Source organism: Burkholderia sp. NLJ2, assembly GCF_049487195.1.
GTDB lineage: Bacteria > Pseudomonadota > Gammaproteobacteria > Burkholderiales > Burkholderiaceae > Burkholderia > Burkholderia pyrrocinia.
In genome coordinates this window covers 3,519,370-3,615,827 of sequence record NZ_CP137808.1, presented here as the reverse complement: position 1 = coordinate 3,615,827, position 96,458 = coordinate 3,519,370, and the positions used below count along the sequence as shown (strand labels likewise).

93 protein-coding genes, 2 tRNA genes and 1 pseudogene (1 of these 96 running past the window's edge) are annotated in these 96,458 nt (G+C 66.9%); 53 read left to right on the top strand and 43 right to left on the bottom strand.

Annotation, left to right across the window (positions count from 1 at the left end; genetic code table 11):
• Window positions 1-421 precede the first annotated feature (421 nt).
• The 4 genes from rpmH to yidC all read left to right on the top strand — a co-directional run bounded on the left by rpmH (window position 422) and on the right by yidC (window position 3,051).
• On the top strand, window positions 422-556 hold the full coding sequence (gene rpmH, locus R9B84_RS16705; RefSeq protein WP_004198824.1) for a 50S ribosomal protein L34: 135 nt from the start codon (window positions 422-424) through the stop codon (window positions 554-556).
• A gap of 15 nt (window positions 557-571) precedes the next feature.
• Window positions 572-1,033 carry a ribonuclease P protein component gene (gene rnpA / locus R9B84_RS16700; protein ID WP_423758780.1) on the top strand — a complete coding sequence of 154 codons (462 nt, stop codon included), beginning with the start codon at window positions 572-574 and terminating at the stop codon, window positions 1,031-1,033.
• A gap of 75 nt (window positions 1,034-1,108) precedes the next feature.
• Window positions 1,109-1,375 carry a membrane protein insertion efficiency factor YidD gene (gene yidD / locus R9B84_RS16695; RefSeq protein ID WP_258280813.1) on the top strand — a complete coding sequence of 89 codons (267 nt, stop codon included), beginning with the start codon at window positions 1,109-1,111 and terminating at the stop codon, window positions 1,373-1,375.
• A gap of 8 nt (window positions 1,376-1,383) precedes the next feature.
• A complete protein-coding gene (yidC, locus tag R9B84_RS16690) occupies window positions 1,384-3,051 on the top strand; it encodes a membrane protein insertase YidC (protein WP_423758779.1) in 1,668 nt (555 codons plus the stop codon).
• Window positions 3,052-3,177: 126 nt separating this feature from the next.
• On the opposite strand, the gene R9B84_RS16685 is transcribed toward yidC, so the two are convergent.
• Entirely contained in the window at window positions 3,178-3,612 is a 435-nt protein-coding gene (locus R9B84_RS16685) for a transcriptional regulator (protein ID WP_047899365.1), read from the bottom strand.
• Between the two features lie 338 nt (window positions 3,613-3,950).
• Between R9B84_RS16685 and mnmE the strand changes: the two genes are divergently transcribed.
• Together mnmE and R9B84_RS16675 are read left to right on the top strand one after the other, a co-directional pair.
• On the top strand, window positions 3,951-5,345 hold the full coding sequence (mnmE, locus tag R9B84_RS16680; protein ID WP_423760013.1) for a tRNA uridine-5-carboxymethylaminomethyl(34) synthesis GTPase MnmE: 1,395 nt from the start codon (window positions 3,951-3,953) through the stop codon (window positions 5,343-5,345).
• The gene (locus R9B84_RS16675) at window positions 5,346-5,573 is read left to right on the top strand and encodes a hypothetical protein (RefSeq protein WP_423758778.1); all 228 of its coding nucleotides are present in this window, start codon (window positions 5,346-5,348) and stop codon (window positions 5,571-5,573) included.
• A gap of 112 nt (window positions 5,574-5,685) precedes the next feature.
• Here R9B84_RS16675 and R9B84_RS16670 read toward each other — a convergent pair whose 3' ends face one another.
• The 4 genes from R9B84_RS16670 to R9B84_RS16655 form a co-directional block, all read right to left on the bottom strand.
• Window positions 5,686-5,823, bottom strand: coding sequence for a hypothetical protein (locus R9B84_RS16670; RefSeq protein WP_186451687.1), 138 nt, complete (start codon window positions 5,821-5,823; stop codon window positions 5,686-5,688).
• A gap of 151 nt (window positions 5,824-5,974) precedes the next feature.
• A complete protein-coding gene (locus R9B84_RS16665) occupies window positions 5,975-7,333 on the bottom strand; it encodes a sensor domain-containing diguanylate cyclase (RefSeq protein ID WP_423758777.1) in 1,359 nt (452 codons plus the stop codon).
• A 112-nt stretch (window positions 7,334-7,445) separates the two neighbouring features.
• Window positions 7,446-7,694 (bottom strand): DUF2795 domain-containing protein, encoded by a 249-nt coding sequence (locus R9B84_RS16660; protein ID WP_047899361.1) that lies wholly within the window; start codon window positions 7,692-7,694, stop codon window positions 7,446-7,448.
• A 115-nt stretch (window positions 7,695-7,809) separates the two neighbouring features.
• Window positions 7,810-7,980, bottom strand: coding sequence for a hypothetical protein (locus tag R9B84_RS16655; RefSeq protein ID WP_006489933.1), 171 nt, complete (start codon window positions 7,978-7,980; stop codon window positions 7,810-7,812).
• 151 nt (window positions 7,981-8,131) lie between these two features.
• Between R9B84_RS16655 and speG the strand changes: the two genes are divergently transcribed.
• From speG to R9B84_RS16640, 3 genes are all read left to right on the top strand, one after another.
• A complete protein-coding gene (gene speG / locus R9B84_RS16650; protein ID WP_423758776.1) occupies window positions 8,132-8,689 on the top strand; it encodes a spermidine N1-acetyltransferase in 558 nt (185 codons plus the stop codon).
• A 489-nt stretch (window positions 8,690-9,178) separates the two neighbouring features.
• Window positions 9,179-9,526 (top strand): surface attachment protein Sap1, encoded by a 348-nt coding sequence (sap1, locus tag R9B84_RS16645; RefSeq protein WP_085043241.1) that lies wholly within the window; start codon window positions 9,179-9,181, stop codon window positions 9,524-9,526.
• A 189-nt stretch (window positions 9,527-9,715) separates the two neighbouring features.
• Complete coding sequence (locus R9B84_RS16640) at window positions 9,716-10,270, top strand: YaeQ family protein (protein WP_031401498.1); 555 nt, start codon at window positions 9,716-9,718, stop codon at window positions 10,268-10,270.
• Window positions 10,271-10,291: 21 nt separating this feature from the next.
• Here the strand turns inward: R9B84_RS16640 and R9B84_RS16635 are convergent, their stop codons facing one another.
• Window positions 10,292-10,705: a VOC family protein gene (locus tag R9B84_RS16635; protein WP_423758775.1), complete on the bottom strand. Its 414-nt coding sequence runs from the start codon at window positions 10,703-10,705 to the stop codon at window positions 10,292-10,294.
• A gap of 430 nt (window positions 10,706-11,135) precedes the next feature.
• On the opposite strand from R9B84_RS16635, the gene ada reads away from it, so the two are divergent.
• The 3 genes from ada (at window position 11,136) to gshA (ending at window position 15,248) form a co-directional block, all read left to right on the top strand.
• Complete coding sequence (ada, locus tag R9B84_RS16630) at window positions 11,136-12,227, top strand: bifunctional DNA-binding transcriptional regulator/O6-methylguanine-DNA methyltransferase Ada (protein ID WP_423758774.1); 1,092 nt, start codon at window positions 11,136-11,138, stop codon at window positions 12,225-12,227.
• Window positions 12,224-13,183, top strand: coding sequence for a DNA-3-methyladenine glycosylase family protein (locus R9B84_RS16625; RefSeq protein WP_423758773.1), 960 nt, complete (start codon window positions 12,224-12,226; stop codon window positions 13,181-13,183). Before ada ends, R9B84_RS16625 begins: the two co-directional genes overlap by 4 nt.
• 451 nt (window positions 13,184-13,634) lie before the next feature.
• Entirely contained in the window at window positions 13,635-15,248 is a 1,614-nt protein-coding gene (gene gshA / locus R9B84_RS16620) for a glutamate--cysteine ligase (protein ID WP_423758772.1), read from the top strand.
• Between the two features lie 102 nt (window positions 15,249-15,350).
• Here gshA and R9B84_RS16615 read toward each other — a convergent pair whose 3' ends face one another.
• Window positions 15,351-15,662, bottom strand: a complete 312-nt coding sequence (locus R9B84_RS16615) for a DUF4148 domain-containing protein (RefSeq protein ID WP_423758771.1) — start codon at window positions 15,660-15,662, stop codon at window positions 15,351-15,353.
• Window positions 15,663-16,260: 598 nt separating this feature from the next.
• Here R9B84_RS16615 and R9B84_RS16610 point away from each other — a divergent pair.
• Window positions 16,261-17,901, top strand: a complete 1,641-nt coding sequence (locus tag R9B84_RS16610) for an L-lactate permease (protein ID WP_423758770.1) — start codon at window positions 16,261-16,263, stop codon at window positions 17,899-17,901.
• 99 nt (window positions 17,902-18,000) lie between these two features.
• Here the strand turns inward: R9B84_RS16610 and R9B84_RS16605 are convergent, their stop codons facing one another.
• Window positions 18,001-18,909: a LysR family transcriptional regulator gene (locus tag R9B84_RS16605; protein WP_423758769.1), complete on the bottom strand. Its 909-nt coding sequence runs from the start codon at window positions 18,907-18,909 to the stop codon at window positions 18,001-18,003.
• 231 nt (window positions 18,910-19,140) lie between these two features.
• On the opposite strand from R9B84_RS16605, the gene R9B84_RS16600 reads away from it, so the two are divergent.
• A complete protein-coding gene (locus R9B84_RS16600) occupies window positions 19,141-21,312 on the top strand; it encodes a phosphocholine-specific phospholipase C (protein WP_423758768.1) in 2,172 nt (723 codons plus the stop codon).
• Window positions 21,313-21,507: 195 nt separating this feature from the next.
• Window positions 21,508-22,236: a phosphonate utilization associated transcriptional regulator gene (locus R9B84_RS16595; RefSeq protein WP_423758767.1), complete on the top strand. Its 729-nt coding sequence runs from the start codon at window positions 21,508-21,510 to the stop codon at window positions 22,234-22,236.
• Window positions 22,237-22,326: 90 nt separating this feature from the next.
• On the opposite strand, the gene R9B84_RS16590 is transcribed toward R9B84_RS16595, so the two are convergent.
• Entirely contained in the window at window positions 22,327-23,715 is a 1,389-nt protein-coding gene (locus tag R9B84_RS16590) for an FAD-dependent oxidoreductase (RefSeq protein ID WP_423758766.1), read from the bottom strand.
• Between the two features lie 241 nt (window positions 23,716-23,956).
• A pseudogene (locus tag R9B84_RS16585) lies at window positions 23,957-24,158 on the bottom strand (2-aminoethylphosphonate--pyruvate transaminase); the annotation flags it as partial.
• A 208-nt stretch (window positions 24,159-24,366) separates the two neighbouring features.
• On the opposite strand from R9B84_RS16585, the gene phnA reads away from it, so the two are divergent.
• Together phnA and phnY are read left to right on the top strand one after the other, a co-directional pair.
• Window positions 24,367-25,611 (top strand): phosphonoacetate hydrolase, encoded by a 1,245-nt coding sequence (phnA, locus tag R9B84_RS16580; protein ID WP_423758765.1) that lies wholly within the window; start codon window positions 24,367-24,369, stop codon window positions 25,609-25,611.
• A gap of 29 nt (window positions 25,612-25,640) precedes the next feature.
• Window positions 25,641-27,095, top strand: coding sequence for a phosphonoacetaldehyde dehydrogenase (gene phnY / locus R9B84_RS16575; RefSeq protein ID WP_423758764.1), 1,455 nt, complete (start codon window positions 25,641-25,643; stop codon window positions 27,093-27,095).
• A 90-nt stretch (window positions 27,096-27,185) separates the two neighbouring features.
• On the opposite strand, the gene R9B84_RS16570 is transcribed toward phnY, so the two are convergent.
• Window positions 27,186-27,464, bottom strand: coding sequence for a hypothetical protein (locus R9B84_RS16570; protein ID WP_423758763.1), 279 nt, complete (start codon window positions 27,462-27,464; stop codon window positions 27,186-27,188).
• A 325-nt stretch (window positions 27,465-27,789) separates the two neighbouring features.
• On the opposite strand from R9B84_RS16570, the gene R9B84_RS16565 reads away from it, so the two are divergent.
• From R9B84_RS16565 to R9B84_RS16555, 3 genes are read left to right on the top strand one after another with little or no spacing between them, the layout of a single operon-like run.
• Entirely contained in the window at window positions 27,790-28,572 is a 783-nt protein-coding gene (locus tag R9B84_RS16565) for an amino acid ABC transporter substrate-binding protein (RefSeq protein ID WP_423758762.1), read from the top strand.
• 14 nt (window positions 28,573-28,586) lie between these two features.
• Complete coding sequence (locus tag R9B84_RS16560) at window positions 28,587-29,267, top strand: amino acid ABC transporter permease (protein WP_423758761.1); 681 nt, start codon at window positions 28,587-28,589, stop codon at window positions 29,265-29,267.
• The gene (locus R9B84_RS16555; RefSeq protein ID WP_423758760.1) at window positions 29,264-30,022 is read left to right on the top strand and encodes an amino acid ABC transporter ATP-binding protein; all 759 of its coding nucleotides are present in this window, start codon (window positions 29,264-29,266) and stop codon (window positions 30,020-30,022) included. The genes R9B84_RS16560 and R9B84_RS16555 overlap by 4 nt, the downstream gene beginning before the upstream one ends.
• 30 nt (window positions 30,023-30,052) lie before the next feature.
• Here the strand turns inward: R9B84_RS16555 and R9B84_RS16550 are convergent, their stop codons facing one another.
• Window positions 30,053-30,868, bottom strand: a complete 816-nt coding sequence (locus R9B84_RS16550) for an alpha/beta fold hydrolase (protein WP_423758759.1) — start codon at window positions 30,866-30,868, stop codon at window positions 30,053-30,055.
• An 81-nt stretch (window positions 30,869-30,949) separates the two neighbouring features.
• On the opposite strand from R9B84_RS16550, the gene R9B84_RS16545 reads away from it, so the two are divergent.
• A complete protein-coding gene (locus R9B84_RS16545) occupies window positions 30,950-31,564 on the top strand; it encodes a CGNR zinc finger domain-containing protein (protein WP_423758758.1) in 615 nt (204 codons plus the stop codon).
• Between the two features lie 49 nt (window positions 31,565-31,613).
• Here the strand turns inward: R9B84_RS16545 and R9B84_RS16540 are convergent, their stop codons facing one another.
• Both R9B84_RS16540 and R9B84_RS16535 read right to left on the bottom strand, forming a co-directional pair.
• Window positions 31,614-32,663 carry a DUF3592 domain-containing protein gene (locus R9B84_RS16540; RefSeq protein ID WP_423758757.1) on the bottom strand — a complete coding sequence of 350 codons (1,050 nt, stop codon included), beginning with the start codon at window positions 32,661-32,663 and terminating at the stop codon, window positions 31,614-31,616.
• 187 nt (window positions 32,664-32,850) lie between these two features.
• Window positions 32,851-32,926 (bottom strand) — tRNA-Lys (locus tag R9B84_RS16535).
• A gap of 190 nt (window positions 32,927-33,116) precedes the next feature.
• Here R9B84_RS16535 and R9B84_RS16530 point away from each other — a divergent pair.
• Both R9B84_RS16530 and R9B84_RS16525 read left to right on the top strand, forming a co-directional pair.
• Window positions 33,117-33,521 carry a PaaI family thioesterase gene (locus R9B84_RS16530; RefSeq protein WP_027785770.1) on the top strand — a complete coding sequence of 135 codons (405 nt, stop codon included), beginning with the start codon at window positions 33,117-33,119 and terminating at the stop codon, window positions 33,519-33,521.
• An 8-nt stretch (window positions 33,522-33,529) separates the two neighbouring features.
• Complete coding sequence (locus R9B84_RS16525; protein ID WP_047899338.1) at window positions 33,530-34,396, top strand: patatin-like phospholipase family protein; 867 nt, start codon at window positions 33,530-33,532, stop codon at window positions 34,394-34,396.
• 52 nt (window positions 34,397-34,448) lie between these two features.
• Here the strand turns inward: R9B84_RS16525 and R9B84_RS16520 are convergent, their stop codons facing one another.
• Window positions 34,449-35,462, bottom strand: coding sequence for a D-2-hydroxyacid dehydrogenase family protein (locus tag R9B84_RS16520; RefSeq protein WP_027788844.1), 1,014 nt, complete (start codon window positions 35,460-35,462; stop codon window positions 34,449-34,451).
• 426 nt (window positions 35,463-35,888) lie between these two features.
• Here R9B84_RS16520 and R9B84_RS16515 point away from each other — a divergent pair, with 426 nt between their 5' ends.
• Window positions 35,889-36,938: a LysR family transcriptional regulator gene (locus R9B84_RS16515; protein WP_096472045.1), complete on the top strand. Its 1,050-nt coding sequence runs from the start codon at window positions 35,889-35,891 to the stop codon at window positions 36,936-36,938.
• Between the two features lie 129 nt (window positions 36,939-37,067).
• Here the strand turns inward: R9B84_RS16515 and R9B84_RS16510 are convergent, their stop codons facing one another.
• The 3 genes from R9B84_RS16510 to dprA all read right to left on the bottom strand — a co-directional run bounded on the left by R9B84_RS16510 (window position 37,068) and on the right by dprA (window position 41,754).
• Complete coding sequence (locus tag R9B84_RS16510) at window positions 37,068-39,701, bottom strand: DNA topoisomerase III (protein ID WP_423758756.1); 2,634 nt, start codon at window positions 39,699-39,701, stop codon at window positions 37,068-37,070.
• Between the two features lie 193 nt (window positions 39,702-39,894).
• Window positions 39,895-40,275, bottom strand: coding sequence for a thioredoxin family protein (locus R9B84_RS16505; protein WP_423758755.1), 381 nt, complete (start codon window positions 40,273-40,275; stop codon window positions 39,895-39,897).
• Window positions 40,276-40,311: 36 nt separating this feature from the next.
• Window positions 40,312-41,754 (bottom strand): DNA-processing protein DprA, encoded by a 1,443-nt coding sequence (gene dprA, locus R9B84_RS16500; protein ID WP_423758754.1) that lies wholly within the window; start codon window positions 41,752-41,754, stop codon window positions 40,312-40,314.
• Between the two features lie 71 nt (window positions 41,755-41,825).
• Between dprA and def the strand changes: the two genes are divergently transcribed.
• The 14 genes from def (at window position 41,826) to R9B84_RS16430 (ending at window position 54,640) form a co-directional block, all read left to right on the top strand.
• Window positions 41,826-42,329, top strand: a complete 504-nt coding sequence (gene def / locus R9B84_RS16495; RefSeq protein ID WP_047899333.1) for a peptide deformylase — start codon at window positions 41,826-41,828, stop codon at window positions 42,327-42,329.
• A 34-nt stretch (window positions 42,330-42,363) separates the two neighbouring features.
• On the top strand, window positions 42,364-43,347 hold the full coding sequence (fmt, locus tag R9B84_RS16490; protein ID WP_423758753.1) for a methionyl-tRNA formyltransferase: 984 nt from the start codon (window positions 42,364-42,366) through the stop codon (window positions 43,345-43,347).
• 120 nt (window positions 43,348-43,467) lie between these two features.
• Window positions 43,468-44,103: a LysE family translocator gene (locus R9B84_RS16485; protein WP_423758752.1), complete on the top strand. Its 636-nt coding sequence runs from the start codon at window positions 43,468-43,470 to the stop codon at window positions 44,101-44,103.
• 100 nt (window positions 44,104-44,203) lie between these two features.
• Entirely contained in the window at window positions 44,204-45,061 is an 858-nt protein-coding gene (htpX, locus tag R9B84_RS16480) for a zinc metalloprotease HtpX (protein WP_006485774.1), read from the top strand.
• A gap of 218 nt (window positions 45,062-45,279) precedes the next feature.
• The gene (gene rsmB / locus R9B84_RS16475; protein WP_423758751.1) at window positions 45,280-46,671 is read left to right on the top strand and encodes a 16S rRNA (cytosine(967)-C(5))-methyltransferase RsmB; all 1,392 of its coding nucleotides are present in this window, start codon (window positions 45,280-45,282) and stop codon (window positions 46,669-46,671) included.
• The gene (locus R9B84_RS16470) at window positions 46,668-47,258 is read left to right on the top strand and encodes a DUF4390 domain-containing protein (protein WP_047899328.1); all 591 of its coding nucleotides are present in this window, start codon (window positions 46,668-46,670) and stop codon (window positions 47,256-47,258) included. Before rsmB ends, R9B84_RS16470 begins: the two co-directional genes overlap by 4 nt.
• Window positions 47,248-49,662: a sensor histidine kinase EsaS gene (gene esaS, locus R9B84_RS16465; RefSeq protein ID WP_423758750.1), complete on the top strand. Its 2,415-nt coding sequence runs from the start codon at window positions 47,248-47,250 to the stop codon at window positions 49,660-49,662. The genes R9B84_RS16470 and esaS overlap by 11 nt, the downstream gene beginning before the upstream one ends.
• Entirely contained in the window at window positions 49,663-50,364 is a 702-nt protein-coding gene (gene esaR / locus R9B84_RS16460; protein ID WP_047899326.1) for a response regulator transcription factor EsaR, read from the top strand.
• 60 nt (window positions 50,365-50,424) lie between these two features.
• Window positions 50,425-50,500 (top strand) — tRNA-Phe (locus R9B84_RS16455).
• 351 nt (window positions 50,501-50,851) lie between these two features.
• The gene (gene queC, locus R9B84_RS16450; protein ID WP_423758749.1) at window positions 50,852-51,586 is read left to right on the top strand and encodes a 7-cyano-7-deazaguanine synthase QueC; all 735 of its coding nucleotides are present in this window, start codon (window positions 50,852-50,854) and stop codon (window positions 51,584-51,586) included.
• A gap of 75 nt (window positions 51,587-51,661) precedes the next feature.
• Complete coding sequence (queE, locus tag R9B84_RS16445) at window positions 51,662-52,294, top strand: 7-carboxy-7-deazaguanine synthase (RefSeq protein ID WP_021163976.1); 633 nt, start codon at window positions 51,662-51,664, stop codon at window positions 52,292-52,294.
• An 18-nt stretch (window positions 52,295-52,312) separates the two neighbouring features.
• Window positions 52,313-52,765 (top strand): 6-carboxytetrahydropterin synthase QueD, encoded by a 453-nt coding sequence (queD, locus tag R9B84_RS16440; RefSeq protein WP_006477472.1) that lies wholly within the window; start codon window positions 52,313-52,315, stop codon window positions 52,763-52,765.
• 316 nt (window positions 52,766-53,081) lie between these two features.
• The gene (locus R9B84_RS16435) at window positions 53,082-53,867 is read left to right on the top strand and encodes an HpcH/HpaI aldolase family protein (protein ID WP_423758748.1); all 786 of its coding nucleotides are present in this window, start codon (window positions 53,082-53,084) and stop codon (window positions 53,865-53,867) included.
• Window positions 53,864-54,640, top strand: a complete 777-nt coding sequence (locus R9B84_RS16430; RefSeq protein WP_423758747.1) for a tetratricopeptide repeat protein — start codon at window positions 53,864-53,866, stop codon at window positions 54,638-54,640. Before R9B84_RS16435 ends, R9B84_RS16430 begins: the two co-directional genes overlap by 4 nt.
• A 90-nt stretch (window positions 54,641-54,730) precedes the next feature.
• Here R9B84_RS16430 and rodA read toward each other — a convergent pair whose 3' ends face one another.
• From rodA to R9B84_RS16405, 5 genes are all read right to left on the bottom strand, one after another.
• Window positions 54,731-55,879 carry a rod shape-determining protein RodA gene (gene rodA, locus R9B84_RS16425; RefSeq protein WP_423758746.1) on the bottom strand — a complete coding sequence of 383 codons (1,149 nt, stop codon included), beginning with the start codon at window positions 55,877-55,879 and terminating at the stop codon, window positions 54,731-54,733.
• Between the two features lie 11 nt (window positions 55,880-55,890).
• Window positions 55,891-58,176 (bottom strand): penicillin-binding protein 2, encoded by a 2,286-nt coding sequence (gene mrdA / locus R9B84_RS16420; protein WP_423758745.1) that lies wholly within the window; start codon window positions 58,174-58,176, stop codon window positions 55,891-55,893.
• A gap of 105 nt (window positions 58,177-58,281) precedes the next feature.
• Window positions 58,282-58,794, bottom strand: a complete 513-nt coding sequence (gene mreD / locus R9B84_RS16415) for a rod shape-determining protein MreD (RefSeq protein WP_009687274.1) — start codon at window positions 58,792-58,794, stop codon at window positions 58,282-58,284.
• Entirely contained in the window at window positions 58,791-59,852 is a 1,062-nt protein-coding gene (mreC, locus tag R9B84_RS16410) for a rod shape-determining protein MreC (protein WP_423758744.1), read from the bottom strand. The genes mreD and mreC overlap by 4 nt, the downstream gene beginning before the upstream one ends.
• A gap of 409 nt (window positions 59,853-60,261) precedes the next feature.
• Window positions 60,262-61,305: a rod shape-determining protein gene (locus R9B84_RS16405; RefSeq protein WP_004189550.1), complete on the bottom strand. Its 1,044-nt coding sequence runs from the start codon at window positions 61,303-61,305 to the stop codon at window positions 60,262-60,264.
• A gap of 367 nt (window positions 61,306-61,672) precedes the next feature.
• Here R9B84_RS16405 and gatC point away from each other — a divergent pair, with 367 nt between their 5' ends.
• From gatC to R9B84_RS16380, 5 genes are all read left to right on the top strand, one after another.
• Window positions 61,673-61,972: an Asp-tRNA(Asn)/Glu-tRNA(Gln) amidotransferase subunit GatC gene (gene gatC / locus R9B84_RS16400; protein WP_006485929.1), complete on the top strand. Its 300-nt coding sequence runs from the start codon at window positions 61,673-61,675 to the stop codon at window positions 61,970-61,972.
• A 69-nt stretch (window positions 61,973-62,041) separates the two neighbouring features.
• On the top strand, window positions 62,042-63,532 hold the full coding sequence (gene gatA / locus R9B84_RS16395; protein WP_423758743.1) for an Asp-tRNA(Asn)/Glu-tRNA(Gln) amidotransferase subunit GatA: 1,491 nt from the start codon (window positions 62,042-62,044) through the stop codon (window positions 63,530-63,532).
• A gap of 2 nt (window positions 63,533-63,534) precedes the next feature.
• Complete coding sequence (gene gatB / locus R9B84_RS16390; RefSeq protein WP_423758742.1) at window positions 63,535-65,010, top strand: Asp-tRNA(Asn)/Glu-tRNA(Gln) amidotransferase subunit GatB; 1,476 nt, start codon at window positions 63,535-63,537, stop codon at window positions 65,008-65,010.
• A gap of 118 nt (window positions 65,011-65,128) precedes the next feature.
• Complete coding sequence (locus R9B84_RS16385) at window positions 65,129-65,968, top strand: polyphosphate kinase 2 family protein (RefSeq protein WP_423758741.1); 840 nt, start codon at window positions 65,129-65,131, stop codon at window positions 65,966-65,968.
• Window positions 65,969-66,008: 40 nt separating this feature from the next.
• Entirely contained in the window at window positions 66,009-66,782 is a 774-nt protein-coding gene (locus R9B84_RS16380) for an exodeoxyribonuclease III (protein ID WP_321786997.1), read from the top strand.
• A gap of 132 nt (window positions 66,783-66,914) precedes the next feature.
• Here R9B84_RS16380 and R9B84_RS16375 read toward each other — a convergent pair whose 3' ends face one another.
• The gene (locus tag R9B84_RS16375; RefSeq protein WP_423758740.1) at window positions 66,915-67,967 is read right to left on the bottom strand and encodes an NAD(P)-dependent alcohol dehydrogenase; all 1,053 of its coding nucleotides are present in this window, start codon (window positions 67,965-67,967) and stop codon (window positions 66,915-66,917) included.
• Between the two features lie 229 nt (window positions 67,968-68,196).
• Here R9B84_RS16375 and R9B84_RS16370 point away from each other — a divergent pair, with 229 nt between their 5' ends.
• Window positions 68,197-69,165, top strand: coding sequence for an AraC family transcriptional regulator (locus tag R9B84_RS16370; protein WP_423758739.1), 969 nt, complete (start codon window positions 68,197-68,199; stop codon window positions 69,163-69,165).
• Between the two features lie 20 nt (window positions 69,166-69,185).
• Here the strand turns inward: R9B84_RS16370 and R9B84_RS16365 are convergent, their stop codons facing one another.
• The 7 genes from R9B84_RS16365 to argB form a co-directional block, all read right to left on the bottom strand.
• Window positions 69,186-70,238 (bottom strand): M48 family metallopeptidase, encoded by a 1,053-nt coding sequence (locus tag R9B84_RS16365; RefSeq protein WP_423758738.1) that lies wholly within the window; start codon window positions 70,236-70,238, stop codon window positions 69,186-69,188.
• Window positions 70,228-71,649: an AmpG family muropeptide MFS transporter gene (locus R9B84_RS16360; RefSeq protein WP_423758737.1), complete on the bottom strand. Its 1,422-nt coding sequence runs from the start codon at window positions 71,647-71,649 to the stop codon at window positions 70,228-70,230. Before R9B84_RS16360 ends, R9B84_RS16365 begins: the two co-directional genes overlap by 11 nt.
• 96 nt (window positions 71,650-71,745) lie before the next feature.
• Window positions 71,746-72,354 carry a methionine biosynthesis protein MetW gene (gene metW / locus R9B84_RS16355; RefSeq protein WP_021156285.1) on the bottom strand — a complete coding sequence of 203 codons (609 nt, stop codon included), beginning with the start codon at window positions 72,352-72,354 and terminating at the stop codon, window positions 71,746-71,748.
• Window positions 72,351-73,496 (bottom strand): homoserine O-succinyltransferase MetX, encoded by a 1,146-nt coding sequence (gene metX / locus R9B84_RS16350; RefSeq protein ID WP_152860816.1) that lies wholly within the window; start codon window positions 73,494-73,496, stop codon window positions 72,351-72,353. Before metX ends, metW begins: the two co-directional genes overlap by 4 nt.
• A 366-nt stretch (window positions 73,497-73,862) precedes the next feature.
• Complete coding sequence (gene slmA, locus R9B84_RS16345; RefSeq protein WP_262537945.1) at window positions 73,863-74,531, bottom strand: nucleoid occlusion factor SlmA; 669 nt, start codon at window positions 74,529-74,531, stop codon at window positions 73,863-73,865.
• Entirely contained in the window at window positions 74,498-75,289 is a 792-nt protein-coding gene (locus tag R9B84_RS16340; RefSeq protein ID WP_423758736.1) for a pyrimidine 5'-nucleotidase, read from the bottom strand. The genes slmA and R9B84_RS16340 overlap by 34 nt, the downstream gene beginning before the upstream one ends.
• Window positions 75,286-76,185, bottom strand: coding sequence for an acetylglutamate kinase (argB, locus tag R9B84_RS16335; RefSeq protein WP_006754950.1), 900 nt, complete (start codon window positions 76,183-76,185; stop codon window positions 75,286-75,288). Before argB ends, R9B84_RS16340 begins: the two co-directional genes overlap by 4 nt.
• 294 nt (window positions 76,186-76,479) lie before the next feature.
• Between argB and R9B84_RS16330 the strand changes: the two genes are divergently transcribed.
• From R9B84_RS16330 to R9B84_RS16320, 3 genes are all read left to right on the top strand, one after another.
• Window positions 76,480-76,704, top strand: a complete 225-nt coding sequence (locus R9B84_RS16330; protein WP_423758735.1) for a cysteine-rich CWC family protein — start codon at window positions 76,480-76,482, stop codon at window positions 76,702-76,704.
• 90 nt (window positions 76,705-76,794) lie between these two features.
• A complete protein-coding gene (locus R9B84_RS16325; protein ID WP_423758734.1) occupies window positions 76,795-78,213 on the top strand; it encodes an ATP-binding protein in 1,419 nt (472 codons plus the stop codon).
• 13 nt (window positions 78,214-78,226) lie between these two features.
• A complete protein-coding gene (locus R9B84_RS16320; RefSeq protein ID WP_011546464.1) occupies window positions 78,227-78,769 on the top strand; it encodes a response regulator transcription factor in 543 nt (180 codons plus the stop codon).
• A gap of 175 nt (window positions 78,770-78,944) precedes the next feature.
• On the opposite strand, the gene R9B84_RS16315 is transcribed toward R9B84_RS16320, so the two are convergent.
• Window positions 78,945-80,063 (bottom strand): helix-turn-helix transcriptional regulator, encoded by a 1,119-nt coding sequence (locus R9B84_RS16315; RefSeq protein ID WP_423758733.1) that lies wholly within the window; start codon window positions 80,061-80,063, stop codon window positions 78,945-78,947.
• A gap of 256 nt (window positions 80,064-80,319) precedes the next feature.
• On the opposite strand from R9B84_RS16315, the gene R9B84_RS16310 reads away from it, so the two are divergent.
• A complete protein-coding gene (locus R9B84_RS16310; protein ID WP_423758732.1) occupies window positions 80,320-82,392 on the top strand; it encodes a hypothetical protein in 2,073 nt (690 codons plus the stop codon).
• A gap of 92 nt (window positions 82,393-82,484) precedes the next feature.
• Here the strand turns inward: R9B84_RS16310 and hslU are convergent, their stop codons facing one another.
• The 8 genes from hslU to dapF form a co-directional block, all read right to left on the bottom strand.
• Entirely contained in the window at window positions 82,485-83,828 is a 1,344-nt protein-coding gene (hslU, locus tag R9B84_RS16305; protein ID WP_423758731.1) for an ATP-dependent protease ATPase subunit HslU, read from the bottom strand.
• Between the two features lie 10 nt (window positions 83,829-83,838).
• Entirely contained in the window at window positions 83,839-84,375 is a 537-nt protein-coding gene (hslV, locus tag R9B84_RS16300; protein ID WP_047899301.1) for an ATP-dependent protease subunit HslV, read from the bottom strand.
• 234 nt (window positions 84,376-84,609) lie between these two features.
• The gene (dksA, locus tag R9B84_RS16295) at window positions 84,610-85,026 is read right to left on the bottom strand and encodes an RNA polymerase-binding protein DksA (protein WP_006477498.1); all 417 of its coding nucleotides are present in this window, start codon (window positions 85,024-85,026) and stop codon (window positions 84,610-84,612) included.
• Between the two features lie 495 nt (window positions 85,027-85,521).
• Entirely contained in the window at window positions 85,522-86,601 is a 1,080-nt protein-coding gene (locus R9B84_RS16290; protein WP_423758730.1) for a CobW family GTP-binding protein, read from the bottom strand.
• 192 nt (window positions 86,602-86,793) lie between these two features.
• Window positions 86,794-88,008 carry a class I SAM-dependent rRNA methyltransferase gene (locus tag R9B84_RS16285; RefSeq protein WP_423758729.1) on the bottom strand — a complete coding sequence of 405 codons (1,215 nt, stop codon included), beginning with the start codon at window positions 88,006-88,008 and terminating at the stop codon, window positions 86,794-86,796.
• Window positions 88,009-88,084: 76 nt separating this feature from the next.
• Window positions 88,085-89,005, bottom strand: coding sequence for a tyrosine recombinase XerC (gene xerC, locus R9B84_RS16280; RefSeq protein WP_065498981.1), 921 nt, complete (start codon window positions 89,003-89,005; stop codon window positions 88,085-88,087).
• Window positions 89,006-89,014: 9 nt separating this feature from the next.
• Entirely contained in the window at window positions 89,015-89,740 is a 726-nt protein-coding gene (locus R9B84_RS16275; protein WP_423758728.1) for a DUF484 family protein, read from the bottom strand.
• Between the two features lie 37 nt (window positions 89,741-89,777).
• Window positions 89,778-90,647: a diaminopimelate epimerase gene (dapF, locus tag R9B84_RS16270; protein ID WP_423758727.1), complete on the bottom strand. Its 870-nt coding sequence runs from the start codon at window positions 90,645-90,647 to the stop codon at window positions 89,778-89,780.
• Between the two features lie 416 nt (window positions 90,648-91,063).
• Here dapF and R9B84_RS16265 point away from each other — a divergent pair, with 416 nt between their 5' ends.
• Window positions 91,064-91,342, top strand: a complete 279-nt coding sequence (locus tag R9B84_RS16265) for a type II toxin-antitoxin system RelE/ParE family toxin (protein WP_423758726.1) — start codon at window positions 91,064-91,066, stop codon at window positions 91,340-91,342.
• Between the two features lie 13 nt (window positions 91,343-91,355).
• Entirely contained in the window at window positions 91,356-91,658 is a 303-nt protein-coding gene (locus R9B84_RS16260) for a HigA family addiction module antitoxin (RefSeq protein WP_423758725.1), read from the top strand.
• A 36-nt stretch (window positions 91,659-91,694) separates the two neighbouring features.
• On the opposite strand, the gene R9B84_RS16255 is transcribed toward R9B84_RS16260, so the two are convergent.
• Window positions 91,695-92,579, bottom strand: coding sequence for a lipid A biosynthesis lauroyl acyltransferase (locus R9B84_RS16255; RefSeq protein WP_152860792.1), 885 nt, complete (start codon window positions 92,577-92,579; stop codon window positions 91,695-91,697).
• Between the two features lie 265 nt (window positions 92,580-92,844).
• Here R9B84_RS16255 and metK point away from each other — a divergent pair, with 265 nt between their 5' ends.
• Window positions 92,845-94,032, top strand: a complete 1,188-nt coding sequence (gene metK, locus R9B84_RS16250) for a methionine adenosyltransferase (RefSeq protein WP_039353866.1) — start codon at window positions 92,845-92,847, stop codon at window positions 94,030-94,032.
• A gap of 110 nt (window positions 94,033-94,142) precedes the next feature.
• Here the strand turns inward: metK and R9B84_RS16245 are convergent, their stop codons facing one another.
• Window positions 94,143-94,490, bottom strand: coding sequence for a hypothetical protein (locus R9B84_RS16245; RefSeq protein ID WP_423758724.1), 348 nt, complete (start codon window positions 94,488-94,490; stop codon window positions 94,143-94,145).
• A 353-nt stretch (window positions 94,491-94,843) separates the two neighbouring features.
• Between R9B84_RS16245 and R9B84_RS16240 the strand changes: the two genes are divergently transcribed.
• On the top strand, window positions 94,844-95,617 hold the full coding sequence (locus R9B84_RS16240; protein ID WP_423758723.1) for a phytanoyl-CoA dioxygenase family protein: 774 nt from the start codon (window positions 94,844-94,846) through the stop codon (window positions 95,615-95,617).
• Between the two features lie 150 nt (window positions 95,618-95,767).
• On the opposite strand, the gene R9B84_RS16235 is transcribed toward R9B84_RS16240, so the two are convergent.
• Window positions 95,768-95,974 (bottom strand): DUF3185 family protein, encoded by a 207-nt coding sequence (locus R9B84_RS16235; protein WP_423758722.1) that lies wholly within the window; start codon window positions 95,972-95,974, stop codon window positions 95,768-95,770.
• A 186-nt stretch (window positions 95,975-96,160) separates the two neighbouring features.
• On the opposite strand from R9B84_RS16235, the gene mgrA reads away from it, so the two are divergent.
• A protein-coding gene (mgrA, locus tag R9B84_RS16230) for an L-glyceraldehyde 3-phosphate reductase (protein WP_423758721.1) crosses the window boundary here: on the top strand, window positions 96,161-96,458 show its 5' end (the start). The gene runs 746 nt beyond the window's last position; only the first 298 of its 1,044 coding nucleotides appear in the window; its start codon is at window positions 96,161-96,163; its stop codon lies off the right edge, out of view.

Genomic DNA, 96,458 nt, shown 5'->3' with positions numbered 1-96,458 from the left:
CAAGTAACTGTCGTTTTTTGCATGCACAGCGCGGCTCGCCGGCGCCCTTGTCGCGGTCACGCAACAAGGCCCGAAGCGGTCGTGCGAGCGTGCCTCGGACGCCTGCGTCACAGTCGTGGAGAGGCAGGCGGGAGCCGAAGCGGCGTGCGGGATTCTTGGAGATAAGGCGAGATTCTACCGCCAAACGCGGCCACAGCGGGACTTATCCACAGGCTGTGATTGTGGGTCGCGGGGCCGGATCGGCGCAGGCCGGTACAGGCGCGTGACTCGTAAAGTATTGACCGTCAAGAGAAAAACGGTTTAAATAGCGGGTTCCGCGAAAACCAATCCTGTATTCCCGGCGATTGCGTTCGCCCGAATGCCTCCGGTTTAGGGCACGCGGTCCCCTGAATTTCGACATTCTCGAACAAGTGAGAACATCATGAAACGTACTTACCAACCGTCCGTGACGCGCCGCAAGCGCACCCATGGCTTCCGTGTCCGCATGAAGACGGCAGGTGGCCGCAAGGTCATCAACGCTCGCCGCGCGAAGGGCCGCAAGCGCCTCGCCATCTAAGGCAGGTTGCACGCTGTGTCCGCCGTCCGCAGTCCTGCGGAAGGTGCCGTCGAGCCGGGTGCGAATCCGTCGCAGACGAAAGCCGCCTTCCCGAAAGCTGCGCGACTTCTGAAAACGGATGAATTTTCATCCGTTTTTCGTTTGCGCCCCTGGCGGCGTACCGCGCACTTCGTGATTTACGGCAAGCCGACCGGCCAGCCCGCGCGTCTGGGGCTCGTCGTCGGCAAGAAGTTTGCGCCGCGTGCAGTCACGCGTAACCTCGTGAAGCGGCTGGCGCGCGACGCGTTTCGCTTGCGCCGGGCCGAATTCGCCGGTTACGACCTGCTGCTGCGGCAGCACACGCGCTTCGACAAGAAAGCGCTGCCGAGCGCGGCTTCCGCCCCGCTCGCGGCGATGTGCGCGGCGGAAATCCGCGAGCTGCTCGACAGGGCAGTCCGGGAGATCGCCCGCCGTGCGTCGAAGCCCGCGTCCGAGTGACGCATCCGTTCGCGGTGCGGCGTTCGCGCCCGCCCGGCCGGTTTTGACGCGGCGCCGAACGGCGTCGCCCAAGGTATGGAAACGGTATTGATCGCCTTGCTGCGCTTCTACAAGGTTGCCGTGAGCCCCCTGCTCGGCAACCGTTGCCGTTTTTATCCTTCCTGTTCGGATTACGCGCGCGAGGCAATCCAGTATCATGGCGCCGCGCGCGGCACGTATCTCGCCGTCAGGCGCGTGTGCCGATGCCATCCGTTTTCCGCGGGCGGCATCGACCTCGTCCCGCCGCCCACCTCCGACACTCGCGCTCGCGGCGAAGCCGACGCGCGGTCCCATCGACTCTGAGACAACGCATGGATATCAAACGCACCGTCCTATGGGTGATCTTCTTCATGTCAGCTGTCATGCTGTACGACAACTGGCAGCGTTCCCATGGACGCCCGTCGATGTTCTTCCCGAGCGCCACGCAGACTGCCCCCGCGGCGGCTGCCGGCGGCGCATCGGGCACGGGCGCGACGACGACGACCGCAGGTGAAGCGCCTGCTGCCGCAGCAGGCGCCGCACCGTCGACGACGGCACCGGCCGCCCAGGCGCAGCTCGTGAAGTTCTCGACCGACGTGTACGACGGCGAAATCGACACGCGCGGCGGCACGCTCGCGAAGCTGACGCTGAAGAAGCAGGGCGACGGCAAGCAGCCCGACCTGTACATCACGCTGTTCGACCACACGGCCGGCCACACGTATCTCGCACGCTCGGGCCTGCTCGGCGGCGACTTCCCGAACCACAACGACGTCTACACGCAGGTGAACGCCGGCTCGACGTCGATGACGGGCGACCAGAACGCGCTGAAGCTGTCGTTCGAATCGCCGGTGAAGGGCGGCGTGAAGGTCGTCAAGACCTACACGTTCACGCGCGGCAGCTACGTGATCGGCGTCGACACCAAGATCGACAACGTCGGCACGGCGCCTGTCACGCCGACGGTCTACATGGAACTTGTCCGCGACAACACGGCCGTCGAAACGCCGATGTTCTCGCACACGTTCCTCGGGCCGGCGGTCTATACGGACGCGAAGCACTTCCAGAAGATCGATTTCAGCGACCTCGACAAGAACAAGGCGAACTTCGAGAAGTCCGCCGACAACGGCTGGGTCGCGATGGTGCAGCACTACTTCGCGTCGGCATGGATTCCGCAGCAGGGCACGAAGCGCGACATCTACGCTGAAAAGATCGATCCGACGCTGTATCGCGTCGGCGTGAAGCAGCCGGTCGCCGCGATCGCGCCGGGCCAGTCGGCCGACGTGCAGGCACGCCTGTTCGCCGGTCCGGAAGAAGAGCGCATGCTCGAAGGCATCGCGCCGGGCCTGGAACTCGTGAAGGACTACGGCTGGGTGACGATCATCGCGAAGCCGCTGTTCTGGCTGCTCGAGAAGATCCACGGCTACATCGGCAACTGGGGCTGGTCGATCGTGTTGCTCACGATCCTGATCAAGGCCGTGTTCTTCCCGCTGTCGGCCGCGAGCTACAAGTCGATGGCGCGCATGAAGGAAATCACGCCGCGCATGCAGGCGCTGCGCGAACGCTTCAAGAGCGATCCGCAGAAGATGAACTCGGCGCTGATGGAGCTGTACAAGACCGAGAAGGTCAATCCGTTCGGCGGCTGTCTGCCGGTCGTGATCCAGATCCCGGTGTTCATCTCGCTGTACTGGGTGCTGCTCGCGTCGGTCGAAATGCGCGGCGCGCCGTGGGTTCTGTGGATCCACGACCTGTCGCAGCGCGATCCGTTCTTCATCCTGCCGGTGCTGATGGCCGTGTCGATGTACGTGCAGACGAGCCTGAACCCGACGCCGCCGGACCCGGTCCAGGCGAAGATGATGAAGTTCATGCCGATCGCGTTCTCGGTCATGTTCTTCTTCTTCCCGGCCGGCCTCGTGCTGTACTACGTCGTGAACAACGTGCTGTCGATCGCGCAGCAGTACTACATCACGCGCAAGCTCGGCGGGGCCAAGAAGAAACCGGCCTGACGCCCGTTGCACCCGTGGGCGGCGAGCCGCCCGCGATGCACGCAAAAAAAGCCGCATGGTTCGCCCATGCGGCTTTTTTGTTTCCCGGCGGTGGTGCGCGGTGTGCGATGCGCGCGCCGTTGCCGGTCAGGCCTTCTTCGCTTCGATTTTCGGTTCGCCGTAGAACTGCTCGACCAGTTCCTGAACGAGGTAGCGCTGATGCGGAGACAGTGCCTCGATCTTCGACGCGAGTTCGATCGTCTCGGGCGTCGGTGGATAGCGTTCGTCGCGCGGCAGCGGTTGCGGCGTCGGGTGTTCGATCACGCTCGGCGACGGCCCGTAATGCAGCCAGTGCAGTTCGACGCGCAGCCATTCGGCGAGCGTTTCGAGTTTGTCCGACGTCGGAATCGTGCGGCCCGTCAGCCACTTGTGCGCGGTTTGCGGCGAAACGGGATGCGTTCCGCGGTGGCGCAGATTGAACCGATTCGCAAGCTCTGTCGCGCCGGTAACCTTCTCCGGACTGCGCCGCAGGGCGAATTTCAGGCGTTCCGAGAACGCGGCTTTTTCTTCGGATGTCGGCATGGGGGAGATTGTGCAATTCCACCGATGTGTTTCAGACAACCACATGGGATAAACGTATCCCATTTGGACGAATCGCATCCTTGCGCCGGATCGGCGGCGAAATTGAGGGACGAAACGTCAGGCCGCTCTGGCAAACATACTCGTCCGAAACGGTGGCGGTGTCATCGCGCTGGACTGATACTCGACTTATCCCCGGTGGGATAAATTCGGGCGAGTCCGAATCCCGCGTGGCGCCCGGTGGCGTGTATGCCGGCACGCTACAATGCCGGCGTTCCGATGCCCGAACTGTTGCGCGGGCGCACCACTCACTGCCTGATCACCCGATTCATCCGATTCCCATGCTCGCTACCGATTCCGATCCGATCGTCGCCATTGCCACTGCTGCCGGTCGGGGCGGCATCGGCGTCGTCCGCGTGTCGTTCGGGCGCGGCGGCGAGGCGGCCGCGCTGCCGCTGATCGACGCGTTGTGCGGGCAGAAGCTCGCGCCGCGCCATGCGAGCTACGTGCCGTTCCTCGACGAGCACGGCGCGCCGCTCGACCGCGGGATCGCGCTGTATTTCCCGGCGCCGCACTCGTACACCGGCGAGCACGTGCTCGAGCTGCAGGGGCACGGCGGGCCGATCGTGATGCAACTGCTGCTGCAGCGCTGCCTGGATGCCGGGCGCGGCTTCGGGCTGCGGCTCGCGGAGCCGGGCGAGTTCACGCGGCGCGCGTTTCTGAACGACAAGCTCGACCTCGCGCAGGCTGAGGCCGTTGCCGACCTGATCGAGGCGAGCACCGAGGCGGCTGCGCGTTCGGCGGGGCGTTCGCTCGATGGCGCGTTCTCGCGACAGATCCACGCACTCGTCGAAGACGTGATCACGCTGCGGATGCTGGTCGAGGCGACGCTCGATTTTCCGGAGGAGGAAATCGACTTCCTGGAAGCGGCCGATGCGCGCGGCAAGCTCGCGAAGATCCGTGCGCAGCTCGCGCATGTGCTTGGCGATGCGCGGCAGGGTGCGCTACTGCGCGAGGGGTTGTCGGTCGTGCTCGCGGGGCAACCGAACGTTGGCAAGTCGTCGCTGCTGAATGCACTGGCCGGCGCGGAGCTGGCGATCGTCACGCCGATCGCCGGGACGACGCGTGACAAGGTCGCGCAGACGATTCAGGTCGAAGGAATTCCGCTGCATATCATCGATACGGCCGGGTTGCGCGAGACGGAGGATGAAGTCGAGCGGATCGGCATCGCACGCACGTGGAGCGAGATCGAGCGCGCGGACGTCGTGCTGCATCTGCTCGATTCGCGCACGGGGATGACGCCGGATGACGGGACGATCGCCGCGCGGTTTCCGGGCGGCGTGCCGGTGGTGCGCGTGCTGAACAAGACGGATCTGACCGGCGTGTCGGCTTGCGTCGAGCATCCGGCGGCGGAAGGGGATCTGACCGAGGTGCATCTGTCGGCGAAGCGCGGCGACGGGATCGACATGCTGCGTGCGGAGCTGCTGCGGATCGCGGGGTGGCAGGCGGGGGCCGAAGGCGTGTATCTCGCGCGCGAACGGCATCTGATCGCGCTGCGAGCGGCGCAAGAGCATCTGGCGCAGGCGGCGGATCATGCGGAGCAAAGGGCGCAGTCGCTCGATCTGTTTGCCGAGGAGCTTCGGCTCGCGCAGGAACAGCTCAATGCGATTACCGGGGAGTTCACTTCGGATGATCTGCTGGGGGTGATTTTCAGCAGGTTTTGTATCGGGAAGTGATTGGACGGCACGACGATCGATCTCACCAAGGCGATCCTCGAAACCGATGACGATGTGCTGGCCATTCGCACGCTGGCCGAACTGCTTGGTGACCCGTACCAACCGGATGCGGACGCCAACCTGATCGAAGACGCGGAAAAGGACGCGCGCCTCGAGCGTCTCCACTATGAAACGCTCGCCGCGCTACAAGTGTTTCTGATGCACGCCGACCTGACGAAGCCGGCCTGACCGCTTCACGGTTCGGATCGTCGATCGCGCATCGATCGACGATCCGAACCGCCCGCAATCGAAGCGGCGCTTCAACGTTCATGCCATCGAGGCGCCACACGCTTCACCATCATCAATCCCAATGACGATGATGGTAATACCCGCCGCCACCGTAATACCCGCCACCACCGTAGTACCCGCCGTCAGGCACGACGATACAGCCGCTCAGCAACACGGCGACGCCGGCAATCAGCAAAAGGGTTTTCTTCATGGCGCTCACCTGCTCGGGTTCGATATGAAACCCAGCATAGCGAGCGCCCGCAACACGGGCTGTAAGCATTGGTATCCCTGCCCCGCTTTGCGTAACGGCGCATTATTCCGGTCAAAATGACCGTAACAAATGCCCTAAACACCAGACGTTTTCAGGCGACGACGACCCTGTTTCGCCCCGCATCCTTCGCACGATACAGCGCGGCGTCGGCGGCTTCGATCAACGCGTCGGGCGTCGACAGATCGTCGGCCGACACGGTCGCGCAGCCGACGCTGACGCTCACGCGCCCTGCCGGCGAAGCAGGCATCGCGAGATCGAGTCGCAACACGGCTTCGCGCGCCTCTTCGGCAACGACCCGCGCACCGCGCGCGCCGGTGTTCGGCAGCACGATCGCAAATTCCTCGCCGCCGTAGCGCGCGACGATATCCGCGGGCCGCCTCACCGCGCCGGCCAACGCATTCGCGACCGCGATCAGGCACGCATCGCCCTTCACGTGACCGAACGCGTCGTTGTACGCCTTGAAGCGATCGACGTCGACCATCAGCAGCGACAGCGGTTCGCCCTGCCTTCTTGCCTGCAGAAACAGCGTGTGGAAGTGATCGTTGAAGTGGCTGCGGTTGAACGCGCCCGTCAGCCCGTCGCGCGCGGATGAGCGGATCAGCGTCGCGTGCGCCTCGAACAGCTGCTGGTACAGCATCGTCACTTCCCATGCGAGCACGCACACGAGCACGCCGGGCGTGAACATGCTGAACACGCGCGCGACATACCAGCCAACCGTGAAGCGGTTCGTGGTCAGCAGGTTCAGCGTCGTGTCGGTGAGGCACGCGAGCACCGCGATCGCGAGCCACAGGTCGAGCGTCGTGCGCAGCCGGCCGGTGGCCAGCACGGCCACGAGCGCAACCGCATTGAGTATCCACACAATGAGCGCGACGCCGTTGAAGGGCAGCACGGCTGCGTCGCCGGGTGGATGGAACGCGGGCGGCAGCGACACGTTCAGCGCGAGCGCACACAGCAGCGCGGCCGCGGCGGCTGGCCCGCCGACTAGCGCGACGGCCCACCGGCGCGTCTGCTGCTCGCCGACCGGTGCATGCGTCAGCCGCTCGCGCGCGAGCAGCGCGGCCATCACGAAGCACGGGAAGCCCGCATGCCAGAAGATCCACATCCACGCGGCGCTTTGCGGTCGCGCGCCGAACAGGCCCTGCGGCGCGAACACGCCCGGAAAGGTGAGCAACTGCAGCGCGACGGCGAGCGCGGTGAACGCATAGGCGCCGCCGAGCGCGCCGAGCACGGGCTGGCGCGTCACGGTGAACTGCGCGCCGAGGAAGAACGCCGCGATGCTCGCGGTCGTGAACACGGTGAGCGCGCACATCGGCATGAACGGCTCGACAACCGGCAGCGTGACGTTCGCGTGCGGCGCGGCGATCACGAGTACGAGCAGGATGACGAGCGCCGTCAGTGCGCCGAACCAGAGCTGACGACGCGTCGTGTGCTGGATCAGGATGCCTTCCATGGAGTCCCCCGGACGCGCGTGCGCGAACGCCCGGTCTTGCGCCGGGGGCGGCACGCATCCCGGCCGCGGCGCGACCGGTGCGGCCCGATCCTATCGCGTTATTGGCTCGGGCTCAAATGCCGAGCCCCGGGCCGAAGTTGCCGGCGACCCAGTGCGTGACGGCGTCGACGTCCGCGTAGTCCTGTTCGGGCAGGCCGTCGAGCATCGACAGCACCTCGTTGCTGGCGCCGGCATCGCGCGCGGCATCGACGATCGCATCCTTGTTCGCCGGGTAGCGGACGGCCGCCAGCACATCGGCGATCTGCAGGTCGATCGTTTCGCTGGGGATATCGTGCGGAGGGAGGGCGGGTTTGTCGTTCACGTCGGCGTCTCGCGGGTTGGGCGGGAATCGGATCGAAGCGGAATATGGGCGCACCACGCGTTGCCGGACCTGGGGCGACCCGGCCGGCGCGCGCCGCGGATCGACGGCGATCGACTCAATGCCCGCGTCGCACGCGGCGCCACGGATGCTTCCAGTCGATGTGCGGGGCGTTTTCGTCGCGCGGATGCTGGCGCCGATGTTCCTGCCAAAGTTCGTCGGAGAACAGCGCCGCCACGATCACGAGCGGCAGCACGAGGAAAATTCCGAGTATGACTTGCTCGATCACGATAGCCTCCTTGCGGTGGCAGGAACCCTTGCTCCCATTCTAGGCTCTGAGCTTCGCCCGCGTTCAACTTCTTACAGTGCGGAACGGGCCCGGACGCGGCCGCGCCGCGCGGGCGTTCCGCACGTGCGCCGGCATCAAAAAGGACATGAACATGCAACTCCAGAACGATACCAACACGCTCGCACTGAGGCCGCTGGAGCGCCAGGACCTGCGCTTCGTCCACGAGCTGAACAACAACGCGAAGATCATGCGCTACTGGTTCGAGGAGCCGTACGAAACCTTCTCGGAACTGTCACAACTGTACGACCGCCACGTGCACGACCAGCGCGAGCGCCGTTTCGTCGTGGCCGATGCGCAAGGCGAACTGGTCGGCCTCGTCGAGCTGATCGAACTCGACTACATCCATCGCCGCGGCGAGTTCCAGATCATCATCGCGCCTCAATGCCAGGGGCGCGGCAATGCAGGCCAGGCGACGCGCCTCGCGATCGAGTACGCATTCAAGGTGCTGAACATGCGCAAGCTGTACCTGATCGTCGATACGTCGAACGCGGCGGCGATTCACGTGTACGAGAAATGCGGATTCCAGCACGAGGCCGAATTGAAGGAAGAATTTTTCGGCAACGGTGCGTATCACAACGCTTATCGCATGTGCATCTTCCAGCGCGATTATTTCGAGCGCCAGCAATCGGCCCCGAATAACGCAGGGTAAACACGCTGACGAAAAACGCCCGCGGCACGTCTTGCGCGGGCGCAGCATGCATGCGGGGAAATACTGATAAATACGGATGCGCTTATACCTGGCATTTTTCTTGTATCAGGTAAATGCGGTTCCGCGCTGCGGTAAAGTCGGATCGTTTCGGATGACTTTATGTGCAACGCATCAAAATGATCCGGATATCGAAATGGATTATCCAAACCGTTCAATCGCCGCATCGTAACTTTGCATGAAAGTCATGCCGGATAACGCTCTCCGCCCGACGTCACGGGCCTGTCATCCACGCGGCAGGTTTTGTCACTCGCGTGCATCGCGCAAAAAACGGGCTGCGCACGGGGTGCGACAATCCGCCGCTATTGCAGTCGCACAACAAATGTGCTTGCTATCGCTTGCCGGTCTTCTAAAGTGAAAAATGCGGGTTGACGATCACCTTTAAACACATAGCTAACCCAAGCCTGGTGCCCGCAAGCCTGGAGACAAAAGATGATGAAGCGTACCGGTATCCTTTTTGCCCTCGTCGGCGCATTTTGCGCGGTGTCGATTGCCCAGGCCGGCGGCGATTCGGCGGTCAAGCCGACGCAGGAAATCCAGCTGACGAAGAATGCATGGGGCTGCCTGTCGAAAGACAATCTGGACTCCGTACTGAGTCACGAACGCGACGGCAAGTCGCAGGCGAAGCAGCAGTACTTCGACGACTTCCGTTGCCTGTCGGTGCCGGAAGGCCAACGCTTCCGCGTGGTGTCGGTCGACCAGGGCGACGTGCAGTTCGTCAGCGCCGACAACAGCGACCAGCAGGGGCTCTGGACCGATTCGCGCTTCGTCAAGCAATAACCGCGCGTTCACCGCGCAGTCGCACGACGCGCGAGCGCGCCGGCCCGATCGGCCGGCGGCGCGAACCGAACACGGCCCGGTGCATGCCGGGCCGTTGCGCTGTGGGGCGCACATGACACGCGCCGGACGGCGCGCATTCGGTATCATCACGGCCCGACCGAACCGAATGCCCGCCCGGGCCGCATCCGCATGGCGCTGAAATCCACGATCTACAAAGCCGAACTGCAAATCGCCGACATGGATCGGCATTACTACGCCGATCACGCGCTGACGGTGGCGCGCCATCCGTCGGAAACCGACGACCGGATGATGGTGCGCATCGTCGCGTTCGCGCTGTTCGCGCACGAGCGGCTCGAATTCTGCAAGGGGCTGTCGGACGTCGACGAGCCCGATCTGTGGCAGAAGGACCTGACGGGCGCGATCGACGTGTGGATCGAGGCCGGCCAGCCCGACGAACGGCGCATCTCGAAGGCGGCCGGCCGCGCCGGGCAGGTCACGGTGATCGCGTACGGCGGCAAGACGTCGGATATCTGGTGGCAGGGTGTGCGCAGCAAGGTCGAGCGGCTGCGCAACGTGCAGGTGCTGTCGCTCGCCGACGGCGTCGCGGCCGCGCTCGGGCAGCTCGCGGAGCGCACGATGCGCCTGCAGTGCACGGTGCAGGACGGCGCGGCGTGGATCTCGAGCGCCGACCACGATCCGGTCGCGGTCGAATGGACGGTGCTGAAGGCGCGCGCGGGCGCGTGACGGCCCGCGCGCCGGCCGCGCTCAGCCGATCGCGGCCGGCGGCCCCTTGAATTCCAGCATGTTGCCTTCGGGATCGAACAGGTAGATCGATGGCCCGTAGCCGCCGGCGCCGTAGCGTTCCGCGGGGGCGCCCGGCCGCGCGCCATGCGTGGCGAAATGCGCGATCAGCGCGTCGGGATCGAACGGCTCGACGCGCAGGCACAGGTGATCGAGGTTGCGTCCCGTGCCGGGCGGGCCGCTGTCGGGACGGTCGATCGGGCCGCCGACCGACAGCAGGTCGATCAGCGCATCGCCGGCGCGCAATTGCACGAGGCCCAGATCGGGCTGTTCCTTCTCCACGTGGCAGCCGACGGCGTCGCAGTAAAAGCGCGTCATTGCGGCCATGTCGGTCACGCGCAGCACGATGTGATCGATCGCGCGGATGGTCGGTTTCATGGGCAGGTTCCCTTCGCAGTCGGTGAGCATCGAGTGTAGACGCATCGCGCCTGCGCCGCCGGCCGGAACACGGCACAATCGACAGACGAAAAAAAGCCCGTTCACGCAGAGCGGAACGGGCTTAATCCATATCAGGAGGAGACATGGAGGAGACAGTTCCAACTATACACACGGCGATGGTGCGACGCAATATTCCGAATGCAAAAAAACGTCAGGACGGCGATCTGTCGCATCCGCACTGCAGCAAAATGGTGACGGGACGATGACGAAAACAGCGCCGGAACGGCCGGCGCACGTGGTTTATCCGATTTATTCTTGAATGATGTGTCCCCGGTTCGCCGGCACGAATCAGAGAGCAAGATTCAGGGCGCGACGGCACGTGCCGATGTCTAGAGTAGGCACCATCTACACTAGAGAGTGCGAGGTTCAGATGAAAACCGCCTATCCGACCGACGATGCCCGCTGGGGCGCCGTGACCGAGCGCGATCCGCATGCGGACGGCGCGTTCTTCTATGCCGTGCGCACGACCGGCGTGTTCTGCCGCCCGACCTGCGCGTCGCGGCTGCCGCGCCGCGAGCATGTGTCCTTCTTTGCCGATCCGGCCGCCGCGCGTGCGGCCGGCTTCCGTCCCTGCAAGCGGTGCCAGCCGGAAGGGCTGCCGCGCGAGCTCGAGATCGTCAACCGAGCGTGCGCGGTGCTCGATGCGCATGCCGAGCGGCTCACGCTGCAGCGACTGAGCGATGCCGTGCACGTGAGCCCGTTCCACCTTCAGCGGTTGTTCAAGCGCGTGGTTGGCGTGTCGCCGCGGCAGTACCAGGCCGCGCAGCGCGGCGCCGCGCTGCGGCAGGCGCTGCAAAGCGGGCAGCCGGTCACGCAGGCGGCCGTCGATGCGGGCTTCAACTCGCCGTCGCGCCTCTATGCGTCGGTGCCGCGCGAGCTCGGGATGGCGCCGTCCGCGTTCCGCCGCCAGGGTGCCGGCCTGCGAATCGACTATGCGACCGCGTCGACGTCGCTCGGCACTGTGCTCGTCGCCGCGACCGAACAGGGCATCTGCCGGATCGCGTTCGGCGACGAACCGGCGTTGCTGGTGGGCGAGCTGAAGGACGCGTTCGCGCGTGCCGAACTGGTCGAATCGTCCGCGCGGCTCGCGCCGTTCGTCACGCAGATCCGTGCGTACCTGGATGGCACGCGGCACGCATTCGACCTGCCGCTCGACATCGCGCCGACCGCGTTCCAGCAGCGCGTGTGGGAAGCGCTGACGCATATTCCGTACGGCGAAACGCGCAGCTACTCGGAGATCGCCGAGGCGCTCGGCTCGCCGCGCGCGGTGCGCGCCGTCGCGTCCGCGTGTGCGTCGAATCCGGTCGCGCTCGCGATCCCGTGCCACCGCGTCGTGCAAAAGGGCGGCGCGCTCGCCGGGTATCGCTGGGGTGTGCGCCGCAAGGCGACGCTGCTCGCGGCCGAGGCGCGTCATGCGCATAACGATGAAAACGAAGCCGTGACGGAGGGAAGTGCAGTTTGAGCATCGCTAAAACAACGATCACGTCAACCGTGAACGGCGGCCATGTGCCGCCGTCCGCGCAGATGGAACTGCGCTTCAACGCGCCCTACGACTGGGCGCGCGTGCTGCGCTTCTTCAGCGGGCGCGCGATCCCGGGTGTCGAGCAGGTCGCGGACGGCGTGTATCGCCGCATCGTCGACCTGCATGGCGACTCGGGCCGGCTCACCGTCACGAAACATCCGCGCAAGCATTGCCTGATCGCGACGGTCGAAGGGGCGGTCGCGCGTCATGTCGACGATGCGTTCGCCGCGCGCGTCGCGACGATGTTCGACCTCGGCGCCGATCCGGCTGCGATCGGCGATGGGCTCGCGCGCGATCCATGGTTCACACCACTCGTCGAGGCTGCGCCGGGGCTGCGTGTGCCGGGCGCCTGGTCCGGGTTCGAGCTGGCCGTGCGCGCGATCGTCGGCCAGCAGGTGAGCGTGAAGGCCGCGACGACGATCGTCGGCCGGCTCGTCGAACGGGCCGGCGAGCGCGTGGTGCATATCGACGATGGCGCGCCGGCATGGCGTTTCCCGACGCCCGACGCGCTGGCCGCGTGCGATCTCGACAAGATCGGGATGCCCGGCAAGCGCGTGGCGGCACTGACGGGCGTGGCGCGCGCGGTGGCGGCAGGCGACGTGCCGGTCGATTGCGCGCATGCCGACCTCGCGACGCTGCGCAGCGCGTGGCTCGATCTGCCCGGGATTGGCCCGTGGACCGTCGAATACATCGCGATGCGCGCGTGGCGCGATCCGGACGCGTGGCCGGCATCCGATCTCGTGCTGATGCAGTCGATCGCCGCGCGCGATCCGGCGCTCGACCGGCTGGCGAGCCAGAAGCGCCGTACCGAAGGCTGGCGGCCGTGGCGTGCTTACGCGGCGCTGCATTTGTGGAACGAAGTCGCCGACCGGGCGGGCGGCGCGCGCGGCGGGTGATGGCGGCGGCCTGCGGTCCGGTGCGACCGGACGAGGCCGCGATGCAACCCGTTGCGCAGGCCGTGCTGACATTCCCGGCTGCCCGCCGGATGCGGGCTATCACGATGATTCAGCGAATCCGGCGCCTGTCGGATGCCGGGCGCGCCACGCGCGCGCACGCGGCTTTCGTCGGCCCGGTTGCACCTGCCGCCACCTGTCCGCGCGTCAGGTTCCGTCGGACGAATTGAAGTGACCGACGTGCCCATCGGTGCCGCCTGAAACCGGTAACACACGCTGCGACCGCCGCGATCGGCCCGTCCGGCGGCCCGCTCCGGCCCGCGCGCCATGCCCGCGGCCACCTCAAGCGCGTGATCCGGCGAGATGTTAAAGTGCCCGCTACCAACGAAGCGACCAACAATCCAGCCGGCCGCGCGCGGCGTTCTGCGCGCGGCCGTCACGCACTTGCGTCTCCATGTCGAACACCATGACTCACCGCCAGTCCGAACTGCTGCTGAATCGCCTCGAAGCACTGAGCTCGGGCCCGACGCGGCAGCATCTGCCCGACGGCCTGCGCGGCATCGAAAAGGAAAGCCTGCGCGTGACGCGGGACGGGATGATCGCGTTCACGCCGCATCCGCGCACGCTCGGCTCGGCACTCACGCACCCGGCGCTGACGACCGACTATTCCGAAGCGCTGATCGAGCTGATCACGCCCGCGGAACCCGACGCCGCGATCACGCTCGAACGCCTCGACGATCTGCATCGCTACGTCTATGCGTCGCTCGGCGACGAGATGCTGTGGAACGACTCGATGCCGGGCCTGCTGCCGGCCGACGACCAGATTCCCATCGCCGACTACGGCACGTCGAACATCGGCCGCCTGAAGACGGTGTACCGGCGCGGCCTCGCGTATCGCTACGGCCGCACGATGCAGTGCATCGCCGGCATCCACTACAACTACTCGCTGCACGAGGAAGTGTGGCGGCGCCTGCATGCGGAAGAAGGGTCGACGGCCACGCTCGTCGATTACCAGTCGGAGCGCTATCTCGCGCAGATCCGCAACTTCCGCCGTCGCAGCTGGCTGCTGATGTACCTGTTCGGCGCGTCGCCCGCGCTCGACACGAAGTTCCTGCGCGGCAAGCCGCACAAGCTCGAACCGTTCGACGCCGATACGCTGTACCAGCCGTATGCGACCAGCCTGCGGATGAGCGATCTCGGCTACTCGAACACGACGGCCCAGGCCGCGCTGCACGTCGACTACAACACGCTGCCCGGTTATCTCGACGCGCTGTCGAAGGCCGTCAGCGAGCCGTATCCCGCCTACGAGGCGATCGGCACGCATCGCGACGGCGAGTGGATCCAGATCAACACGAACGTGCTGCAGATCGAGAACGAGTTCTACTCGACGATCCGGCCGAAGCGCGTCACGTATTCGGGCGAACGCCCGCTGCATGCGCTCGCATCGCGCGGTGTGCAGTACATCGAAGTGCGCTGCCTCGACATCGATCCGTTCGAACCGACCGGCATCGCGCTGGAGACCGCGCGCTTCATCGACGCGTTCCTGCTCGCGTGCGCGCTCGACGACAGTGCACCGCTCGACTGCGATGCGTACAAGGAAGCGAATGCGAACTTCGGCAGCGTGACGATGGAAGGCCGCAAGCCGGGGCTCACGCTGTCGCGCGACGGGCAGCCGATCACGATGCAGGCGTGGGCGGACGACCTGATGGCCGATATCGAAACCATCGGCCGCCGTCTCGATGAAATCCGCGGCGGCGACGAGCATGCGCGCGCGATCGCCGCGCAGCGCGAGAAGCTCGCCGATCCGGAGCGCACGCCGTCCGCGCGCGTGCTGCGCACGATGCGCGAGAACGGGCAGTCGTTCCTCGCGTTCGCGCTGGCGCAGAGCGAAGCGCATGCCGCGTTTTTCCGCGCGCATCCGCCGTCGGCGGACACGCTGCGCACCGAGCAGGCGCTCGCCGCGAAGTCGCTGGCCGAGCAGGCCGAGCTCGAAGCGAAGGAGGCCGGATCGTTCGACGCGTTCGTCGCGGCCTATCGCGCTTATACGCTGAACCGCTTCAGCGTGTGACGATCGCGTACGTGCACCGCGTCGATCGGCGTGGTGCACGATACGTATCTCCGTCGCCGGTTGCGCCGCACCGTGGCGCGATCAATCCGGTCCGGTCGGCAATCAGTGATGCGCGTACGTGCCGCGATCGATCGCGTGCGGCAGCGCCGGCTTGCCCGATTCGACGTGCGCCCGGCCGTCGTTACCGTAACCGGCATCGTCGCCGCGCGCCTGCGCGGCTCGCTGCATGATCGCCTGCATGTTCTCCGGAAAGTCGGGACTGCTCGCGAGGCTCGTCCGGTAGCCGGCGGCCTGCAGCTCCGCGAGTTCCTGGCGGACCTCCGCGCGCGTCAGCGTCGATGCGGCCTGAGCGTGGGTGGCGAAAGCCGCGCCGGTCAGCAGGAATGCGCATGCCGCGTGTTTCAACGTCTTCATCGTGTTTGCTCCGTGAGGTTCCGGTGCCGCGCCGTCGTCGGCGCGGGCGGAATCGATGCGGCCAGTCTAGGCTTCGGACGCCAAACGAAACATCCCGCTTGTCGGTAGTCACCTTTGTCGCGCGCGCAACATTACGCGGGCGATGGCGTCGGCTTCGCGCCCGCCGGTGAATCGTTCGCGACGGGTTTCCTGTCGGGCGCGACAGCGGCCCGCCAACTGCCGGCCATCGTGTGGCGGACGGTTCGTATCGGGTCGCTACATTTCGGGCTTGTCCCCCTTGTACAAGCGCCGCGCGCCTCCTAACCTCTTTTAAGCGACTGATCGGTTGGCCGTGCTACGTAGTTGCGTGCGCAAGCGCCCGATCGTTGTCGTGACTGAAGTAAGTCGCCTTGTACTGAATCCGGGGGCACGCCCAAGGTGCCAACCCGGGTCGCCGGCCCAAGGCATGGGACCCGATGCAAAGCATGGGTTTCGAGTAGGTGCTGAAGCACTAACTCGGTCCGACATAGGCGCTGCAGCGCCAACCCGGGTCGACCGCACAAGGCATGGGACCCGAGTAAGCGCTAAAGCGCTAACCCGGGTCGACATTGGAGACACGATGAACCCCACCGACGCCCTACCGCCCGGCATCGTCTTCGCGCAGCCGTTGACGCCGGTCGCCAACTCGCTGCTCCTGTCCTTCCTCGTCGCGGTGATCCCGATCGCGGTCGCGCTGATCGCGCTCGGCGTGCTGCGCCGCCCCGCGTGGCAGGCGTCGCTCGCCGGGCTCGTCGCCGGCCTTGCGGTCGCGATCGGCGCGTGGGGCATGCCGGCCGGGCTCGCGTTCAACGCAGTCGGCGCGGGCATGGCGCTCGCGGTCGTGCCCGTGATGTGGATCGTCTTCAACGCGCTGCTGCTGTACAACATCGCGGTGAAGTCGGGCCGCTTCGACCAGTTCCGGCAGTGGATGCTCGACAACTTGCCCGACGACCGCCGCCTCGTGCTGCTCGTCGTCGCGTTCTCGTTCGGCTGCCTGCTCGAAGGGATCTCCGGATTCGGCACGCCGGTCGCGATCACGAGCGCACTGTTGATCGCGCTCGGCTTCCCCGCGCTCGAAGCGCTCACCTATACGCTGCTGTTCAACACGGCACCGGTCGCGTTCGGCGCGCTCGGCGTGCCGATCACCGTGCTCGGCGCGGTCACGTCGCTGCCGCCCGCGACGCTCGGCGCGATGGTCGGCCGCCAGTTGCCGTTCTTCGCGCTGCTGCTGCCGTTCTATGTGGTCGGCGCGTATGGCGGGCTGCGTTCGATCAGGCAGCTGTGGCCGGCGCTGCTCGTGTCGGGCGCCAGCTTCGCGCTCGCGCAGTTCGTCACGTCGAACTTCCTCGGCTACCAGCTCACCGACGTGCTGTCGTCGCTCACGTCGCTGATCGTCACGATCGGCTTCCTGCAGGTGTGGAAGCCGCAGCCCGATCCGCAATACGCGCTCGCGCGCAGCGTGCCTGCGGCAGCCGGCGCCGCGCGCGCGGGCTTCGGCGGCTGGCTGCCGTGGCTCGTCGTGTCGGTGGTCGTGATCGTGTGGGTGCATGCGAGCGTCGCGGCGATCGGCGACGTGAAGATCAAGTGGCCGGGCCTGCACAATGCGGTGTTCGTGTCGCTGTACCACAAGCCGTATGCGGCGATCTGGGACTTCCAGCCGCTCGGCACGGGCACCGCGATCCTGCTCTCGGCAATCATCACGGCCGCGCTGACGCGCACCGGTGTCGGCGCGTTCTTCGAATGCGTGGTCAAGACGTGGCGGCAGACGTGGATCGCGATCATCACGGTGATGATGATCGTCGGGCTCGCGTACCTGCTGAACTACTCGGGGATCAGCTACACGCTCGGCACCGGCGTCGCGTCGACGGGCGCGCTGTTCCCGCTGGTGTCCGCGTCGCTCGGCTGGATCGCCGTGTTCCTGTCCGGCAGCGACACGTCGGGCAATGCGCTGTTCGGCAACCTGCAGGTCGTCGCCGCCAGGCAGCTCGGCTTCGATCCGGTGCTGATGGCCGCGACCAATTCGTCGGGCGGCGTGATGGGCAAGATGATCTCGCCGCAGAACATCGCGACGGGCGTGTCGACGACGGACCTGAAGGGGCAGGAAGGTGTCGTGTTCGCGCGTACCTTCTGGCACAGCGTGATCCTCACGCTGCTGCTCGGCGTGCTCGTGTTCCTGCAGCAGCACGTGTTCACGTGGATGATTCCGGCGCTGCCGAAGTGACGCGTGGCCGGACGCGAGAAGGAAGGTACGAGGAAAAAACGAGGGAAGGCGCGTTGGAAGGCGCCAGGAAAAACGCGAAAGCGGCGAACGCGCGGCGCTTCAGCGCGCGTTCGCCCGCCGCGTCGCGCGCTTCGCGTCGTTCTCAGCATGCTCCGCCGGCAGGATGCATGCGAGGAACGCGTCGATCGCCGGGCTCTGGCGGCGCGCCTTCAGGTAGTACACGTATTCGTCGATCGTCGTGTCGATGCCGCGCAGCGCAATCACGCGCAGGTCGGGATGGCGCTCGGCCTCGCCGAGCGGAAACAGGCTGCCGCCCACGCCATGCAGGATCGCCTCGCGGATCGCTTCGCGGCTGCCGATCTCGGCGACCGACGCGGCCGCGACGCCGGCCGTCGCGAGGATCGTCTCCGTGCAGCGGCGCGTGACCGAGCCCTCCTCGCGAATCAGCAGCCGCACGTCGGCGAGCTGCACCGGGTCGATCGCGTCGAAACGCGCGAGCGGATGGTTGCGATGCACGACGAGCACGAGCGGATCGGTCGAGATCACCTTGCGTTCGAGGCCGTCGGCGTCGTTGCGTTGCGACGAGACGGCGAGATCGATGCGAAATTCCTGCAGCGCCTGCAGGATTTCCTCGGAGTTGCCGATCCGGCACGTGAGCGCGATCGACGGATGCGCGTTCGAGAAGCGGCCGACCGCGTCCATGATGTAGTACGGGCCCGTCGCACCGATCCGCAGGTGCCCTTCGAACAGGCCGCCGACGTTGCGCAGCATGATGTCGGCCTGCGCCTCGAGCGCGATCATCTTCTCGACGAGCGGCAGCAGCTCGATGCCCGTCTCGGTAACTTCGAGCTTGCGGCCGCTGCGGTAGAACAGCTCGACGCCGTATACCTGCTCGACCTGCCGGATCTGCGCGGCAATCGTCGGCTGGCTCACGCCCAGGTGGCGCGCGGCGCGCGTGATGCTGCCCTGCCGGACGGTCGCGTGGAATGCCTTCAGCTGATCGAACACGACTCGGCTTCTCCCCCCTCTTCATCGCGCGTCAGCGTAGCGCATGCGTGTGTCGGCCGCATGAAAGGCGCGTCGTGCGCCGCTTCGAAAAAAAGCTGGGGGTCACCGCAAGAAACCTGCTGGAACCGGTCACGGCCGGGACATGCCGGTGCGGGGTAATAGCGGCAACGCACCGACCGCCGGCCCCGCTCGCCCGGCGACCCCACTCCTACCGAAAACAGGGTTTTCTTCATGTCCTCGAACAATCGACGCGATTTCCTGCGCCTCGCCGCGCAGTCGGCCGGCGCGATGGCCGCCTACGCGGGCTTCCCGCCCGCGATCCGCAACGCGCTGGCGATGCCGGCCGCCTATCGCACCGGTACGATCCGCGACGTCGAACACGTCGTGATCTTCATGCAGGAAAACCGCTCGTTCGACCATTACTTCGGCGGCCTGCGCGGTGTGCGCGGCTTCAACGATCCGCGCCCGCACCTGCTGCCGAGCGGCGCACCGGTGTGGCAGCAGCCGCCGGCGTCGGTGTTCACCAAGAACTACCATTCGCGCGGCCTCGACCCGTCGGCGCCGTACGTGCTGCCGTTCTACCTCGACCCGAAGCAGACGACCGAATTCCAGCCGGGCACCAACCACGGCTGGAGCAGCGGCCACCTGTCCTGGAACAACGGCCAGTGGGACCAGTGGGTGAACCAGAAGCAGGACGTGCTGACGATGGGCTACCTGAAGCGCCAGGATCTCACGTACCACTACGCATTGGCCGACGCGTTCACGATCTGCGATTCGTACTTCTGCTCCGCACACGCCGACACCGCGCCGAACCGCATCTACCTGTGGACCGGCACGGTCGACCCGCGCAACATCTACGGCAACCCGCCGAATGGCCCGGGCATCGGCGAGCGCGACGACGTGAACGGCTACACGTGGACGACCTACGCCGAACGCCTCGAGAACGCGAAGATCAGCTGGAAGGTGTACCAGGGCGGCACGGGCATCCCGGGCGACCCGACCGACAACTACACCGACAACTCGCTGATGTTCTTCAAGCGCTTCCAGGTGAAGGAAGGCGCGAGCGGCCCGCTGGTCGACAAGGGCGCGTCGGATCACACGCTCGCCGAGCTGAAGGCCGACGTGCAGGCGAACCGGCTGCCGCAGGTGTCGTGGATCGTGTCGCCGTACAAGTACAGCGAGCACCCGCAGGCATCGCCGACCGACGGTGCGTTCTACATCAACATGGTGCTCGAGGCGCTGACGTCGAACCCGGAGGTGTGGGCGAAGACGGTGTTCATCCTCAACTACGACGAGAACGACGGGCTGTTCGACCACGTCGTGCCGCCGGTGCCGCCGGTGACGAGCGGCGTGGGCGGCCAGGGCATCGTGTCGTCGAACCTGCTGTCGAACCTCGGCGACGAGCTGCTCGACCTGAACAAGTACCCGGGCGAGATGAGCCCGCTCGTGCCGGGCGCCGACCCGGGCGGCATCCAGCCGATCGGCCTCGGGCCGCGCGTGCCGCTGATCATCATCTCGCCGTGGACGAAGGGCGGCTGGGTCTGCTCGGAGACGTTCGACCATACGTCGGTGCTGCGTTTCCTCGAAGCGCGCTTCGGCGTGCAGGAGCCGAACATCAGCGCGTGGCGCCGGTCGATCTGCGGCGACCTCACGTCGGCGTTCGACTTCTCCGCGCGCCCCGACACGCGCACTGTGAGCTTCACCGTGCCGCAGCACATCGCGACGGCCGGCCAGGCGTACCAGGTGCCCGCGCAGCAGTCGATGCCGGCGCAGGAGCCCGGCACGCGTCCGGCGCGTGCGCTGCCGTACGAGCTGTTCGTGCACAGCCGCGTGAGCGGACACGACGACACCGTGTCGCTCGACTTCGCGAACGCCGGCGACGCGGGCGCGGCATTCTACGTGTACGACCGCCGCAACCCGGCGACGCAGCCGCGTCGTTACGCCGTGTCCGCGCACGACCGCTTCGTCGATACGTGGAGCACGTCGACCGCGCACGGCGAGTACCATCTCGCCGCATACGGCCCGAACGGTTATCTGTGCGAGTTCCAGGGCAACACGCGGCTCGCCGCGGACGGCCGCCACGCGAACCCCGAAGCGAAGATCGGCTACGACGTGCGCAACCGCCACGTGTACCTGCAACTGCGCAACAGCGGGCGCGCGACGTGCCGCGTGACGGTCGACAACGCGTACAGCCATGCGCATGCGCGCACCTACACGCTGGAGCCGGGCGAGCGCATCGAGGATCACTTCGAGCTGTCGTCGAGCCACGGCTGGTACGATCTGACGATCACCGCGACGACGCTGCGCGGCGGCGACGACAAGGTCGTGCGCCGTTTCGCGGGCCACGTCGAAACGGGCCGGCCGAGCCACAGCGACCCGGGGCCGGTGAAGCACACGGCCTGACGGCCGGCATCTGTCGCACGGTTCGGGCGAGCTTCGCCCGCCGTGCGGCGGCCACCTGCCGGATGCATCCCGGCAAGCGGAACTGGTTTTTGGAAACTGAAGACTGTTGACAATGTGTCGGGGCGAGGATATATAACCATCATTCGCCGATATGGCGCCCTCGTTTTCACCTGCGGCCCCGCTGCCTGCCCGACCATGACTGCCCCGAACGCGCTCAGCGCCATCGAACTCCTGCAAAGCCAATCGCTCGCGATGATTGTCCAGGACATGCTCGAGCGCGCGATCGTCTCCGGCGAATACGCACCCGGCGAGAAGCTCAACGAAGTCGACATCGCGACGAAGCTGAACGTGTCGCGCGGCCCCGTGCGCGAAGCGTTCCGCGCGCTCGAGCAGGCCGGCCTGCTGCGCAACGAGAAGAACCGCGGCGTGACCGTGCGCGTCGTGCCGTTGCGCGAGGCCGAGGAGATCTACGAAGTGCGCGCGATGCTCGACGAGTCGGTCGCGCGCGCGCTTGCGAAGCGCATCTCGCCCGACACGCTGAAGGTGCTGAAGGGCATCATCCAGTCGATGAAGGACGCGGCGAAGAAGCACGACGTCACGCGCTATACCGAGCTGAACGTGCAGTTCCACGATGCAATGGTCGTCGGCGTCGGCAATACGCACCTGACCGACACCTACCGCCGGCTCGTGCGCCAGCTCGGGCTGCTGCGCCAGGCAGCGATCGAGGCCGAGGAAGATGCGATCGCGGTGTCGGCGGCCGAGCACGACAAGATCGTGCAGGCGCTCGCGAGCGGCGACGAGGAGAAGGCCGTCGCACTGGTGCGCGAGCACCTGGCGCATGGCCTCGCGCGGATGCGCCGCACACACGAACAGGGGCTGCCGGTAGTGGGCAAGGCGGCGCGGGAGAAAACCGCGCGCGCGTAAGGCCCGGCAACGCTGGCGCTGATTGCCGCACTAAAGCAAAGGGACGCTTCGCAGCGTCCCTTTTTTATTGCGTTTTCAGGCTGGGCATCGTCACGCCTTGTCGGCCTTCCCGGCCGCGCTCGCGAATTTCGCGAGCCACGTATCGACGGCCGACGGCTGCCGGCTCTCGTCCTCCGCGCGCTCCTTGCGGCGGATCGCATTGCGCACGACATGCGCGCCGACATAGCGGATCGGCTCCGGCGGGAAATGGCCGAGCGGGCCGCGCACGATCGGGCTGCGCGTCCACGCGTTGTCGAGGCCGAGCACGAGCGACGACAGGATCTGCCCGCCCATGTAGGTCGGCCCGACGCCGTTGCCCGAATAGCCGAAACCGTAGAACACGTTCGGCGCATCGTCGAGGCGGCCGAAGAACGGGAAGCCCGTCACCGAGCGATCCGACGGGCCGTTCCAGCTCGCGGTGACCGGCACGCCCGCGAGCGACGGAAAGAACGCGCGCAGGCTTTGCGTGAGCTGCGCCTCGTACGGCGAGCGCCGGTCGAACACGGGCGCGATGCGGCTGCGCCACGAGAACGTGTTGCCGCCCTTGCCGAGCATCAACCGCCCGTCGGCCGTCGTGCGGTAGTAGTAGACGAAGATCCGCGAATCGAGCACCGACACGCCGTCCACGAGCCCGGTCATTTCGAGCAGCTCCGGGCATTTTTCGGTGATGACCATGTCGCTCGACACGACTGCGATCGTGCGCTCGAACTGCGGGAAGCGGCTCGCCATCCATGCGTTGATCGCGAACACGAGCTTGCCTGCCGTGATGCTGCCGGACGGTGTACGAACGATGGCCGGCTGCCCGGGCGTGAAGTCGAGCATCGGTGTGCGCTCGTAGATCCGGATGCCCATCGCGAGCGCGACGCGGCGCAGCCCGCGCACGAGCTTGCCGGGATGCACGGTCGCGGCGATCGGCGAGTAGACGCCGTCGAGATTGCGCGCGGAGCCCGAGCGGCGTGCGACTTCGGCGGGCGGCAGCGGCTCGTAGCTGTGGATGCCGCACGCGGCGAGCGCGTCGAGCACCGGCGCGAGCGTGCCGACCTGCGCGCGCGACGTCGCGGTGTACAGCGTGCCGTCGCGCCGCAGTTCGGCGTCGATGTCGTGCGCGCGGCAGAAATCGGCGATGTGCTGGACGGCCGCTTCCGACGCCTTCACGAGCCGGATCGCCTCGGCTTCGCCGAACAGGCGCCGCAGCGTCAGGAATTTCGCGGACCACGTGAGCAGGCAGCCGCCGTTGCGGCCGCTCGCGCCGGCGCCGCACAGGTCGGCTTCGACGATCGCGATGTCGAGCGCCGGGTTCTGCTGCTTCGCCTGGATCGCGGTCCAGAGCCCGGTGAAGCCGCCGCCGACGATGCAGACATCGGCCTGGGTTGCGCCCTGCAGCGCGGGGGCGAGATCGCCGTCGTTGAACAGCGCTTGTTCGATCCAGAAGGGTCGCATCGGATGGTTCTTCAATATGGGTCGGGGGCCGTGCAAGGGCGCGGCCGGAAAACCTGGCCGCCGCGTGGCGATTCACGGCGGGGCCGGCCGCACGCGCCGGTGCTCGACGCGCTCGCCGAGTGCGGCATCTACAGCTACGAGCCGCTGCCGTTCGCCGAAGTCGCGCGCCGCTCGGGGTCCGCGCGCAATGCATGGGCACGCGGCCGGTTGCATCGCATAACGTCACGTCAGGCTGCCGCTTCTGTGCCGACACGCGGCGAACGTCCATTGCCGCAGCGCGTGTCGGCGATCGCTGCGACGGCGCCCGGAATGCCGGCTTCGCCGAAGTGGCTGATTCAGCCGACGCGGAACGTTTCGACTTCGGTCAGCTTGCCCGGATACGGAATGTAGCCGCGCTTTTTGACCTCTTGATAAAACCGCTTGAAGTCGTAGTTCGGTTCATCTTCAGACCCCTTGACTGTGGCGCCGCGGCACGCGGCGGATGAGTGGAGACCAGCCCTCTTTTCACTGCGCCGTTTTGCTTTCTGTTCTCTGCATGTTGTTGACAATCTACAAATCATCAATTTTAATGTCAAGCATCGAAAACACCTCCCATCGGCGCGGCGCGGGCGCCGACGGCTCACCCCCTTCGACCTGAAAGGAATGAACGTCATGACTGAAACGCCTGTATCCGTGGAGGTGAACGGCCGCCGCTACAACTGGATGAGCCGGCCCGTGGTGGTGGTCTGCGTCGATGGCTGCGCATACGAATATCTGGAAGAAGCGGCCGAGGCCGGCGTCGCGCCGTTCCTGCGTACGCTGCTGAAGCCCGGCACGGCGCTCAAGGGCGAATGCGTGGTGCCGAGCTTCACGAACCCGAACAACCTGTCGATCGTTACCGGCGTGCCGCCGGCGATCCACGGAATCAGCGGCAACTACTTCTACGATCGCGACACCGGCGCCGAGGTGCTGATGAACGATCCGAAGTACCTGGTCGCACCCACCGTGCTCGCGACCTTCGCCGAACAGGGCGCGCGCGTCGCGGTCGTCACTGCGAAGGACAAGCTGCGGCGCCTGCTCGGCAAGGGGCTGAAGGGCATCTGCTTCTCGTCGGAGAAGGCCGACGAGGCGAGCCTCGAGGAAAACGGCATCGACAACGTGCTGGAGCTGGTCGGCAAGCCGGTGCCGAGCGTGTACAGCGCGGACCTGTCGGAGTTCGTGTTCGCGGCCGGCGTGCGCCTGCTCGAGACGCGGCCGATCGACCTGATGTACCTGTCGACGACCGACTACGTGCAGCACAAGTGCGCGCCCGGCACGCCCGGCGCGAACGCGTTCTACGCAATGATGGACACGTACCTGCAGCGCCTCGACGCGCTCGGCGCGATCGTCGCGATCACGGCCGACCACGGGATGAACGCGAAGCACGACGCCACCACCGGCGAGCCGAACGTGATCTACCTGCAGGAGCTGTTCGACGAGTGGCTCGGCCACGACGCGGCGCGCGTGATCCTGCCGATCACCGATCCGTACGTCGTGCACCACGGCGCGCTCGGCTCGTTCGCGACCGTTTACGTGCCGGCGTCGGCCGATGCCGATGCCGATGCGCTGCGCGCGCGGCTCGCTGCGGTCGACGGCATCGAGGTCGTGCTGACGGGCGCGGAGGGTTGCGCGCGCTTCGAGCTGCCGCCCGAACGGATGGGCGACCTGATCGTGATCTCGAAGCAGGACGTCGTGCTCGGCACGCGCCGCATCAAGCACGACCTGTCGGGGCTCGATGTGCCGCTGCGCTCGCACGGCGGAATCTCCGAGCAGATCGTGCCGCTGATCTTCAGCAAGCCGGTCGCCACCGACGTCACGGGCCGCGCGCGGCTGCGCAACTTCGACATCATCGACATCGCGCTCAACCATCTGCAGTGATGCGCACGCATCCGCAACGGGACACCTTCATGAACGCCATTGCAGCATCGACGGCCGTCCGCGAGATTCGCCGCGAAGCACTGCGAATCGACGGCGAACGGATTCATCGGGACGCGGTGATCGACGTGCGCAACCCGTACGACGGCTCGCTGGTCGGCACCGTGCCGAAGGCGACGCTGGAAGACGTGCGGCGCGCATTCGCGGTCGCACGCGCATACCGGCCGACGCTCACGCGCCACGATCGCGCGGCGATCCTGCGCCGCGCGGCCGACATCGTGCGCTCGCGCACCGCCGAGATCGCGGCGCTGATCACGGCCGAAGCCGGGTTGTGCATCAAGGATTCGACGTATGAAGCCGGGCGCGTGGCCGACGTGCTGACGTTCGGCGCAGGCGAAGTGCTGAAGGACGACGGGCAGATTTTCTCGTGCGATCTGACGCCGCACGGCAAGAAGCGCCGCGTGTACACGCAGCGCGACCCGCTGCTCGGCGTGATTTCGGCGATCACGCCGTTCAACCACCCGATGAACCAGGTCGCGCACAAGATCGTGCCGTCGGTCGCGACCAACAACCGGATCGTCGTGAAGCCGTCGGAGAAGGTGCCGCTGTCGTGCTACCTGTTCGCGGACATCCTGTACGAAGCCGGCCTGCCGCCGCAGATGCTGCAAGTTATCACCGGCGACCCGAAGGAGATTGCCGACGAGCTGATCACGAACCCGGCGATCGACCTGATCACGTTCACCGGCGGCGTATCGATCGGCAAGTCGATCGCAGCGCGAATGGGCTACCGGCGCGCGGTGCTCGAACTCGGCGGCAACGATCCGATCATCGTGATGGAAGACGCCGATCTCGACGAAGCGAGCACGCTCGCGGTATCGGGCTCGTACAAGAACTCGGGGCAGCGCTGCACGGCGATCAAGCGGATGCTCGTGCACGAAGCGGTGGCCGATCGCTTTACCGAACTCGTCGTCGAGAAGACGCGCGCGTGGTCGTACGGGAATCCGGCCGATCCGTCGGTCGACATGGGCACCGTGATCGACGAAGCGGCCGCGAAGTTCTGCGAGCAGCAGGTGAACGATGCGATCGCGCGCGGTGCGCGGCTGCTGGTCGGCAACGTGCGCGACGGCGCGCTGTATTCGCCGACGGTGATCGATCGCGTGACGCCCGACATGCCGCTGGTGAAGCATGAAACCTTCGGCCCGGTATCGCCGATCATGCGTTTCCGCGACATCGACGAAGCGATCCGGATGTCGAACAGCACCGACTATGCGTTGTCGTCATCGGTCTGCACGAACCGCTTCGACGACATCACGCGCTTCATCACCGAGCTGGAAGTGGGCAGCGTGAACGTGCGCGAGGTGCCGGGCTACCGGCTCGAACTGACGCCGTTCGGCGGCGTGAAGGATTCGGGGCTCGGTTACAAGGAAGGCGTGCAGGAAGCGATGAAGAGCTACACGAATACGAAGACGTATTCGCTGCCCTGGTAAGCGGGGTGTGATGCGGACGCGCTGGCTAGAAGGCCGGCGCGCGGAATGTCCCCGGGGCGGGATGCGGCCGCGACGGCCGCCAGGCGGCGGTCAATCGTCGTCGTCGTGATGGTGATGGCGCCAGCCGCGATGCCAGCCGTTGTCGTGCCGGTAGTAGCGGTAACGATAGTCGCCGTAGTACGGGCCGTAATAGACGGGTGCCGGCTCATACACGACGGGCGGCGGCGGCGCGTAGTAGACAGGCGGCGGCGCTTCGATCACGGGCCCCGGCACGCCGAAATACACGCCGATGTCGGCACGCGCGAATGCGCTTGCCGACAGGCAGGCGGTCGCGACGCCGAGGGCACAGGACAACAGGATGCGTTTCATTTGCCGTTCACTCCGTTCGCGGGCGGCAGGGCCCGCGAGCAATCGGTTCACCTGTCTTCATGGTACGTAGCGCGTGCCGAATGGGTGATACCGCGGTGTCGCTTCTGTAACTGCCGGTAACGAATCGTCGGACGATCGCCGCGCTGCATCGCGACGGCTTTCGTCTGCGGAATGAGTGGCTGGCCGGCGCGTTATTCGACGCGCTCATATCGTTAGCGGATTTGCGTTTTTGCCGCGCATCGGCGCGTCGGTAGAATTCGCGGACCTCTCGCGCGGCCGCTCGGGCCGGCGGGTTCACTCCCTTCCATCGTTCGGGGTCCGCACCATGAAATTCATCCGCTCCATTCTGCTCGTCGCGCTGCTGCAGGCCGTCGTGGCCACGAGCGCATTCGCCGCCGACGATCTCGCGCAGATCAAGTCGTCCGGCGTGTTCCGGGTCGGCACCGAAGGTACATACGCGCCGTTCACGTACCACGACGAGACGGGCAAGCTGACGGGCTTCGACGTCGACATTGCCACCGCGATCGCGCAGCGCCTCGGCGTGAAGCCGCAGTTCGTCGAAGGCAAGTGGGACGGGCTGATCGCGGGCCTCGACGTGAACCGCTACGACGCGGTCGTCAACGAAGTGTCGATCACCGATGCGCGCAAGGCGAAATACGCTTTCTCGTCGCCGTACATCACGTCGCACGCGGTGCTGATCGTGCGCACGGACAACACGACGATCCGCTCGTTCGACGACCTGAAGGGCAAGAAATCCGCGAACACGCTGACGAGCAATTTCGGCAAGCTCGCGGCGGCCCATGGCGCGGACGTGGTGCCCGTGCAGGGCTTCAACGAATCGATCGACCTGCTGACGTCCGGGCGCGTCGACGCGACGATCAACGATTCGCTGTCGTACCTCGATTTCCGCAAGCACAAACCCGACGCGAAACTGAAGATCGCCGCGACCGATACGACCGGCGCCGGCGACGCGTCGGGCGTGCTGCTGCGCAAGGGCAGCCCCGCGCTGGTGGCCGCGATCGACAAGGCGCTCGCGGACATCAAGTCGGACGGCACCTACGCGAAGATCTCGCAGAAGTACTTCGGCCGCGACGTGTCGCAGCCGTAACGCGGGGCTGAACGATGCCGGCCTGGCTGCACCTGATGGCGGAATCGCTGCGCCCCCTGCTGGTCGCGGGGCTCGTGTTCACGGTTCCGCTCACGCTCGCGTCGTTCGCGATCGGCCTGCTGCTCGCGTTCGGCGCGGCGCTCACGCGGCTGTTCGGGGCACGCTGGGCGCAGGCGGTTATCCGTTTCTATATCTGGCTGTTCCGCGGCTCGCCGCTGCTCGTGCAACTGTTCGTGATTTTCTACGGGCTGCCGAGCGTCGGCATCGTGCTCGATCCGCTGACGGCCGCCGTGATCGGCTTCTCGCTGAACGTCGGCGCGTACAACGCCGAGGTGATCCGCGGCGTGATCGAATCGATCCCGAAGGGGCAGTGGGAAGCCGCGTACTCGATGGCGATGACGCGCGCGCAGGCGCTGCGCCGCGCGATCCTGCCGCAGGCCGCGCGCGTCGCGCTGCCTGCGCTGTCGAACTCGTTCATTTCGCTCGTGAAGGACACGTCGCTCGCGGCCGTGCTGACCGTGCCCGAGATCTTCCAGGCCGCGCAGCGCATCGCGGCCGTGACCTACGAGCCGCTGATTCTTTATACCGAAGCCGCGCTGATCTACCTGCTGTTCAGTTCGGTGCTCTCCACGCTGCAACGTCGCCTCGAAACCCGTTTCGGCCGTCACGCACTGTTCCAGGCGGAGTTGCGATGATTCGTCTCGAACGCATCGACAAGTCGTTCGGCGCGAATCGCGTGCTGAGCGCGATCGACCTCGCATTGCAGCCGGGCAGCGTGACCGCGCTGATCGGGCCGTCCGGCAGCGGCAAGAGCACGCTGTTGCGCTGCGTGAACCTGCTCGAAGTGCCCGAGGCGGGCGCGCTCACGGTGGGCGACGCGCGCATCGACTTCACGGCGGCGCGCCGGCCGTCGCGCGACGCCGTGTTCGCAGTGCGCCGGCAGACCGGCATGGTGTTCCAGAATTTCCAGTTGTTTCCGCACCTGAGCGTCGTGCAGAACGTGATGGAAGGGCTCGTGACCGTGCAGCGCTGGCCGCGCGAGCGAGCACGCGAACGGGCGCTGGCGCTGCTCGACAAGGTCGGCATCGCGGACAAGGCCGACGCGTGGCCCGCGACGCTGTCGGGCGGCCAGCAGCAGCGCGTCGCCATTGCGCGGGCGCTTGCGCCGTCGCCGCAGGTGCTGCTGTGCGACGAGCCGACGTCGGCGCTCGATCCCGAGCTGTCCGTCGAAGTGGTCGAGGTGCTGCGCCAGCTCGCGCGCGAAGGCACGACGATGCTGATGGCCACGCACGACCTGCGCCTGGCCGCGTCGATCGCGCACGACGCGGTGTTTCTCGCCGATGGCCGCATCGTCGAAGCCGGTGCGTCGCGCGACCTGTTCGGCCAGCCGCGCGACCCGCGCACCGTGAAGTTCATCGCGACGCTCGCGCAAGGCGTGCCGGCGTTCTGATTGCCTGACTGACACGATGACGGCGGCGCGTCACGCCCGTCCCTGTCCGTCGAGCACCGCGGCAACGATCGCCTCCGGCGCATCTTCCTGGACCAGGTGGCCCGCGCGCGGCACCCGGATCAATACGCCGTTCGCGATGCGATCGGCGAGCACCTGCCCCTGTTCGAGCGGAATCCACGCGTCGTCCTCGCCCCATACGATGCGCACCGGAAAGTCCGGTGCAGCATAGCGGGCTTGCGCTTCCTCGATGTAGCGCTGGCGCATCTGCGCGATCTGGCGATAGAACGCGGATTGGCCGGCCGGCGTGAGCCACGGCGAACGATAGATCGACAGCACGTCGTCGCTCATCGGCCGTGCCACGGCATTGCCGATATAGGCCGACACGAGCGCGTGATGCGCATACGCCGGCAACCCGGTGAACGCGGCTTCGTGTTGTGCGACATGGCGCACGAACGGCGACCCCTGCGGTGCAATCGCGACCGGGTTCACGAGCGTGAGGTCTGCATACGCGATGCCGTCGAGGAAGTGCGCGCGCAGCACGGTCGCACCGCCGTAGTCGTGCGCGAGCACGCGCGGGCGCTCGAGCGCCCATTCGTGCAGCATCGCGCCGAACAGCACGTTCTGCCTGCCGAGCGACACGTCCGCGTCCGGCATGTCGGACTGGCCGTAGCCGAGCAGGTCGTAGAAATACACGCGATGACGCCGCGCGAGCCACGGCGCGATCCGGCGCCACACCTGCGACGAAAACGGCGTGCCGTGCACGAGCACGAGCGGCGGGCCTTCACCGATCGCGCCCCACGCGATCCGGTGACCTTCGAACATGAAGCGGTTGGCAAGTTCGAGCATCGGCGTCTCCGTGATAACCTGTTTTGGTTGTTAACAGGTTACTCCGGATTGTCCGGGCATGAAACCGATAGGTGAAAATAAATGGTTACTCGACATGAGCCTGCGCGGCACGCGCGCGAATGGTGCGCGGCCGATTTCGTCGGCGGCCATCCGGCGCTCGACTTCCTCAACACGGTGGCCGATACGGGCAAGACGCGCGACGAGGACAAGCTCGTCGACTGGCCGGCCGTGCGCGCATGGGCCGAGAAAGCGGGATTGCTGGCGCCGGCCGATCTGGCACGGCTGCTGCGTCACGCGCGGCAGGACGGCCCGGACGAGCTGGTGGCGCTGCATCGCTTTCGCGAGGATGCATATTCTGCGATCGCGCATCTGACGGCTGGAGGCGGCGGCAGCGCCGGTGCGCGCGCGGCGGACCGGCTCGCCGTCGCGATCCGCGATGCGATCGGGCGCAGCGCGTTCGATGCGGTCGACGGCCGGTTCGCGTGGCGGCCCGATGCGCGCGCCGCGTCTCGCTGGATCGATGCGGCGGCGCTCGGCTTCGAGCATCTGCTGCGCAGCGACGATTTCGCGCGCGTGCGGCAGTGCGGCCGTTGCACGTGGTTCTTCGTCGATCGGGGGCGCGGCGTAGGGCGGCGCTGGTGCGACATGCGCACGTGCGGGAATCGCGCGAAGGTGGAAGCGTTCAGGGAACGGTGAAGCGCGTGCCGTTACGGTCGCCGTACCGCGCGCGGCCGGCGCGCGATCGTCATCGAGCGGTTTCGTGCGGGCGATGGTCCGGCCACAGCGTCGCGGCGACGAACAGTCCGGCCGCGAGGAACGGTGCGCCGATCGCAAACAGGATGGCCGTGAGGCCCCAGCGATCCCAGAAGCGGTCGACGATGGCGCGCTCGGGTGTGACGGGGTCGTACAGCACGTTGACCGCGTCGCCTTCACGCAGGCCCGGATGCGACGACGCCGATCCCTGGGCGAATGTGATCTGGCGGCCGCTGTCGGTCGTGAACGCGACGATCGCCGAATACAGCGACATGCGTGCGCGGGACGACCGCGCGTTTTTCGCGATCTCGACGACATGGCCGGTCGAGTGCGCGTAGTGGCGGACGATCTGCCACTGACGCAGGCCGGTCGCGCCGGCGCCGGCGAGGAAGCCTGTACCGATCGCAATCGGAATCAGCACGATCGCGATATCCCAGCGGCGCCGCGCCTGCTTGCTTGCGGTGCGGGTCGGCGGCAGGTCGGATGGCCGGCGGCGGCGCTCGCCGGCGATCAGCAGACCGCCGATCGCGAACGACGCGATGGCGAGCAGCGCCGGCACCGCGGCCGGGAACCAGCGTTGCGCGAAATCGTCGATCAGCGCGGGGCGATCGGGATGGGTCGGGTCCAGCAGGATATCGACGTTCTCGCCGATGTCGTACGCGGGGACGGTCGAGGCGGTATTGCCGGCGATTTCGCGGCGCTGGCCGTCGTTCGCGAGGTAGGCGACGATCGGCCGATACGCGCGCATCGCGTCGCTGTCCTGCACGATGCGCACGACCGTGCCCGGCGCGCGGACCAGGTGGCCGGTCGCACGGCCGGTCGTGACGGCAAGCACGCCTGCCAGCACGAGCAGCACGACGCCGAGCGCCAGCGCGGCGAGCGCGTCCTTACCCGGCATGACCGGATCCAGCTCGTGCGCCGCGCGGCGGATGCGGGTGCGATCGGGTGAACGGCGTGTCCCGACGGACAGGCCGATATCGGCGCAACCATGCCCTCTGAATGGTCGCGTCTCGTTCACATGCTTCCATGTCTGACGTCCCATGTTCTCTCAGTGCCGGCGGGCAAACGGCAGTGCCTGAGCCGGTCGTGTGTTATTTGTCGGACGATTCTAGCGGAAACGATGCGGAAGGGGCGTGCGGATGCGTACTGCGAGAGGAGACGCGCCACGAGCGTGGCGCGCGGAAATGAAAAAGGCCGGTCAGCTTGCGCTGACCGGCCTTTTGAATTCCTGGTGGGGCGTGAGTGACTCGAACACTCGACCTACGGATTAAGAGTCCGCTGCTCTACCAACTGAGCTAACGCCCCCAACAGAAGAAAGATTATGCACGCGTTTAAGGGGCATGGCAAGCCCTTTGTGCAAATTTCTCGAAAATATTTCGTCGCGCCAACGGCGACTGTCGCCGCGGTAACGATCGGTCGCAGTTTGCGCGCTCCCGGTATGATGACGCCACATGTGTTGCGCGGCGGTCGCGCAACGCTTTCTGGACATTCGAAGATGGACGAAAACGCAGTCCGCGAATTGCTGGATCGCCTGCTGGCCCCATGGGTCCGCTCGCTCGGTCTGGTCCCCGTATCGATCGGCGACGACAGCGTCACGCTGCGCCTGCCGTTTTCCGGCGAATTCCGCCATTCGGGCGGCGTGATCTGCGGCCAGGTGTTCACGGCGGCCGCCGACACCGCGATGGTGGTCGCGATCTCGGCCGCGCTCGGCGAGTTCCGGCCGATGACGACCGTGTCGCTGAACACCAACTTCATGCGCCCCGTGCGCAAGGGCGACGTGCTCGTCACCGCGCGTGTGCTGCGGATGGGCCGCAACCTCGTGTTCGGCGAAGTCGAACTGTTCGACGAGGACGGCAAGATGGCCGTCCACGCGACGTCGACCTACGCACTCGTCAGTTGAGCGGCGCGATGTTCGACCAGATCGTCTTTGCGGGTGGCGGCAATCGCTGCTGGTGGCAGGCCGGCTTCTGGGACGTCGCGCAGCCGGCCCTTGGCCTGCGCCCGCGCGTGATCACCGGCATCTCGGCCGGCGCGGCGACCGCCTGCATGCTGTATACGCGCGACGCCGCGTGGGTGATGCGCTATTACGAAGAGGCGCTGCGCCACAACCGGAAGAACGCGTACTGGGGCAACCTGTTCGGGCGCGAGCCCGTGTTTCCGCATTACCGCATCTACCGTCAGGCATTGCTCGACATCTACGGCGAGCCGTTCGCGAAGCTCGCCGCGGCGCCGGAGATCCGGATCGGCGTGTCGCATGTGCCGCGCTGGCTCGGCGCGCGCAGCGCGGTCGCTGCCGGCCTCGTTGCGTACAACATCGAGAAATACGTGCGCAAGACGCTGCACCCGACGCTCGGGCGCACGCTCGGCTTTCGGCCCGAATTCGTGCGCGCGCAGGCCTGCACGCAAGTCGACGAACTCGCCGACCTGATCCTGCAGTCGTCCTGCACGCCGCCGTTCACGCCGGTGCTGCGCCGCGGCGGCCGGCCCGTGCTCGATGGCGGGATGGTCGACAACGTGCCGGTCGACGCGCTCGACCCGTCGCCGGGCGACGTGCTGGTGCTCGTCACGCGGCTGTATCCGCGTCCGCAGATGTTCACGGTCGCGCACGGCGACCAGCGGCGGCTGTACGTACAGCCGTCGAGCAAGGTGCCGATTTCGAGCTGGGATTACACGAGCCCGTCGCAGATGCGGCATGCGTACGACCTCGGGCGGCGCGACGGCGAGCACTTCCTCACGCGCGTCGATGCAATGACAGGCGGCCGCGTGGCCGCCTGATGGCGGGGAATGGAGCAGCAGCGGGGCCGCGCGGCATGCGCAGCCCGCGCGATCAGCGCTTGCGGATCGGCGTCAGCGCTTCCGGATTGGCGACGCTCGACATGTCGCCGTCGTCGAACGCGAGGATGTTCCTGAACGCCGCGCTGAAATAGAGCTCGTAGCTTTCGCGTTCGACATAGCCGATGTGCGGCGTGCAGATCACGTTCTCCATCCGCAGCAGGCTGTAGCCCTGCAGGATCGGCTCGCTCTCGAACACGTCGATCGCGACCATCCCCGGGCGGTTGTGCGACAGCGCGTTGACGAGCGCGTTTTCCTCGAGCAGCTCCGCGCGGCTCGTGTTGACGAGCAGCGACGTCGGCTTCATCCGCATCAGGTCTTCCTGCTTGACGATGCCGCGCGTGTCGTCGTGCATGCGCAGGTGCAGCGACAGCACGTCGCTCTGCTCGAACAGCGCCTCGCGGCTCTCGGCAGCCGTGTAGCCGTCGGCGCGCGCGGCTTCGAGCGAATGCTCGCGGCCCCAGATCAGCACGTTCATCCCGAACGCCTTGCCGTAGCCGGCGACGAGCCGGCCGATCTTGCCGTAGCCCCAGATGCCGAGCGTCTGGCCGCGCAGCACCTGGCCGAGGCCGAAGTTCGGCGGCATCGCCGACGTCTTCAGGCCCGACTGCTGCCATGCGCCTTGCTTCAGGTTCGCGACGTACTGCGGAATGCGGCGCTGGGCGGCCATCACGAGCGCCCAGGTCAGCTCCGCGGGCGCGACCGGCGATCCGGTGCCTTCGAGCACCGCGATGCCGCGGTCGGTACACGCTTCGAGGTCGATGTGGCTCGAGACGCGGCCGGTCTGGCTGATCATGCGCAGGTTCGGCAGCTTGGCGAGCAGTTGCGACGAAATCGGGGTCCGTTCACGAATCAGCACGAGCGCCTCGACTTCCGCCAGGCGGCTTGCGAGCTGTCCCAGGCCGCGCACCGTATTGTTGAAGACCTTCACGTCGTGGCCGGCAAGCATCTCGAAGCAGTTCAGCTTGCGGACGGCGTCCTGGTAGTCGTCGAGGATGGCAATTTTCATGGTGAACGGGTGTCGCGCGTTGAAAGCGGCAGTGGCGGCGGTGCAAGTCGCGCACCCGTCCCGCCCGGCCGGGGCCGACATGATGCTACGTCGGCCGCCTTCATGGTGTCTTTTTAACAGGTTGTTACGCTCCGCCGCAATTGGCGGCAGCCTTACCCGGCGCCGCTCGTGTGCGGTGCGCAAGGGTGCGCTGTTGTGTCGCATCAAACACGTCCTTTCTGATTCGGCCGCTTACTCGACGAGGTTCACCCAATTGTTGCTCCAATCAGAATAGTTGGATCAACTATCCGCAGAAGGCGAGGATTTTTGACTATTTTTATCGTCAACCGGCGCCTTGTTGAGCAACTCTGCATCATTTCCGCTGTCGTAGGAGAATTACGCATTTGCTTCATCTTTTTGAAGTTGTAACAGCGGCAGGAGTCGTTTATGGATCATTTGCAGTCGATGCGCGTGTTCGTCAAGGTTGCAGATCTCGGCAGTTTCGCGCGGGCCGCGAGCGCAATGGATATCTCCAACGCGGTCGCGACGCGTCACGTCGCCGATCTGGAAGGCCGGCTCGGCACGCGTTTGCTCAATCGCACCACGCGCAGCCTTTCCCTGACGGAGTCGGGTCAGGTCTATCTGGAGCGTGCTCGCCAGATCCTCGATGAGCTCGAGGACGTCGAGCAGATGGTCGTCGCGCGCAATCACGAGCCGGTCGGCACGCTGCGCATCGTCGCGCCGGTCGTGTTCGGCCTGCATAACCTCGCGCCCGTGTTGCAGTCGTACACGGAGAATTTCCCGAAAGTGGTGCCGGATCTCACGCTGGTCGACCGGCAGGTCGATCTCGTCGAGGAAGGTTTCGACGTCGGCATCGTCGTCACGCGCCAGATGCGCAGCGCGAGCATCGTCACGCGGCGGCTGACCACGGGCTGCATGACCGTGTGCGCGACGCCGAGCTATCTGGAGAAGCACGGCGTGCCGACCCATCCGGAGCAGCTCGTCGCGCACCCGAGCCTGAGCCTGCCGGCCGAATACTGGGGCGACGAGCGCGTGTTCACGGGGCCGGACGGCGAAGTGCGCGTGCGCCCGACCAACGTGATCGTCGCGAACAACACGGCGATGCTGCGCCAGTTCGCGCTGCTCGGGATGGGTGTCGCGATCCTGCCGAGCTACCTGATCGGCAGCGACATCGCGCGCGGTGCGCTCGTGCGGCTGCTGCCGGATTTCCGGCTGCCGCAGGTCGAAATCAACATCGCTTACCCGAGCCGGCGCCATTTGCCCGCGAAGGTACGCACGTTCATCGACCACCTCGTCGAGTATTTCAGTCACGCGACCGATGCGACGATCGGCGAGCAGTGGGCCGCGCAGGGTGCGACGCTCGCGCCGATCGGCGTCGAGACGCGTGCGGAGCAGCCCGAATCGGCCGACCCGAACCTGTCGCCGCGCCTGCCGCGTTCGACACGCACGCGTGTTGCGGTGCCGTCGCCGCTGTAACGGCGCGACGGCCGGGCGGCGGCTGCCGCCGGCACAAAGAAAAAACGCGGATCGAGCGATCGATCCGCGTTTTTTTATGGCTGCCTGCCGCAGCCCGATGCGCCGGGGGAAGCCCCGGCGGCCTGGCCGTTACGAGCCCGTCTTGCGCGCCGTCGTTTTGCGAGCGGCGGTTTTGGTGGCGGTTTTGGCAGCGGTCTTGGCGGCGGTCTTGCGGGCCGGTGCCGCTTTCTCTTCGGCGCCTTCCGTCACGGTTTCGGCATCCTTCGTCGCCGATTTCGCCGTCTTCTTCGCGGCAGCGGCCTTCGGTTCCTTCTTCTCGAACTCGAAGCCGATCTTGCCGTCCGGCTGCTTCACGAGGAACGCCTTGAAGTTGCGGCCCGTGCGCGACGACTTGAAGTTCGGCAGCAGATCCGTGCGGCCGTCGGCGAGCAGCTTGCCCATCTGCTCGCGCGTGATTTCCTGCTGCAGGATCACCTTGCCCGAGCGGAAGTCGCAGGTCTTCGGGTTCGCAACCGAGTGCTCGCACACGTAGCTCATCCCGTGCTCGAACACGCGGCCCTTGCACTTCGGGCACGCGCCGACCGGCTCCTGCGCGGAGAAGTCGGGCGCTTCGCCTTCCTCGCCGCCCTGATCCTGGCCGAAATCGAACTCGAGCTTGTAGTTCTTCGTCTCGTCGTCGAAGGACAGCTTGAGGATCGCCGAGAACGGGCGGCCCATCTTGCTGCGGAACCCGGACAGCGGACCGATTTCCTTCTTCTGCAGCAGCTCCTCGACTTCCGGGATCTCGAACTGTCGGCTGCCCGGGATCTTCGAGATCGAGAACTCGCACTTCGTGCATGCGAAGCGGCGGTAGTTTTCCTTCACCTGGCCGCCGCAGTTCGGGCACGGCGTCTCGAGCGTCGCGTAATCGCCGGGGATCGTGTCGGAATCGTATTCCTTCGCGCGCTTGACGATCTGCTGCGTCATGCGGGCGATTTCCTGCATGAACGCGTCGCGCCCGAGGTTGCCGCGCTCCATCTGCGACAGCTTGTATTCCCATTCGCCGGTGAGCTCGGGCGCGGTCAGTTCCTTCACGCCGAGCCCGCGCAAGAGCGTCATCAGCTGGAATGCCTTCGCGGTCGGGATCATTTCGCGACCCTCGCGCAGCAGGTATTTCTCGCCGAGCAGGCCTTCGATGATCGCCGCGCGCGTGGCCGGCGTGCCGAGGCCCTTCGCGGCCATCGCCTCGCGCAGCTCGTCGTCCTCGACCAGCTTGCCGGCGCCTTCCATCGCGGACAGCAGCGTCGCTTCAGAGTAGCGGGCGGGCGGTTTCGTCACGAGTGCGACCGCGGCGATCTCGTCCGTCTTCACCTTCTCGTCCTTCTGCACCGGCACGAGGTTCGCGTCCGCGCCTTCGGCGTCGCGGCCGTACACCTGCAGCCAGCCCGGCTCGACGAGCACCTTGCCTTCGGTCTTGAAGTGATGGCCGGCGACTTCGGTGATCCGCGTCGTGACGCGGAATTCGGCGGCCGGGAAGAACACCGCGAGGAAGCGTTTCACGACCAGGTCGTACAGCTTCTGCTCGGGCTCGGACAGCGCCTTCGGCGCCTGCAGCGTCGGGATGATTGCAAAGTGGTCGCTGATCTTCGAGTTGTCGAAGATCCGCTTGTTCGGCTTCACCCAGCCCTTGTCGAGCACCTGCTTCGCATGCGGCAGGTAGTTGTTGCTCTCCTTGAGCATCTCGAGCGTCGACTGGACCGTCGAAATGTAGTCTTCCGGCAGCGCGCGCGCATCGGTACGCGGGTAGGTCAGCACCTTGTGCTTTTCATACAGCGCCTGCGCGAGACCGAGCGTGTTCTTCGCGGAGAAGCCGAAGCGGCCGTTCGCCTCGCGCTGCAGGCTCGTCAGGTCGAACAGCAGCGGCGACAGTTGCGTCGACGGCTTCGATTCCTCGGAGACCGTGCCGACCTGGTCGCGGCATGCGGCGACGATCGTTTCGGCGGCCGGCAGGCTCCACAGGCGGGAGTCGCGTCGCTCCGGATCGAATTCGTCGCGCTTGAATTTCGGGTCGTACCACTTGCCTTCGTAGAAACCGCCCGCGCACGCGAATGCGGCCTTCACTTCCCAGTAGTCGCGCGGGATGAAGCGGCGGATTTTCTCTTCGCGTTCGACGACGATCGACAACGTTGGCGTCTGAACGCGGCCGACGGTCGTCAGGAAGAAGCCGCCGCCCTTGCTGTTGAACGCGGTCATCGCGCGGGTGCCGTTGATCCCGACGAGCCAGTCGGCTTCCGAGCGGCAGCGTGCGGCGTCGGCGAGCGGCTGCATGTCCGTGTCGCTGCGCAGGTTCGCAAAGCCGTCGCGGATGGCCTGCGGCGTCATCGACTGCAGCCACAGGCGCTGGACCGGCTGCTTCGCTTTCGCGTGCTGCGCGATCAGGCGGAAAATCAGTTCGCCCTCGCGCCCCGCGTCACATGCGTTGATCAGGCGCTCGACGTCCTTGCGCTTCATCAGCTTCGTGAGCACCTTGAGGCGCGACTCGCTTTTTGCGATCGGGTTCAGGTCGAAATGCGGGGGGATGACGGGCAGATGCGCGAAGCTCCATTTCCCGCGCTTGACCTCGTACTCTTCCGGGGCGGCGATTTCCAGCAAGTGGCCGACAGCGGACGAAAGGACGAAATCGTCGCTTTCGTAATACTCGTCATGCTTGGTAAAGCCGCCCAAAGCGCGTGCGATGTCGTTCGCGACAGAAGGCTTTTCCGCAATGATCAGTGCTTTGGACATGACAGGTGTGTGATGGTAGACCGGGTTCGCCGGTTGTGGGTCCCTTTTACGACCGCTTTATAGCACACGCCGGAGCGACGGCGGCTCGGCGTGTAAAAAGCGGCCCATCATAGAGGGGGGCCGCAGCGGCGGCAAGCGCCCGGCGCGGCGCGGCGCGCAAACGCGCGAAAAACCGCCGGGCCGGCACGTGAATTCAGGCTTCGACGTTCAGGACGTTGCGCAATTTCGGTGCGTGCGGCGCACCGGGTACCGCGCTCAGGTCGGACAGCATTCGTTCGACGATCGTCGCATGCGGCAGCACCGTGCCGAAGAAGCGGGCGGTGTTGGCATCCTCGATCAGGATCGTCGGGAAGTTCTCGACGTCGAGATCGTCGAGGCGGTCGGCATGCGTTTCGATGTCGATCCAGGCGAAGCAGGCTTCGGGATGCGCGTCGGCGAGCTGGTCGAAGGCCGTCCGGTAGTCGCGGCACGTGCCGCACCACTCGGCGCACAGGCAGGCGACGAGCAACGTGCCGGGATCGGCGAGCCGTTCGGCGATCCGATCCGCATCGGTGTCGAGATTCAGCGCGGGCATGGATTTCCTTGGGTATCGTCGGCGGCGCGGCCGCCCCTATTCGGGGAAATGTAGCACGCCGCGCGCGGGCGGGGTGGGCGCGGCATCAAGCCGCGCGAAGCGTCCGCCGGGCAGGCTCGTGACGTGACCGGCCAGTTCGAGCGCGAGCAGCGCGCGATGCAGCGCGTCGTCGGACAGGCCGCTATGTTCGGCGAGCCATTCGTATGTGACGGGGCCGTATCCCAGTGCGGCGAGCAGGGCCTGTTCGGACGGCGTGCCGGGCGGTGGAGGCGGTGGTGCTTCGACTCGGGCGGGCGCAGTGGCCGGAACGGCGGAATCCGTTTGCGTACTGCCGGCGACGGCGCGCTGGCCGACGGCTTCGGCTTCGCCAATGCCGATGGCGTTCGCGCCCGAATTTCCGGAGCATGCTGCGCGAGCCGTCGGTTCGCCCAGCCCGTATTCCTCGAGAATATCGAGCGGCGCCGCCGTGAGCTTCGCGCCGTCGCGGATCAGCGCGTGGCAGCCCTGCGCGAGCGGCGCGTGGATCGAGCCCGGCATCGCGAACACATCGCGCCCCAGTTCGTTCGCGAGCCGCGCGGTGATCAGCGAGCCGGAACGCGGGGCGGCTTCGACCACGAGCGCCCCGATCGCCAGCGCCGCGATCAACCGGTTGCGCTGCGGGAAATGCGCGGCGCGGGCCGGCGTGCCGAGCGGCCATTCCGACACGATCGCACCTTGCGCGGCGATCTCGTGGGCGAGCGCGCGGTGCCGCGCCGGATAGACGAGATCGGCGCCCGTCGCGATCACCGCGACCGTGCCGGACCGGCCGTCGAGCCCGCCGCGATGCGCGGCGCCGTCGATCCCGAGCGCGAGGCCCGAGACGATTGGGAGCCCCGCGTCGGACAACTCGCGTGCGAAGCGCGTCGCGTCGGCGAGCCCCTGCGGCGTCGCGTGGCGGCTGCCGACCACGGCGAGGCCGCGTGCGTGCAGCAGGTCGAGCCGGCCCTTTACATATAGCAGCGGCGGCGGGTCGTGCAGGTCGCGCAGCCGCGGCGGGTAGGCCGGATCGTTGAGCGTGACGAGCGCGTTGCCCGGCGCATCGAGCCACGCGAGCGCGGCGTCGGTGCGTGCGTCGAGATCGTCGCGTTCGCTCGTGCGCACGGCCTGCGCGGCGGCGGGGCTGCTGATGGCGGCGATGGCGTGGTCGGACGCGCGCAGTAGCGCCGCCGGCGAGCCGAACGCGTCGAGCAGCGCCTGCAGTACGGCGGGCGCGAGGCCGGGCGCATGCGCGAGCTGCAGCCACGAGCGCAACGCGGCGGGGGTCAGCGCTTGCGGCGACATGAAGCTGCCCTCGAACGCGGCGGCCAGCGAACCGCGTGGCGCCATGATAAAATTTTCATCATCCGAAATACTCGACAGGGCCGCGCGCGCAGGCGCCCGGCCATTTGCAGGAGGCGCGATCCGCGGCATTGATACGCCGCGCATCCGCCTCATCTTCATTGCATCGCGGCGGCGGCGCCAGCCGGCCGGATGGCCGATGCCGCACCCTGCTCTACCGAATACCGAACGCCATGGCTTTGCTCAATATTCTTCATTACCCCGACAAGCGGCTGCACAAGGTCGCCAAGCCCGTCGACAAGGTCGACGACCGGATCCGCAAGCTCGTCGCCGACATGGCCGAGACCATGTACGCGGCGCCCGGCATCGGCCTTGCAGCCACGCAGGTCGACGTGCACGAGCGCGTGATCGTGATCGACATTTCCGAGGAAAAGAACGAGCTGCGCGCGTTCATCAACCCCGAGATCGTGTGGTCGAGCGACGCGAAGCAGGTCTATGAAGAGGGCTGCCTGTCGGTGCCCGGCATCTACGACGAAGTCGAACGCCCCGACCACGTGCGCGTGCGCGCGCTCAACGAGCAGGGCGAGGCCTTCGAGCTCGACTGCGAGGGCCTGCTCGCCGTGTGCGTCCAGCACGAGATGGATCACCTGATGGGGCGCGTGTTCGTCGAATACCTGTCGCCGCTCAAGCAGACGCGCATCAAGACGAAGATGAAGAAACTCGAACGCGCGATGTGACGCGCGTTCGCCCTGCCCGATCCCGAACGCTTTCATGACCCATACGTTGCGCGTGATTTTTGCCGGCACGCCGGAATTTGCCGCGGCTGCCCTTGCCGCGATCCACGAGGCCGGTTTCCCGGTGCCGCTCGTGCTCACCCAGCCCGATCGCCCGGCCGGGCGCGGGATGAAACTGCAGGCGAGCGCGGTGAAGCGCTACGCCGTCGAGCACGGCATGCCCGTCGCGCAGCCGCCGTCGCTGCGCCGCGCGGGCAAGTACCCCGAGGAGGCGGCCGACGCGATCGAGCTGCTGCGCACGACCCCGCACGACGTGATGGTGGTCGCCGCGTATGGCCTGCTGCTGCCGCAGGAGGTGCTCGACATTCCGCGTGACGGCTGCATCAACATCCATGCGTCGCTGCTGCCGCGCTGGCGCGGCGCCGCGCCGATCCACCGCGCGATCGAGGCCGGCGACGCCGAGACGGGCGTCACACTGATGCAGATGGACGTCGGCCTCGACACCGGCGCGATGATCGAGGAGGCGCGCATCGCGATCGCGCCCGACGATACGACCGCGACGCTGCACGACCGGCTGGCCGCCGACGGCGCGCGGTTGATCGTCGATGCGCTCGTGCGGCTCGAGCGCGACGGCGCGCTGCCGGCGACGCCGCAGCCGGCCGACGGCGTGACCTATGCGGAGAAGATCGGCAAGCACGAAGCGGCGCTAGACTGGCGCAAGCCTGCCGACGTGCTCGCGCGCCAGGTGCGTGCGTTCGATCCGTTCCCCGGCGGCGTCGCGACGCTTGACGGCGCGGCCATCAAGCTGTGGGCGGCCGAGCCCGTGGCGGCGCGCGGCGACGCGACGCCCGGCACGATTGTCGAAGCCGCGCCGGAAGGCGTGGTCGTCGCATGCGGCAGCGGCGCGCTGCGCGTCACGCAGTTGCAGAAGCCGGGCGGCAAGCGGCTGCCCGCGCGCGAATTCCTGGCCGGCTCGCCGCTCGCCGCGGGCCAGCGTTTTGCGCTGACCGACGTTGCGTAAAGTGGCCTGACCGCCATTCGACACGGCCTGCCGGCGCAGCGCAATCGGCCGGACGGCCGAGTCGCGCAGCGCGGCAGGCGCGCGTAGAATTTCCTTGCGCTCTCCGGTTTCGAGGTTTTCATGTTCGGCATCACCCATTTCGGCTTCTTCGTGCTGGCAGTTTTCCTGCTGAACGTCACGCCCGGCCCCGACACGGCCTACATCGTCGGCCGCAGCGTCGCGCAGGGCCGCGGCGCGGGGCTGATGTCGGCGCTCGGCATTTCGGCCGGCTGCTGCGTTCACGCGCTCGCGTGCGCATTCGGCCTCACTGCGCTGCTCGCGGCGTCGGCTGCCGCGTTTACGGTGATCAAGCTGGTCGGCGCTGCGTACCTGATCTATCTCGGCGTGCGGATGATCGTCACGAAGCAGGTGGCCGCGCCGTCGGGCACCGCGGCCGCACAGGCCGCAAAGCCGCTGCGCCAGCTGTTCATGCAGGGCTTCTGGACCAACGTGCTGAACCCGAAGGTCGTGCTGTTCTTCGTGTCGTTCTTCCCGCAGTTCGTGTCGGCCGACAGCCCGCACAAGGCATTGGCGTTCCTGACCCTCGGCGCGGTGTTCGTCGCGATGAGCACGGTCTGGACCAGCCTGGTCGCATGGGTCGCGGGCAGCGTCACGCAGCGTTTTTCCGGCAAGCCGGGCGTCAAGAAGTGGCTCGATCGCACGGTCGGCAGCGCTTTCGTCGGCCTCGGCCTGCGTCTTGCCACTTCGCAACGCTGAGATTGAATTTTTCCGGCAAGACCTTATCTAACAAATCGCTTACAATTTTCCGCCGCGCCCTGTGATGCGCGGCGGGTCCCCTGACGGATAAGGAGTGGGTATGTTCAATTGGGTCAAAACGGCGATGCTGATGGCCGCGATCACGGCCCTGTTCATCGTGATCGGCGGGATGATCGGCGGCTCGCGCGGCATGACGATCGCGCTGCTGTTCGCGCTCGGCATGAATTTCTTCTCGTACTGGTTCTCCGACAAGATGGTGCTGCGCATGTACAACGCGCAGGAAGTCGACGAGAACACGGCGCCGCAGTTCTACCGAATGGTGCGCGAGCTGGCCACGCGCGCGAACCTGCCGATGCCGCGCGTCTACCTGATCAACGAGGATGCACCGAACGCGTTTGCGACGGGCCGCAACCCCGAGCACGCGGCGGTCGCGGCGACGACGGGCATCCTGCGCGTGCTGTCGGAGCGCGAGATGCGCGGCGTGATGGCGCACGAGCTCGCGCACGTGAAACACCGCGACATCCTGATCTCGACGATCACCGCGACGATGGCGGGCGCGATCTCGGCACTGGCGAACTTCGCGATGTTCTTCGGCGGGCGTGACGAGAACGGCCGGCCGGCCAACCCGATCGCGGGTATTGCGGTCGCGCTGCTCGCGCCGATCGCCGGCGCGCTGATCCAGATGGCGATTTCGCGGGCACGCGAGTTCGAGGCCGACCGCGGCGGCGCGCAGATTTCCGGCGATCCGCAGTCGCTCGCGACCGCGCTCGACAAGATCCATCGCTATGCGGCCGGCATCCCGTTCCAGGCGGCCGAAGCGCATCCGGCCACCGCGCAGATGATGATCATGAACCCGCTGCACGGCGGCGGCCTGCAGAACCTGTTCTCGACGCACCCGGCCACCGAGGAACGCATCGCGCGCCTGATGGAGATGGCGCGTACCGGCCGCTTCGATTAAGTCCTGGCGCACCGCGCGGCCGTTGCCGCGTGGCGTCCGCCCCGTCACCCCGCACGCTTCGCGCTGCGGGGTGTTTCATTTGTGCGCGCCGTAAAGGGGCCAAAGGGGCCGCATGGTCGCACGCTACAATGCGCGGTTTGGGATTGCGGCTGCCACGCGGCCGCGATCCCGCCGTTTGCCGCGCTTGTTTGCCGCGCCTGTTTGCCGATTCCGCTCCAATGACCCGAACCCGTTCTTCCGCCCCGTCTTCTTCCGGCCGCCCGGCGCGCCTGTCCGCGCTGCACCTTGCGCCCGAATCGCTCGGCTTCGCACTCGACGCGGCCGCGCAGGCGGTCGATGCGGTACGGCGCGGTACCGCGCTGCCGGCAGCACTCTCGGCGGTATTCGCGCAGATGGCGTCCGGTGCGCAGGCGCTTGCGCGCGGCGCGACGCAGGACGTCGCGTACCGGACGATGCGTCGCCTCGGCAGCGCGGACTGGCTGATCGGCAAGTTCGTCAGCAAGGCGCCGCCCGCGCACGTGCATGCGGTGCTCGCCGGCGCGTTCGCGCTGCTGCTCGACCCGGCGGACGATGCCGCATATCCGGCGTTCACGGTTGTTGACCAAGCGGTCAGCGTGATCGGCGCGCGGCGCGAATATGCGTTCGCGAAGGGAATGGTCAACGCGGTGCTGCGCCGTTTCCTGCGCGAGCGCGATGCGCTTGTCGCGGCGATGCAGGACGACGCCGTCGCGCGCTGGAATTACCGTGCATGGTGGGTCGATGCGGTGAAGCGCGCGTGGCCCGACACATGGCAGGCGATCCTCGCGGCCGGCGAGCGCCAGGGGCCGCTGACGCTGCGCGTGAACGCGCGCCGTGCAAGCGTCGATGCGTATCTCGACACGCTGCGCGCGAGCGGGATCGAAGCGACCGCAATCGGCCGGCATGCAGTACGGCTTGCATCGGCGCTGCCGGTCGAGCGCATTCCGGGATTCGCCGACGGCGTGGTGTCGGTGCAGGACGCCGGCGCGCAGCTCGCGGCCGAATGGCTCGGTGCGCGCGACGGCATGCGCGTGCTCGACGCGTGCGCGGCGCCCGGCGGCAAGACCGGCCATATTCTCGAACTGGCCGATGCGGAAGTCGTCGCGCTCGAAAGCGACGCGACGCGTGCCGCGCGCATCGGCGAGAACCTCGTGCGCCTGTCGCTCGCAGCGGACGTGTGTGTCGGCGATGCGGGTGCGCCCGACGCGTGGTACGACGGGCGCCCGTTCGACCGTATCCTGGCCGACGTGCCGTGCTCGGCATCGGGCATCGTGCGGCGGCATCCCGACATTCGCTGGCTGCGCCGCGAAGCCGACATCCCGGCGCTCGTCGCGGAACAGCGCCGCATCCTGTCGGCGCTGTGGCCGCTCGTGAAGCCGGGCGGCGAACTGCTTTACGTGACCTGTTCGATCTTCCCCGAAGAAGGCGAGTTGCAGGCCCGCTGGTTTGAAGCGGCCTGTGAAGATGCGGTACGATTGGACGCCCCCGGCCAACTGCTGCCGGGCGGAGTGCAGGGAGGGGCTGCCGTCGGCGCACTCGACCAGAACACCGATCACGACGGATTTTTCTACGCGCGGTTTCAGAAACGGTGACGATCAAACACCTTTTTCCACTTCGGCTCGCGGCCGTCCTGATGGTCGCGTTGACGCTGTGCCTGGCCGTCGTCCGGCCGGCGCATGCCCAGTCGATCGCCGTGCAGCGCGCGTCGCTCCAGGCCGACGGAAGCGGCTGGAGCCTCGACGCCCGTTTCGATTTCGAACTGAATCCGAACCTCGAGGATGCCGTCAACAAAGGCATTCCGGTGTATTTCACGACGGATTTCGAGTTGAGCCGCGCGCGCTGGTACTGGCTTGACGAACAGCCGGTATCGGTGTCACAGACGATCCGCCTGTCGTTCCAGCCGCTCACGCGCGAGTACCGCGTGTCGACGGGCGGCCTGCAGCTCGGCTTCCCGTCGCTGAAGGACGCGCTCGCGGTGGTCCGGCACATCACGTCGTGGCACGTGATCGACCGCAACCAGGTGCGCCTGGGGGAAACCTACCTCGCATCGGTGCGGATGCAACTCGATACGGCGCTGATGCCGAAGCCGTTCCAGGTCGATGCCGTGAACAACCGCGACTGGACGCTCGGGTCGGACTGGAAGCGCTTCAACTTCACGGTGACCGAACGTGCTAAATAAAGTGCGCCGCGCGGCCAGCGGGAAGAGCCTCCTCGTTCGCGTGATCGTCTCGACCGTCGCGCTGACCGCACTGCTGCTGCTCGTGCTGCTCGCGGCCGCGAGCGCGAACACCGAATTCTTCGATCGCTACTACTCGTGGCTGTACGCGACCAACATCGTCGTCGCGCTCGTGTTCCTGCTCGTGGTGCTCGGGCTGATCGGGATGATCGTCGTGCGCCTGAGGAAGGGCAAGTTCGGCACGCGGCTGCTCGCGAAGCTCGCGGTGTTCTTCGCGCTCGTCGGCGTGGTGCCGGGCGGGATCATCTACATCGTGTCGTACCAGTTCGTGTCGCGCAGTATCGAGTCGTGGTTCGACGTGAACGTCGAGACCGCGCTGACGGCCGGCCTGAATCTCGGCCGCGGGATGCTCGATGCGTCGTTGTCCGACCTGCAGACGAAGGCGCGGCTGATGTCCGACCAGCTCGCGAGCGTCGATGCGAACACGAACGGCACGACGCTCACGCTGCTGCGGCTGCGCGACCAGTTCGGCGTGCAGGACGCGACGATCGTCGAGCCGAGCCGCAGCGGTTCGGGCGCGGCGCCCGAACTGCATATCGTCGCGCAGGCGTCGGGCAATTTCGCGGCGCTGATTCCGGACGACCTGCCGACGTCGCTGATGCTGAGCCAGGCGCGCGAACACGGCGCGTACGCGGCGATCGAGGGGGAAGTCGACGGCGACCCGCGCGCGCACGGCGCGAAGGGCGCGCTGCGGCTGCGCGTCGTGCGGCCGATTCCCGATGCGACGACGTCGCTGCTGCAACCGGCGGAGCGGTTCCTGCAGCTCACGCAACCGGTGCCGCCGACGCTCGCGCACAACGCGGACGCCGTGCAGCGCGCGTACCGCGAATACCAGGAAAAATCGCTCGGCCGCACGGGGCTGCGCAAGATGTACATCGGCACGCTGACGCTCGCGCTGTTCCTCGCGACCTTCATCGCGATGATGCTCGCGCTCGCGCTCGGCCAGCAGCTCGCGCGGCCGCTGTTCCTGCTCGCGCAGGGCACCAAGGAGATCACGGAAGGCGACTACACGCCGAAGCGCGAGATCAAGACGCGCGACGAGCTCGGCTTCCTCACGCAGTCGTTCAACGCGATGACGCGCCAGTTGTCCGAGGCGCGGCTCGCGGTCGAGAAGAACCGCATCGCGCTCGAGCATTCGAAGACGTACCTCGAGAGCATCCTCGCGAACCTGACGGCCGGCGTGTTCGTGCTCGACCGCCAGTTCCGGCTGACGACGGCCAACCGCGGCGCCGAGCGGATCTTCCGGCAGCCGTTCAACGCGCTGATCGGCACGACGCTCGACCGGATCGGCGTTGCCGCCGGGTTCGGCGCGATGGTGCGCAAGGCGTTCGCCGATCGCGAGGCGGCGTCCGACGGCGGCAGCGGCGATCGCGGCCACTGGCAGCAGCAGTTCGCGATCGAGATGCCGGGCGAAACCGAACCGCTGACGCTGCTCGTGCGCGGCGCGCGCCTCGTGTCGACGGTCGAGGGGCAGGCCGACGATCCGCAGACGTCCGGTTACGTCGTGGTATTCGACGACATTTCCGACGTGATTTCCGCGCAGCGCTCGGTTGCATGGGGCGAGGTCGCGCGGCGGCTGGCGCACGAGATCAAGAATCCGCTGACGCCGATCCAGTTGTCGGCCGAGCGGTTGCAGATGAAGCTGTTCGACAAGCTCTCGCCGTCCGACGCGGATGTGCTCAAGCGCGGTGCGACGATGATCGTCAACCAGGTGGCCGCGATGAAGCGGATGGTCGACGATTTCCGCGAATACGCGCGCACGCCGCCGGCGGTGCTCGCGAACCTGCAGTTGAATGAACTGGCGAGCGAGGTGCTCGGGCTGTATGGTGTCGGCGAGGGCAAGAGTCCGATCGTCGCCGAGCTCGCGCCGTCGCTGCCGGTGATTCGCGGCGATGCGACGCAACTGCGCCAGGTGATCCACAACCTGCTGCAGAATGCGCAGGATTCGGTCGCGGAAGCCGCGCATCCGCGTGTGTTGATCGAAACCAAGACAGTAGAATATGGCGATCCCGACGCCGAGGGCAAAACGCGCGTCGCGGTACGTCTTACCGTGTCCGACAATGGGCCCGGTTTTCCGGCACGCATTCTGACCCGCGCGTTCGAGCCTTACGTGACGACGAAGGCGAAGGGCACGGGGCTCGGGTTGGCCACGGTCAAGAAAATCGTCGACGAGCACGGTGCGCGGATCGATCTGCGCAATCGCATGCACGGCGAGACCGTCGAGGGTGCGCAGGTGTCGATCCTGTTCCTGCAGATGGCGAGCGATGCGCCGGGCGCCGAAACGGGCGTGCAGGGTGGGACGACCCCCGCCAAGACAAAAGCAAGTGAGCAGACAAGGGCAGCGTAAATGGCAACCATCCTGGTGGTAGATGATGAAATGGGCATCCGGGAATTGCTCTCGGAGATCCTCAGCGATGAAGGACATGTCGTCGAGGCAGCGGAGAACGCGCAGGCCGCGCGGGAATACCGGCTGAATCAGGCGCCCGATCTCGTGCTGCTCGATATCTGGATGCCCGATACCGACGGCGTCACGTTGCTCAAGGAATGGGCGGCGCAGGGGCTGCTGACGATGCCCGTGATCATGATGTCCGGGCACGCGACGATCGACACGGCCGTCGAGGCGACGAAGATCGGCGCGCTCGATTTCCTCGAGAAGCCGATCGCGCTGCAGAAGCTGCTGAAGTCCGTCGAGCACGGTCTCGCACGCGGCGCGGCGCCGGTGTCCGCGAACGCGGCGGCGAAGGCCGGCGCCGGACAGGCCGCGGGCTCCGCGGCGGTTGCATCCGCGGCGGCGCTGCCGACGCTCGGCGACGACATGGCAGCGGCACTCGGCCTCGCGGGGCAGACGGCCGCGATCCCGTTCGACATCCCGTTGCGCGAAGCGCGCGATGCGTTCGAGCGCGCGTACTTCGAATATCACCTCGCGCGCGAGAACGGCAGCATGACGCGCGTCGCGGAGAAGACGGGCCTCGAGCGCACGCACCTGTATCGCAAGCTCAAGCAACTCGGCGTCGAGCTCGGCAAGAAGCCGTCCGAAGGCGCGATATAAATTTTTTTGCGAAAACGCTTGAGCAGGTTGGCAAAGCTCGATATACTTTCATTCTTCGTTGGCCCGGTAGCTCAGTTGGTAGAGCAGCGGATTGAAAATCCGCGTGTCGATGGTTCGATTCCGTCCCAGGCCACCAGCAGTTCCAACCCCAAGAATCGGAAGGTTCTTGGGGTTTTTCGTTTGTGGTGGGTATTGCGTGTCATAGGCGGCGTGCGCGGCAGCATTCGCGGGGGCATGATAAAATCCGTGCCCGCTCAATGACTTAGCGCATCGTTTCATGCGCACGGCAGGCCGCCAGCCATGCGCCGCCGTGATGCGCGGCAACGATGCCGCGCGATGGGCGGTATAAGCGCTCCGCCGCGTTCGCGGCCGACCGCGCTGCCTATACTGGTCGAGCCGGCGCAGGCCGGCACGCGTCGGGCCGCCCGGCGGCAGCCGGCCCCGGGGCGCAGCGCGACGCGAGCCTATACATTCACGGAGTATCACGGTGATTCGGACAGACGCTAAAGACGGCGCGCTCGTGTTGTTTTCCGGCGGGCAGGACTCGGCCACGTGCGTGGCATGGGCGCTCGAACGCTACCAGACGGTCGAGACGCTTGGCTTCGATTACGGCCAGCGCCATCGTGTCGAGCTCGAATGTCGCGAAGGCGTGCGCGAAGCGCTGAAGCACAAGTTTCCCGCGTGGTCGGACCGGCTCGGCGACGATCACATGGTCGACCTGTCGGTGCTCGGCGCGATCAGCGATACCGCGATGACGCGCACGATCGAGATCGAGACGGCGGCGAACGGCCTGCCGAACACGTTCGTGCCGGGCCGCAACCTGATGTTCATGACGATCGCCGCGGCGATCGCCTATCGCCGCGGGCTGCGCGTGCTGGTCGGCGGGATGTGCGAGACCGATTTTTCGGGCTACCCCGACTGCCGCGACGACACGATGAAGGCGCTGCAGGTCGCGCTGAACCTCGGGATGGACACGCGCATCGTGCTCGAGACGCCGCTGATGTGGCTCGACAAGGCGCAGACGTGGCAACTTGCCGAACAGCTCGGCGGCGAAGCGCTCGTCGAACTGATCCGCGTCGAGACGCACACGTGCTACGTGGGCGAGCGCGCGGAACTGCACGACTGGGGCTTCGGCTGCGGCGAGTGCCCGGCCTGCAAGCTGCGCAAGCGCGGCTACGAGGCCTACCTGAAGGGCGAGCGGGTGACCGAAGCGCCGCTGTGACGCGGATGCGCGGGCGGCGCTTGATGGATAACGGATTCTGATCGACAACGAGCGGCGCGAGCCGGACGAAGAACGATGACTTACGCGGTCAAGGAAATTTTCTACACGTTGCAGGGCGAGGGCGCGAACGCGGGCCGGCCGGCCGTGTTCTGCCGGTTCGCCGGCTGCAACCTGTGGTCGGGCCGCGAAGAGGATCGTGCGGAGGCCGTGTGCCGCTTCTGCGATACGGACTTCGTCGGCACCGACGGCGAGAACGGCGGCAAGTTCAAGGACGCCGAAGCGCTCGTCGCGACGATCGCCGGCCTGTGGCCGGAGGGCGAAGCGCACCGCTTCGTCGTCTGCACGGGCGGCGAGCCGATGCTGCAGCTCGACCAGCCGCTCGTCGATGCACTGCACGCGGCCGGCTTCGAGATCGCGATCGAGACCAACGGCTCGCTGCCGGTGCTCGAATCGATCGACTGGATCTGCGTGAGCCCGAAGGCCGACGCGCCGCTCGTCGTCACGAAGGGCAACGAACTGAAGGTCGTGATCCCGCAGGACAACCAGCGGCTGGCCGACTACGCGAAGCTCGACTTCGAGTATTTCCTCGTCCAGCCGATGGACGGCCCGTCGCGTGACCTCAATACGAAGCTCGCGATCGACTGGTGCAAGCGTCATCCGCAGTGGCGCCTGTCGATGCAGACCCACAAATATCTGAACATTCCCTGAGCCCCGGCTTTTGACATCGTGCTGATTACCCGAAAACTCGAATTCGACGCGGGCCACCGCATTCCCGATCACCGCAGCCAGTGCAGGAACCTGCACGGCCATCGCTACGTGCTCGAAATCACGTTGCGCGGCGATCTCGTCGATACCGAGGGCGCGCCCGACCGCGGCATGGTGATGGATTTCGCCGACGTGAAGGCGCTCGCGATGGAGCACCTCGTCAGCAAGTGGGATCACGCATTCCTGGTCTACGCGCGCGACGATGTCGTGCGCTCGTTCCTCGAACAGATGGCCGACCACAAGACCGTCGTGATCGACCGGATCCCGACCGTCGAGAACCTCGCGGCGATCGCGTTCGACCTCCTCGCGAACGTGTACGACGCGCACTACGGCGTGAACCTGCGCCTCGAGCGCGTGCGGCTGTACGAAACGCCGAACTGCTGGGCCGACGTCGAGCGCCAGCCCGGCCGCTGATCCTGCCTTCCCGGCAGCCCTGCCGACCGGCGCGGGCTGCCTGCCACTGCGCCTCGCGGCCTCGTCCCGCGCCGGCGCTGCTCCCCGCCCATTCCCACATTCCGCGTAACGCCGCGCTATGATCGTTGCGTGGCACCGAAAAACGCATCCGTGCGCCGTCGCGCGGCCCGCGCTGTCAGATCGGCCGCCCACGGCCGACTAACGTTTCAGGGCGCGGTCTGGCGCCGCCGTCTTGCTGCGCTGCGCGGCGTGTTGCGCCCCGCTTCGCCTGTTGCTTGTCCCGTTCGATTGCCGTTCCGTCCAGGAGGCCGTATCGATGAGCACGCTCACCAATTCCCTCAAACAACGCCTGCGCGACGGCGACGAGCCGCTGTACGGCCTGTGGCTGTCGCTCGGCAGCGACTCGGCCGCGGAAGCGCTCGCGCACGCCGGCTACGACTGGCTCTGCATCGACATGGAACACGCGCCGAACGACAGCCGCGACGTCGCCTCGCAGTTGCGCGCGATCGCTGCCGCGCACCTGCCGAGCGAGCCCGTCGTGCGCGTGCCGGCGCGCGAGCCGTGGCTCGTGAAGCGCGCGCTCGACGCCGGCGCACGGACGCTGATGTATCCGTGCATCGAGACGCCCGACGACGCCGCGCACGCGGTGCGGCTCACGCGCTTCCCGTCGCCCGAATCGCCGGACGGGCTGCGCGGCGTCGCGGGCATGGTGCGCGCGGCGGCGTTCGGCATGCGCCGCGATTACCTGCAGACGGCGAACGCGCAGGTCGCGGTGATCGTGCAGATCGAATCGGCACGCGGCGTCGACGAAGTCGAGCGGATCGCGGCGACGCCCGGCGTCGATTGCCTGTTCATCGGCCCGGCCGATCTCGCGGCGAGCCTCGGGCATCTCGGCGACATTCGCCACCCGGACGTCGAAACCGCGATGGCGCGCGTGCTCGCGGCCGGCAAGCAGGCCGGCGTCGCGGTCGGCATTTTCGCGGGCGACGCGGCGGGTGCTCGGCAGTACCGCGAGGCCGGCTACCGGATGATCACGCTGTCGGCCGACGTGAGCTGGCTGCTGCGTGCGACGCGGCAAGCGCTGCAGGAGGTACGGTCATGAACGGTGGCGACGGCGCGTCTTGCAGGCGCGCGCAGGGTGCGACCGGTGCGCGTGGGCGGTTCGGCGCGATGCTCGGCCTGTGGGCCGTGTGTGTCGCGGCGGCCGCGCAGGGCGCGCCGCAAGCGAAGTCCGATCCGTCACGCGAGACGCAATCGGCGGTCGCCGACTACAACGCCGGCGACTATCGTGCGGCGCTGGTGCAGTTCCACGACGCGGCCGAGCGCGGCGACCGTCTCGCGCAGTTCAACTACGCGATGATGCTGTTGACGGGCGAAGGCGTGACGGCAAACGTCGACGAAGGGTTGCGCTGGCTGAAGCGCGCGGCCGACGCGAACATGTCGCATGCGCAGTACGTGTACGGCCGGATGTTCGACGACGGCGAGTTCGTCGCGCGCAATCCGGCCGAAGCGCATCGCTGGTTCCTGCGGGCGGCGAAGCAGGGGCATGTGCAGGCCGCGCTGTCGCTCGCGAACCAGTTCCTCGACGGGCGCGGCACGCCGCGCGACAACCGGCAGGCGTTCGTGTGGTACAAGCAGGCCGCCGACGCGGGCGAGCCGACCGCGCAGTACGTGACCGCGTCGTTCTACGAGCGCGGCGGCGACGGCGTCGAGCAGAACCTGAACATCGCGCGTGCGTACTACGCGGCCGCGGCCGCGCAGGGCGACGAGACGGCCGGGCTGAAATTCAAGGAGCTGAGCGCGCGGCTGAAGTCGCCGGGGCCGGCATCGGGCGGCGGCGCGGAGCCGGGGAACCCGCGCGCGGCGCCGCAGTGAGCGGGCGGCGCGCTAGGTTGCCGCGTTCGAAACGCACGTAAAAAACGGCGCCGGGGCGCCGTTTTTCCTTGCTGCGGCCGTGCCGCGCGGTCAGCTCTTCATCAGCCGCCGCTGCCGCCCGACGCTCATGATCATCCCGATCGCGATGCCGAGCGTCGTAAGCGCAGTGCCGCCGTAACTCATGAACGGCAACGGCACGCCGACGACCGGCAGCACGCCGCTTACCATCCCGATGTTGACGAACGCGTAGACGAAGAACGCGAGCGTGAGCGAGCCTGCGAGCAGGCGCCCGAACAGCGTCGCGCCCTGCGCGGCGATATAGAGCCCGCGCGCGATCAGCGCCATGTACAGCGTCAGCAGCACGAGCCCGCCGACCAGCCCCCATTCCTCCGAGAACACCGCGAAGATGAAGTCGGTGTGCTTCTCCGGAATGAATTCGAGGTGCGCCTGCGTGCCTTTCAGGTAGCCCTTGCCGAGCACGCCGCCCGAACCGATCGCGATCACGGCCTGGATCGTGTGGAAGCCCTTGCCGAGCGGGTCGGAGGTCGGGTCGAGCAGCGTGCACACGCGGTGCTTCTGGTAGTCGTGCATCAGCGGCCACTGCACTTCGGGCTGGCAGATGCGCTCCTCGAACACGGCGATCGACCCGACCGCGATCACGCCCGCGACGAGCACCGGCACGATCAGCTTGAACGACAGGCCGGCGAGGTAGATCACGAAGAAGCCTGCGGCGAACACGAGCAGGCCCGTGCCGAGGTCGGGCTGCTTCGCGATCAGTCCGACCGGCACCATCAGGATCCCGAACGCGGCGAGGAAGTCGTACCAGCGCAGCCCGCCTTCGCGGCGCTGGTAGTACCACGCGAGCATCAGCGGCGTCGCGATCTTGAGGATCTCCGACGGCTGGATCACGACGCCGACGTTCAGCCAGCGCTTCGCGCCCTTCTTGGTCATCCCGAACAATGCGACCGCGATCAACAGCGTGACCCCGAACGTATAGAGCGGGACCGCGAAGCGCATCAGCGTGGTCGGCGGGATGTTGGCGATCACCCACATCAGCACGAACGTCAGCAGGATGTTGCGCAATTGATCCTCGACGCGCCCCGGCATGTCGATCGCCGCGCTGTAGAGCGTGACGATGCCGACGCACAGCAGCAGGAACACGATGAGGGCGAGCGGGCGGTCGAAGCCCGCGAACATCTGCTTGATCTTGTCGAGCCAGGCGCGCTTGTCGAATTGCATGCCTTTCTCCGTTAATGAGCGGTGCCGGCGTCTGCCGCTTTCGCGGGGGCCGTCGCACGGTGGTTGTCGTCCCGCGGCGTGGCGACGAGCGGCTGCGCGTCGCTGGCGGGCCGGCGCGGCCGGTGCGGGCGCCGGATCGGCGGCAGGCTCGCGGCCCTCGGCGCCGCGGCGCTCGCTTCGGCCGGTTGCGCCGCGCTTGCTCCGGCCGCGCCCGACGCATCGGGCGCCGACGCGGCCGACGCCGCATCGGCCGCGCTGGCCGCGGTCGGCACGACGGGCTGCGGCAGCGCCTTGAAGCCGGCCGCGACGGCGGCGGGCTTGTTCGCGTCGCCGATCACCGGTGCGTTGACGGGTTCGGTCGCCGACGCCGCGGCAGCCACGGCCGCGGCCTCGTTCTGCGGGTTCTGGCGTTCGACGAGGAAGAAGTCGAGCACGCGGCGCGCGATCGGGCCCGCGGCCTGCGCACCCCAGCCGCCGTTCTCGACGACCAGCGCCACGGCGATCTGCGGATGGTCGACCGGCGCGTACGCGATGAACAGTGCGTGGTCGCGCAGGTGCTCGGCGAGCAGGTGGCCCTTGTAGTTGGAGCCCTGCAGCGAGAACACCTGAGCGGTACCGGTCTTGCCGGCGGCGAGGTACGGCGCGCCGCGGAACACCTTGTACGCGGTGCCGGACGGGTTCTCGATCACGTTCTCCATCCCGCGCTTCACGACGTCGATGTCGGCCTGCTTGAGCGGGATCGTTTCGCTTTCCTTCGGCACGGTCAGGCGGCGCCCGCGCGTGATCGGATCCTCGACTTCCTTCACGAGGTGGGGCTTCATCACCACGCCGTTGTTCGCGAGCGTCGCGGTCGCGTGCGCGAGCTGCAGGATCGTGAACGAGTTGTAGCCCTGGCCGATCCCGAGGCTGATCGTCTCGCCGTCGAACCACTTCTGCTGCGCGGCCTTCTTGAATGCCTTCTTCTTCCAGTCGGTCGACGGCAGGATCCCGCGCGCTTCGCCCTGGATGTCGATCCCGGTGATCTGGCCGAAGCCGAACGGCTTCATGAAGTTCGCGATCGCGTTCACGCCGAGGTCGCGCGCGAGCATGTAGAAGTAGGTGTCGTTCGACACCATGATCGCCTTGTTCATGTCGACCCAGCCCTGGCCCGAGCGCACGTCGTTGCGGAACGTGTGGCCGCCGAACGTGAAGTAGCCGGGATCCTGGAAGCCCCAGCCCGGCGAGCGCTTGCCGAGCGTCAGGCCCGCGAGCGCCATGAACGGCTTGTACGTCGAGCCGGGCGGGTAGGTGCCGTGCAGCGGGCGGTTCAGCAGCGGCTTGTCGGTCGAGGTGTTCAGCTCGTCCCAGGTCTGCTGGTCGATGCCGTCGACGAACGAATTCGGGTCGAAGCTCGGCGACGACACGAACGCGAGCACGTCGCCCGTCTTCGGCTCGATCGCGACGAGCGCGCCGCGCTTGCCGGCGAACGCCTGCTCGGCGACCTGCTGCAGACCGATGTCGAGCGACAGCACGAGGTTGTTGCCGGGTGTCGCCTGCGTGCGCGACAGCGTGCGCACGGGCCGGCCGCCGGCCGTCACCTCGACTTCCTCGAAGCCCGTCAGCCCGTGCAGTTCGGTCTCATAGCTTTGCTCGACGCCGATCTTGCCGATGTAGTCGGTGCCCTTGTAGTTGTTCGCGTCGCGGCGCGGATCGTAGTTTTCCTGGTCGCTGTCGTTGTCGTCGCTCATCGCGTCGATACGATCCTGGTCGCGCTTCGAGATCCGGCCGATGTAGCCGATCACGTGCGCGGCGGTCGTGCCGAGCGGATATTGGCGGAACAGCCGCGCACGCACGTCGACGCCGGGGAAGCGGAAGCGCTGCGCGGTGAAGCGCGCGACTTCCGCGTCGGTGAGCCGCGTGCGGATCGGCAGGCTCTCGAAGTTCTTCGAGTCTTCCTGCAGCTTCTTGAAGCGGCGGCGGTCGCGTGCGTCGATCGGGATGATCTCGGACAGCTTGTCGATCGTGTTGTCGAGCGTGTCGTCGAGCTTCGACGGCGTGACCTCGAGCGTGTAGGCCGAATAGTTCTTCGCGAGGATCACGCCGTTGCGGTCGGTGATGATCCCGCGGTTCGGCACGATCGGTGCGACCGAGATGCGGTTTTCCTCGGCCTGCAGCGCGTATTTGCCGTGCTGCATCAGCTGCAGGTAGAAGAAGCGGCTCGCGAGCAGCCCGAAGCAGACGAACACGAACACGCCCGCCGCCGCGACGCGCAGGCGGAACTTCGAGAGCTGCTGTTGGGTGTCGTTGAATTCGGTCATGCGGTTGAGCGTCTGTCCGGCCCGCACGCGGGCGGGCGAGGTGCCGCCCCGGAGCGCGGCGCGCGGCGGGTTTGGGGGCGGCGAGTATTCAAAGGTCGGTCCGGCTCAGATGGGGCGCGTATCGTCCGGATCGACCGGGCGGCGTTGCGGCATCAGCAGCAGGTGGCTCGCGATCGGCCACAGCGCGGCCTCGACGAAGCCGTCGACCAGGTAGCGCCAGCCCGGGAACGCGGCGCCCATCACGAGACGGATCACGAACGGCACGAGCTGCGCGACGACGAGCAGCGGCGTGACATACAGCACCTGCACGCCGATCGGCATCCACAGCACGCGGCGGTGAATCGTGATCGCGCCGTACGACAGCAGCGTATAGGCGAGCGCGTGCTCGCCGAGCAGCCCCGCGTCATGCACGTCCATCAGGATGCCGAGCGCGAACGCGACGCCCATCCCGACCTTGCGCGGCTGGTGGATGTTCCAGAACAGCAGCACGAGTGCGACGAAATCGGGCACGCCGGGCAGGCGGCCCCACGGCATCAGGTTCAGCAGGAACGCGGCGGCGAGGCTGAAGACGATGAAGTACGGATTGACCGGCTGCAGGATGTATTGCGGGCGGTTCATCGCTGGGCTCCTGGTTGCCCGGCTGCAGGCTTCGCGGGGGCGGCCGCGGGCGCGGCGGGCGCAGCCGGCGCGGGCTTCGCGCCGGGCTGGGCCGCGGCGGCCGGCTTCGCGTTCGCGTCGGGCTGGTCGGCTTTCGCGCCCTTCGCGGCGGCTTTCGCGCCCTTCTTGCCACCCTTCGCGTTCTTGTCGGCGGCCGGTTCGAGCTCGGCCGGGCGCGGCGGGATGTCGTTCTGGTAATGCAGCACGAGCATCTGGCGCGCGCCGCGCACGGCCGCGACCGGCGCGCAGGTCACGCGCGCGAATGCGGTATCGGCGAGCTTGTCGACGTGCGCGACCTTCGCGACCGGCAGGCCGGGCGGATAGACGCCGTCGAGGCCGCTCGTGACGAGTTCGTCGCCAACGACGAGATCCGCGCTCGTCGGCACGAAGCGCAGGTCGAGCGAATCGCCCTTCGGCGTGCCGTAGATCACGCTGCGCAAGCCGGTGCGCAGCACCTGCACCGGAATCGCGAGATCGCGGTCGGTGACCAGCGTGACTTCGGATTGCAGCGGGAACACGCGCGTGACCTGGCCGACCACGCCGTCCTCGCTGACGACGGGCGCGCCCTTCTGGATGCCCTGCTGCGAACCTTGCCCGACCACGATCTTCTGCGTGAACGGATCGCTCGTGTCGTACTGGATCTCGACCGGCGTCGATTGCGTCGCGATGTGCTGGCGCAGCTCGAGCACCGCGCGCAGGTGCATGTTTTCCTGCGCGAGCACGGCGGCCTGGTTGGCCTGCGTCGACAGTTGCAGGTTGCGCTTGCGGAGGTCGTCGTTCTCGTGACGCAGCGACGAGCCGGTGACGGCGATGTCGGCCGCGCCCATGAACAGGTCGCGCGGCACGAGCGCGGCGCGCTGCAGCGGATAGAGCACGGTGCCGAGCACGCCGCGCAGGATTTCGAGCGTGCTGAAGCGCGCGTCCGACACGAGGAGCGCGATGGCGAGGGCAACGAAGAAGATGAGCCGCGCGAGCGCGGGCGGACCTTGCTTGAAGAGGGGCGGCGGACTGTATTCCATGGTCGGCGCCGGGCGCGTGTGATCGGTTAAATGATGCTCAGACGCGCAAACGGCGCGGCGGTTCGTTCTAAACGAGCGATCCGGCCACGCCGCAGGTGCGTCATGTCAAGGAAACTGGGGGGCTGTTTTCCCATGAAACGTGCGTGCGTTGCCCCGAAACGGGCCGCTCGCAAGGATCGCGACGCCGCGAATACTGAACGTATTCGCAAGGAGCATGACGTAGCGAGCGGCCCGTTTCGGGGCAACCCCAAATTTAAAATTCATTCCACGGGAATGCCCGAAATCGGCCGCATGGCGGCGTCGTTCGTCGCTTGTTTGGCGCGGCCAAACGGCGCTCCTCACTTCTTGCCCTGCGACCGATTTCGGGCATTCGCACGTACGTTTCATGGGAAAACAGCCCCCTAGCCGATCACTCGTACGAGAAGATGCTGCCCAGCTTGTCCATGCGCTCGAGCGCCATGCCCGAACCGCGCACGACGCAGGTGAGCGGATCTTCCGCGACGAGCACCGGCAGGCCGGTTTCTTCCGCGAGCAGGCGGTCGAGGTCGCGCAGCAGCGCGCCGCCGCCCGTCAGCATCATCCCGCGTTCGGCGATGTCGGCGCCGAGTTCCGGCGGCGTCTGTTCGAGCGCGATCTTCACCGACGACACGATCTGGTTCAGCGGATCGGTCAGCGCTTCGAGGATTTCGTTGCTGGAGATCGTGAAGCTGCGCGGAATGCCTTCCGACAGGTTGCGGCCCTTCACTTCCATTTCCTTGACTTCGGAGCCCGGGAACGCGGAGCCGATTTCCTTCTTGATCGCCTCGGCGGTCTGTTCGCCGATCAGCATCCCGTAGTTGCGGCGGATGTAGTTGACGATCGCCTCGTCGAACTTGTCGCCGCCGACGCGGACCGAGCCCTTGTACACGATGCCGCCGAGCGAGATCACGCCGACTTCCGTCGTGCCGCCGCCGATGTCGACGACCATCGAGCCGGTGGCTTCCGACACCGGCAGGCCCGCGCCGATCGCGGCCGCCATCGGCTCCTCGATCAGGTAGACCTGCGATGCGCCGGCGCCGTGCGCGGCTTCCTTGATCGCGCGGCGCTCGACCTGGGTCGAGCCGCACGGCACGCAGATGATGATGCGCGGCGACGGCGAGAACATGCGCGACTCGTGCGCCGTCTTGATGAACTGCTTGATCATCTGCTCGGTGACGGTGAAGTCGGCGATCACGCCGTCCTTCATCGGGCGGATCGCCTCGATGTTGCCCGGCACCTTGCCGAGCATCTGCTTGGCTTCCTTGCCGACCGCCTGGATCGTCTTTTTACCGTTGGGGCCGCCTTCCTGGCGAATCGACACGACGGACGGCTCATCGAGCACGATGCCCTTGCCGCGCATGTAGATCAGGGTGTTTGCGGTGCCGAGGTCGATCGCGAGATCGTTGGAGAAGTAGCTGCGCAAAAAACCGAACATTCAGAATCCTGTTTCGCTCTGGGCCGGCCCTGTATAGCGAGCGCTGAGGGCGGCAGCGGAAAAAATAACAGCCTCGGGAAGCGTGGCGGAAGCGGCCGCCGCGGCGCACGAAGCTGCGAGTGATGTCTACCGGGGATCGCACGAAGCACGCACGGCTCGCCGAAGCGGGGCGAAACGGTGCGGGAAAAGGCTGCCGGGTTTGGGTCGAACGCGTAATGATACCTTATAATTTCACGGTATTTGAATCGAAACGGGCGGTATTTTTGCCGCTTCGGTCCCGATTTTTGAGGGTGGGATCGCACCCTCCAACCCCCCGCCGCAGTGCTGCTTTTGATGCGCTGCGCAGCCTTGTTTTTCCGGTGATCGCATGGCCCTGACCCTGACCGATGTGAAACGCATCGCGCACCTGGCGCGACTCGAAATGGCCGACGCCGACGCCGAGCACATGCTCGGCCAGCTCAATGAATTCTTCGGCCTCGTCGAGCAGATGCAGGCGGTCGACACCGCCGGCATCGCGCCGCTCGCCCACCCGATCGAACAGATCCAGGAAGTCGCGCAGCGCCTGCGCGACGACGCCGTGACGGAAGTCGTCGATCGCGACGACAACCAGCGTCCGGCGCCGGCCGTCCAGGACGGCCTCTATCTCGTGCCGAAGGTGATCGAGTAAGCATTCGATGACAAGCGCGCCGGCCGGCCAGCGCCGCGCGCCACCCAGAATTCCCAGGAAAACCACTCAATGCACGCAAAAAGCCTGACCGAACTGCGCGCCGCGCTCGCTGCCAAGGAATGCTCGGCCGTCGAGCTCGCGCAGCACTACCTGAAACGGATCGACGCCGCGCGCGACCTGAACGCGTTCGTCCACGTCGACGCCGATCTGACCCTCGCGCAGGCGAAAGCCGCCGACGCGGAGCTCGCGCGCGGCGCGGGCGGCGCGCTCACCGGCCTGCCGATCGCGCACAAGGATGTCTTCGTCACGCGCGGCTGGCGCTCGACCGCCGGCTCGAAGATGCTCGCGAATTATGAAAGCCCGTTCGACGCGACCGTCGTCGCCCGCCTGCAGGCGGCCGGCATGGTCACGCTCGGCAAGACCAACATGGACGAGTTCGCGATGGGCTCGTCGAACGAGAACTCGGCGTTCGGCGCGGTGAAGAACCCGTGGGACACGAACGCGGTGCCGGGCGGCAGCTCGGGCGGCAGTTCGGCCGCCGTCGCCGCGCGCCTCGCGCCGGCCGCGACCGGCACCGACACCGGCGGTTCGATTCGCCAGCCCGCGTCGTTCGCGGGCGTGACGGGCATCAAGCCGACCTACGGCCGCGTGTCGCGCTACGGGATGATCGCGTTCGCATCGTCGCTCGACCAGGGCGGCCCGATGGCGCAGAGCGCGTCGGACTGCGCGCTGCTGCTCAATGCGATGGCCGGCTTCGACGAGCGCGACTCGACGAGCCTCGAGCACGACGACGAGGATTTCACGCGCCACCTCGGCCAGCCGTGGGCGGCCGGCAACGACGCGGGCAAGCCGCTCGCGGGCCTGCGCATCGGCCTGCCGAACGAGTATTTCGGCGACGGCCTCGCCGACGACGTGCGCGCGGCGATCGACGCGGCACTGAAGCAGTATGAGGCGCTCGGCGCGACGCTCGTGCCCGTGTCGCTGCCGAAGACGGAACTGTCGATCCCCGTGTACTACGTGATCGCGCCGGCCGAGGCGTCGTCGAACCTGTCGCGTTTCGACGGCGTGCGCTTCGGCCATCGCGCCGCGCAGTACGGCGACCTGCTCGACATGTACAAGAAGTCGCGCGCCGAAGGCTTCGGCCCCGAGGTGAAGCGCCGGATTCTCGTCGGCGCGTACGTGCTGTCGCACGGCTACTATGACGCGTACTACCTGCAGGCGCAGAAGATCCGCCGCATCATCGCGCAGGATTTCCAGGAAGCGTTCAAGTCCTGCGACGTGATCATGGGCCCGGCATCGCCGACGGTCGCATGGGATCTCGGCGCGAAGGGCGACGATCCGGTGCAGATGTATCTCGCGGATGTCTACACGCTGTCGGTGAGCCTCGCCGGCCTGCCCGGCATGAGCGTGCCGTGCGGCTTCGGCGCGGGCGCGAACGCGAAGCGCCCGGTCGGCCTGCAGATCATCGGCAACTATTTCAACGAAGCCCGGATGCTGCAGGTCGCCGACGCGTTCCAGCGCGCGACCGACTGGCACAAGCAAGTTCCGGCAGGGGTGTAAGCATGGCTACTCAATGGGAAGTCGTTATCGGTCTCGAGACGCACGCGCAACTGTCGACCGTTTCGAAGATTTTCTCGGGCGCATCGACGCAGTTCGGCGCCGAGCCGAACACGCAGGCGTGCCCGGTCGACCTGGCGCTGCCGGGCGTGCTGCCGGTGCTGAACCGCGGCGCGGTCGAACGCGCGATCCGCTTCGGCCTCGCGATCGGCTCGACCATCGCGCCGCGCAGCATCTTCGCGCGCAAGAATTATTTCTACCCCGATCTGCCGAAGGGCTATCAGATCAGCCAGTACGAGATTCCGGTCGTGCAGGGCGGCCAGATCACGATCCAGGTGCCCGCCAACGAAAAGGCCGGCAAGGAAGCGTACGAGAAGACGGTCAACCTGACCCGCGCGCACCTCGAGGAAGATGCGGGCAAGTCGCTGCATGAAGACTTCGCCGCGATGACGGGGATCGACCTGAACCGCGCGGGCACGCCGCTGCTCGAGATCGTCACGGAGCCGGAAATGCGCAGCGCGGCCGAGGCCGTGGCGTATGCGAAGGCGCTGCACGCGCTGGTCGTGTGGCTCGGCATCTGCGACGGCAACATGCAGGAAGGCTCGTTCCGCTGCGACGCGAACGTGTCGGTGCGACCGGTCGGCCAGGAGAAGTTCGGCACGCGCGCGGAAATCAAGAACCTGAACTCGTTCCGGTTCCTCGAGGAAGCAATCAACTACGAAGTGCGTCGCCAGATCGAGCTGATCGAGGATGGCGGCGAAGTCGTGCAGGAAACGCGCCTCTACGATCCGGACAAGCGCGAGACGCGTTCGATGCGCAGCAAGGAAGACGCGCACGATTACCGCTACTTCCCCGACCCCGACCTGATGCCGCTCGTGATCGGCCAGGACTGGATCGAGCGCGTGCAGTCCGGGATGCCCGAGCTGCCGGCCGCGATGCAGCAGCGCTTCGTCGAGCAGTACGGCGTGTCCGCGTACGACGCGGGCGTGCTGACGTCGAGCAAGGCGATGGCCGCGTATTTCGAGGCCGTGGTCGCGAAGGCCGGCGCGGCGAACGCGAAGATCGCCGCGAACTGGCTGATGGGCGACGTGTCGTCGCAGCTGAACCGCGACGGCATCGAGATCGACGCGATTCCGGTTTCGGCGGCCCAGCTTGCACTCGTGCTGCAGCGCATCGCCGACGGCACGATCTCGAACAAGATCGCGAAGGAAATCTTCTCGACGATCTGGGACGAGAAGGCGGACGACGAAGGCGCGGCCGACCGCATCATCGACGCGAAGGGGCTGAAGCAGATCTCCGACACCGGCGCGCTGGAAGCGATCATCGACGAGGTGCTCGCGGCGAACGCGAAGTCGGTCGAGGAATTCCACGCGGGCAAGGAAAAGGCGTTCAACGCGCTGATCGGCCAGGCGATGAAGGCGACGAAGGGCAAGGCCAATCCGCAGCAGGTCAACGAACTGCTGAAGAAAAAGCTCGGCTGAACATGATCGCGCGCCTGAACCGCGCTTGACGATGGGCCGCCCCGAACCTGTTCGGGGCGGCCCATCGCGTTTGGTGGGTGCGTTATCGTATGCACCACACCGTCCAACGGAGGAACGAATGGCGAAACAACCGTCGCTCGACGATTTCCGTGTGCCGACCAGCACGCGCGAGAAGGAAGCCGCCGCATTCAAGCTCGATGCGTTCGACCCGGCCGCGAAGCCGTTTTCGTCCGGGTCGAAGGAGGCCGACCGCGAACGGCTGTCGGCCGTGTCGACCGAGCTCGACGTGCAGCAGGAGCGCCTGCACACGCAGCAGAAGAAGCGCGTGCTGCTCGTGCTGCAGGGGATGGATACCAGCGGCAAGGACGGCACCGTGCGCGCGGTGTTCCGCGAGGTCGATCCGCTCGGCCTGCGCGTCGTGCCGTTCAAGGCGCCGACGCCGATCGAGGCCGCGCACGACTTCCTGTGGCGCGTGCATGCGCAGGTGCCGGCCGCGGGCGAGCTCGCGATCTTCAACCGCAGCCACTATGAAGACGTGCTCGTGCCGCGCGTGCTCGACGCGATCGACAGCAAGGAATGCGAGCGCCGCTACCGGCAGATCCGCGATTTCGAGACGATGCTGGTCGAGAACGGCACGACCATCATCAAGTGCTTCCTGCACATCTCGAAGGACGAGCAGCGCGAGCGGCTGCAGGCGCGCATCGACGATCCGACCAAGCACTGGAAATTCGACATCTCCGATCTCGACGCGCGCAAGCACTGGGACGCGTACCAGTCCGCGTACCGCGACGCGCTCGCCGCGACGTCGGCCGAACATGCGCCGTGGTACGTGATCCCGGCGGACTCGAAGACGCACCGCAACGTGATGATCGCCGAGCTGCTGCTGCGCACGATGACCGACATGAAGCTGGAATTCCCGCCGCCGAAGCCCGAGCTCGAAGGCGTGAAGATCCGTTAAGCTGCCACCCTGTAAAACATCGAACTGAACGGAACCCGACATGATGCGAGTGATTACCGCCAACCTGAACGGCATCCGCTCCGCCGCGAAGAAGGGCTTCTTCGACTGGCTCGGCGAACAGAACGCCGATTGCGTGTGCGTGCAGGAAATCAAGGTATCGGCCGACGACCTGCCGGCCGAATTCGTCGAGCCGCACGGCTTCAGGAGCTATTTCCACCACGCCGAGAAGAAGGGCTACAGCGGCGCGGGCGTATACAGCCGCCACGAGCCCGATGACGTGATCATCGGCTTCGGCAGCAGCGAATTCGATTCCGAGGGGCGCTACGTCGAGGCGCGCTACGGCAAGCTGTCGGTCGTGTCGGTGTACGTGCCGTCCGGCTCGAGCGGCGACGAGCGCCAGCAGGCGAAGTACCGCTTCATGGACGAGTTCATGCCGCACCTCGCCCAGCTCAAGAAGAAGCGCGAAGTGATCCTGTGCGGCGACGTGAACATCGTCCACAAGGAAATCGACATCAAGAACTGGAAGAGCAACCAGAAGAACTCGGGCTGCCTGCCGGAAGAACGCGAGTGGCTCACGAAGCTGTTCGACGATGTCGGTTATGTCGACGTGTTCCGCACGCTCGACCCGCGCGCCGAGCAGTACACGTGGTGGAGCAACCGCGGCCAGGCGTATGCGAAGAACGTCGGGTGGCGGATCGACTACCAGATCGCGACGCCCGGCGTGGCCGGCACCGCGAAAAGCACGTCGATCTTCAAGGACATCAAGTTCAGCGATCACGCACCGCTGACGATCGACTACGACTACAAGAAGTGAGCGCCGGCGCTACGCAGTGCGCGTAGCGGTCGAACCCTCCGGTTGCAGGATGCAAAACGGGCCGCATGTCGAACATGCGGCCCGTTTCGTTTTTGCTTCGGCGCGGCGATCGTGCATGCCGCCCGGCGACGCTCAGTGCTTGATCGACGCCATGTCGACCACGAACCGGTACTTCACGTCGCTCTTCAGCATCCGCTCGTAGGCCGCGTTGATCTGCTGCATCGGAATCGTTTCGATGTCCGACGTGATCCCGTGCTCCGCGCAGAAGTCGAGCATTTCCTGCGTTTCCGCGATCCCGCCGATCAGCGAGCCCGCGAGGCGGCGGCGCTTGAAGATCAGGTTGAACACCTGCGGCGACGGATGGTCGTGCTCCGGCGCGCCGACGAGCGTCATCGTGCCGTCGCGCTTCAGCAGGTTCAGGAACGGGTTCAGGTCGTGCTGTGCGGCGACCGTGTTCAGGATGAAGTCGAAGCTGTTCAGGTGCGCGTTCATCTGCGCTTCGTCCTTCGAGATCACGACTTCGTGCGCGCCGACGCGCTTGCCGTCGTCGATCTTCGACGGCGACGTCGTGAACAGCACGACGTGCGCGCCCATCGCGCGCGCCAGCTTCACGCCCATGTGGCCGAGGCCGCCGAGACCGACGATGCCGACCTTCTTGCCGGGACCGACGTTCCACTGCCGCAGCGGCGAGTAGGTCGTGATCCCCGCGCACAGCAGCGGCGCGGCGCCGGCAGGATCGAGCGTTTCGGGCACGCGCAGCACGAACGCCTCGTCGACGACGAGCTGCGTCGAATAGCCGCCGTACGTGACGTCGCCCGTTACACGGTCCTGGCCGTTGTAGGTGCCGACGAAGCCGTTCTCGCAATACTGCTCGAGGCCGTCGGCGCAGCTCGCGCAGGTGCGGCACGAATCGACGAGGCAGCCGACGCCGACCAGTTCGCCGACCTTGAAGCGCGATACCTGCGGGCCGGTCGCGGTCACGCGGCCGACGATTTCATGGCCCGGCACGACCGGGTAGATCGTGTTGCGCCATTCGTTGCGGGCCTGGTGCAGGTCCGAGTGGCAGACGCCGCAGTAGAGGACGTCGATCTGGACGTCGAGATCGCGCAGTGCGCGACGCTGGAATTCGAACGGGGCGAGCGGCGACTGCGAATCGGTCGCCGCGTAAGCGTAGGTGGTGCTCATGCAGGGGGCTCCTTGTCCGGGAAAAACATCCGGCGAAACAGACTGCCGTCGCACCATGTGGCGATGCGGCGAGGCAGGACGTCATCGTAAGGAGCGCGGCGCCGCGGCGAAATACACGAAGGTCTGGAAGATTTGCCTATTCCTCTCGAATTGCACGCGAACGGCCGTCAAAACGCATTCAAGGTGCTACATTGCGAGCCAGATTCTCTTGCCGGACAGGACCACGCCGATGAGCTTCCAGCCCCTTTTTGCCGACGCGGGCGAGCGCGTGCAGCGCCGCATGATCGAGCTGCACACGCGCCTCGCGCCGAACGAGGGCGACACGCTGGCGGCGCTCGACGGCGTGCGCTTCTTTCGCGTGAGTCGTCCCGCGCCGCGCATGCCCGTGCTGTACGAACCGAGCATCATCGTCGTGTGCCAGGGGCGCAAGCTCGGTTATCTCGGCGACCGCTCGTTCGTCTACGACGCGCAGCAGTATCTCGTGCTGTCGGTGCCGCTGCCGTTCGAATGCGAGACCTTCGCGAGTATGGACGAGCCGTTTCTCGCGATCTCGATCCGCGTCGATCTCGCGGTGATCGCCGAACTCGCGATCCTGCTCGACGAGACGCTCGGCACGGCTGTCAGCGAGCCGCTCGGCGTCTATTCGACGCCGCTCGATGCGCCGCTGGCCGACGCGGTGGTGCGGCTGCTCGAAGCGCTCGCGTCGCCGCACGACACGCGCGTGCTGGGGCCGGCGATCATGCGCGAGATCGCGTATCGCGTGCTGACGGGCGCTCAGGGCGACGCGATCCGCGCGGCGCTCGTGCAGCAGCATCATTTCGGCCGCATCGCGAAGGCGCTGCGGCGCATCCATGCGGAGCTGAAGGCCGATCTCGACGTCGAGACGCTCGCGCGCGAGGCCGGGATGAGCCTCGCGGTGTTCCACGCGCAGTTCAAGCATGTGACGGCGACGTCGCCGATGCAGTACGTGAAGGCCGCGCGGCTGCATCAGGCGCGGCTGATGATGGTGCAGGACGGAGTCGGCGCCGGCACGGCCGCCGCGCGCGTCGGTTATGCGAGCGCGTCGCAGTTCAGCCGCGAGTTCAAGCGGCTGTTCGGCCGCAGCCCCGGTGACGAGGTGCGCTGGATGCGCGAAACCGGCAGCCGCCCGGCGGGCGCGACGTCGGCCAAGCCGGCCGCGGCGGACGTCGGCGCATAACGATCGGCTTCGCGCGCCGCTCAGCGCCGCACGACCTTGCGTCGCTGCGCGCTGATGCCCGCGTAGTCGGGCAGCGTGTCGACGCGCCTGGCCGTAGCCTTCGCGTACAGCGGCATCAGGTCCGGCAGGCGGTTCAGCAGATCCTGGCGCCGGGCAGTGCTGTACGGATGCGTGTAGATGAAGCCCGTCGCCTTGTTCGCGCGCGTCGCGACCGCGAGCTTGTCCCACAGCGTGATCGCCGCGCGCGGATCGAAGCCCGCGCGTGCGGCGATGTCGCCGCCGATCACGTCCGCTTCGGTCTCGTCGGTCGGGTCGTAATGGAGCGCCTGCAGGCGCTCGCCGAGGTTAAGTGCCTGCGGCAGCGGATCGCCGACGCCGAACAGCGGTGGCAGCGTGGCCGCGCGCAGCGACGTCTGCGAGGTCGCGCTGAAGTTGCTGCGCGCGTGTTCGCGCAGCGCGTGCGCGATGCCGTGCGCGAGCAGCACGCCGAGCTCGTCGTCGTTCAGGCGGAGGCGGTCGAGCAGGCCGCCGTACACGAGCACCTTGCCGCCCGGCAGGCAGGTCAGGCGGATGTCGCGCGAGCGGATCGCGTTGACGTCCCACGCCCAGTTCTTCACCCGATCGTTCCACTTCACCGAATACGGCGCGAGCTTCGCGACGATCGCGCGCAGGCGCTTCACGCGCGGCTGGTTCGCGGGCAGCAGGAGGTTGCTGTCGGCGGCTGCCTGCACGATCTGCGCGTATTCGTTCCCGGTGAGCTGCTCGAGCAGCGGCGACGGAAGCAGCGTACGGAACGCGATCTCGTTGCCGTAGCGGACCTGCTGCGGCGTCGGCGTATAAGCCTTCGCCGACACGGCGCCGCCGGTCGGCTGCGCGGCTTCGGCGGCGGACGGCGGGACGGGTGCGGCCGAAGTCGCCGGTGCGGCTGGCGTTGCCTGCGCAGCGGCCGGCGCGGAGCCTGCCGCGGCCGCGCCGGTGTCGGCTGCATGCGCGAAGCCCGCGGCGAGTGCCGCGGCACCGACGCTCAACGAAGCCGCAACGCGCGCGAGGCGGTGCACGCGGTCACTGCGCACGGCTGGCCTCGCCGTTGCGGGCGGCACCGTTCCACGGCGCGATCTTGAACAGCAGCAGCATGCCGGGAATCGCGAGCGCAGTGCACACGATGAAATAGTCGAACCAGCCGATCTTCGCGACGATGAAGCCGCTCGCGGCCGATGCGAGCGTGCGCGGCACCGATGCGAGGCTCGTGAACAGCGCGAACTGCGTGGCCGTGTAGCGCGGGTCGGTCGTGCTGGCGATATACGCGACGAACGCGGCCATCGTCAGGCCGGTGGTGAAGGTTTCGACGCCGTAGACGAGCGCGAGCGCGACCGTCATCGGGCTGAATTGCGGTGCGACGGCAATGCCGAACACCGACAGCGCCGATGCGATCGCATGGCTCGTCGAAACGGTGAAGTCGTAGAGCACCGCGAGCACGGGCGACCCGGGGCCGAGCTGCGCGAGCCACGCGAAGCCGAGTGTCGACACCATCTGCAGCGCGCCGAAGATCCACAGCCCGCGGCCGATGCCGATTTTCACGAGCCAGATGCCGCCGATGATGCCGCCGGCGACGCTCGCGACGAGCGCAGTGGTTTTCGCGACGATGCCGATCTCGGTGCGCGTGAAGCCGATGTCGAGGAAGAACGACGTCGACAGCGTGGTGGCCATCGTGTCGCCGATCTTGAACAGGAAGATGAACGCGATGACGAGCAGCGCGCCGGTCCAGCCGTCGCGCTGGATGAATTCGCGGAACGGCAGCACGATCGCGTCGCGCAGGTTGCGCGGTGGTGCGCCGACCACTTCGGGCTCGCGCACGACGAGCGTCATCAGGATGCCCGGCAGCATGAACGCGCCGGTGAGCGCGAACACGACGTCCCACGGCATGTGGTCGGACAGGATCAGCGCCAGCGAGCCGGGGATCAGCGCGGCGAGCTTGTACGCGTTCACGTGCACCGCGTTGCCGAGGCCCTGCTCGGTGTCGCGCAGCAGCTCGCGGCGATACGCGTCGATCACGATGTCGGAGCTCGCGCCGAAGAACGCGACGAGCGTCGTGAGCGCGGCAACCGTCCAGATCGAATCGCGCGGCGACACGAAGCCGAGCGCGGCAATCGCGCCCGCGACCAGCACCTGCGTGAGCAGCATCCAGCCGCGCCGGCGGCCCGGCCGCCAGCCGGGCAGGCGCGGGAGGTAGCGGTCCATCAGCGGCGCCCACAGGAACTTCCACGTATACGGGAACTGGATCAGCGCGAACAGGCCGATTTCCTTCAGGTTCACGCCCTCGGAGCGCAGCCATGCCTGCACGAGGTAGACGAGCGTGAACAGCGGCAGGCCCGACGTGAAGCCCAGGAACACGCAGATCAGCATGTGCGTGTTCAGATAGGCACGCCAGCCGGGGTGATCCTCGTGAGCGGTGAGTGCGGGCGCCTCGTGTGGCGTTTTCGACATGGAATGGAACTGGGTAGCGTTGACTGATTGCGGCGGCAGCGCGCAGCGGGGGGAGCAGCGCGGGCCGGGCCCGGCGTTCGTCAACGGCTCCCCGGCTCAGCTGCGCTTGACGCGGTAGACAGCAAGACTACCACGCCAGTTCGCTCCCCATCGAATCGGCTGGCCTTCGTGCAGCACGACGCGGTCGAGGATCGTGACGCCGACTTCGGGCGCGAGCGCCTCGAAATCCTTGATCGTCAGCACCCGCACGTTCGGCGTGTTGTGCCACTGGTACGGCAGCGATTTCGACACGGGCATCCGGCCGTGCAGCACCGACAGCCGGTGCGACCAGTAGCCGAAGTTCGGGAACGACACGATGCACTCGCGGCCGACGCGCGCCGTCTCGCGCAGGATCGCGGCCGTCTGGTGGATCGTCTGCAAGGTTTGCGACAGGATCGCGATGTCGAAGCTGTGGTCCTCGAACAGGCGCAGGCCGTCTTCGAGGTTCTGCTGGATCACGTTGATGCCGTTCTTCGCGCTCGCGAGCACGCCCGCGTCGTTCAGCTCGATCCCGTAGCCGGTGACGTCCAGCTCCTCCATCAGCAGCGCGAGCAGCGAGCCGTCGCCGCAGCCGAGGTCGAGCACGGTCGAGCGCGGCTCGACCCAGCGTGCGATCGTGCGGAAGTCCGCGCGCGCGGACAGGGAATTCAGCGCTTGCTGGTTCATGCACCCACCTCGTTGGCGATTCGTTCGTAATACGCGCGGATCAGGTTGTGATAGCGCGCGTCGTCGAGCAGGAACGCGTCGTGGCCGTGCGGCGCGTCGATCTCCGCGTAGCTGACCGTGCGCTTGTTGTCGAGCAGCGCCTTCACGATCTCGCGCGAACGTGCGGGCGCGAAACGCCAGTCGGTCGAGAAGCTCGCGATCAGGTATTTCGCCTGCGTGCGCGCGAGCGCGGCCGTCAGGTTGCCGTCGAACGCCTTCGCCGGATCGAAATAGTCGAGCGCGCGCGTGATCAGCAGGTAGGTGTTCGCGTCGAAGTAGTCGGCGAACTTGTCGCCCTGGTAGCGCAGGTACGACTCGACCTCGAACTCGACGTCGAAGCTGAAGTTGTACGCGTCGAGCGCGCCGTCGGCACGGCGCAGCGCGCGGCCGAATTTCTCGGCCATGTCGTCGTCGGAGAGATAGGTGATGTGGCCGATCATCCGCGCGACGCGCAGGCCGCGCTTCGGCTTCACGCCGTGCGCGTAGTAGTCGCCGCCGTGGAAGTCGGGATCGGACAGGATCGCCGAGCGCGCGACCTCGTTGAACGCGATGTTCTGCGCGGACAGCTTCGGCGTCGACGCAATGTCGATGCAGTGCGCGACGCGCTCCGGATACATCAGGCTCCACGCGAGCGCCTGCATTCCGCCGAGGCTGCCGCCCATCACGGCGGCGAAGCGCTCGATGCCGAACGCGTCGGCGACGCGCGCCTGCGCGTGCACCCAGTCCTCGACGGTGACGACCGGAAAACGCGCGCCGTACGGCTTGCCGGACGACGGATCGATGCTCATCGGGCCGGTCGAGCCGAAACACGAGCCGAGGTTGTTCACGCCGATCACGAAGAAGCGGTTGGTGTCGAGCGGCTTGCCGGGGCCGACCATGTTGTCCCACCAGCCGGTGCTGCGCGGGTCGTCCGCGTAGACGCCGGCGACGTGATGCGACGCGTTGAGCGCGTGGCAGACGAGCACCGCGTTCGAGCGCGCGGCGTTGAGTTCGCCGTACGTCTCGACGACGAGCTGATAGTTGCCGAGCGCGCTGCCGCTTTGCAAGCGCAGCGGTTCGGCGAAGTGCATGGTCTGTGGAGCGACGATGCCGATCGATTCCATTCGTTCCGCCTTATGACTGGGCAGCTAAATGGTGTCGGCGAGGCGCGGAGTCGGAGATGCGCGGCTGACGACCTCTTTAGCCGCATTTGTAGTGAACCGCCGGGACGAGGCCCCGGCCGGTTCGCGCGCCCGCAATCGAGTCAGCAAATCGGCGCGCTTCCGACCTGCCGCCCGAGGGGCGGCAGGTCGGAAGAGTATAGCGGAATTCCGCAAGGCACGGATTTCATGGCGCAGCCGTCGGTTTGCAGGCGCGAATCGTGGAGTGTCGCATGTCGAGGGGAGGCGCCCGGCATGAACAGAGGCGACGCGCAGTCGCCAGTCGTGCCGGAGCGGCGAGCAGGTTTTTGCTGTCGGCGAACGCTTCGCTTACTGCAGGATCAACCGCAAATGCGCGTCTGCCTGCTCGCCGGGCGATTTCTGGAACCCGCCCTTCGCGAAACGGTGCCACCTGCCGATCACGTAGCTGACGAGCAGGCTTGCGCGCGCGGCCGGGTCGTAATCGGCCGGTAGCGGGAAGGGCGCCGCACCGTCGGGCGCGGCGGCCTCCGTGCGCGCGACCCGCAGGCACTGCTTGACGGTTGCTTCGATGCGGTCGAGCAACTGGTTCACCCGCTCGGTGAGCCGTTCGTCCTCGCCGACCAGCGCTTCACCCGTCAGTACGCGTGTCATCCCCGGGTTCTTCGCCGCGAAATTGAGCATCGTCAGCGCGATCGTGCGCGCCTGCTGCACGCCGTTCGGCTCCTTCGCGACGATCTGGTTGACGAGGCCGAACAGCGACTGCTCGATGAACTCGATCAGTCCTTCGTACATCTTCGCCTTGCTCGGGAAATGGCGGTACAGCGCTGCTTCCGACACGTCGAGCCGGGCCGCTAACGCGGCTGTCGTGATCTTCTCGCGCTTCGGCGCCTCGAGCATCGTCGCGAGCGTCTGCAGGATGTGCACGCGGCGCTCGCCCGGCTTCGGGCGCGTACGGGTGCGGGTGGGTGATGCCTGATCGTCCGTTACGGCTTGGTCCTGCGGGTGAGTCGGCTGCATTTCTGTCGCCCCGATCGAGTGCCCAGTCGAAGCGATTTTAACGAACGAATCCGCTGGTCGACATAGTGCGGGCGGCCGGTACCCGGCAGATGGCCGGGAAGATGGCCGGTAATCCAGACCGTGCCGATGCCGAGGCGCTTGTAGCGCTTCAGGTGGCCGAGCGTATCCTCGACGAGGATCGCGTCGGACGCACGTGCATGCACGGCGCGCAGCGTCCTGCGCAGCATCGTGTGATCGGGCTTCGCGCGCCATGTGCGGCGGTCGCGCATGTGCTCGATCGCGATTACGCGCTCGAACAGCCGCTCGATGCGCAGCTCGCGCAGCACCGCGCGCGCATAGTTCTCGGGCGCATTGGTCAGCACGAACTTGCGGCCCGGCAGCGCGGCGATGATGTGCGCGAGGCCGCGCTCGGCGCGCACCATCGCGGGAAGATCGGCGAACGTGTGGACTGCGCGCAGGAAGTCGTTCGGATCGATCGGGTGATGGCGCGTGAGGCCGAGGAGCGCGGCGCCGTAGCGCTGCGTGTAGCCGGTGCGCATGCGGTCGGCTTCGGCGCGCTCGACGTTGAGCGTGTCGATGATGTATTGCGTCATCGCACGGTTGATCTCGGGAAAGATCGCGTGCGATGCGTGGTGCAGCGTGTTGTCGAGATCGAACAGCCAGACGGGCGCGCCGGCACGCGGCCGGCTGCGCGAGATGCGCCGGCGCCGCAGCGGGGCCGGCAGGTCGGGGCTGGAGGGCTTGCGGCGCGCGCTCAATGCGAGCGGATCATCGTGCCGAACGGCTGCTCGGTCAGGATTTCCAGCAGCACCGAGTGCTCGATCCGGCCGTCGACGATGTGCACCGACTTCACGCCGCTCTTCGCCGCGTCGAGCGCCGACGAGATCTTCGGCAGCATGCCGCCCGAAATCGTGCCGTCCTCGAACAGCGCGTCGATCTCGCGCGCGGACAAATCGGTCAGCAGGTTGCCGTCCTTGTCCATCACGCCCGGGATGTTGGTCATCATCAGCAGCTTCTCGGCGTTCAGCACCGTGGCGAGCTTGCCCGCGACGAGGTCTGCGTTGATGTTGTACGAAAGACCATCCTCACCGAAGCCGATCGGCGAGATCACCGGGATGAACGCGTCGTCCTGCAACGCCTTCACGACCGCCGGGTTGATCGCCTCGACTTCGCCGACCTGACCGATGTCGATGTACTGGCCCGGGTTGTCGCGGTCCGGCATCAGCAGCTTGCGCGCGTGGATCAGGCCGCCGTCCTTGCCCGTCAGGCCCACCGCGTGGCCGCCGAAGTGGTTGATCAGCGTCACGATGTCCTGCTGCACTTCGCCGCCCAGCACCCATTCGACGACTTCCATCGTCTCTTCGTCGGTGACGCGCATGCCCTGGATGAAGGTGCCGGCCTTGCCGATCTTCTTCAGCGCCTGGTCGATCTGCGGACCGCCGCCGTGGACGATCACCGGGTTGATGCCGACCAGTTTGAGCAGGATCACGTCGCGCGCGAAGCCTTGCTTGAGCCGCTCTTCCGTCATCGCGTTGCCGCCGTATTTGATGACCACGGTCTTGCCGTGGTAGCGGCGGATGTACGGCAGCGCCTCGGCGAGGATTTCTGCTTTCAGAGTAGGGGCGATCTGCGAGAGGTCGATGGGCTCGGACATGGCGGCGGCTCTGGCTGGGAACGGTTGAAACAGGGCGAATTGTACAGGAGTGGCGCAGCGCAGCATCGGGTTTTTGGGCTGGCCGGACGGCGGTCGGCGCGGGTCGGACACCCTGCGCGGCGGCCCGCCGGCTATGGCGCTGCGCGATGCGGGCGGCGGTGCGCGGGCAGCGGCGGCGGGTTGGTCCGCGTGCGTTCGCGGCGAACTTCGGCCGGGCGACCGGCGTGCAAGATCCGTCCGCCGCGCTATGCTTGTCGCGTGGGGCGATTTCACGCCCGCTTCCGCGATTCCGTCATGACCGATTCCGCCGCCGCCGACCGTTCCGCCCCGCGCCGCGTGCGCTGCCCGCAATGCGGGCGCGGCTTCGACTGCGGCGCGCGCACGCAACCGTTCGAATGCTGGTGCGCGTCAATGCCGGTGCTGCCCGGCGGCACGCAGCCGGTGGCCGGCGCGCGTTGCCGGTGCCCCGAGTGCCTGGCCGACGAAATCGCGCAGCGCATGGCCGGCACGGCCGGCTGACGGCGCTGGCCGTGCATGCGGCCCCCCCGTTTGCCCGCTCCGATCCGGCCCCGCTAGAGGCGCCGCCCGCTAAACGGGTAAACTGCCCGGATGCAACGAATTACCACCACCGGGCGCGTCAACCTCAGTCACCTGTTCTGGCTTCGCAATCTTGCGATCATTGGCCAGCTCGTGACGATCGGCGTCGTGCAGACCTATTTCGGCGTGCATCTGCCGTTGCCGGCGATGCTGATGGTCATCGCGCTCGAAATCGTTTTCAATGCGCTGACCTGGGTGCGCGTGCTGCGCGCGCGGCCCGAGACCAATTTCGAGCTGCTCGGCCAGCTGTGGGTCGACCTCGGTGCGCTGTCGGCGCTGCTGTTCCTGTCGGGCGGCACGACCAACCCGTTCGTGTCGCTGTACCTGCCGTCGCTCGCGATCGCGGCGGCCGTGCTGCCGTGGCACCTGATGATCTGGCTCGCGGCGTTCGCGGTCGCATGCTACGCGGCGCTCGGCTTCGATTCGGTGCCGCTCAACATGGACAACCCGGCGAACCTGTTCGACTACTACCGCACCGGGATGTGGGCGAACTTCATGGTCAGCGTCGGGCTGATCGCGTGGTTCGTCGCGCGCATGTCGAATGCGCTGCGCCAGCGCGATGCGGCGCTCGGCGAAGCGCAGCAGCACCTGCTGCGCGACGAGCGGGCGGTCGCGCTCGGCGTGCAGGCGGCCACCGTCGCGCACGAGATGGGCACGCCGCTGTCGACGATCGCGATGCTCGCCGAGGAGCTGCGCGACGCGGCGCGTGCCGATCCGGGGCTGGCCCGCTACGAGGCCGACCTGAAGGTGCTCGAGGAACAGATGACGCTCTGCACGTCGGCGCTCGCGCGCCTGCGCAGCCGCGCGAGCGCGCCGGCGAGCCGCCAGCCGGTGGACGACTGGCTCGACACGTTCGTCGAGCACTGGCGCCTGCGGCATCCGCACGTGCAGTTCGAGCTGCTCGGCGCGCGTCCGGCGGGCGTCGCGCTCGACGACACGGTCGCGGCCGGCCAGATCCTGACGATCCTGCTCGACAACGCCGCGCGCGCGAGCCCACAGCGCGTGACGCTGGCCGCGAAGGTCGCGCACGACCGCTCGGCCGACGAGATCGAATTCGAGGTATGCGACGACGGGCCCGGCATTCCGGCCGCGCTGCGCGAATCGCTCGGCGCGATGCCGGTCGACAGCACGCAGGGCGGGCACGGGGTCGGCCTGTATCTCGCGTTCAGTGCGGCCGCGCGGCTCGGCGGCGAGATCGAACTGTCCGATGTCACGCCGCGCGCGGCGGGCGGCAACGGACGGGCCGGCGGTGCGGCGAATGGCCACGCCGCTGCTGCATCGGGCCAACGCGCGGGCGAACGCACGACCGAACGAACGGCCGGCATGCCGGACAGCCGCCCGGCCGGTGCAACCGCCGGGCGCGGCACGCGGGCCGTGCTGCGCCTGCCGGTCGTGCGCGTCGCGGCGCCGGCCGCCTCAACCAACACGTAGACGGAGAAACCACATGAGCGAGAACAATTTCCTGGTGATCGACGACAACGAGGTGTTCGCAGGCACGCTCGCGCGCGGCCTCGAGCGCCGCGGTTACGCGGTCCAGCAGGCGCACGACAAGGAGACGGCGCTCAGGCTCGCCGCGGGCGGCAAGTTCCAGTTCATCACCGTCGACCTGCATCTCGGCGAGGATTCGGGCCTGAGCCTGATCGCGCCGCTGTGCGACCTGCAGCCCGATGCGCGGATTCTGGTGCTGACCGGCTACGCGAGCATCGCGACCGCCGTGCAGGCCGTGAAGGAAGGCGCCGACAACTATCTCGCGAAGCCCGCGAACGTCGAGTCGATCCTGGCTGCGCTGCAGACCAACGCGACCGAAGTGCAGGCCGACGAAGCGCTCGAGAATCCGGTCGTGCTGTCGGTCGACCGGCTCGAATGGGAGCACATCCAGCGCGTGCTCGCGGAGAACAACAACAACATCTCGGCGACCGCGCGCGCGCTGAACATGCACCGCCGCACGTTGCAGCGCAAGCTCGCGAAGAAGCCGGTGCGGCAGTAAGTCCGGCGCGCGCGGTTTCGCGCGGCGAGCCGTTCGCGCGTGGGCGCCGGCGTCCGGCCGCGCGCCGGCTGCCGCTGCCGCTGCCGCCTCGGACGCATGCGGTAGCGGTTCGCTGCGAGGATCACTGCGGGAGCGCACCGGCGGCCGGGTGCGCGACACTTGCCGATTCGTGGCGTCAGTTTTCGCGTGGGTGCCGCGGAAGCACCCACAGCATTCTTCCCACCGCCTCGGCCTGGTTTCGTGAATGCGTTTTCTCGTAGATCGCGCGCAACTGGGTGCGGATGGTGGCGAGCGACACCCGGGCGCTCGCCGCGCATTCATCGGGCGTTTTGCCGCCGATCAACGCCTCCGCAACGGCGGCTTCGGCACTCGATAACCCGAACGCCTGCCGCAGCTGTTGCGCGACGACGAGCGGCGTGGCGCTTCTCCGCCTGGCCGTGACGAGCATCGTCGCGCCGCCGAACGCGGCATGGAGCGCCGGTCCGGCCAGCGCGGCAATGCCGAGAAAGATTTCGTGGGCGGCGTCCAGCGAGCCCGCCAGGGCGAGGCTCTCGCCGTTGCGGGTTTTCGCGACGCGTGCCAGTGCGGCCTTTAGCGCATCGTTGTGCGGCGCGCTCGCGGCACTCAGGTGTCCATGCTCGAGCTTGAGGCAGGTTGTCGCGCGCAACATCGACTCCGCGGCCCGATTGACGAAGACGACGCGCGCATGCCGGTCCAGCGCGAACACGGCCAGCCCCAGCTCCTCCATCAGTTCGGCGCCGAGCGCGGCGTCGCGGTGCAGCACGTTCGCATCCTGCCAGAGGTTGATCGCGCGTTGCAGATGTCCGGCCATGCCCGACAGGGTCGTGCGTTCCTCGGGCGAGTAGGGTGGGCGGCCATAAGCCCTCAGCAACCCGAGCAGGATGTCGTCGCCGCCCGGGCGCGCCAGGCGGACGCCCATCAGATAGCGAATGCCTGACGGAATCTGGTAGTCCTGGAAGAATTCGCTGCGCGCGACATCCTGCTCGGTGAGGTGATCCTGACAGGAGACGAATTGCCCGAGCGGTGCCTGCTCGACAAAGCTGCGGCGTGGATCGAGTGCGCCGTAATACTGGTCGTAGAGCGCGACGACACTTTCCAGTTCCGCGCGCGGGGAGTAGATCGAGAACTGCGGCGCATTGCGCGCGGAGTCCCAGCTGAACATGTGAAAAACGTTTGCGCCGAGTGATTCGGATACCTGATGAAAGACTTCGAGAAAGCCGTCCGGGCGCAGCGCGGCCTCATAGAGGTCGCCGATGAGGTGGTCTCTTTGCATTGTTGTTCCCCCGCTTCCCTCGGTGTCGCGCGTGGCAATCGCGGCGCATCGGTCTTTTGTCTGACGATATTGCTTCGAACCCCGAATGTTTGGTCAGGCTATCACAGGTCCTTTGCGAACAAGGGCATGCGCGATCTCGATTTTCATCTACCTGGATGATGATCCGGAAAATCGGTTTTGCGAGAATCCCCGCCATTCAGCGTGCGTGCGCAACGCGTATGTCACGCAATAACCAGAAGGTCCTCGGGGAAAAGCAATGAAACGCACACCTGTCGTACTCGGTATTGCCGCACTGGTCCTGACTGCTTGCGGGGGCGGCAGCGATTCGTCGTCCGGCGGCTCGCCGCCGCCGGCCGCGCAGACGGTCAGCGGCGTCGCGGCGGCGGGTGCCGCGATGCAGGGCGCGACCGTCACGCTCATCGACGCGACGGGCAAGTCGGCCGACTGTCCTGCCGACGCGACCACTGGCGCGTTCCATTGCACGGTGACCGGCATGACCGCGCCCTTCGCGCTGTCGGCCGTCGGCAATGTCGCCGATTCGCAGGCGACGCTGATCTCGCTCAGCGCCACCGCGGGCACGCAGACGATCAACATCACGCCGCTGACGAATGCGATCGCCGCCACGATCGTCGGCGACAACCCCACGAAGTTGCTGGGCAACACCGGACTGCTGCAGAGCAAGGTGACGGCGCAGGCCGTCGCCGGCATCGTGCAGGCCTACTCCGCCGCGCTGGCCGACGTGCTGGCCGCGACCGGCAACGCCGGCGTCGACCTGATCGCGGGCCCGCTGACCGCGGGCGCGCCGGGGCTCGACCGGCTGCTCGACCAGTTGAAGGTCAGCGTGCTGCCGGACGGCGGCGTGCAGATCAGCTCGGTGGCGGGCGCTTCGAGCGATACGCCCGCGCAGCTTCAGCTCGCGCCCGGCGTGGCGCCGCAAGCCGGCGACAAGGCCAGCCTGCCGGCTGTCGCGACCATCAACGGCGCGCCGGTGACGAGCCTGCCGAGCGCCAGCGATCTCGCCGCACTGCAGGCAGCATTCAACAAATGCTTCACCGGCACCACTGCCGCCGCGCGTCTCGGCGGCGGCGCGGCGGCCTGCAGCCAGCTCGTCGTCGACGACGTCGCTCCCGGCGCGTTGAACGCCGGCGTGCCTTCCACCTACCTCAACAACGGGATGTCGGCGCAACAGGAGTTCGGCACGGCGCCGGGCATCGTGGCCGACGACGCGATGAACAACGCGAGCTTCAGCCTGCCGGAAGTGATTCGTGTGGTGGCCGGCGACACGATGTGGGTCAAGCTGTCGTGGACGCGAGCCGACGGCATCCGCGACGGCATGCAGCAGCACGTGCAACTGGCGGTGAAGGAAGGCGCCCGCGCGAGCGGCGACACCGGCTGGCGCGTGATCGGCAACCAGCGCGCGGTGCTGAGCAAGGTGAATGCGAACGCGCAGAAGTGGGACTGGCTGAATCCGGCCAATCCGTCGACCGGCACCAACGCGTTCGTCGACTCGCTGAACCTGCAGGTCGGAATCGTCGATGCTGCCGGCAAGGCAGTGGATTTCGCGATCGTCAAGGGCCCGGGCTTGCGCAACGGCGTGTTCCTCCAGCCGTCGAGCGGCACGTGCGACACGCTCAATATCCGCGCGCAGATCGCCAGCGGGCAGACGCCGGCCCAACTCGCCGCGCTCGCGAAGGGCAGCCAATGCCGCAACAACTATCGGCTGGCCGGCGTCGCGCAGGACCCGGCGAACCAGGGCGTGTTCACATGGCCCGGCGACGCGCCGCGTAACAACACGGCCTGGTCGAAGCCGCAATTGAGCGCAGCGGAGCTGGCCGACATCAAGCCGTTCAGCGCCTATACGATCGACCTCTACCAGGACGGCAGCACGGCCGCGCCGGCAAGGAGCTATACGGTCCGGCTGCGTACTCCGTCGCCGTCGCCCGACGCGCTGCGCCAGTATCAGTGGCACGACCCCGCGCAGTCGACGCGCGACATGCTGACGCCGGGCACGACCAGCACGTTCTCGGGCGGCGCGACTTTCCCGCTCGGTTGGACGTCGAAAGCGGGGCTGCCGTTCGTCAAGCGCGGCAATGTGCAGATTCGCGCGACGTCGGCGGGGCAGGCGTCGGCGGTCTTCGTCAACGGGTCCGCACGCGCCACGCCCGCGCAGCCGGGCGCCGCGGTGACGCTCAACGTGCCGGGCGATCAGGGCGTGGCGTTTCCGTCGGTGGCCGGCTGGACGGGCAGCGCCGATTTTTCGTTCGCGAATCTGAGCTGGTCGGATCCGTTCGACATGCAGTTTACGGTGTCGGTCGAGTACGACCGCTGACGGGCCGGTGTCGGCGGGCCGCTGCGCCCGCCAAAAAAAAACGGGCGGCTCCAGCGGAGCCGCCCGTTTTTCATTGGATGCCGGGTGCCGCGTTACAGCACGTAGCGCGACAGATCCTCGTCCTGCGACACTTCGCCGAGCGCCCGGTCGACATACTTCGCGTCGATCGTCACGCGCTCGCCTGCGTGATTGCCGGCCGAGAACGACACTTCCTCGAGCAGTTTCTCGATTACCGTGTACAGCCGGCGCGCGCCGATGTTCTCGGTCTTCTCGTTGACCGCATACGCGATCTCCGCGAGACGGCGGATGCCGTCCTGGGCGAATTCGAGCTGCACGTCCTCGGTCGCGAGCAGCGCCTGGTACTGCTTGACGAGGCTCGCGTCGGTCGCGTCGAGGATCGCCTCGAAGTCTTCCACCGACAGCGATTCGAGCTCGACGCGGATCGGGAAGCGGCCCTGCAGTTCCGGGATCAGGTCGCTCGGCTTCGCGAGGTGAAACGCGCCGCTCGCGATGAACAGGATGTGATCGGTCTTCACCATCCCGTACTTCGTGTTGATCGTCGTGCCTTCGACGAGCGGCAGCAGATCGCGCTGCACACCCTGGCGCGACACTTCGCCGCCGCTGCCTTCGTTATTGCGCGACGTGATCTTGTCGATCTCGTCGAGGAACACGATGCCGTTCTGCTCGACGTTCTGCACGGCCTTCGTCTTCACTTCCTCGTCGTTGAGCATCTTCGCCGCTTCCTCGTCGGTCAGCAGCTTCAGCGCTTCCTTGATCTTCACCTTGCGGCGCTGCTTCTTGCCGCTGCCGAGGTTCGAGAACATCGAGCGGATCTGCTCGGTCATCTCTTCCATCCCGGGCGGCGCCATGATGTCCATGCCGGCCGACGGCTGCTCGAGGTCGAGCTCGACTTCCTTGTCGTCGAGCTGGCCTTCGCGCAGGCGCTTGCGGAACGTCTGGCGCGTCGCGTTGTTGTCGTCGTTCGCGTGTTCGGCATTGCCGCCGAAGCCCACCGCGCGCGGTTGCGGCAGCAGGATGTCGAGGATGCGGTCTTCCGCCTGGTCGGTCGCCTTGCTGCGCACCTTGCGCATCTCGGATTCGCGCGTCTGCTTGACCGAGATCTCGATCAGGTCGCGCACGATGCTGTCGACGTCGCGGCCGACGTAGCCGACTTCGGTGAACTTGGTCGCTTCGATCTTGATGAACGGCGCATCGGCGAGCTTCGCGAGGCGGCGCGCGATCTCGGTCTTGCCGACGCCCGTCGGCCCGATCATCAGGATGTTCTTCGGCGTGATTTCCGTGCGCAGCGGATCGGCGACCTGCTGGCGGCGCCAGCGGTTGCGCAGCGCGACCGCGACGGCCTTCTTCGCCTTGTCCTGGCCGATGATGTGCTTGTCGAGTTCCGAGACGATCTCGGCAGGGGTCATGGTGCTCATGGTGCGGTCCTTACTCGATCGTTTCGATGATGCGGTTGTGGTTCGTGTAGATACACATGTCGCCCGCGATCCCGAGCGACTTCTCGACGATCTCGCGCGGCGACAGCTCGGTGTTCTCGACGAGCGCGCGGGCCGCGGCCTGCGCATACGCGCCACCCGAGCCGATCGCGCAGATGCCGCCTTCGGGGTCGAGTACGTCGCCGTTGCCGGTGATCACGAGCGTGGTGGTCGCATCGGCCGTGATCAGCATCGCCTCGAGGCGGCGCAGCATCCGGTCGGTGCGCCAGTCCTTCGCGAGTTCGACGGCCGCACGGGTCAGGTTGCCCTGGTGCTTCTCGAGCTTCGCCTCGAAGCGGTCGAGCAGCGAGAACGCATCGGCGGTGCCGCCCGCGAATCCGACCAGAACCTGGTTGTTGTAGATCCGCCGCACTTTCCGCGCGCCACCCTTCATGACGATGTTGCCGAGGGTTACCTGGCCGTCGCCGCCGAGCGCGACCTGGTCGCCGCGCCGGACCGAAACGATGGTCGTGCCGTGAAATTGCTCCATCTGCGTTCCTTGAGAAAAACGGGGAAGAGTCGGGCAGCGCGAGGCGCCGCCGCGTGAATCGCAGTGCGCCGGGGAGCGGCCCGACGCGCGTCCGTTTCATTTTAGGGCGCGCGCCGGGATATCAAGAGGCGGGAGGTAAATCGGCCGGCCGGGAACCGGTGCGGGAAAAACAAAAAGCGCGCGGCAGGCCGCGCGCTTTCGGGAAGCAGCGTGTCGGAGCGGAACGCCGCTCGATCAGTCGCCGAACAGCTTCTGGCGCAGCTCGCGGCGCTCTTGCGCCTCGAGCGACAGCGTGGCCGTCGGACGCGCGAGCAGGCGCGGAATGCCGATCGGCTCGCCGGTTTCCTCGCACCAGCCGTAATCGCCGGAATCGATGCGGGCGAGCGACTGCTGAACCTTCTTGAGGAGCTTGCGTTCGCGATCGCGCGTGCGCAACTCGAGCGCGTGCTCTTCCTCGATCGTCGCGCGATCGGCGGGATCGGGCACGATCACCGTCTCGCGCAGGTTCTCGGTCGTCTGGCCTGCATTCTTGAGGATGTCCGCCTGCAACTGTTCGAGCCGATTTTTGAAGAAGGCGAGCTGATCCTCATTCATGTAATCCTTGTCGCTCATCTTCAGGATTTCGGCTTCGGTCAAGAGTTTCTTCGTCATCTGCTTGCTTCTTCAATGTGCGGCAAATCGACAGATATTGCCTGCACTTTGGGATTACCCGCAACCGCGTTTGCATTCATTTGCGATTTGCCGCCGCGGGGCCGAAAGCCTCTGGAAAACCGGTTCTCAAATACCAGGATAGGCCTGGCGCGGATTTGCGCGCGCGGCGAACCGGTGTGCTGCGCGGCAGACCGCATCGGCCGCGGCCGGGTGGCGGATTGGCGATCCGGCGCGGTTGCGATGCCCGGAAAACTGGTTCAGCAAGAACCGGGCCTGTTTGTTGCCGTACTCCAGCGGGCACGTATTGTAACTGAATCGCAAGCGGGCGCCGTATCGGGTCGATCCCCGTCGGCTGCGCCAATATCTAGAAAATATAACGCGCAAATCGCGAAAAAGCGATGACGGCGAAACCCTGCCTGCACGCCGCCCCCGGGACCGCCGCAAAAGCGGCGGCGCGGGCGGGGCGCAAAGGGGCGCAAACGGCGCTTGCCGGCGTCAGGCGAGGCAGGCGTCGAGGCCGTCGGTGATCAGGTCCTGCGGCAGGTCGACGCCGATGAACACCATCTTGTTGGTCTTCTTCTCGGCCGGCAGCCACTTGGCGGCGAGGTCGCTGCCCATCATCTGGTGCACGCCCTGGAACACGACCTTGCGGTCGACGCCCTTCATGAACAGCACGCCCTTGTAGCGCAGCATCCGCTCGCCGTAGATCTGCAGGATGCCGCCGAGGAAGTCTTCCAGCTTGTTCGGGTCGAACGGGCGATCGTTGCGGTACACGAACGACTTGATCTTGTCGTCGTGGTGCGCGTGGTGGTGATGGTGGTGGCCGTGGTCGTGATCGTGCGCGCATTGGCCGTGATCGTGGTCGCAATCGGCGTGATCGTGATCATGGCCATGATCGTGGTGATGGTGCGCGTGATCGTCCTCGGCGAGGAAGTCGGGGTCGATCTCGAGCTTCGCGTTCAGGTTGAAGCCGCGCAGGTCGAAGATTTCCTTGATGTCGGCTTCGCCGAAGTTCACGACCTTGATCGCGGCCCTCGGGTTCATGTGCATCAGGCGGTGCTTGAGATCGGCGACGGTCTGGTCGTCGACGAGGTCCGACTTCGTGATGAACAGGCGGTCGGCGAAACCGACCTGGCGCTGCACGACTTCGTGTTCGTCGAGCTGCGCGTCCGCGTGCTTCGCGTCGACAAGCGTGATGACCGCGTCGAGCAGGAAGTCGTCGGCGATTTCGCTGTCGATGAAGAAGGTTTGCGCGACGGGGCCCGGGTTCGCGAGGCCGGTCGTCTCGATCACGATGCGGTCGAAGTCGAGCTTGCCTTCGCGCTTCTTCGCGGCCAGATCGCCGAGCGCGCGTGCGAGGTCGCCGCGGATCGTGCAGCAGATGCAGCCGTTGCTCATCTGGATGATCTGCTCGTTCGAATCCTGCACGAGGATTTCGTTGTCGATGTTCTCTTCGCCGAACTCGTTCTCGATCACGGCGATCTTCATGCCGTGCTGTTCGTTCAGGATGCGCTTGAGCAGCGTCGTCTTGCCGCTGCCGAGGAAGCCGGTAAGGATGGTGACGGGAGTGGCCATGTCGGTCGCCTGTGGTTCGTGAATCGGGGTCAAAACCAGGATGTGCGTCGCGCCCTGCGTGACGAGCCGGGGCGTACAACCATCCATTGAAACATACCTGTCAAGCCCTCGCCCGTCGTCCGGACGACAGGCGAAAGCGCTGGCCCGCCAGGCGGGGCCGGCGAACGAGGGTGTCCGCCAAGATCGGGGCGATCAGACGATTTGCAACAGCAGGCCCTTCAGATATTCGCCTTCCGGGAATGCGGCGAGCAGCGGGTGATCGACGCCCGCGCCGAGCCGCTTCAGGATGCGCGCGTCGACCTTCGCGTCGGCTGCCGCGCCCGCGACGATCTTCTGGAACAGGTCCATGTCGATCGCGCCCGAGCACGAGTACGTGAACAGCAGGCCGCCCGGACGCAGCAGCTTGAAGCCGCTCAGGTTGATGTCCTTGTACGCGCGCGCCGCGCGATCGACGCTGTCGCGGGTCGGCGCGAACTTCGGCGGATCGAGCACGATCAGGTCGAAACGCTCGCCTTCGTCGACGAGGCGGCGCAGCGTCTTGAATGCGTCGGCGTCCAGCCAGGTCGCGCGTGCGGCGTCGAAACCGTTGGCGACGACGTTCTGCTGGGCGAGCGCGAGCGCATCGCCCGACGAGTCGATCGATACGACGCGTTTCGCACCGCCCTTGAGCGCCGCGAGCGAGAAGCCGCCCGTGTAGCAGAAGCAGTTCAGTACGTCGCGGTCGGCCGCGTACTGCGCGACGAGCGCGCGGTTGTCGCGCTGGTCGACGTAGAAGCCCGTCTTGTGGCCGTTCGGCACGTCGACGTGATAGCGCACGCCGTTTTCGTTCGCGATCAGCGTCGCGGGCGGCGCATCGCCGGCCAGCACGCCGGTCGTCTGTTCGAGCCCTTCCTTGTCGCGGATCGACACGTCCGAGCGCTCGTATACGTTCGGGCAGCCCGTCGCACCGGTGAGCGCCGCGACGATCGCGTCCTTCCACGCTTCGACGCCCGCGGCCATGAACTGGCAGACGAGCTGGCCGCGCGGCGGCGCACCGGCTTCCGCGGTGTCGGCGATGTAGTAATCGACGATCAGCCCCGGCAGCCCGTCGGCTTCGCCGAACACGAGCCGCACCGCGCCCGTGCCGGACACCATCGTCGTGCGGTGCGCGACCGCGCGCTGCACGCGGCGCTTGAAGAACGCATGGTCGATCGGCTCGTTCTCGTCGAAGCTCCACACGCGCACGCGGATCTGCGACTGCGGGCTGTACGCGCCGCGCGCGAGGAAGCGGCCGTCGTGCGTACGCACGATCACGGTTGCGCCGGGCGCGGGCTTGCCGTCGACGCGGTCGATCGCATTGGCGTAGATCCACGGATGGCGACGCAGCAGCGATTTTTCCTTGGACGGCTTGAGGGTGACGGTTTGCATGATGGGATCGAAATGGGCCGCGCGCGAAGCCGACCGTTGCCGGTCGCCGCGCGCGGCGGGTAACACGGGACGCGCGTCAGTCGCGCTTCTTCGCGCGCGGATGCGCGCTGTCGTAAATCTTCGCGAGATGCTGGAAGTCGAGCGACGTATAGACCTGCGTCGCGGCGACGCTCGCATGGCCGAGCAATTCCTGCACCGCGCGCAGGTCGCCGCTCGACTGCAGCACGTGCGTCGCGAACGAGTGGCGCAGCACGTGCGGGTGAACGTTGGCGGGGATGCCCGCGGCGAGCGCCGCGCGCTTCACGCGCTCGCGCACGACGCCGGGCGACATCCGGTTGCCGCGCACGGACACGAACAGCGGATGCGGGTCGTGCTTCACGAACTCGCCGCGCACCGCGAGCCACGCATTCAGCGCATCGATCGCCTTGCGGCCGACCGGCACCTTGCGCTCCTTGTTACCCTTGCCGCGCACGGTGACTTCGGCTTCGGCGAGATCGAGCCAGCCGGCCGAGCGGTAGCCGTCGGCCTGCGTGTACATGACGTCGAGCCCGATCAGCTCGGCCAGGCGTAGGCCCGACGAATAGAACAGTTCGAGGATCGCGTGATCGCGGATGCTCTCGGTCGTGCCGGAGAGCGGTGCGTCCATCAGCGCCGACGCGTCGTCGACCGACAGCGCCTTCGGCAAGGTTTTCGGGCGTTTCGGCGCGCGCACCGCGGCAACCGGGTTCGCGGGCATCTCGATGCGCTGCGCGAGCCAGCGGTAGAACGCGCGCCATGCCGAAAGGCGGTGCGAGATCGACCGCGCGGACAGCCCGCCCGCATGCGCGCGGGAGACCGCGCCGCGCATGTCGGCGGCCGTCAGCGTGTCGAGCGGCCGGCCGGCCGCGAGCTTCTTCAGTTCGTCGAGTTCGTGCGTGTACGCGCGCAGCGTATGTTCCGACAGCTGCCTGACGTGCTTCAGGTTCGACAGGTAGGCGGCGACCGGATCGTCTGTCATCGCGTGCGGTCAGTGCGGCAGCAGGCGCGTGAGCGCCGCGCTCGCGAGCGTTGCGATCTGCGCGAGGAAGTCGGTGGCCATCCCGTCGTGGAAGCGGCGCGGATCGGGCGAGCCGAGCACCAGCAGGCCGAACGCGGGCGCGTCGGTGCCGGCGAGCGGCGCGCGCAGCGCGAGCAGCGCGACCGATGTGGCCGAGCCGCCGCCGGCCGGTGCGGCTTCAGCGCCTTCTGCCGCATTCGCGGCCGAAGCGGCAACTGCGGGCGCGAGCCACTGCGCGGCCTCGAAGCCCGTGTTCGCGCCGCAATACGGCGTCGCGAGCCCGTTCGTGAACAGGCGTACTTCCTCGCCGACCTGGCGCGCGAAGTCGGCCTGCGCGTAGGTGTCGGCGACGTCCCACACGCGCAGCGCGGTTTGCGGCACGTCGAACACGTCGGCGAGGCCGTCGGCGATCGTGCGCGGCAGCGCGTACGGATCGCGTTCCGCGATCACGCGTGCGGTCCAGCGGCTGAACTTCGCGGACAGGCTGTCGTTCTCGTGGCCGTAACGCACGAGTTCGGCGAGGCGGCGCTCGAGATGCTTGTTCTTGTCGCGCAGCATCTCCATCTGCCGCTCCTGCAGCGAGATCGCGGCCTTGCCGTGCGGGTTCGCGAGACGGATCGTCGCGAGCAGCTCGGCGTGCTGCGCGAAGAATTCAGGATTGGCGAGCAGGTAGTCGGCGACTTCGCGTTCGTTCATGTGGCTGGCGCGTTCAGTTATCAAGGACGTTGCAGGGTCAGGCGTTCAGGTCGATCTCGCCTTCGAACACGGTCGCGGCGGGTCCGGCCATCGTCAGCGCGGCGGCTTCGTCGCGCGCGCCGTCCCAGCCGATCGTCAGCGTGCCGCCGTGCGTGTGCACGGTCACGGGCGAATCGAGCAGGCCGCGCCGGATGCCGGCCGCGACCGCTGCGCACGCACCCGTGCCGCACGCGAGCGTCTCGCCTGCGCCGCGCTCGTACACGCGCAGCTTCACTTCGTTGCGCGACACGATCTGCATGAAGCCGGCGTTCACGCGCTCGGGGAAGCGCGCGTGGCGCTCGATCAGCGGGCCCTCTTCCAGCACGGGATACGCTTCGGCATCGTCGACGACCTGCACCGCGTGCGGATTGCCCATCGACACCGTCGAGATCCAGCGCGTCGCGCCGCTGACGTCGAGCGGCCACAGCGTGTCGCGGCCTTCGGTGCGGCCGTCGAGGCCCGACGCCACGAACGGCACCTGCGCCGGCGCGAACACGGGCGCACCCATGTCGACGACGACTTCGCCGTTGTCCTGCAGCGTCAGCGTGATCAGGCCCTTCATGACCTGCACGCGCACGCTGCGCTTGTCGGTCAGGCCACGGTCGCTGACGAATTTCACGAAGCAGCGTGCGCCGTTGCCGCAGTGTTCGACTTCACCGCCGTCGCAATTGAAGATCCGGTACTTGAAATCGGCGCCGTCGACGGTCGGCTTTTCGACGAGCAGCAACTGGTCGGCGCCGACGCCGAAGTGCCGGTTGGCGAGTGCGCGCACCTGCGCTTCGGTGAGCGGCGGCAACGCGCGCGAATAGCCGTCGAGCACGACGAAGTCGTTGCCCGCGCCGTGCATCTTGGTGAACGAGAGTTTCACTGGGTCCGGAATTCCATGGCGAACAAGGCGGCCAGCACGACGCGAACGGCCGGCGGCCATGCCGGGCGGCCTCGTTCGTCGTGCTGATCTCAACCGCAAATGATACATGCAGCCGACAGGGGCGTCCTGCGCGGGCGGGCGTTTCGCGTTGCCGGCGGAGACGGGATGGGCGGTATCTGTCGATCGGTCGACTGGTCGCGTCAGTGGCGAGGGGACAAATTGACGCGGTGTGGCGGGCGTTAACGCAGCACAGGCGGGGCTTGGCGATGCGTGCCCGATGCATGGCAAAAGCACGGGACGACCCGGATGTGCGTTTTCGTACGGGTCAAATTGACAAGGTAATCAAGCGATTCGTATAGTTTGGCTATACGCCTGTAGGCCATGCTGTCGACTCGCGACTCGAGTGTGGGAGATCCATGATCAAGTCGTGGCAGCACAAGGGGCTGGAAGCATTTTTCATGAACGGAAGCAAGGCGGGCATCCTGCCGGACCATGCTCCAAGACTGCGGCGCCAGCTTGCCCGTCTCGACGTGGCGAGCCGGCCGCTCGACATGAACGTTCCCGGCTGGCGATTTCACGGCCTTGCCGGCGGGCTGGACGGTTACTACTCGGTGAGCGTGAGCAGCAACTGGCGCGTGACGTTCAGGTTCGATGGCCCCGATGTCATCCTGGTCAATTACCAGGACTATCACTGAGATGATTCAAGCCATGACACGCATCTTCAATCCGCCTCATCCGGGCGAAACGCTGCGCGACGACGTGCTGCCGGCGCTCGGCCTGACCGTCACCGAGGCCGCTGCACAGCTCGGGGTGACGCGCGCGGCACTGTCGCGAATTCTGCACGGGCATGCCGGCATCTCGCCGGAAATGGCGCTGCGCCTCGAAGCGTGGCTGGGCGAGGACAATGGCGGGCGTGCCGAGCTATGGCTCGCGCAGCAGGTTGCGTTCGATCTGTGGCGCGCGCGCGCAAAGGGCGCGCCGAAGGTGGCGAGGGCGCAGGCGCGCGCATGACGGCGCGCCCGCGGCTTTCGCCCCGGCAGGGTCAGGTCAGTACAGGCTCGGTTCGCCGGGCGGGCGCGTCTTGAAGCGCTTGTGGACCCAGTAGTACTGCTCGGGCATCAGCGGGATCTGTTCCTCGAGGAACTCGTTCATCCGCCGTGCGTCGAGATCGTCGTCGCCGGTCGGATAGTTGGCCCACGGTTTGAAGACCTTCAGCCGGTAGCCCTTGTAGTTCGGCAGTACCTCGCCGATAAAGGGCAGAACCTGCGCGTGGCCGGTCTTGGCGAACCGGCCGACAGCGGTCAGCGTGCAGGCGGGTACGCCGAAGAAGGGCACGAACGTCGAGTTGCGCAGCCCGTAGTCCATGTCGGCACCCAGCATGACCGGTTTGCGGTCGCGCAGCCAGCGCAGCACGGTACGCGCGCTGTCTGCCCGGCTCGCCAGCTCCGCACCGAAGCGGCTGCGGCCGGCCTTGGCCGCGGCTTCGATCTCCGGGTTCTTCATCGGCGTGTAGAGCGAGCCGCACGTGCGGCCAAGTGCGAGATTGATCGCCATCGAACCGGCCTCGATGCCGACGAAATGGAAACCGAGCAAGAGCGTCGGCGGCATGTCCGGATCGCTGAGGTCGACCTCGCTCTCGACCGTAAACAGCTTGCGGTAGGCCTGTTCCGACGCGAACCACTGGTAGCTGCGCTCGACGTAACTGCGGATCGCGTGGCGGAAATGCAGGCCGGCCACTTCCTCGCGCCGTTCGTCGCTCCAGTCCGGGAAGCAGAGTTTCAGGTTGGTGTGTACGATGCGCTTTCGCCCGCTGGGGATCTGGTACAGCAGCCAGCCGAGACCGTCGCCGAGCCGCGCGGTCAGGCCGTACGGCAACAGGGCGAGCAGCTTCAGGAAGCCGATGGCGAGATGTGTGCCGAGGCGGCCTAGCATGCGGAACCTCCGTGGGGCCGGATGGCTGGCGCGTTGCGAACAGGGTGGTAAGACGGCGGAAGAAACAGCACGGGCGGCGCTCTGTGACAATTCAGGAAAGCCGCTATAATACGGGCTTCGCCGAGTTAACTGACAACTTGCGGGGCGAAGCCGGCTGGCGCGAAGCGTGCTGCCCGGTCCTGGTAATCCGCTAAAGCGTCGCCGCTTCAGGCCCAACGAAGCTGGCTACGTGAAACCAACCGTAACCACACAGGAGCCTGAAAAAGTGGCAAACGATTATTTCTTCACGTCCGAATCCGTCTCCGAAGGCCATCCGGACAAAGTCGCGGACCAAATCTCGGACGCGATTCTCGACGCCATCCTCGAGCAGGACAAATATTCCCGCGTCGCGGCGGAAACGCTGTGCAACACGGGTCTCGTCGTTCTGGCCGGTGAAATCACCACGACGGCCAACATCGATTACATCCAGATCGCGCGCGACACGATCAAGCGCATCGGCTACGACAACACCGACTACGGCATCGACTACAAGGGTTGCGCGGTGCTCGTCGCGTACGACAAGCAGTCGCCGGACATCGCCCAGGGCGTCGATCGTGCACACGACGACAACCTCGACCAAGGCGCGGGCGACCAGGGTCTGATGTTCGGTTATGCGTGCGACGAAACGCCGGAACTGATGCCGCTGCCGATCTACCTGTCGCACCGTCTCGTCGAGCGCCAGGCCAGCCTGCGCCGCGACGGCCGCCTGCAATGGCTGCGCCCGGACGCGAAGTCGCAGGTGACGGTCCGCTACGTCGACGGCAAGCCCGATTCGATCGACACCGTCGTGCTGTCGACGCAGCACGCACCGGACATCGAGCTGCCCGCGCTGCGCGAAGCCGTAATCGAGGAAATCATCAAGCCGACGCTGCCGGCCGACCTGATCAAGGGCGACATCAAGTTCCTCGTGAACCCGACCGGCCGGTTCGTGATCGGCGGCCCGCAGGGCGACTGCGGCCTGACGGGTCGCAAGATCATCGTCGACACGTACGGCGGTGCCGCACCGCACGGCGGCGGCGCGTTCTCGGGCAAGGATCCGTCGAAGGTCGACCGTTCGGCTGCGTATGCAGGCCGCTACGTCGCGAAGAACATCGTCGCCGCCGGCCTCGCGTCGCGCGCGCTGATCCAGGTGTCGTACGCGATCGGCGTTGCCGAGCCGACCTCGGTGATGGTCAACACGTTCGGCACGGGCCGCGTGTCGGACGCGGTGATCACGAAGCTCGTGCGCGAGCATTTCGACCTGCGTCCGAAGGGCATCATCAAGATGCTCGACCTGCTGCGCCCGATCTACGAGAAGACGGCTGCTTACGGCCACTTCGGCCGCGAAGAGCCGGAATTCTCGTGGGAAGCGACCGACAAGGCGCTCGCACTGGCCGAAGCGGCCGGCGTGGAGCCGACGGCTCGCGTCGCGTAAGCGTCGTTCGCCCGAAACGAAAAACCCCGGCCAAGCCGGGGTTTTTTTATGGATTCCGATCGCCGGCGCAACGGCGGCGATCATGGCGGGCAGTGCCCGCCGGCACTGCTTCAGCGCGCGCCGAACCCGAACCCGAACCAGCCGTTGCTGGCCGCGAGGCGGCGTGGCCGGTTGACGCGGCGTTGCGGGCCGAGCGCCCGGCGCAGCGCAAGTGCGCGCAGCGACGACGGCTTCTGCAGCAGCGAGCGCAGGCCGGCACGGCGGGCGAACGCCTGCGTGCTCATCATCGAGAAAAACGCGTGGAACCACGCGCGGATGCCGTCGAGCCGGCCGTGCGCGGGCGTGCGCTCGGCCAGCGCCTGCGTGCGTGCGCGGTGATGGCGCAGCGGGCGGGCAGGAGCAGGCGGCACGACGCGTTTCGCAGTGCGGCTGAGACGGGAAGTCAGACGGAATGGCATGTGAACGATGCTTCGCTTGTATGGATGGCGCCCTTGAAGAGCGCACTGGTATGAACGGCCTCGGATGGCGCAACGGATCTTACCGAAACTCGCTGCGCGCCGCGCCCGCCAGAATTGACAGGCCGCGTCAGGCTACAGGGGATTCATGACGGGCAAAAGTCGCGATAAACCCTTGTGCCACAAGGCGTGTGCCGCATACCGCCTGTCGGTGAGGCCAACGCCGCGCCGCACAGTTCCCTTGCGCCAGATCAAATCGGCGATTGGCATGCCCCTGCGCACGATAATGGCGCTGTTCGCGGCATCCGGCGCCGATTTACAATCGTCACATTCACACAAAATACGTCTGGCATCCCATGTCGTCTCCATTGCAGTCGGAATCGATCCGCGCGCAAGTCGCGGAATTGCGCGAGCGCGGCTTCGTCGTCGCGCGTGGCCTTGTCGGCGAGCAACAGTGCGCGGCGCTCAAACGGATAGCGGAGCGCCAGTTGCAGGAGGCCGCCGAGCCGATCGAATTCGAGGCGGACCTGCGCTACCCGGGCGCACCCGAGTCGAAGCATGCGCCGGGCGGGCACACGGTGCGGCGGCTGCTCGATGCGTACACGCGCGATCCGGCATTCGCCGAGCGCGCGATCGCACCTGAAATCGGCGCGTGGATGCGCGAGTATTTCGGTGAAGAGCCCGTGCTGTCGCGCGCGCATCACAACTGCATGATGACCAAGCACCCCGCGTACGGCAGCCTGACAGGCTGGCATCGCGACTTCCGTTACTGGGCGTTCGAGCGTTCGGACATGGTGTCGGTATGGCTCGCGCTGGGGCCGGAAACGAACGAGAACGGTGCGCTGTGGCTCGTGCCGGGTTCGCATACGGCCGAGTTCGGGCCTGAAGCGTTCGACGATGCGAAGTTCTTCCGCAGCGACCTGCCGGAGAACCGGACGATGATCGACGCGGCCACGTGCCCGTCGCTGCAGGCGGGCGACGTCGTGTTCTTCCACAGCAACACGCTGCATTCGGCCGGGCAGAATCGTTCCGACCAGGTGAAGTTCTCGCTCGTGTACACGTACCACGGCGCGAGCAACCGGCCGGTGCCCGGCACGCGCTCGGCGGCGAAGCCGGAAGTGCAGTTCTAGGCGCGGATCGGACGGCGCGGCGAGGCCGCGGCGATCACGCGATGCGGCGCATCGCGGGCGAATGAAGCAACGGGCGGCCTGGCCGCCCGTTTCGTTTTGCGCGGCCCGAACGTGTGACGCGGGCCGTTCGCGCGTCGCGCGGCTGCGCGATCAGCGCTTGCCGCCCGGCATCGCGAGGCCGATCAGGCCGACGAACGACGCGACGGCGCCGCCCACGATCAGCAGGATCGTCTTCGTGGCGGGCGAGCCGGTGAAGAAGCGCGACATGTTGTCGTTGATCGAATGGAACGACTGTCCGCCGAAATACAGCAGCACGACGCCGCCGACGAGCAGCGCAACCGAGATGACCCGGGACATACCAACCTCGCTGAAACGGTGATTCGAGACGCCGCAGTGTAGGCGACGGCCGCGGTCGCGTCCATCGCCGTGCGCGCATCGGCCGCCTTCGTTACCATAGCCGTCGTGCGTTTTTCTTCGCCGCCGTCGTGCCCTGGGCGCGACCGGTGCGCGCCCCTCCCTCCGACGTCCTGACGGGAAATACTCATGGCCTACGAAGCAGCTTCCGAACGTTATGCGGACATGCAATACCGCACCTGCGGCAAATCCGGGCTCAAACTGCCCGCGCTGTCGCTCGGCCTGTGGCACAACTTCGGCGACTCGACGCCGATCTCGACGCAGCGCGAGATCCTGCGCACCGCGTTCGACCTCGGCATCAACCACTTCGATCTCGCGAACAACTACGGGCCGCCGTACGGCAGCGCGGAAACCAACTTCGGCCGGCTGCTGAAGGAGGATTTCCGGCCGTATCGCGACGAGCTGCTGATCTCGACGAAGGCCGGCT

Coding starts and splice junctions, on each gene's coding strand:
- rpmH (WP_004198824.1), top strand. CDS start 422: ATGAAACGTACTTACCAACCGTCCGTGACGCGCCGCAAGCGCACCCAT.
- yidD (WP_258280813.1), top strand. CDS start 1,109: ATGGAAACGGTATTGATCGCCTTGCTGCGCTTCTACAAGGTTGCCGTG.
- yidC (WP_423758779.1), top strand. CDS start 1,384: ATGGATATCAAACGCACCGTCCTATGGGTGATCTTCTTCATGTCAGCT.
- R9B84_RS16685 (WP_047899365.1), bottom strand. CDS start 3,612: ATGCCGACATCCGAAGAAAAAGCCGCGTTCTCGGAACGCCTGAAATTC.
- mnmE (WP_423760013.1), top strand. CDS start 3,951: ATGCTCGCTACCGATTCCGATCCGATCGTCGCCATTGCCACTGCTGCC.
- R9B84_RS16670 (WP_186451687.1), bottom strand. CDS start 5,823: ATGAAGAAAACCCTTTTGCTGATTGCCGGCGTCGCCGTGTTGCTGAGC.
- R9B84_RS16665 (WP_423758777.1), bottom strand. CDS start 7,333: ATGGAAGGCATCCTGATCCAGCACACGACGCGTCGTCAGCTCTGGTTC.
- speG (WP_423758776.1), top strand. CDS start 8,132: ATGCAACTCCAGAACGATACCAACACGCTCGCACTGAGGCCGCTGGAG.
- sap1 (WP_085043241.1), top strand. CDS start 9,179: ATGATGAAGCGTACCGGTATCCTTTTTGCCCTCGTCGGCGCATTTTGC.
- R9B84_RS16640 (WP_031401498.1), top strand. CDS start 9,716: ATGGCGCTGAAATCCACGATCTACAAAGCCGAACTGCAAATCGCCGAC.
- R9B84_RS16635 (WP_423758775.1), bottom strand. CDS start 10,705: ATGAAACCGACCATCCGCGCGATCGATCACATCGTGCTGCGCGTGACC.
- ada (WP_423758774.1), top strand. CDS start 11,136: ATGAAAACCGCCTATCCGACCGACGATGCCCGCTGGGGCGCCGTGACC.
- gshA (WP_423758772.1), top strand. CDS start 13,635: ATGTCGAACACCATGACTCACCGCCAGTCCGAACTGCTGCTGAATCGC.
- R9B84_RS16615 (WP_423758771.1), bottom strand. CDS start 15,662: ATGAAGACGTTGAAACACGCGGCATGCGCATTCCTGCTGACCGGCGCG.
- R9B84_RS16610 (WP_423758770.1), top strand. CDS start 16,261: ATGAACCCCACCGACGCCCTACCGCCCGGCATCGTCTTCGCGCAGCCG.
- R9B84_RS16600 (WP_423758768.1), top strand. CDS start 19,141: ATGTCCTCGAACAATCGACGCGATTTCCTGCGCCTCGCCGCGCAGTCG.
- R9B84_RS16595 (WP_423758767.1), top strand. CDS start 21,508: ATGACTGCCCCGAACGCGCTCAGCGCCATCGAACTCCTGCAAAGCCAA.
- R9B84_RS16590 (WP_423758766.1), bottom strand. CDS start 23,715: ATGCGACCCTTCTGGATCGAACAAGCGCTGTTCAACGACGGCGATCTC.
- phnA (WP_423758765.1), top strand. CDS start 24,367: ATGACTGAAACGCCTGTATCCGTGGAGGTGAACGGCCGCCGCTACAAC.
- phnY (WP_423758764.1), top strand. CDS start 25,641: ATGAACGCCATTGCAGCATCGACGGCCGTCCGCGAGATTCGCCGCGAA.
- R9B84_RS16570 (WP_423758763.1), bottom strand. CDS start 27,464: ATGAAACGCATCCTGTTGTCCTGTGCCCTCGGCGTCGCGACCGCCTGC.
- R9B84_RS16565 (WP_423758762.1), top strand. CDS start 27,790: ATGAAATTCATCCGCTCCATTCTGCTCGTCGCGCTGCTGCAGGCCGTC.
- R9B84_RS16560 (WP_423758761.1), top strand. CDS start 28,587: ATGCCGGCCTGGCTGCACCTGATGGCGGAATCGCTGCGCCCCCTGCTG.
- R9B84_RS16555 (WP_423758760.1), top strand. CDS start 29,264: ATGATTCGTCTCGAACGCATCGACAAGTCGTTCGGCGCGAATCGCGTG.
- R9B84_RS16550 (WP_423758759.1), bottom strand. CDS start 30,868: ATGCTCGAACTTGCCAACCGCTTCATGTTCGAAGGTCACCGGATCGCG.
- R9B84_RS16545 (WP_423758758.1), top strand. CDS start 30,950: ATGGTTACTCGACATGAGCCTGCGCGGCACGCGCGCGAATGGTGCGCG.
- R9B84_RS16540 (WP_423758757.1), bottom strand. CDS start 32,663: ATGGGACGTCAGACATGGAAGCATGTGAACGAGACGCGACCATTCAGA.
- R9B84_RS16530 (WP_027785770.1), top strand. CDS start 33,117: ATGGACGAAAACGCAGTCCGCGAATTGCTGGATCGCCTGCTGGCCCCA.
- R9B84_RS16525 (WP_047899338.1), top strand. CDS start 33,530: ATGTTCGACCAGATCGTCTTTGCGGGTGGCGGCAATCGCTGCTGGTGG.
- R9B84_RS16520 (WP_027788844.1), bottom strand. CDS start 35,462: ATGAAAATTGCCATCCTCGACGACTACCAGGACGCCGTCCGCAAGCTG.
- R9B84_RS16515 (WP_096472045.1), top strand. CDS start 35,889: ATGGATCATTTGCAGTCGATGCGCGTGTTCGTCAAGGTTGCAGATCTC.
- R9B84_RS16510 (WP_423758756.1), bottom strand. CDS start 39,701: ATGTCCAAAGCACTGATCATTGCGGAAAAGCCTTCTGTCGCGAACGAC.
- R9B84_RS16505 (WP_423758755.1), bottom strand. CDS start 40,275: ATGCCCGCGCTGAATCTCGACACCGATGCGGATCGGATCGCCGAACGG.
- dprA (WP_423758754.1), bottom strand. CDS start 41,754: ATGAAGATGAGGCGGATGCGCGGCGTATCAATGCCGCGGATCGCGCCT.
- def (WP_047899333.1), top strand. CDS start 41,826: ATGGCTTTGCTCAATATTCTTCATTACCCCGACAAGCGGCTGCACAAG.
- fmt (WP_423758753.1), top strand. CDS start 42,364: ATGACCCATACGTTGCGCGTGATTTTTGCCGGCACGCCGGAATTTGCC.
- R9B84_RS16485 (WP_423758752.1), top strand. CDS start 43,468: ATGTTCGGCATCACCCATTTCGGCTTCTTCGTGCTGGCAGTTTTCCTG.
- htpX (WP_006485774.1), top strand. CDS start 44,204: ATGTTCAATTGGGTCAAAACGGCGATGCTGATGGCCGCGATCACGGCC.
- rsmB (WP_423758751.1), top strand. CDS start 45,280: ATGACCCGAACCCGTTCTTCCGCCCCGTCTTCTTCCGGCCGCCCGGCG.
- esaR (WP_047899326.1), top strand. CDS start 49,663: ATGGCAACCATCCTGGTGGTAGATGATGAAATGGGCATCCGGGAATTG.
- queE (WP_021163976.1), top strand. CDS start 51,662: ATGACTTACGCGGTCAAGGAAATTTTCTACACGTTGCAGGGCGAGGGC.
- R9B84_RS16435 (WP_423758748.1), top strand. CDS start 53,082: ATGAGCACGCTCACCAATTCCCTCAAACAACGCCTGCGCGACGGCGAC.
- R9B84_RS16430 (WP_423758747.1), top strand. CDS start 53,864: ATGAACGGTGGCGACGGCGCGTCTTGCAGGCGCGCGCAGGGTGCGACC.
- rodA (WP_423758746.1), bottom strand. CDS start 55,879: ATGCAATTCGACAAGCGCGCCTGGCTCGACAAGATCAAGCAGATGTTC.
- mrdA (WP_423758745.1), bottom strand. CDS start 58,176: ATGACCGAATTCAACGACACCCAACAGCAGCTCTCGAAGTTCCGCCTG.
- mreD (WP_009687274.1), bottom strand. CDS start 58,794: ATGAACCGCCCGCAATACATCCTGCAGCCGGTCAATCCGTACTTCATC.
- mreC (WP_423758744.1), bottom strand. CDS start 59,852: ATGGAATACAGTCCGCCGCCCCTCTTCAAGCAAGGTCCGCCCGCGCTC.
- R9B84_RS16405 (WP_004189550.1), bottom strand. CDS start 61,305: ATGTTCGGTTTTTTGCGCAGCTACTTCTCCAACGATCTCGCGATCGAC.
- gatC (WP_006485929.1), top strand. CDS start 61,673: ATGGCCCTGACCCTGACCGATGTGAAACGCATCGCGCACCTGGCGCGA.
- gatA (WP_423758743.1), top strand. CDS start 62,042: ATGCACGCAAAAAGCCTGACCGAACTGCGCGCCGCGCTCGCTGCCAAG.
- gatB (WP_423758742.1), top strand. CDS start 63,535: ATGGCTACTCAATGGGAAGTCGTTATCGGTCTCGAGACGCACGCGCAA.
- R9B84_RS16385 (WP_423758741.1), top strand. CDS start 65,129: ATGGCGAAACAACCGTCGCTCGACGATTTCCGTGTGCCGACCAGCACG.
- R9B84_RS16380 (WP_321786997.1), top strand. CDS start 66,009: ATGATGCGAGTGATTACCGCCAACCTGAACGGCATCCGCTCCGCCGCG.
- R9B84_RS16375 (WP_423758740.1), bottom strand. CDS start 67,967: ATGAGCACCACCTACGCTTACGCGGCGACCGATTCGCAGTCGCCGCTC.
- R9B84_RS16370 (WP_423758739.1), top strand. CDS start 68,197: ATGAGCTTCCAGCCCCTTTTTGCCGACGCGGGCGAGCGCGTGCAGCGC.
- R9B84_RS16360 (WP_423758737.1), bottom strand. CDS start 71,649: ATGTCGAAAACGCCACACGAGGCGCCCGCACTCACCGCTCACGAGGAT.
- metW (WP_021156285.1), bottom strand. CDS start 72,354: ATGAACCAGCAAGCGCTGAATTCCCTGTCCGCGCGCGCGGACTTCCGC.
- metX (WP_152860816.1), bottom strand. CDS start 73,496: ATGGAATCGATCGGCATCGTCGCTCCACAGACCATGCACTTCGCCGAA.
- slmA (WP_262537945.1), bottom strand. CDS start 74,531: ATGCAGCCGACTCACCCGCAGGACCAAGCCGTAACGGACGATCAGGCA.
- argB (WP_006754950.1), bottom strand. CDS start 76,185: ATGTCCGAGCCCATCGACCTCTCGCAGATCGCCCCTACTCTGAAAGCA.
- R9B84_RS16330 (WP_423758735.1), top strand. CDS start 76,480: ATGACCGATTCCGCCGCCGCCGACCGTTCCGCCCCGCGCCGCGTGCGC.
- R9B84_RS16325 (WP_423758734.1), top strand. CDS start 76,795: ATGCAACGAATTACCACCACCGGGCGCGTCAACCTCAGTCACCTGTTC.
- R9B84_RS16320 (WP_011546464.1), top strand. CDS start 78,227: ATGAGCGAGAACAATTTCCTGGTGATCGACGACAACGAGGTGTTCGCA.
- R9B84_RS16315 (WP_423758733.1), bottom strand. CDS start 80,063: ATGCAAAGAGACCACCTCATCGGCGACCTCTATGAGGCCGCGCTGCGC.
- R9B84_RS16310 (WP_423758732.1), top strand. CDS start 80,320: ATGAAACGCACACCTGTCGTACTCGGTATTGCCGCACTGGTCCTGACT.
- hslU (WP_423758731.1), bottom strand. CDS start 83,828: ATGAGCACCATGACCCCTGCCGAGATCGTCTCGGAACTCGACAAGCAC.
- hslV (WP_047899301.1), bottom strand. CDS start 84,375: ATGGAGCAATTTCACGGCACGACCATCGTTTCGGTCCGGCGCGGCGAC.
- dksA (WP_006477498.1), bottom strand. CDS start 85,026: ATGACGAAGAAACTCTTGACCGAAGCCGAAATCCTGAAGATGAGCGAC.
- R9B84_RS16290 (WP_423758730.1), bottom strand. CDS start 86,601: ATGGCCACTCCCGTCACCATCCTTACCGGCTTCCTCGGCAGCGGCAAG.
- R9B84_RS16285 (WP_423758729.1), bottom strand. CDS start 88,008: ATGCAAACCGTCACCCTCAAGCCGTCCAAGGAAAAATCGCTGCTGCGT.
- xerC (WP_065498981.1), bottom strand. CDS start 89,005: ATGACAGACGATCCGGTCGCCGCCTACCTGTCGAACCTGAAGCACGTC.
- R9B84_RS16275 (WP_423758728.1), bottom strand. CDS start 89,740: ATGAACGAACGCGAAGTCGCCGACTACCTGCTCGCCAATCCTGAATTC.
- R9B84_RS16265 (WP_423758726.1), top strand. CDS start 91,064: ATGATCAAGTCGTGGCAGCACAAGGGGCTGGAAGCATTTTTCATGAAC.
- R9B84_RS16260 (WP_423758725.1), top strand. CDS start 91,356: ATGACACGCATCTTCAATCCGCCTCATCCGGGCGAAACGCTGCGCGAC.
- R9B84_RS16255 (WP_152860792.1), bottom strand. CDS start 92,579: ATGCTAGGCCGCCTCGGCACACATCTCGCCATCGGCTTCCTGAAGCTG.
- R9B84_RS16245 (WP_423758724.1), bottom strand. CDS start 94,490: ATGCCATTCCGTCTGACTTCCCGTCTCAGCCGCACTGCGAAACGCGTC.
- R9B84_RS16240 (WP_423758723.1), top strand. CDS start 94,844: ATGTCGTCTCCATTGCAGTCGGAATCGATCCGCGCGCAAGTCGCGGAA.
- R9B84_RS16235 (WP_423758722.1), bottom strand. CDS start 95,974: ATGTCCCGGGTCATCTCGGTTGCGCTGCTCGTCGGCGGCGTCGTGCTG.